Genomic DNA, 112572 nt, shown 5'->3' with positions numbered 1-112572 from the left:
TCGCCCCCAGCTTGGCCATGACCCTCGACAGGTGCACGCTCACGGTCTTGGGGCTGATGTGCAGGTCCTCGCCGATCTGGCGGTTGGTCAGCCCGGCCGCGGCCAGTTCGAGGGCCGAACGTTCCCGGGGGGTGAGGGGGTCGGGTGTCCCCGGGGGCGTGGGGTGGTGGTCAGGTGCCGCGTCGTGGGCCCCCTCCCCGGGTTCCGACAGCCGGGAGCCGGCACGGAAGCGTTCGATCCGGGTGCGGAGCGGGGCCGCGCCGATCTCGTCGGCGAGGGCCAGCGCGGCGGCGGCCTCCCGGTCGCCGCCGGGCCGGTCGCCCCGCGCGGTCAGGGCCTGGGCGAGGCCGAACCGGATGTGCGCCTGCCAGGCCCGCAGTCCCTCGGAGAGCGCGAGTGCGCTCCGCCAGGTCGCCGGGTCGTTCCGCCCCAGGAGCCGGCCGTACTCGGCTTCGGCCCATCTCCCCTCGGCCTGGGTGCTCCGCGCGGCGGACTCCGGTGAGCCCCATGGCCGGTCGGGGCGTTCGTCGCGGATCTCCCGGACCTGGGCGATGAACCCGTCGGCCAGCCCCCGCATCTCGGCGAGGGTGTCGGTGTCCCCGGATCGGCGGGCCACCTGGGTGAGTTCCGCGCAGCAGGACAGCCCGAGCCGCAGGCAGCCGACGGCGTTGCTGGCGTGCATCCGTTCGATCCGGAAGATCCAGGCCAGGGCGTGCCGCACGTGGTGGAGCGCCTCGCGGTGCCGGCCGAGGGAGTGGAGGTGCACCGCCCTGCCGTACTGGACGAGGAAACGGGTGACCGATTCCCTGCTGTCCCGGTCGAGCCGGGCGGCCAGCCGGTCGAACTCGTCGTGGCGCCCGAGGCCGGAAAGGATCGGCAGGGTGACGGCGTCGAGTCGTTGCTGGAACAGGGCGGGGGGCGTGCGGTCGCTGAGGTCGGCGATCGCCAGGGCCTCCTCCCAGTGGCCGGTCCACGTCGAGATCAGGATGAGGTCCTGGTAGCAGTCGAGGGCGATCCCGCCCCAGAGCACCCCGATCTCCTCGCTCCGCTGGGTGATCGTCTTCAGGGCGTGCCGCCCCTCCGAGTAGTGCCCCAGCCAGCTGAGGTGGATGGCGTAGTTCTTCCTGGCCCGGAGTTCGACCTGGTGGGCGCCGATGGCGGTGGCCCGTTCCGCGGCTCGCAGGCCCAGTGCCAGGGACCGGGAGACCTGCCGTTCCATGGAGGCGAAGACGGCGAGGGTGACCATGGCGTCGATCGCCACCTGTTCGGCGCCCACCGACTCCGCGTCGACGATGGCGTCCTCGGCGTGCCGTCGGAGCGCGGGGAGGTCGATGTCGTCCTCCCGCAGCCACACCCAGCTCCGGGCCATCAGGGCGAGGACCGCGGCCCGTTCCTGGCTCGCCGCCCGGGGAGCTACCAGGTCCCACGCGTCGGCGAGCACGGTGCTGATCTCGGCGGCGTGCACCTCCAGGGGGATGAGCCGGGCCGCCAGCTCGGCCCGGGCCGCGGCGCGGGCCTCCGGGGTGGCGGCGGAGTCGGCGACCCGGACGGCGGCGCGGGCGTGCGCGGCCGCTCGTTCGAGTTCGCCGGCGCTCTCGGCCGTGGTGGAGGTTTCCCGGAGCAGGGCGAGGTGGTCGACTCCGCTGACCCGTTCCGGTTCCGCCACCCGGTCCCAGAGCTGGAGGGCCTGTTCCAGGTGGTGCAGCGACTCCCCGGGGGCTCCCATCCGCCGCACCTCACGGGCGGCGGTCACCGATGCGGCGAGCGCCACGGGCAGGTCGTTGCTCTGCCGCGCGTGGTAGGCGAGGGCCGTGGTCGTGCCCTGGTCGTCGGCGACCCTGGCGAAACCCTGGTGGAGCCTGACCCGCTCACCGGGGAGCAGGTCGTTGTAGACGGCCTCGCGCACGAGCGCGTGGCGGAAGGTGTAGGAGCCGTCGGTGGTCGCGACCAGCACGTGTTGTCGCACCGCCTCGTACAGCGCGTCCTCGGCGACGGTGTCCTCGAGCCCCGACGCCGCCACCAGGGCGGCGTGGGAGGTGGTGACGCCTTCGGCGCACGCGGCGGCGCGGACGGCGCGTTGCGCGTCGCCGCTGAGCCGTTCGACCCGGGCGAGCAGCAGGTCGCTCAGGACGGCGGGGAGCCCGTTGTCGAGAGAGCCGCGTTCCCGGCACGCCTCCGCCAGTTCCTCGCAGAAGAACGCGTTGCCCTCCGACCTGCTCGCGATTCCCCTGGTCACCGAGTCGGGCAGCTGGTCGCCGGTCAGGACGCGCACGAAGTCGAGCGTCTCGGCGGGCGTGAACGGGCGCAGTGACATCCGGAGGACGGAGGGCAGCCGGGACAGCTCGCCGATCACCGGCCGTAGCGGGTGTTGCCGGTGGAGGTCGTCGGAGCGGTAGGTGGCCACCACCAGGAGGCGTTGGTGTCCGAGTCGGGAGACGAGGAACCGCACGAGGTCCCGGGTGGAGGCGTCGGCCCAGTGCAGGTCCTCCAGGGCGAGCAGCACGGGGCGGTCGCTCGCGAGGTCGGCCAGCAGGCCGTGGACGGCGTCGAAGAGCCGGAGGCGTTCCGGTGGCCCGTCACCGGAGCCGGTGTCGTGGGGGATCTCCAGGCCGGGCAGCAACCTGCCGAGTTCGGCGCGGCGGCTGGCGATCGCGGGGAGTTCGCCGGTCGCGGACACCACGCGGCCCAGTGCCTCGGCGAAGGGCAGGTAGGGCAGCCCGGCCCTGTCGAGGTCGAGGCAGCGCCCGCCCAGGACCACCGCGTCGTCAGCGTTGGCCAGCGCGGTCAGCTCGGCGAGCAGCCGGGACTTGCCGACCCCCGCCTCCCCGCCGAGGAGGACCGCGCCAGCCCTCCCCAGCTGGGCGGAGCGCCAGGCGGAGCGGAGCGTGGCGAACTCGTCGACGCGCGCGACCAACGGGGTCACCGGTCCGAAAGACACGTCGAATGATCCCACGGGCCGCAGCGGTGGCCAGGCGGTGGCATCGCCCGCGTTCTCCGCCCGATCCGCTGCCGGCCCGAGCCACTGGACACCGGCCGGATGCGTCCGCGCGGCCCCCTTCCTGGCGAGGAGGGTCATCGCCGCCCGTCGGACCAGCAGTGCGCCGTCGCCCCCGGTGCCGCCGTCGGCCGGGATCACACCAGCTCCGCGACGGGCTGGGCGCGGCGGGGCGCGCGTGCCTCACCGGTGGTCGGCTCTCCGGGCCGCTCCGTCGTCCCGGCCTCGTCGCCGGCCGCCCTGACGTGGCGGTCCGCCCTGACGGGGGACTCGGGGGCGCGTCGGCGGCTGGGCCGCAGCCTCGTCCGGTACCAGGCCCCCTCGGCGCGGCGGTCCCGCTGGACCTCCCGGACCTCCTGCCACCGCGTGTCGATCGACTCCCACATGTGATGACCTCCCTCTCTCCACCGTCGAGAGTGGGGGTAAGGAGGGGGCCCGCACATCGGGCAACCGCCCACGATCGGCGGACCGGGAGGTCCTTACCCGTCCTTACCCGTCCCCGGGCGGGGCGGACGTCGGGCGGCTCGTGGTGCCCCGGTCGCCGAACCCCGCCAGGAGGGGCGGCGGCGAGGGGCGGCGGGTGGCCGTGGATCGGCGGGCACGGGTGGGTGCGGGCGGGGCAGCGTGGTCCGCGGCGTCCCCGGGAGGCTCCGGGGACGCCGTCGGGCGGGTTCGGTGGACGTCAGAACCGGTCGGGTACCAGGGCCAGCGTCTGGATGGCGGCCAGGCCGTACTGGGCGCTGGCATTGGTGGATACGAAGTCGGTCTCGTCCACCGGGTTCAGCGCGGACGGGCCTTCCACGCGGCGTCGTTCCCAGGTCAGGTCCCGGGGGTAGCCGGCCTCGCCCCGGTAGAACTCCTCCTTGGCGCGCTGGGCCAGGTCCTCGTCCCCGAGCCGGTTCGCCGCGTAGGCGGTGAGCCGGCAGTGCGCCTGCCGGAGGTTGAGGTTCCCCAGGTGTCGTCCCAGTTCGGCCTCCTGCTCCTCTCGCGAGGCGTTGTACAGCCGGCAGTACCCCAACCATGCCTCGGCGAACCCGGTCTCCTCCGGCACGAGCCTCACCAGTTCGGAGCAGATCTCGGTGAGGCCGTGCACGGCGCTGAGGTGGGAGGCCCTGGCCACGTCGGAGTCCGAGCTGTACGTCCCGGTGTCCATGTCGTAGCGGACGTCGTCGGTGAAGAAGCCCCTGGAGAGCTCCCCGATGGTGCGCATGCTGGTCAGCAGCTTGTCCCGGTAGGTGTCGTCGCCGCCCCGTTCCCACTCGGCCAGCCAGGCGGCGGACAGCGCCCCCCAGTCGGTGCCCAGGCCGATGGCGAGGGCGTTCGGGTCCGGGGCGTACTCGCCCTCGCGGATCTTGCGGATCGGGTCGAGGGTCAGGAAGGTCCGGTCGGCGTCGACGAGCTCGCGCATGAGGTCGCCAACGCGTTCGTCGGCGGTGAGGAAGTAGTAGAAGCGCCGGTAGGCGACCGTGCTGATCCGCACCTGCTTGGCGCTGCACCCCCAGTGCTGCACGTTGTGGCGCGTGCCGAGCCCGGCGTAGGGGCCGGAGTGGTAGACGTCGGTCTCCCCGGTGTGCCGGGTCATCGCCTCGGCCATTCGGAAGACGTCGGCCCGGCCGCTGCGCAGGAAGGAGTACCAGAGCCACAGGTCAGGCGAGAGTTCGGAGTTGTCCCACGCGTACCCGCCGATGTCGTACCGCCAGGTGTGCCGGTCCCCGTCGTAGGTGTGCATGACGTCGCCGTAGTCCCAGAACCCGTACCAGTGGTGTTGGTCGACCTGGTCGCGGTGGAACTCGAAGAGGAAGTCGAGCCGGTCCTCGATCTCGGCGCGTTCCGGGGTGGACCGGTCGACGGGGGCCCAGTCGCCGAACACCCCGGCCCGGTGGTGGTGTTCGGGCGTGGTCACCAGCTGCGGGGGCGTGCGGACGGTGTCGGCCATCGCCACCAGGCGGTCCGCCTCGGGGGTCGCGTCCAACGCCCAGAACATCAGTTCGCTCGTCCTGGCGATGCCCTCGGCGGTGCCGAAACCCGGCTCGTAGTCCTCGTAGGTGATCTCCAGGCCCTCGCGTTGCTCGGGGTAGTCGTCCATGCCGAGGCCGTCGTGGTAGAACCGCACGTCCATCGGCGGGGCGTCGGGGGACCACAGCCAGACGGTCACCTCGGCCTCGTCCCCGGCGGCCCCTCGGACGTCCAGCTGGGTGGGGCACTTCTGCCAGAAGTCGCGCATGCCGAAGCCGAGTCCGCCGCTGACCCCGCCGACGTACCCGAAGCCGGCGGCCCGGTGACCGGAGTCGACGGTGATCCAGGTGTGCCCTGGGCTGGTGCGTTTGCGGATCTGGAAGCCCTCGGAGGTGAGCTGGGCGAGGGTGAAGTCCCCCCAGGTCGGGATCAGGTGCAGTCGGGTCCGCACGTTGTCGGGGAAGGTGTCGACGGGCGGGGTGGCCCGTCCGGCCACCTGCGCGTCCCGCACCTCCTGGCCGGGGTCCCGGCGCAGCCCGGTCAGTCCTCGCACCGCCTCGGAGAGCAGGCCGTGCCCGTCGCCGACGAGGCGGACGTGCCGGTCGTGCGGTTGGTCGCGCATCACCACGCGGAACCGGATGCCCAGGGCCCGGATGAAGTCGGAGGAGCCGTCGGAGTCGAACACGAAGGTGTGCATCATCCGGACGTGTTCGGCGCCGGCGTAGAGGTAGAGCCGGACGGTGAAGGGCAGCCACTCGCGGCCTCGCTGGCCGCGGTGGGTGCCGGTGATCCGCACGACCGCCCGGATCGGGCCGTCCTGTTCCACCTCGACGCTGTCGATGTGGCTGACGAACCTGGCCCGGCGGGTGCTGCCGTCCTCGGAGTCCTCGACGCCGTCCTGCCACTGGCAGACCAGTTCCCCGCCCCGCGCGATCTCCCGTCCCCCTCGGCTCATGGAGGCGATGAGGGTGGTGCCGGAGCGGTTGATCCGGCAGCGCAGGACCCCGGTGTCGACCATGACGTGGTCGGCGCGTTCGGTGACCCGCACCTTCGTGCGGGGTGCCAGGCCGGCCCCTGGTTCGAGGACGTACTCCTCGGCGGCGGGGGCGGCGGCGCCGATCGCGCAGGCCGACCACTTCAGCGACCCGTCCGGCCAGTAGCCGATCGGCCAGGTCTGCACCGGGACTCGGTCGCCGCCGGCGGTGCGGAGGGAGAAGGACTGGTCGGCGGGCAGCGTTCCCTTCGGCCAGGACACCCCCCAGGTGCTGCCCACGTTCTCGGTGGGGGTGGACTCCAACCACCGGATGGGGGCGGGTCTGGCGGCGGGGACGTCCTCACCGTCTGCGGCGGTGGCCTGGGGGGCGAGCAGCCACGGCAGTTGGGTGGCGGCTCCGACCGCCGCGGTGCCCTGCATGAAGGTGCGTCTGGCGAAACCGGTCATCGGTGATCAGCTCCTCGTCGTTGGGGGCTGGGGGGAGGGTGGGACCGGGTGGGATGTGCTGGTCCTCGGCCCGCCGGGGCAGTGGCCAGCCGGGGTCGGTCAGGTGATCAGCTGGCGGGCTTCGGTCATCAGCTGGGCGGCGCCCTCCTCGACGGTGAGGTTGCCGAAGTTGACCGAGTCGTAGATCCGGCTGAAGTTGCGCTTCAACGAACCGGAGCCCCGCGGGGGTGGGGGCGGGGCCTCCCCGAGGGCGTCGGACACGCTCTCCTCGAACTCGAAGAGCAGCTCCTCAACGCCGGACAGGTCCTCCGCGACGGCCGCGCGCACCTCGGCGTTCGGCGGGGTCCCCCGGGTGGTGCCCAGGATGCGGCCGGCTTCGACGTCGTTCATGAGGAAGTCCACCAGCATCGCGGACTCGCGCGGGTGCTCGGTGCCGGCGCTGACGCTGATCTGGATCGAGGTGGAGGCGTACGCCCCGTACTCGCCGTTGCGGCTCGGCCACGGCGCCAAGGCCATCTCCTCGCCGAGGATCGGGAAGAACCCGGCCGAGCTCCCGAGGTAGCTCAGTTCGGCGCCGGCGGTGCCGGACGCCAGCGGGGACGTGTCGAGGTTCCCGCTGATCTGGGTGGTGATCTCCACGGGGGTCGCCGCGCCCTCGTCCCGCATCTCCTGCGTGTAGGTCCAGTAGTTGACGAGGTCCTCCTCGGTGAAACCGATTTCACCGTCGTCGGTGTAAAGGATCTTGCCGTCCTGGAGGAGCCAGAACTGGAACCAGTCGATCGCCCAGCCGGGATCGGTCAGCCCGTGGACCTCCCCGTCGGTGTGTTCGCTGATGGTGCGGGCGGCCGCCCGCAGGTCGTCCCACGTCCAGCCCATCTCGGGTGGTTTGAGTCCGGCCTCGGCCCACACCCGCGAGTTGTAGGCGACGGTCTGGGTGCTGCGGCCCAGCGGGACGGCGAAGCGCCCGTCCCCGGTCTCCCCGGACCGGAGGCCGGCCGGGTCGACGTCGTCGATGTCGAGGACGTCACCGGTGAAGTCGTCGAGGTCGGCGAGGGCGCCGCGTTCCGCGTACTCGCGCAGGTAGCCGGCGTCCATCTGCAGGACGTCCGGTGCGCTGCCACCGGCGATCTGGGTCGACATCTTCTCGAAGTAGGAGTCGAACCCGGAGAAGGAGGTCTCCACGGTGATGCCCTCGTGTCGGCTCTCGAAGAGCTCGACCGCCTCCATGGTGGCGTTCGCCCGGTCGTCGTTGCCGTACCAGGTGAAGTGGATGGTCGCCGTGCCGGAGTCGTCGGCGGTCGACCCGCAGGCGGCGAGGCCCAGGGTTCCGGTGACCGCCAGGCTCGCGAGCAGGGCCGTGGTCGTCGTGGTTCGGCTTCCACCCCGCAGGGGTACGTCAGCGCGCATCGCGGTTCTCCTCGGTTCGGGCGCGGCCGCGTCGCCGGACCCGTGCCTGGAAAACTAGTATGGAAACGTTTTCCGTCAATCACGTCATCGACCTTGACCGGATGCGGTCAGCGCCGGTGGGGGTGGGGTGCGGCGTTTCGTCGCTACCGTGGCCCGAACCGAAACGGAAGGGGCTGTCGACGTGTCGCTGACCGGGGAGGACCGCGCGCTCTCGCCCTACACGGGGTGGACACGCGCGCATTGGGAGGACCTGGCTGATCGGCTGCTGCTCGCGGTGCGGCCGCACGCCTCGGCCTCGTCCGCGCTCGTCCGGTTACCCGGGACGGCGTCCCGCTCCGGGGAGTGGAGCGACGGGTTGGAGGGCTTCGCGCGGACGTTCCTGTCCGCGGCCTTCCGGGTCGCCGGGGCGGGCGGGAACGACCCCCACGACCTGCTGGGCTGGTACGCCCGTGGGCTGGCCAACGGCACCGATCCCGACCACCCCGAGCGGTGGCCCCGGCTGACCGAGCTGCGGCAGGCGAGGGTGGAGGCCGCGTCGGTGGCGATCGCGTTGCACGAGACCCGGCCCTGGTTGTGGGACCGCCTCGACCAGCGGGTCCGGGACCAGGTGGTGGCCTGGTTCGCCCCGTTCGTGGGAGAGCCCCCGGTCGACAGCAACTGGGTCTGGTTCCAGACGATCGTGGAGGCCTTCCTCCGCTCCGTCGGCGGTCCGTGGTCGCGGGAGGACATCGAGCGCAACTGCGCCATGACCGATTCGTGGCATCGGGGCGGTGGCTGGTACACCGACGGCGGACGCCGTTCCTTCGACCACTACTGCGCCTGGGCCTTCCACTTCTACCCGCTCTGGTACTGCCGGATGTCGGGAGGCACCGAGCCGGGGGTGGCCGAGCTGCGGGCGCGCTACCAGGACCGGCTCCGGTCCTTCCTCGGCGACTACGCCACCCTGGTGGGCGGGGACGGGGCGCCGCTCTTCCAGGGCCGGTCGTTGACCTACCGCTGGGCGACGCTCGCCCCGGTGTGGACGGCGGCCTTGTTCGACTGCTCCCCGTTGCCCGCCGGCCAGCTGCGGAGGTGGGCGAGCGGCACGGTCCGGTACTTCCTCGACCGGGGGGCGCTCGACACCGACGACCTGCTCACGACGGGGTGGCACGGCCCGTTCCCGCCGCTGGCCCAGTGGTATTCGGGCCCCGGTTCGCCCTACTGGGCGAGCAAGGGGATGGCCGGGCTGCTGTTGCCCGGGGACCACCCGGTGTGGACCGCCGTCGAGGAACCGATGGCCATCGAGCGGGGGGACGTGGCCCGTGCGCTGCCGGCCCCCGGCTGGCTGGTCTCCGGGACCAGCGCGGACGGGATCGTCCGGGTGGTCAACCACGGCACGGACCGCGCGGCGACCGACGAACCCGCTGTCGACCGCCCCGTCTACACCGCCTACGGGTTCTCCACGGCGACCGCGACCGTGCAGGACCCCGACACTGGACTGCGCCCGGGGCGTGGGCTGGTCGCCGAGCCGGTGGACTCGGCCGTCGTGCTGCTCGACGCCGAGGGGCGGCCCTCCCACCGGCCTCCCGTCCAGTCGCTGGGAGTCCGTGCCGGGGGTGCCCTGTCGGCGTTCTCCCGCCACCGGGCCCACTGGTCGTCGGTCGAGGGCGGGGAGGACGGTGACCTGGTCCCGGGTCCCTGGTTGACGGTCGGGTCGGTGGTGCGCGGCCCGTGGGAGGTGCGGTTGGTCCGGGTCGACGCGCCGGGCACGGATCGCCCCGAGGGCGGTGCGCCGTCCGGCGGGGCACTCCGGTTGCGGATCACCGGGTGGCCGGTGGCCGGGGACTCCGCGCCGACCGAACGGCGGACGGCCGGGGGGGTGGAGGCGAGCGCGGGAGGTCTCCGCAGCCTGCTGGCCGGACCGGGCCCCGCCGACGCCGACTGGGCCGTGGGCACGATCACCGGGCAGGGCCGTTCCGCGCTCGGCTCCCGGCACGCGGTGCCCGCCGCCACCACGTCCTCGGTGCGGCCGGGGCGGTGGTACTGGGTGGTGGTCGGTCTGGTGGGGGACGCCGAGCCCGTGCCAGGGGCCGGACGCGGGGAGCCCGGCGACGGCGGGCGTCCTCCCCGGGTCGCGCTCGTCGAGCGGGGCGGGCAGGTCGCCGTGGAGTGGCCGGACGGGCAGGCGCACACGGTCCCACTGCCCTGATCACCCCCGCCGCGCCGGCACGTCCCGCACGGTCGTGGTGACCGTGCGGGCCGAGGGGGTCAGTCCGTGCTCGCCGAGCCCCCCAGGGCGGACCGCTCCGCGCCGGGAGCGGGGGTGGCGGGAGGCGGGGTGCCGTCCGCGTCACCCCTGGCGGCGGTCCCGGTTCCGCTCGTGCCATCCCCCTCGGCTTCGCCGTCGGCCGGCCGACGGCCCTCCTGCCAGAAGACGAGGACCGCGAAGGCCAGCACACCGCAGGTGGTGAAGATGTCCGCGACGTTGAAGACCGCGAACCAGTCCACGGCGATGAAGTCGACGACGTGACCGGTGAGCGGGCCGTCCTCGGCGCGGAACAGCCGGTCGGCGAGGTTTCCGCAGGCACCGGCGACCACGACGGCCAGCAGCAGCTGGTTCGCCAGGCCCTCCCGCCTGCGGACGTGCATGACCAGCCAGCCGATGAGGAACAGCACCACTCCGATCAGCACGACCGTCAGCGCGGGGCCGATCTCGCTGCCCATGCCGAAGGCCACCCCGGGGTTGAAGACCAACCGGAAGCTGGTGGTCGGCAGCAGCGGGATGACCGTGCCGTCGCCGAGGGCCTCGAGGGCCCACCACTTGGTGAGCTGGTCGAGGGCGATGCCCAGGACGACGGTGACCGCGACGAGGAGGGCGCCGGTGCGCACGGCCGGTCCGGTCACGGCGGGTGCTGGGTCGGTGCCGACGGTGCCCTCGGCGGTGTCCGTCGCGTCGGCTGCGCTCATCGGGGCGCCGCTCCCTTCGAAGGTCGGTTCGGGGCTGGCGCCCCCGCCGGCGGGGAAGCCGGACAGCGTCGAATATATGGGACATGCCCTCTGGTGCCGGTGGGGTGAAGCGCACCCGCCGCACCGGGGCGACCCGCGTCCGACGTCGAGTGGTGTCCGTCGGACGGGTGGTCGCCGGCCGAGGGGCCCGTTCCGGCCGGGCCGGAACGCCCGGCGTCGGGCGGGTGGCTCGTTAGGGTGCTCCGGACGGTTGGTCGTCGTCCCGTCGTTCCCGCCTCCGGCGGGGCGGGGCCGGATTCAGGGAGTCGCTCGTGCTCGTACCAGGTCTGGTGTCGGTCACCTTCCGGTCGCTCGGCGTGCCCGAGATCGTGGATCTCGCGGCGGCGAACGGCTTGTCGGCGGTGCACTGGGGTGGTGACGTCCACGTCCCCGTCGGCGCCTTCGACCGGGCGGTCGACGCCAGGGTGCGGTGCGCGGACGCCGGGCTGGAGGTCGAGGCGTACGGCTCCTACTACCGCGCTGGTGACACCGACCCGGGCGAGTTCGCCCGGGTCGTGGCGACGGCCGAGGAACTGGGGGCTCCCGCGATCCGGGTGTGGGCCGGGGTGGCGGGCTCGGCCGAGGTGGACTCGGAGCGGCGCGCGGCCGTGGTCGACGACCTCCGGCGGTGCGGTGAGGTGGCGGCCGCCCGGGGGATCCGGGTGGTGGTGGAGTACCACCCGGGGACCCTGACCGACGACCCGGGGTCAGCGCGACGGCTGTTCGACGAGCTCGACCCGGCTGAGGTCCGCTCCTACTGGCAGCCGGGCGCGGAGCCGGACCCGGCGGTCTCGGTGCGGGAGATCGAGGCGCTGTCGGACCGGATCGACGGCGCGCACGTGTTCTCCTGGGGCCCGGGGGGCTTCCACGACCGGCTGCCGCTCGCCGAGCGGGCCGACCACTGGGTTCCCGTGCTCGAGCGGTTGGCGGGTGGACCCCGGCGGCACGTGCTGCTGGAGTTCGTGCGGGACGACTCGCCGGCGGCCTTCGCCCGGGACGCCGCGACCCTCCTGGAGTGGCTGCGCTGAGCGGTGCCGGGCCGCCGGAGGGGGCCGGGTCGATGCGGGCGGGGGAGGCCGGCCCCGGCCCGGTGCGGCGTTCGAGGTCCACCGCCGGAATTCCCCGCGCCGGCTGGCGGGGTTCGGGCCGTGGAAAGGGTGTTCGCGGTGCTGCGGTACCGCTGTTCGGCGGAAGGGGAAGGGCTCTCGTGGGGTGGTTCCGGCGCTTCGAGTAAGCGTTTTCCCAACCTTGCCGGAAACCGTTGACTTCCCGGATTCCCGCACTATTTTCGACTGTCAGGACCCGGGGCACTCGCGTTCTCCGCAGGAGTCCCGAAACCGTGCCGGATGTTCGTTCGGCGCGGCTGGAGACGGTCCGCAGCCGAGGTCGCAAAGGAGCGCAGGGTGCGAAGATCCATTGTTCTGACGGGAGCGGTCATCGCCACGGCCGCGTTGGCCGCCCCCGTCGCGGTCGCCGACACCACGACCACCGGGGCACCCGACCTCGGTCGGCAGGTGCTCGGTGAGCGCGACGGCTGGGCGGCCGCCGAGGGGGGAACCACCGGTGGTGCCGCGGCCGAGGACGACGCGGTGTTCCACGTGGGCAACCGCGCCGAGCTGGTCGCCGCGCTCGACGGCGGCAGCCCCACCCCGAAGATCATCTACGTGGACGGGGCCATCGAGGGGCACGAGGCGGACGACGGAACGCCGCTGAGCTGCGCGGACTTCGCCGACCCCGACTACTCCCTCGATGACTACCTCGCCGCCTACGACCCGGAGCACTGGGGCTACGAGGAGGAGCCGCACGGTCCGCTGGAGGACGCCCGCGACCGGTCGATGCGCAACCAGCGGGACCACATCCAGGTCCGGGTCGGTTCGAACACCACCATCGTCGGCCTGGGCGCGGACGCCGAGATCCGGGGGCTCAACCTCTCGGTGCGGGACGCGGACAACGTCATCATCCGCAACATCACCTTCGAGGCGCCGGTCGACTGCTTCCCGGCCTGGGACCCCACCGACAACGAGGCGGGGGAGTGGAACTCGGAGTACGACGCCGTCGAGCTGCACGGCGCCACCCACGTCTGGGTCGACCACAACACCTTCCACGACGGTCGGTACCCCGACAGTTCGCAGCCGTGGTACTTCGGCCGCCCCTACCAGTGGCATGACGGCCTGCTCGACATGGTGCGGGAGACCGACCTGGTGACGGTGTCCTGGAACGTCTTCCGGGACCACGACAAGACCATGCTGATCGGCAACTCGAACAGCCGCTTCGAGGATCGGGGGAAGCTCCGGATCACCCTGCACCACAACGTCTTCTCCGAGACGCTGGAGCGTTCGCCCCGGGTCCGGTTCGGGCAGGTGCACGTCTACAACAACTACTACGAGTCGATCGACGGCCTCGGGTACCACGTCGGTGTCGGGGTGGAGTCGAAGGTGGTGACGGACAACAACTACTTCCGGTTGGGTGAGCGCTTCACCGCCGGCGACGTCGTCTACGACTGGGGCGGCACCGCCATTCGCACGCGTGGCGACGTGGTGGAGGACCAGGACGGACGCCGCCGCGTCGACCTCCGTGCCGAGCACAACCTCGCGCACGGCTCGGAACTGTCCGCCGACGTGGGCTGGGTCCCGCGTTGGCACGAACGGATCCACCCGGCCTCGGCCGTTCCCGGACTGGTCCCGGCCCGCGCCGGTGCCGGCCGGGTCGGCTGACGCCCCCACCGGTCACGTCCCTCCCGGCGGCGTCCGCGAGGCCGGACGTCGTCGGGATCACCGGGACGTACCGCCAGCAGTGTTGTTTCCTCCCCGGAACGACCGGAATTTTCCCCGTTCCCGTGTCGCGGGGTTGGTTGTCCGGTAATCCTTCTTTCGGGCGCGCAGGTGTCGAAGCGTGAAGGAAGGTTCTTCCGTGGCTGAGATTGACCCGTTCTCCGAAGGCCCCCTTTTCCCGCTGCTCGCCGTCGGTATGTGTTTCGTCGGTTGTCTGCTGGGAGTGTTGTCGCTGAAACGGGCGCGGCGCGGGCCGACCGCGTTCTCCCGGGCCAGATGGGTGGTGTTGGGAGCGTTCGCGTTGGGCGGCACCGGGGCCTGGGCCGCCCACTTCGTGGCGATGCTGGGTTTCGCGGTCGTCGGAACACCCATTCGGCACGACGGGCCGCTGACGTTGCTCAGCGTCGGAGTGGCGGTCGCCGCGAGCGGGTTCGGCCTGGCCATCCTGGCTGGGGGCGGGCGGGCGCTGCTCGGTGTCCGCGCCGTCCTGGCGGGCACGGTCGTGGGTCTGGGCGTCGCCGCGATGCACTACGGCTCGATGGCGGCGTTGCGCCTGCACGCGGACCTCACCTTCGATCGCGCCGTGCTCGGCGCGGCGGTGGTGGTCGCGCTGTCCGGGTCCGTCATCGCGCTGTGGACCTCGGTGGCGCAACAGGGCCGGGTCTTCGTCACGATCGCCGCGATCTGCCAGGCCGCAGCGGTCTGCGGGATGCACTACCTGGTGATCGCGGGCACCAGCGCGGAGCTCACCGAGGCGACCGGGCCACTGCCCGGCAACCTCTCGTCCGACCTCGGTGAGCCGCTGCTGCTCGCGCTGAGCGTCGTCACGGTGGTGGCGTTGATCCTCGTCGTCACCGCTCCGAACGCCCGCGAGGAGCAGGAGGAGCGGCGGGTGCTCGCCCGGCTGGCCGAGCGGTCCGGTGCGGACCCGTGGGCGGAGGTGCTGGGGTCCGGCCGGGGTTCGTCCGGGCCGAGCCGGGACGGGGAACGGGCGACGGAGGACGACCGGTGAGCCGCACGCGCCCCTGACCGGCGGGCCCCGCTCCCGGTCGCCTTCCGGAGCACGGCGCCTAGCTCGGTGAGGAGACCCCCTGCCGGGTGGGCAGCGTGGTGTCCCGGGGGGAACCGGCCGCCCAGGGAGCACCGAGCTCGGAGAAGAGCCGCAGCTCGGCGGCCGACCTGGCGACGACCGTGTCCACCCCGTCGATGATCGGGCGCCACCGCTGGCCGGTGCCCTCCTCGCGGTAGTACCGGGGGTCGATCGCCCTGGCCGGCCCGTCGAGCCGGATCTCCTCCATCGCCCGCATGAAGGTGTGGCTGCCGGCCGAGGGGGAGAGCAGCGGGACCGACGGGTCGGCGAGGTGGTCGACGAGGTTGGCCAGCAGGTTGGTGCGGGACAGCACCCGCGCGCGGGACTGGGCGTCGTCGGTGACGGGCCGGGCGCCGGGGAAGGCGCTCCCCGTCTCGACCAGCAGCTGGTCCCGGGTGTACCAGACGGTGATGCGCCCGGACTCGCCGTGCAGGATCAGGTACGGGTCGCGGGTGCGCTCCGCGCACACGGTGACCGCGACGACGATCGGCAGGCCGTCCGACCTGGTCAGCCGGACGCACGCGGTGTCGTCACCCTCGATGGGGTGGGCGTGGAAGCGCTCCAGTTCCACCCGGCGCACGTCGCCGGCCCGCTCGGCTCCGCCGAGGCGGAGCGCGGAGGCCACGGCGTGGGCGAAGGCGTTGGTGAGGGCGCCGTCGGTGACCGGACGTCCGTCGAGCACCATCCGGCCCGCCCAGGGCGCCCGCTGGTAGTAGGCGGTGTCCCGGATCCAGGTGCCGGCCGCGCCGATGCCGAGCAACCCACCGATCGTCCCGGAGCCGACCAGGTCGACCGCCTCGGCCAACGCCGCCGAACCCAGGCTCTGGAAGCCGATCTGGCACCGCCGGTCGGTCTCCTCGGAGACCGCGAGGAGCGTCTCGAAGTCCGCCAGGGTCGGCGTGGGCGGTTTCTCCAGCAGGACGTGGGAGCCGGCGCGCAGCGCCGTGACGGCGAGCGGCAGGTGGGTGTGGATCGGGGTGGCCACGATCGTGACGTCGGGGCGCTGTTCGGCGAGCAGCGCGTCCAGCTCCGGTGACACCGGGACCCCGTCGAAGGCCGCGAGGGTCTCGGGGGCCGGCGGCACCGGGTCGCACAGCCCCACCAGCCGGACCAGGCCGCTCTCGCCGAGCGCGGCGATGTTGTCGAGGTGGACCCGGCCGTAGCCGTGCGCGCCCACCTGGAGTACGCGAGTCGGGGTGGTCACCCGTGTTCCCTTCCGGTCACCGCCACGGCGGCGAAGACCAACAACCCGCACACCAGCGGGACGAGCATGAGCGTCTGCCCGGCGATCACGTAGCACGCGAAGGCCGCGCCGAGCAGCAGCAGGCTGCCCACCGGGTCGCGGACGGTCGCGGTACCGGCGGCCTCCACGGTCTCCCGCCAGCCGGTGTCCGGCGTCCACAGCACCGCGGCCCGCAGCCCGACGACGAGCAGGGCCGCGCCGATCAGCCACAACACCGGTTCCACCACGTCGGCGCCCGGGGCGCCGGAGGCCACCGCGACGGCGTTGACGCCGAGCAGCAGGGCCAACCCGAGGGGGGCGACCAGGACCAGCCACTGGTGGCGGATGACCGCCAGCAGCCGGGCGAAGTAGCCGCCGATGGTGAAGGAGGTGTCCTCGCGGACCCGTTGGCGCAGCAGCCCGCTCCCCGCGGTGATCGCCGCGTACGCGGTGACCAGCGGGAGTGAGGAGACCAGCACCAGCAGGCCGAGGTAGAGGCAGTCCGCGAACAACGCGAACCGCTCTCCCACCACGGTCGTCCGGTTCTCGGGCGCCCGGGTCTTGGAGGACACCGCCATCACCTCTCAGCCCTTGAGTCCGGTGGTGGACACACCCTGCACCAGGAACCGCTGGAACGCCAGGAAGAACAGCCCGATCGGGATCAGGGTGAGCACCGACATGGCGAACATCGGTCCGTAGGCGGAGACGCTGGTCTGGTCGATGAACAGCCGAAGCGCGAGCGGGAGCGTGTAGTTGCTCGGCGTGCTCAGGTAGATGAGCTGGCTGAAGAAGTCGTTCCAGGTCCAGATGAAGGTGAAGATCGCCGTGGTGATCAGGGCGGGTCGCACCAGCGGCAGGATGATGTGGAAGAAGATCCGGATCGGTCCGCAGCCGTCGATCCGCGCCGCCTCGTCCAGTTCCCTGGGCAGGCCCCGCATGAACTGGATGATGAGGAAGACGAAGAACGCCTCGGTGGCGAGGAACTTGGGCAGGATCAGCGGCCAGAAGCTGTCCACCATCCCCATCTGCTGGAAGATGATGTACTGCGGGATCAGCACCACGTGGTACGGCAGCATGATGGTGCCGATCATGAACGCGAACATCAGGCCGCGCATCCGGAACCGCAGCCGCGCGAAGGCGTAGGCGGCCAGCACGCAGGACACGACGTTGCCGGCCACCGAGCCGATGGCGACGAACAGCGAGTTCCCCAGGTAGGACCAGAAGCTGACGCCGGCGATCCCGTCGAAGGCCGCCGTGTAGTTCTCCAGGGTGGGGTTGTTCGGCAGGATGCTCAGGCTCGTCACGACCTCGTCGGCCGGTTTGAACGACGCCGCCACCAGCCAGATGATCGGGTAGAGCAGGAGCAGCACGATCGCGGTGACGATGACGTGCCAGACGACGGGCCGCCAACGACCGGTCCTCGCCTTCGGGGTTGGCGTCGCGGCCTGCTTCGGAGGTGTCACGGTCGCGGTGCTCATCACTTGTCCTCTCCGCTGTAGAACACCCACCGGCCGGAGCTCCAGAAGAGCAGGCCGGTCACCAGAGCGATCACCAGCAGCAGGAGCCACGCCATGGCCGAGGCGTATCCCATCTGGAAGTCGGAGAAGCCACGCTGGTACAGGTACAGGGTGTAGAAGAGGGTGGAGTCGGCCGGGCCACCCTGCCCGTTGCTGACGACGAACGCCCCGGTGAAGGCCTGGAACGAGTTGATGATCTCCATGACCAGGTTGAAGAACACCACCGGCGTGAGCATGGGGAGCGTCACCGAGGTGAAGGTCTTCCACTTGCTCGCGCCGTCCACGGCGGCCGCGTCGTAGAGGTCCTGCGGGATCTGCTTGAGGCCCGCGAGGAAGATGACCATGGGCGCGCCGAACTGCCACACGGCCAGGATGACGATCACGATGGTCGCGTACTGGGGCTGGTTGATCCAGCCGCCGGTGTTGATGCCCACCTTCTGGAGCAGGGTGTCGACCGTCCCGCTGTCGGTGAACAGCGCCCGCCAGACGAGGGCGATCGCGACGCTGGCACCCAGCAGGGAGGGCGCGTAGAAGGCGGATCGGTAGAAGCCCTGGCCCTTGCGCGGGCGGTTGAGCAGCATGGCGACGGCGAGGGCCGCGGCCAGCTTCAGCGGCGCCGACAGCAGGACGTAGCGCAGGGTCACCGACACCGAGCTGAGGAACCTGTCGTCCTCGGTGAACAACCGGACGTAGTTGTCCAGGCCGACCCATTCCGGGGCGGTGAACAGGTTGTAGTTCGTGAAGGAGAGGTACAGCGAGGCCACCATCGGCCCCACGGTGAGCAGCAGCGCCCCGATCATCCAGGGCGTGAGGAACAGGTAGGCGACGCCCGTCTGCCCTTTCGCGTTCCTCTTGCGACGTGCCTGGTCCCGCTTGCTCTCCTGCGGCGGGGGCGACGTCACTGCTTCGACTTGTTGAGCGACCATGTGTTCACCTATCCCAGGGGGTGCCCGGCTCACCGGGCACCCCCGCCAACTGACTCGCGTCAGAGCTCCTGTTGTGCTCGGTTGAGGAACTGGTCCGCGGCTTCGTCAATGCTGATCTGTCCGAACGCGACCACCTGGTTCAGCCGTTCCCACTCCCGCTTCAGCGTGCTGTTGCCGGGCGGGGGCGGTGGCGGGGTCTCCTCCAGCTCGTCGGCGAGCAGCTCCTCGTACTCGTAGACGACCTCGTCGGCACCCTCCAACTCGGCGCCGACCGCCTCGCGGACCGACTCGTTCACCGGCATGCCCCGGGTCGTGCCCTGGATCTTGCCGGCGTCCTCGTCGTTGAGGAGGAAGTCGACGAGCGCGGCGGCGGCCTCCTTGTGCTCGCTGCCCTCGGCGACGCTCACGAGCATCGCGGGTTTGGCGAACTGGCCGACCCGCTCGCCGATCCTCGGCATGGGGGCGAGCGCGACCGGCCTTCCGAGCACGGAGAAGAAGCTGGGAACGGTGCTGTCCCAGCTGAAGTCGGCGAACGCCAGGCCACGCGAGACCGGGGAGTTCTCCACGGCTCCGTCGATCTGCGCGGTCACCGAACCCTCGGTGGAGGCTCCCTCGGAGCGGAAGCGGTCGAGCAGCTCCATGTACTCCACGACGTCGGCGCGCTCGAAGGCGAGCTCGGCGTCCTCGGTGTAGAGGTCCTTGTCCTGCTGCCGCAACCACACCTGGAAGGTCTCCCAGGACCAGCCGAAGTCGGTGAGCCCGACGCTCTCGCCGTCGGTGGCATCGGCGAGTTCGAGGGAGGCGTCGAACCAGTCCTCCCAGGTCCAGCCCGGTTCGGGGAGGTCGACGCCGGTCTCGGTCCAGCGTTCGACGTCGTAGGCGAAGGTGTGCGTGTTCTGCCCCATCGGCAGCGCGTAGAGCGCGCCGTCGATCTCGCCGGACGTGGCGAGCAGGGGGGTGATCTCCTCGGTGCCGAGCTGGTCCTCGCCGAACTCGTTGAGGTCCGCCAGCACCCCGCGGTCCGCGTACTCCCGCAGGTACGCGTAATCCATCTGGATCACGTCGGGCGGGTTGCCGCCCGCGGTCTCCGTCGCGAGTTTCTCGAAGTAGCCGTCGAAGGCGGAGTATGAGGTCACGACGTCGATTCCGGGGTTGCGCTCCTCGAAGAGCGCCACCGCCTCCTCGGTGAGCCGTGCCCTGTCGTCACTGCCCCACCACGTGAAGCGGATCGTGACGTCGCCGTCGCCGCCGTCGTTCGTGCCGCCGCAGGCTCCGACAGCGCCGAGGACCGTGAGCGCCGATAACACCGTGAGCCCTCTGCGCCATGGGGAGCTTCCTTGCACACCCATCTCCTGGCCTCCTGGGACGTAGAGGCCAGCCTGGCCTCCTGGGACGTAGCGGCGTTTCCACCGAGCCCCACGGCGCAGTGGAAAACGTTTACCGAAAACTAGGGAGCGTTGTTCGTGGTGTCAATCACATGACCGGAACAGGACACTCGAACGGCGGGCTCTGGTCAAGGGGGCGTCGGTCGGGGATGAACGGAGGGCCTTGGCGGCGAGGCGGCACTACGGTTACGGTGGAAAGCGCTTTCCCTGTGTGAGAGGTATGGAACTCATGGACAGTCACGTGCTGACAATCGCGATGAACGGGGTCACCGGCCGCATGGGCTACCGCCAGCACCTGCTGCGGTCGATCCTGGCCATCCGGGAGGAGGGCGGGGTCCAGCTGTCCGACGGGACCCGCGTCCTCCCCGAGCCGGTCCTCGTCGGCCGCAACGAGCGGAAGCTGCGCGAACTCGCGGACCGGCACTCCCTGGACCGGTGGACGACCGACCTCGACGAGGTGCTCGCCGACGAGTCGGTGTCGATCTACTTCGACTCCCAGGTCACCAGCGCCCGCGAGTCCGCGGTGCTGCGGGCGGTCAAGGCCGGCAAGCACATCTACGCGGAGAAGCCCACCGCCACCTCCCTGGAGGGCGCGGTCGAGCTGGCCAGGGTGGCCAGGGACGCCGGGGTGAAGACGGGGGTCGTGCAGGACAAGCTGTTCCTGCCGGGCCTGCTCAAGCTCAAGCGGCTGATCGACGGCGGCTTCTTCGGTCGCATCCTGTCGGTCCGGGGCGAGTTCGGGTACTGGGTGTACGAGGGTGACTGGCAGCCCGCCCAGCGGCCGAGCTGGAACTACCGCGCCGAGGACGGCGGCGGGATCATCGTCGACATGTTCCCGCACTGGCACTACGTGCTGGAGGCGCTGTTCGGCTCCGTCGAGGCGGTCACCGCGAAGGCCGTCACCCACGTCGACCGCCGCTGGGACGAGCAGGGCAAGGCGTACGAGGCCACCGCGGACGACGCCGCCTACGGCATCTTCGAACTCGCCGGCGGGGTCATCGCCCAGATCAACTCCTCCTGGTGCGTGCGGGTCAACCGGGACGAGCTGGTGGAGTTCCAGGTCGACGGCACCGAGGGCAGCGCCGTCGCCGGACTCCGGGAGTGCCGCGTCCAGCACCGGGCGATCACGCCCAAGCCGGTGTGGAACCCCGACATCGCCGTGCCCGAGCCCTTCCGGGAGCAGTGGCAGACCGTGCCGGACAACGCCGAGCTGGACAACGGCTTCAAGGTGCAGTGGGAGCAGTTCATCCGGCACGTCGTCGAGGACGCCCCCTTCCCGCACGACTTCCTCTCGGGGGCCCGGGGTGTGCAGCTCGCCGAGGCGGGCCTGCTGTCCTCCGCCGAGGGCCGCCGGGTGCCGATCACCGAGATCAGGATCTGACGGTCGGTCGGACGACGCCGGCCGCCGGCGGAACGGCGGCACCACACCTGGGCAACAGCGAACGGAGAGGTGCGCGAGGATGCGGGTTCTGGTGACGGGCGGCAGTGGCCGGCTGGGCCGCAGCGTGGTGCGGGCGATGGCGGACGCGGGCCACGAGCCGGTGTGCGTCGACCTGGTCCGCGCTCCCGACCAACCGGTGGGAGTGGAGACGTTCACGGCGGACCTGACCGACACGGGGGAGTGCTACGCCACCCTCGGTCGGTACCGGCCGGACGCCGTGGTGCACCTGGCGGCCATCCCGGTGCCGTTCGTCGCCACCGACCCCGACACCTTCCGCACCAACACCCAGCTGGCGTTCAACGTGTGCCAGGCCGCCACCGACCTGGGGGTGCGCACGGTGCTGACCGCCAGCAGCCCGACGGTCCTCGGCTACGGCAACCCGGCCGGGTGGCAGCCCGACCGGCTCCCGCTGGACGAGGACACCCCGGTGCGCCCGTGGAACTCCTACGCCCTGTCCAAGGTCGTCGCGGAGGAGATCACCCGTTCCTTCGCCCGCCGGTGGCCGGAGCGCGCCGCCTTCCACTGCTTCCGGCCCTGCTTCGTCGTCTCGCCGGAGGAGTGGGAGGGCGCGCCCACCCAGACCGGACACCGCATCCACGACCGGCTGGACCGCCCGGAACTCGGCGCGGTGTCCCTGTTCAACTACGTCGACGCCCGGGACGCCGGGGAGTTCACCGCGGTCCTGCTCGAACGGGCGCACGACCTGCCCCCCGGCCAGACCTTCTTCGTGGGGGCCCGCGACGCGCTCGCCAGGCAACCGCTGGCCGACCTGCTCCCCGCGCACACCAGCGTGCCCGAGGAGGTGGCCGCCCCGCTGACGGGGGACACCCCGGCGTTCCGCGTGGCGAAGGCGGCCCGACTGCTGGGCTGGACCGCCGCCAGGAGCTGGCGCACCGAGCTGCGCTGAGTCCCGGCCGGAAGCCGGCAACACCGATCCGCACAACGTGAGCGAGCACAGGAGAGAGTCGTGAAGCTCGACAGGGTTCTGTTCTTCCCGGTCACCCCCTTCGACGCACGGGGCGCGGTGGACACGGAGGTCCTGGCGGAACACCTGCGGCGCAGCCTCGCCCACCGGCCGGGCGCGGTGTTCGCCGCCTGCGGCACCGGTGAGGTGCACGCCCTGTCGGTCGCCGAGCAGGCGACCGTGGTGGCGACGGCGGCGGCGGTCACCCCGGAGGACATCCCGGTGTTCGCCGGAGCCGGTGGCCCGCTGCCCACCGCGCGGGAGCAGGTGCGCGGCGCGGCCGACGCCGGGGCCCAGGCGATCCTGCTCCTGCCGCCCTACCTGGTCAACGCCCCCCAGCGCGGCCTGGTCGACTACGTCCGGACCGTCGCGGAGTCCAGCCCGCTGCCCATCGTCTTCTACCAGCGGGGCAACGCGGTGCTCACCGTCGACTCGGCGGTCGAGGTGGCGCGGATACCGAACGTGGTGGGCATCAAGGACGGCGTCGGCGACCTCGACCGGCTGCACGCCATCGTGCTGGCCGTGCGGGACGCGGTGGGGGAGGACTTCCTCTTCTTCAACGGCCTCCCGACCGCCGAGTTGACCGCGGGCGCCTACCGGGGCATCGGCGTCGACCTGTACTCCTCGGCGGCCTTCGCCTTCGTCCCCGAGGTGTCGGCGGCCTTCCACGCCGCCCTGGGCGGGGATGAGGACCTGGTGTCCCGACTGCTGACCGGCTTCTACCAGCCGCTCGCCGCGCTGCGGGACACCACGCCCGGCTACGCGGTCGCCCTGGTGAAGGCCGGTCAGACGCTGCGGGGCCTCGACGTCGGTCCGGTCCGCCCGCCGTTGGTCCCCCCGACCGAGGAGGACCTGCGAACCCTGTCCGAGCTGATCGACACCGGACTGGGGATCGTCGGAGCGGCCTCGCCCGCCCGGTCCTGACCCGAGGCCCGAGCCGACCGTCCCACCGACCACGTTCCCGAGGAGACCCCACCATGCGTGTCACCGACCTGGGCACCCGCACCTACCGGGTTCCGCTCGACCGGCCCTGGGGGCCGGGAGTCGACCACCAGTACCTCGTGGTGACGACCCTGACCACCGAGGACGGGTCCACCGGCACGGGCTTCGCGTGGACACCGAGGATCGGCCCGGCGGCCGTCGACGCCTTGCTGCGCACCGACATCCGCGACGCCCTCGTCGGCACGGACCTGGCCCGCCCGGAGGTGCTGTGGGACCGGCTCTGGCACCACCTGCACGAGGGCGGTTCCGGAGGGATCACCACGATGGCCCTGGCCGCCGTCGACATCGCCGCCTGGGACCTGGTCGGCCGCCGCGCCGGTCTGCCCCTGGTGGACCTGGTTGGCCGGCGCAGGGACACCGTGACCTGCTACGGCAGCGGGGTGAACCTCCACTACGGTCGGGACGACCTCGTCGCCCAGGTCCGCCGGTTCGTCGAGGCCGGCCACCACGCGGTGAAGATCAAGGTCGGGTCGCCCGAGCTGGACCGGGACCTCGACCGGGTCGCCGCCGTCCGGGACGTCCTGGGTGAGCGTGGCCTGCTGATGCTGGACGCCAACCAGCGGTGGGACCACCCGACGGCGGTGCGGGCGATCCGGGCGCTGTCCCGTTTCGACCCCTACTGGATCGAGGAGCCGTTGCTGGCTGACGAGCTGCCGGGCCTGGGCCGGCTGCGCGCCGACACGGGAGCCAGGATCGCGGTGGGGGAGAACCTGCGCACGGTCCACCAGTTCCGGGACGCGCTCGTCGCGGGCGCGGTCGACTTCGCCCAACCCAACGCCGTGCGCGTCGGCGGGATCACCCCCTTCCTGCGGATCGCGGAGCTGGCCAGGGTCTTCGGTGTTCCCACGGCTCCCCACCTGCTGCCGGAACTGTCGGCGCAGCTCGCGCTCTGCGTGCCCCTCGTCTCCATGGTCGAGGACATCGACCGGGCGTCCTTCGGGGCGCTCGGCGCCCTGGCGGAGCCGAGTGGGGTGACGATCAGCGCGCCGTCGGTGACGGCCGCCACCGCCCCCGGGCACGGCCTGGTCTTCGCGACCGACCGGATGGAACGGGTGTCGGGCGCCTGAGCGGGGGACCGTTCCCGCTCAGGCGGCACCGCGCGGCCTCGTGACCTCCGGTGGGACGTGGCCCCCGTCGCCGCGTCGGCACCGGCACCCGGGGTGTTCGCTGAGGGCGTAGCAGCGCCGTGGTCGGTGCCCGACCGGCACACGGCCCGCCACGATCCGCGTCGGCGTCCCGCTGACCAGCCAGCACCCGTCGGGGATCGCCGCGCGCACTCTTCGCCCGCCGCCTCCGTCTACTAACGGTGTCCGACCAACTGCTTGGAGTAGTGATCTCCGGGTGGTTGGCTGAGCGGCATGGACAGGAGAAGGAACGGCGTCCCGAGCCCGTTCACCAACACGGCGGCCGGTCGCCGCGGACGACCGCGAGCCCCCGCACGGCGGTCGGCCGGGCGGCGACCAGGTGGGGCGCAACCGTTATCGATCCGCGCTGGTTCGGTGCGGCCCCGGAGGTGGACCATCAGCTCGGGGGCCGACCGACACGGGGTACCGGGGGACGTCATGACGGACGACGCTGGGGGACGGTTACCGGAGACGCGCACGTTCGAACCGCCGCCGGTCGCTCCAGGACCGGTGCGGTTGTTCGCGGGAGTGCTGTCCTCGGTGCTGCTGTCCTCGCTGCTGGTCACCACGCTCGTCGGCGTGGTACCGCACGAGGCCTCGGCGGCGACGACCGTGGGCGCCTTCTGGGCTGCCTGGTCGGTGTTCGCACTGGTCCTCGCGGCGCTCCTGCTGCCATCGGCCCTGCTGCTCGGCTGGCCGCTGGGGGTGCTCACGGCGCGGTGGGGTCCCCTCGCCGCGTCCCTCGCGTTCGCGGCGCTGGGCGCGGTCGTCGGGGTCGTCCTGCTGTTCGTCCTCGACGCGGTCGACACCGACGTGCTGGGCGGGGTGGTCGTCGCCCTGCTGGGCGGGGTGTCCGGTTTCGTCGGACGGCTGCTCAGCGACGTCGTCAGCCGGACACGGGGGCTGATGGTCGCGCTGTCCGTCCTGCTGGGTGCGCTGGTGGTCTCCGCCGCCCTGTGAGACCCGGGCCGAGGACCGGCATCCGGTGGTGGGGAGTGCGGGTCGGTCGAGACGACCGAGCCGCACTCGAGCCGGACACCGGCGGCCCTCGAACCGGCGACCGGTTCCGTCACCCGGGCGCGGTCGCACCCCGGAGGAAGTCACCGGCGATCCGCCCGCACAGCCCCGGGTGCTCGGCGATCAGCGATCGGGTGGCCTCGGGCAGGATCGCCAACGACGCCGTGGGCAGTCCTCGGTAGAGCGCCACCGAGTGCTCCAGGGACACGACGTCGCGGTCCCCGCTCATCACCAGCACGGGCACGTCCGCCCCGGCCAGGTCCTCCCGGCGCAGCGCCGGCTCGCTCGACATCATCGTCATCAGGCGCTCCCACAGGTCCTGCGCGTGCCCCGCGCCGTGCGGTGAGACCTCCTCGTGCGCCAGGGCGAGCGGTGCCGGGACCCGTCCCACGCCGTGCTCGGCGAGCGCCGCGCGGAGTTCGGGCACCAGCCCCTCGTGGTGGAACACCGCCCCGACCAGGACCGCGCGCCGCACCAGGTCCGGCCGCCGGATCGCCGTCAGCAACGCCACCGTGCCGCCGTCGCCGTGGCCCAGGAGGTGGGCGGGGCCACCGACCACGTCCTCCAGGAACCGGATGGTGTCCTCGGCCATCGACGCGTAACCCGTCGGACCGGGCGCGTCGGGGCTCCGGCCGTGACCACGCCGTTCGGGGCGCAGGACCCGGAAGTGCGGGGTGAGATCGTCGAGCAGGCCGTCGAAGTCCCGGGAGTCACCGAGCCCGCCGTGGAGCAGCAGCAGCGGTTCCCCGGCTCCGTGGTCGTCGTACCAGGTGAGCACGTCGCCGATCCGCGCGTAGTGGCCCAAACCGTCCTCCAGGGAAAGGTGGTCCGCGTCCTCGTCGGTCGGGTCCCGACCGCCACCCGGGGCCGCGCGGTGCGCTCCGAGGTGTCCTCACCACCCCGGTCGGACGCCTCGGGGCCCGGGCGGGGGTGGGGCGTCGACCGGCACCCTCGGTGCCGTCGGCGAGGGTAGGAGCCGGCACCGACACGACGAGCGAGGAGAGGGGGAGGCTCCGAGGCCGAGCTCGCCGGGGATCACTCCACACCGGACGGGCAGCGGCTGGATCACCTCTGATGTGCGGGGCACCGGTCTCGACCCGGGGCGGGCGGGCCGGCGGGCGGCAGCCGGGCGGTGGTGGAGGGCCGTGTCGCTGACGCGTCAGCCCCTGAGCGCCGGCACCGGGGCGGCCAGGCGGGCGTCCGCTCGCGTGGCCTGAGATGCCTCGGGACGGCGGGACGACCGCCCGTGCCCTGGCGGGGGACGTGGAGGGAGGCCGGGTCGCCGGGACGCGGAAGCCAGGGCCCGAGGCGTGGTCACTCGGGCGGCGCCGGGGGCTGCCGTCGTGGTTCCCCGCGACCGGTGGGACTGCCGTGATGCGCGCACCGCCGAGCGGCGCCACCTCCGGCGGGAGGCGGCGCGCGGAGACGGGGTGGTGCCCGTCCCCGCGCGGCGAGGGGAGGCTCAGACCTCGCCCTCGAAGAAGACCGGGTCGCCGTCGTTGAACAGCTCGGGCGCGACCTCGAGCCGCAGGTCGCTGCTGCCCTCGGGGATGATCCAGCCCGCGCTCACGGTGACGGTCTCGCCGGAGGGGATGCTGCTGAAGCCCATCGCCGTGCCGTCAAGACCGCCGCCGCTGTCGAAGAGCTCCTCGGTCGGCCGGCCCCCGGAGGTCGCCTGGGTGTGGAACAACGCTCCGTCGTAGACCTCGTCCTTGCCGTTCTCGACGGAGATGTCGAAGGCCACGACGCGGCCGCCGTCGATCTCCTGGATGAGGTACTCGCTCGGCTCGTGCTCCCTCGGCTCCGAGAAGGTGACCAGCAGGCCGTCGAAGTCGTGGGTGTCGCCCCAGGTCGGGTTGCCGGCCGGCTCCTCGGCGGCGGCCTCCTGGGCCTGGTCCGCCCCCTCCTCGGCGGTCTGCTCGGCGGTGGTCTCGGGCGTGGTGTCCTCGTCCGAGCTGCCGCAGCCCGCGAGCAGGGCCAGCGCGGCGACGGCGGAGATGACGGGAGTCAGTCGGGTACGCACGGTCTCGGTTGTCCTCACGATGTCGTAGTGCTGTCACTGGAAGTATCGGAACCGACGCGCTGTCCGTTTTGCCCTCCGCGTGCTCGACACTGAACCGAGATGGTCCAGAGCCCGGTCCGAGACGTTGGGCCGGGGGCAGGCGGGCGCCGAGGGCGGGTGCGACGCGTACCCCCGGTGACCAGGAATCCCTCGCTGGTCGGCTCGCCTGGTCGAACGCCTCCTCCTCAGGGGGCCGTCGTCGGGGGTTCTCCTCTCGGGAGGGTGACGGTGAACACGGCGCCGTCCGCGTTGCGCACGCCGAGGTGCCCGTCGTGGGCCGTCGCGTTCTCGGCGGCGATGGACAGGCCGAGCCCGCTGCCCTCGGTGACCCGTCGTGAGGCGTCACCCCGGACGAAGCGGTCGAACACGATGGGCACCAGTTCCTCGGGGACACCGGGGCCGCCGTCGGCGACGCGCACCAGCACCGTGGCGGAGTCGGTGCCGTCGACGGTGACCACCACCGGTTCGGCTCCGTGCGTCACGGCGTTGGTCAGCAGGTTCCGCACGATCGTGTGCAGCCGGCGGGCGTCTCCGGTGACGAGGACGTCACCCACCACCCGGATCGAGATGTCGGCGTCGGGGGCGGCGAGGTCGACGGCGTCGGCCACCAGCTCCGCCAGGTCCACCGGCTCCCGGAGCACCTCGACCACACCGGCGTCGAACCGGGAGATCTCCAGCAGGTCCTCCACCAACCGCGCCAGCCGCCGGCTCTGCACCGTCAGCAGGTCCGCCGCCCGCGCCCGCGACTCGCCGTCCAGGCTGTTCAGGCTGTCCGCCGCCGCCACCATCGAGGCCAGGGGGGTGCGCAGGTCGTGGGTGACGTCCGAGACGAACCGCCGCTGCTGCCGGTCCTTGGCCCGCAGGTCCGTGATCGAGTGGCTCAGGCGTTCGGCCATCGCGTTGAACGCGGTGGCGAGGTCGGCGAGGTCGTCCCGCCCGGCGACCGGGAGCCTGGTGCCCAGGTCGCCGTCCCCGAACCTCCTGGCCGCGTCCGCCGCCGTCCGCAGCGGTCGGGACACCTGGTTGGCCGCCAGGATCGCGGCGACCGTGGCGAGGAACGCGACGACGGCGGAGATCGCGGCGAGTTGGTGGCGGAGCCGGGACAGCTCGTCGTCCAGCCGGTGCATGCCGTAGTGCTGCACGAGGACGAGCCCGGGGGTGACCTCGCCGGCGACGAGCAGCCAGCCCGACCGGTACGGGTCGCGCTGGACAGCCGGGAGGTGGCCGACGACGGCCTCGCGGACGAGCTCCGCCGGAACCGGAGCATTCTGGTGCTGTGGGTCGCCGGCGGTCGCCGGGAAGGCGGCACCGGACGGTTCGCCCTCCGCCGGTGGCCAGGACACCGGCGCGCCGCCGAGGTCGACCGCGCTCCAACCCACCCCCGCCCAGCGGTCCATCTCCTCGGCGAGCACCGCCACCCGCCCCTCCCCGTGGAGCTCCTCCTCGGTGCGCAGGTGGTTGATCGTGGACTGGAAGGAGGCGTCGGCCGCGAGCACGAAGCGTTCGGTGCTGTCGTCGGCCTGCACCCGGTAGGAGGCGAAACCGACGCCGGCGCTCGCGGCGACGGTGAGGAGCACGATGCTCGCCGCGATCCTCGTGCGCAGCCCGAGCGACCAGCCGCGAGGGGGGGTCACGGTTTCGCCAGCCGGTACCCGAGGCCGCGGACGGTCAACACGAGTTCCGGGTTGGCCGGGTCACGTTCGATCTTCGACCGGAGCCGGGACACGGCCGCGTCCACGATCCGCGAGTCGCCCACGTACCCGTAGTCCCACACCCGGCGGAGCAGCACCTGCCGGGTGAGCACCTGGCCGGAGTGGTCGGCGAACTCCAGCAGCAGCCGCAGCTCCGTCGAGGTCAGGTTCACCTCGTGCCCCTCGCGGGTCACCACCATCGCGGTGCGGTCGATGGCCACCTCGCCGATGCGGACGACCTCCTGCCCGGGAGCGCTGGCGCTCCGCCGCAGCACCGCCTTGATCCTGGCGTCGAGCACGCGGGGCTCGACCGGTTTGACGACGTAGTCGTCCGCGCCGCACTCCAGGCCGGCGACGACGTCGATCGGGTCGCCCCGCGCGGTGAGCAGGATGATCGGCAGCGTGCTGCGCGCCCGCACCCGTCGGCACACCTCGAAGCCGTCGATGCCGGGCAGCATCACGTCCACCAGCAGCAGGTCGACCGACTCCCCGAGGGCCAGCAGTTCCAGCCCGCCCTCGCCGCCGCCAGCCGCCACCACCTCGTGCCCCAGCCCCCGCAGGGCCAGGGTGAGGGCCTCGGCCAGCGCGTCGTCGTCCTCCACCAGTAACAGCCGGGCCACCGCTCGTCGCTCCCCGTCGTCTTCCGCCGATGTCCGCACCACCTCGGACGCGGCCGCCACGGTATACGACCCGGACACGCCCCTCCGGACCGTGACCCGCCGTTGACCAGCGGTGACGACCGGAGGCGCCGGCGATCCCCGAGCGGGCCGAGTGCCGCTGGCACCGGTGGGGAACGGTCGAGAAACGGTCACAGTCCTGGCACACGCCGTTCCTAGCGTGGGTGGGACGCGACCCGAGGACGGAACGATGACGAGTTGGACCGCACGGGGTGGCCTGGCCGAGGCCACGGTGGACCTCGACGCGATCGCCCACAACACGGCGCTGCTCGCCGCCAGGGCGACGGCCCCGGTGCTCGCCGTGGTGAAGGCGGACGCGTTCGGGCACGGGATGTTGCCGGTGACCCGGACCGTGCTCGACGCGGGCGCGACCTGGTTGGGGGTCGCCACCAACGCCGAGGCGCTGCGGCTGCGGGAGGCCGGCGTGACGGCCCCGGTGCTCAGCTGGCTGCACGCGCACGACGAGGACTTCGACGCGGCGATCCTGGCCGGTGTCGATCTGGGCGTCTCCTCCGCCGAGCACCTGGAGCGGATCGCGGAGTGCGCCACCCGGGTCGGCACCCGCGCGGCCGTCCACCTGAAGGTCGACACCGGGCTCCGCCGAGGCGGAGCGGACCACACGGCGTGGCGCGGCCTCCTGGACCGGGCGGCGTGGCTGCAACGCCGGGGGCGGCTGCTGGTGCGCGGTGTCTGGTCCCACCTGGGCGCGGCCGGGGCACCCGCCGCGTCGCCGCCGGTCGGCACGCAGGTGCGGGCCTTCGAGCTGGCCCTGCGGGAGGCGCGGGACGCCGGGCTCGACCCGGAACTGCGCCACCTCGCGAACTCGGCCGCCACCCTGACCGAGCCCGCCACCCACTACGACCTCGTGCGGGTCGGCATCGCCCTGTACGGGGTGGAACCGGTCGCCGGGCGCAGCGGCGGCCTCCGGCCAGCGATGACCTTGCGGTCCAGGACGGTGCTGGTGAAGAAGGTTCCCGCCGGGGAGGGCGTCTCCTACGAGCACCGCTACCGGACGTCCGGGGAGAGCACGCTCGCCCTGGTGCCGGTCGGCTTCGCCGACGGTGTGCCCCGGCTGGCCAGCAACCGGGGTGCGGCCCTGCTGGCGGGCCGTCGGCGTCCCGTCGCCGGTCTCGTCGCGATGGACCAACTGGTCCTCGACCTCGGCCGGGACGAGGCGAACCTCGGCGACGAGGTCCTGGTGCTCGGCCCCGGGGACGACGGCGAACCCACGGCGGCCGAGTGGGCGGCCTGGGCGGAGACCAACCCGCACGAGGTCCTCACCGGCATCGGCGCGCGGATACCCCGCCGCTACCTCGGTGGGGCACGAGCAACCCGCGAACTGGAGGAGTTGTCCCTTGTCTGAGCCGAGAACCAGGGTCGCCGTGGTCTACGGCGGCCGCAGCGGGGAACACGCGGTGTCCCGCCAGTCCGCGGCGAGCATCCTCACCCACCTCGACCGCGACCGCCACCAGGTGGTCCCGGTGTTGATCGACCGGGACGGCGGGTGGCGGATCGAGGAGGACGGGCCCGACCCGGCGGCCACCGGTGCCCGGGCCGCGACCGAGGACGTGTGGCGCGCACCCGGACCGGCCCCCGCGTTGGGCATGACGGAGGCGCTGCGCCGGCTGCGGGACGTCGACGTCCTGTTCCCCGCGTTGCACGGCCCGTTCGGGGAGGACGGGACGATCCAGTCGATGCTGGCGCTCTACGGCATCCCCTTCGTCGGCAACGGGGTGCTGGCCAGCGCGGTCGGCATGGACAAGGAACACACCAAGACCATGCTGGCCTCGGCGGGGATCCCGGTCGCGCCGGGCCTGGTGCTGCGACCGGGGCAGCGGCCCCGCCCGGAGGACCTGGCCCCGCTCGGGTTGCCGCTGTTCGTCAAACCGGCCCGCGCCGGCTCCAGTCTCGGGGTGTCCAGGGTGGACGACCTCGCCCAGTTGCCGGCGGCCCTGGCCACCGCCCGGGAGAGCGACGGGAAGGTGCTGGTCGAGGGCGCGGTTCCCGGTCGGGAGATCGACGTGGGCGTGCTTCAGCGCGCCGACGGCACCCTGGAGGTCAGTCCGCCGCTGGAGATCAGGGTCGCCGAGGACCAGCGGTTCTTCGACTACGAGGCCAAGTACGACGGGTCCGTTGGCACGGTCTTCGACGTGCCGGCCAACCTGGACGCCTCGACGGCCGAGCGCCTGGACCGGCTCGCGGTGGCGGTGTTCGAGGCCCTGGACTGCGCCGGGTTGCTCCGGGTGGACGTCTTCCTGCGCGCCGACGGGGAACTGGTGGTCAACGAGGTCAACACCTTCCCCGGGTTCACCTCGGCGTCCCAGTACCCGCTGATGTGGCGGGCGGCCGGCCTGTCCTACTCGGAGTTGCTGACGGCGATGGTCGACACCGCCCTGGCGCGGCGGACGCCGGTCGCCGCCGCCGCGGCCGGGGCCTGACGGGTGCGGGTGGCCGGGAGCTGGTCCGGCCCAGGCGGCGGACGGCCCGGCCTCCACTTCCCATCGGTGGGGGAGCGGGGCCGGGCCCTGGTCGAGCGGGGCGCGGGTCGGGGGTCACACCCCGGACAGCACCCGCTCCGCGTCCAGCGTCACGGCGGCGGCGTGCACCACGGCCGCCACGCGCAGTGCCTCGTGGATCGTCTCCCGGGGCAGGTCCGACTTCCGCAGCGTCTTCTCGTGCGACTCCAGGCAGACACCGCAACCGGTGATGGCGCTGACCGCCAACGACCACAGCTCGAAGTCCACCTTGTCCACACCGGGGTTGCCGATGACCTGCATGCGCAGCCGCGCCGGCAGGTTGTCGTACTCGGCGTCGCCGATCAGGTGCTTCGACCGGTAGTAGATGTTGTTCATCGCCATGATCGAGGCGGCCGCCTTCGCGGCGTTCAGCGCCTCCTCGGACAGGTGTTCCCTGGCCTCGGACTCCAGCTCCCGCAGCACCTGCTCGTTGCGGCAGGCGATCGCCACCGCCAGCACCGTGCCCCACAGCCGCTGCTTGGGCAGCGTGGAGGTGCCGATCACCGAACCGAGGTTTAGCTTGGTGTCCTTGGCGTAGGCGGGCAGCGCGCTCCTCAACGCGTCCAGTGACATCAGGCGTCCAACAGCTTCGCGGCGTCGAGGGTGCCCTCACCCTTGTTCCAGTTGCAGGGGCACAGCTCGTCGGTCTGGAGGGCGTCGAGCACCCGCAGCACCTCCTCCACGTTCCGGCCAACGGAACCGGCCGTCACCATGACGAACTGGATCTCGTTGTCGGGGTCGACGATGAAGGTGGCCCGCTGGGCGACACCGTCGCCACCGAGTACGCCGCAGGCCTCGGAGAGTTCCCGCTTGATGTCGCTGAGCATCGGGAAGGGCAGGTCCCGCAGGTCGTCGTGGTTCTTCCGCCACGCGTGGTGCACGTACTCCGAGTCGACGGAGACGCCGAGCACCTGGGCGTCGCGGTCGGCGAACTCCTCGTTCAGCCGGCCGAAGGTGGCGATCTCGGTCGGGCAGACGAAGGTGAAGTCCTTCGGCCAGAAGAAGACGACGCGCCACTTGCCCTGGTACGACTTGTTGTCGATCGTCTCGAACGCCTTGTCGGCGTCGAGGGACACGCACGCGGTCAGCGCGTACTCGGGAAACTGCTGGCCAACGGTGAGCACGTTCTCTCCTGTCGTGTTGCTCCGAATGCGCCACCAACCTTGCTCCGCCAGCATTGATAGGGGAAATCGACTCCGCCACCTACACTGATCGGCCATGCCGATCAGTGAGCGCGCGCCGAGCCTGGCACAGCTCAGGGCGTTCCTCGCCGTCGCGGAGTTCCTGCACTTCAGAGCGGCCGCCTCCTCGTTGGGCGTGACCCAGCCCACCCTGTCGGCGGCGATCGCCGCCTGCGAGGACGCGCTGGGCGCGCGCCTTGTGGAACGCACCACACGCCGGGTGATGCTCACCGCGACCGGTGAGCGACTCGTGCCACGTGCCCGGGCCGTGCTGGACGCGATGGACGCCCTCGTGACCGAGGTCGCGGTCTTCGGTCGTCCCTTCACCGGCCGGCTGCGGCTGGGCATCATCCCCACCGTCGCCCCCTACCTGCTGCCCGTCGCGTTGCCGGCCCTCCGCCGTGCCTTCCCCGAACTGGAGATCGAGGTCCACGAGGAGCGGACCGCGCCGCTGCTCGACGGCGCCACCACCGGGCGACTGGACCTCGCCGTGCTCGCCCTGCCGGTGGTCGACCGCAACCTGGCCGCACTCCTCCTCTACGCGGAGGACTTCGTGTTGGTCACCCCGAAGGACCACCCGCTGGCGGAGCGGCAGGTGATCTCGCGGCAGGCGCTGCGGGACCTGGACGTGCTGCTCCTGGAGGAGGGGCACTGCCTGCGGGACCAGGCCCTCGACGTCTGCCGCGAGGTGGGCACCGGCGTGGAGACCGCGGCCAGGGCGACCAGCCTCACCACCCTGGTGCAGCTGGTGGCGGCGGGCATGGGGGTGACGCTGCTGCCGGCGAGCGCCGTGAGCCTGGAGACCCGCCGCAACCAGCTGCGGGTCAGCCGGTTCGCCTCCCCGAAGCCGGGACGTCGCATCGGGGTGGTGTACCGGGACAGCGCCGGCCGCGAGGCCGAGTTCACCGCGATCGCCCACGAGCTGCGGCGGGCGGTGCGGGCCCGCCGGATGCCGGTGCGACTGGCCCCGGACCGGGTCTGACACCCGCCCCAGCGCCAGGAGGGACCGGGGCGGGCCACCGGAGGGTGATGTCGGATTCCTGCCAGAGCAGCCCCCTGAACTGGGGCATGCTGGTCGCATGCTTCTCGACCGGGACCGGTGCGTGCGAGCGGTGCGGTCCAGGGACGCCCGCTTCGACGGGTGGTTCTACACGGCGGTGCTCACCACCGGCATCTACTGCCGACCCAGCTGCCCCGTGGTGCCACCCAAACCGGAGAACATGAGCTTCCACCCCAGCGCCGCCTCGGCGCAGCAGGCGGGGTTCCGGGCGTGCAAGCGGTGCCGCCCGGACGCCAGCCCCGGCTCACCCGAGTGGAACGAACGGGCGGACCTGGTGGCCAGGGCGATGCGGCTCATCGCTGACGGGGTGGTGGACCGGGACGGCGTTCCCGGCCTGGCCGCCCGCCTCGGCTACGGCCCCCGCCAGGTGGAGCGGCAACTGGTGGCCGAGCTCGGCGCGGGGCCGCTGGCGCTGGCCAGGGCCCAGCGGGCGCAGACCGCGCGTCTGCTGATCGAGACGTCCAGCCTGCGGATGGCCGACGTCGCCTTCGCCGCCGGCTTCGCCAGCGTCCGCTCGTTCAACGACACCGTCCAGGCGGTCTTCGGCCTCACCCCGACCGAGCTGCGGTCGAGGGTGCGCGGTGGAGCGCCGCCCCGAACCCCGGGGACCCTGGCCGTGCGGTTGCCGTTCCGCCGGCCGTTCACCCCGGACAGCCTTTTCGGCCACCTCGCGGTCACCGCGGTCCCCGGCGTCGAGGAGTGGCGCGACGGCGCGTTCCGCCGCGCGCTGCGACTTCCCCACGGACCGGCCGTGGTGGCCCTGCGACCGGAGACCGACCACATCGGGTGCCGGCTCACCCTCTCCGACCTGCGCGACCTGTCCGCCGCGATCAACCGGTGCCGGTGGCTGCTGGACCTCGACGCCGACCCGGTCGCGGTCGACGAGCTGCTCACCGGCGATCCCGCCTTGGCGCCGCTGGTCCACGCCGGCCCGGGCCGGCGCGTTCCCCGCGCGGCGGACGGGCCGGAGTTCGCCGTCCGCGCCGTCCTCGGCCAGCAGGTCTCCACGGCGGCCGCCCGCACCCACGCCGGCCGGCTGGTCGCCGCCCACGGGGAACCGCTGGCCGCACCGGACGGTGGCCTCACCCACCTCTTCCCCGAACCGGGGACCCTGGCCGGTCTCGACCCGGACAGCCTCGCCCTGCCCCGCACCCGGCGGGCCACCCTGACCACCCTGGTCGCCCGGCTGGCGGCGGGAGACCTCGACCTCGGCCCGGGAGCGGACTGGGACCGGGCCCGCGCCGAACTCCGGCCGCTGCCCGGCCTGGGGGACTGGACGGTGGAGACGATCGCGATGCGGGCACTCGGCGACCCGGACGCCTTCGTCGCCACCGACCTGGGGATCCGGCACGCGACCAGGGCAGTGGGGCTGCCGCACACGCCCGGGGCGCTGACCCGCCGTGCCGAGGCGTGGCGGCCCTGGCGCGCCTACGCCGTGCAGTACCTGTGGTCCACCACCAGCCACCTCATGAACCGCTTACCCGCCTGAGCGGCGCCCCTCCGGCGGGGCGGACCATGTGAGAGAACGACGTTCGCAGGGAGATTTCGACATGAGCACCGCAGCGACGCCCGACGGGCGTCGAACCCACACCGTCGTCGACAGCCCGATCGGGGCGCTGACCCTGGTCGCCACCGACGGCGTGCTGGCCGGCGTCTACATGGAGGAGCACCGCCACCGCCCGGACGGCGACACCTTCGGCACGCGGGACGACACCGGGTTCGACCTGGTCGCCCAGCAGCTGGCGGAGTACTTCGCCGGGCGGCGCACCGATTTCGACCTGCCGCTGGCGCCGCACGGAACACCCTTCCAACAGCAGGTCTGGGCCCAGCTCCGCGCCATCCCCTACGGGGAGACGGTCTCCTACGGCGAGCTGGCCGCGAGGATGGGTCGCCCCTCCGCGTCCCGGGCCGTCGGCCTGGCCAACGGCCGCAACCCGATCAGCGTCATCGTGCCCTGCCACCGGGTGGTGGGTTCCACCGGCGGCCTCACCGGCTACGCCGGGGGCGTGGAACGGAAACGCACCCTCCTCGACCTCGAACGACGGGTGAGCGGCCGGGCACTGCTCTGAGGCTCGGAGGAGCGGCCGGCCGGGCCTGGCGCGCCCCGGCGGACCACCCGCCCGCGTCCGGGGACGCCGTTCGGGTCCGTCCTCCCGGCGAGGAGGACCCGCTCGGTGCCGGGTCGTGAGCGGGAGGGCCCCGGCGCACCGGAAAAGCCGTGGCCGAACCGGGGGCACCGCGGATAGCGTCGCCCGATGCCGGACGCGATCTTCACCCACCCCAGGCTCGTCGCCCTCTACGACACCTTCGACGGTGAGCGGGACGACCTGACCCACTACCTCGCCATCGTCGACGAACTGGGTGCCCGCCGGGTGCTCGACCTCGGCTGCGGCACCGGGTCCCTGGCCGTCCTGCTCGCCGAGCGCGGGCACGAGGTCGTGGGCGTCGACCCGGCGGCGGAGTCGCTGCGGGCCGCCCGCGCGAAGGACCCGGCGGGACGGATCACCTGGGTCCACGGCGACGCCACGGCGGCCCCGGCCGTCGACGCCGACCTCGCGGTGATGACCGGGAACGTCGCACAGGTCTTCCTCGGAGACGACGACTGGCTCGGCGCCCTGCGCGCGGCGCGCGCCGCCCTCCGCCCCGGCGGTCACCTGGTGTTCGAGACCAGACGGCCCGAGCGCCGGGCCTGGGAGAAGTGGGCCGTCGCCACCCCCGTCGTCCGCGAGGTGCCCGGGGAGGGGCCGGTGGAGGCGCGCGTTGAGGTGACCGAGGTGGCCCTGCCGTTCGTGTCCTTCCGGCACGTCTACCGGTTCCTGGCCGAGGACACCGTCCTCGCCTCCGACTCGACGCTGCGGTTCCGCACCCGGGACGAGGTCGAGGAGAGCCTGGTGGCGACCGGGTTCGAGGTGCGGGACGTCCGGGACGCCCCCGACCGCCCTGACCGGGAGTACGTGTTCCTCGCCCGGCGCAGCGCCTGAACCCGGCGTGGCGTCCTCGACCGTCCCGTCCACCGGAGGGCTGGTTCAGGCAGCCGTCCCCGGCTCGGAGGAGCTGGCGGAGGCCGTGAGGGCGTCGGCGAGCCAGGCGTAGGGCACCTGGTCGGCCACCATGTCGACGAGTTCGTCGCTCGTGGGGTGCCCGTTGATGGTGGCCACCAGGTCCAGGTACCGGTCGTGGGGGCCGGTGAACGGCGACTCCCAGTGGGGATCGGCCTCGGCGTTCCTGGTGCCGTGCAGCTCCAGGGCAATCCGCAGCTGCTTCGCCGACTGCTGGCGGAACTCGGGGCAGTCCGGTTTGCCGCACACCCCGGAGAGCCAGGCCGAGTACCGGTCGGCGATCTCCCGGGCCCTGGACGAGTCCACCGGTATCCCGGCCCGGCGGGCCTCCAGCGCCTCCGCCATGATCGGGGTTCCCTCGTCGATGGAGTCGAGCATCGACGAGGAGGACATGATCCGCCCCGCCTCCGTCGAGCACTCCTCGCGGAGGTGGCTGCGGACGGCCGCGCGGAAGTCCTCGTCCCGCACCAGGTCGGCCAGTTCGATCCACGCTTCCAGCTGCTCGGGGGTGGGGTCGTCCGGCAGTACCGCCCGCGTCTGGCTGAGGCGGTCGATCATCGCGGGGTTGACGTCGAGGCCTTCGGACACCTCGGCCCAGAACTCGTCGAGCAGCCGTTCCCGGTCCTCGTCGGACATCGAGACGAGCCGGTGCATCAGCACCACCTGGCCGTCCGGGGTGTCCTGCCGCAGGATGCTGCGCAGCACGGCCCGCCTGGCCTGGAAGCGGCGCGTCTGCTCCTCGACCACGGCCAGGTGCGCGGCGGCGAGGTCGTGGAGCGTCGTCTCACCGGCGAGCACCCGGCGGATGTCGTCCAGGCCCGCGTCGAGCTCGCGGAGGGTGCGCACGAACTCCAGGCGCGCGATGGCCTGGACGTCGTAGTGCCGGTAGCCGGCGGGGGTCTGCTCGGTCGGGGTGACGATTCCCGCGTCGGAGTAGTAGCGGACGGCGCTGACGCTCAGCCCGGTGCGGCGCGCCACGTCGCCGATGGAGTACAGCTCGTTCTCGTTCACGGTGCCCACTATCGGGTCTCAAGTGGCATGAGACTCAAGCCAGCACGGGCAGCCGGTGCCGGGAGGGCGGTCGGCGGGTTACCTGGGGCTCGCTCGGGCAGCGCTCCTGCCGAACCGCTCGCTCCCACTGTCGGCGCTGGTCGTGATCCGATTCCGGAGAAATTCGATCGCGGTGCGGTGCCGCCGCGATGAGCCCGCCGCGCGTACGGCTTGTGGGGACTGGTGATCTCCCCGGTGGCCGCGCGTCGTAGGAAACGGAATCCCGGAGACTGGCGGCTACTGTCGTACTTGACTGTACAACGTGGATTGCCTATGAGGTGCACTCGGTGTGCGCGATAGGGGGGGAGCCGGGTGGCCACGAAAGCCAAAGGCGGCTTCCTCCTTCCGCTGTTGCTTGTCGGAGGCGCGGTGGCCTACTTCGGGGTGGACGAGGTGGAGGACGCCGTACGAGGTGCGCTGATCGGCGACCAGTTGTCATCGGGGTGGGCGACGAGGCGGTGATGGTTGCCGACGACGCGGCATCCGTGGTGCGGAAGTGCACGACAACGCGGGTGCTCAGGCAGAAGCGTTGTGGGGAGGTCAAGGTTGTCATCATGGATGCGGCGAGGATGCCGCACATTACTCGGAATATCTCGCTTGCCTGGAGCGAGGGCAAAGACCACGTCCTCACCCGCAGCGGCGTGTCACGGCACGCGAACTACAAGGCCGCCTGTGGTGGCTTCGTCAAAAAGCATGTAGACGGTTCGTGTGACGAGTACGCCTTCGCCTCGACGGTTCAGGGGGGCATCGGTGCCCGTACCGAGGAGGTTCCGGCGCGGGAACAGGACTGCCGAGGGGGAACCCTCGCGGCCGCGTACCGGTGGCAGGGAATAAGGGCTGGAGACGATTTACTCGTCGTCATCAGCAACCCCCATCGGGTCGCGGTAGAGCCGTACCAGGGACAGGACATCGCGGAGGACCAGTCGACATGCGGGAGCTGATCGAGAAGTACCGCTGGGCCGACCAGGACGAAGACCTGGTGCTCACGCTCGCCGTAACCACCTGCGGTTCAGTGGACGAGGTGGTGTCGGCCTACGGTGGCAGCGGAAGGGGGCCTGTTCTTCTGACACATGACGACGCGTGGGTTCCGCAGGAGGATTTCGGCTCCTACTTCCATGTCCAGGTGCTCACCGAAGGGTCGCGCACCGTCATGATCGAGCCGAACGGGTGGGCGGGCAATCTGCCCGGGATCGCGCGCCGCGCGTCGTCGAGGGGTTTCTTCCTCAGCGTGCACTGGAGCATGTCCGGCACGCGGCGGGTGGTGGAGGCCCGGGGCGGCGCCGTCGTGTCCTGGTTCAACCCGTTCCTCATCGCGGAGCCGGGTGGCGCTGGCGACCTCGTTCCCGCATGGGCCGAGGACACCGTGTTCGATGACGAGTGGCCCAACGCCTCAAGCTTCGCGGCCGTCGAGCTGCGCACCGGGCTCGCGGTCGACCGGAGCTGGTTCACCACGCCACTTCCCACCTACCGCATCCCGGATCCCGACCAGCTCCTGGCGGATGACTCGAAGGCTCGGACGCCCTGAGACGCGCGAACGGACGCCGACCAGAGCGAGGAATCCACGGTCACTTCCCGGAACGTCAGCTCTGAACTTCCAGGATGGCCTCATCGCGTTCAGCGGGTAGGCTCGGAGAATCCTGGTGTCTCACCTCGAGCACGGTTTCGTGAAGGTTCAGCCGAGCTCAGAAGCGGCCAACTTTGACCGCGTTGAGGAAGGTGGTGAGGGTGGCGTTGTCGAGGCGTAGGGTTCCGCCGTCGCGGTTCTTGGTGTCGCGGATGCCGGCCACTTCGGTGCCGGACGCCTCGCGTGAGCGCCCGATCTCAACGCACTGCCCGTTGTCGTTGCTACGGGAGGATGTGCGCCAAGACCATCCTGCCTCGGCGGTTACCATCGTGCTCCCCCAACCTCGTCAGTTGTGATCTCCGCTGCTACGGCTCGAATCAAACGTACGGACTCCGTGCTGTTCAGCGCGAAGTCTCGTAGACGCTCGAACGTGATCTTACACCGCTCAACGTCCTCTGGTTCCTGGATGAAGATCCCGCGAATCAAGGTATCGAGGAAGACCGTGGGCGTCGTGTGTTCGCCGTGGTGCAAGATCGCGAAGGTTGACCCGAAGGACGGGTGCGCTCCGGCTGAGGCGGGTAGCACCTGCAGGGTGATGTTGGGGCGTTCGGCGGAGGCGGCAAGGTGGTGTAGCTGCCTGCGCATCACCTGACTTCCGCCGATCACACTGCGCAGAGCTAGTTCGTGCACCACGGCGTGCAGGAGGAGGGGCTTGTCGGAGTGAAGTCGGGCTTGTCTCCGTACACGAACCTCCGTTCGGTGTGCGACGGCGATGTCGTCATCGGGAACGCCACAGTCCCAACCGGCGGCTACGGCAGCGGCGTATTCGGCGGTTTGGAGTAATCCAGGGATGAGGACCGCCTCGAAGTTCTCGAGTTTGCTCGCCTCTGACTCGAGCTCGATGAAGTCCTGGAGTTCCCCGGTGATGGTGTCCTCGGGATAGGCCCGCGCCCAGTCATCGCGACGGTGGTGTGAGGCCAGGGCCGCGTACTCGTCCCGTTCGGGTGTGGGGATGTCGTAGATCGTCGCCAGGACGATCACTTCCGCCGGGCCAGGGATCGTCTCGGCTCGTTCCAGGCGGGACAGCTTGGATCGGGACCATCCCAGGCGGCTGGTGACGTCGTCGAGCACCATGCCCGCGTCCGCCCGCCACTGTCGGAGTGTGCGGGCCACGAGGCGTTGCCGAACGGTCGGATCGCTCAACGGGTACCTCCATCGCTTCGCGTGTCAGCGTAGTGACGCTCCGAATTGGACGATCGATCACCACTTCGAGTGGAATGCAACTTCTCATGGGTACCGAAGCTTGTTGGCGAGAAGTTGCATTACCTAGGGTGGTTGCGTAACAGCGTATCGCAACCCTGGGTAGGGGTGCGCAGAAGAAGGGGCCGGGCTAACTGGCAGGCCGCCCGGCCCCTCGTGACGAGAGGAACCGACGCAATGCCCGTCGATCCCATCCCGGTAGCCATGCTACTGGCCGTAATCGCCGTACTCGTCGCCGTGTGCAGGCAGTCGCGACGCCGCCGATCGCGCTTCGTCCGCGCCCTGGTGACGAGCGGCGGAGTCCGGTTCGTCGTCGAGATAGCCGGCATCGAGGCAAGCCCGCCCGACCGTTCCGCCCGGGTCTTCGAGGCGCGTGCGTCGTGCGCCCGTCGGCCCGCGCCGGTGCGCACGGCGCCCAGGGGGGCGTCGCCGGTGGGGGTGGGGGAGCCGGCGCGTCGGGCGGTGCTCGGCTACTCGGTGAGTCACGCCGCCACCGGCCACGGGGAGCGGCAGCCCGCGCGTTCTCGGCTGCCCGAGCGGGAGGGGCGGCATCACTGGCGATGCCGGGAGGCCCCGGACGTCCCGGCATCGCGGACGGGGTGGGAAACCGTGCTCAGCGGAGTCCTCCCGTTGCCACCCCTGTCGAACGGTCGTGCCTCATGACGGTGTTGAGCATGACGGTGGGTGCCGCGATCGCCCTGGCCGCCCTCGGGCTCGTCGAGTGGGTCGATCGCGCCATCGTTCCCCGCCTGGCGATGGCCTGCCGAGTTCGGCGGGCCCGGCGAACCACCCGGGAGGCCCGGAGCTGGGCGGTGACCAGTGGCGCGGCCCGGGAGCACTCCCAACGAGAAGCGCGCCGATGCCGTGACCACGAACGGACGGCCCGCTGCGGAGGCCGGGACGTCGTGCCCGTCGGGGTGGTCAGGCCTCTCGTCACGTCCTGATCAGCACCTCCGCACGTCCACATCCCGACCACGTCCACATCCCGACCCGGTCGTCCGGGCGGTCGAGCTCCGACACCCTCCTCCCCGGTCGTGAGCTCCCGCCCGGGCGGCCCTTCCCCAAATCCCCGAACGCCCTCCCGGAGGCCGCCGTGATCGTGCCCGCCCTCGCCCGGTTCCGCGTCCGCTCCGCCCCTGCCGCCTTACCCCTCGCCGTCGTCGACACCGCCCCCGGTCGGCGATCGCCGCTGGGCGCTCGACCGCCGGCGGAAACGCCCATCCCCTGTCGATCGGCTGTCGACACCGTCGACCCGGCCGACGCCAGGGGCGGATTCGCGAAGTACGGACTCGTCCGAGTGATCGCGACTGGCCGGGGCGGGGGCATCCCGCCCCGAGCCGGTGCCGCATCCCGGGAGCCGGGTCCGCCCCCACGTGTGCGAGGAGAACCGGAGTGGAGAACACGGCACGGCAGGCGATCGCGGTGGTACCGGAGCTGGCGGCGGTGTACGCCCTGACCCGCCGGGGCTGGCGTTGGGTGTCCCTGACCCGGGGGCCGGGGGCGCTGGTGGGGTACTTCGAGTGGCCCGGCTGTTCCACGGTGGACTGGTGCGTCATCCGGGGCGCGAGCGAGGTCGAGGCGGTGCGGGTCTGCTACGGCGAGTGGGTGGTCTGGTGCCGGGACGGCCGGGTGGGGCCGGTGGCCGAGGAACTCGGCGCGCTGCCGCCTCCTGGCGACCCGGCCGCGCCTCGCCTGATCACCGGCCGCAGGTGGCGGCCCCCGCCGCCGCTGCGCCCACGGGGGTGAGCGCGAGTTCGTGCCGGTCGCCGCTGTGCCCCTGGCCGTGCGGGTGCCACGTGCCCGTGCTGAGGAGGTCCTTGGCCGAGGCCGCGGTGCGCCCGCCGGCCAGACGTCGGAGTGACGCCCGCTCCTGGGACGGCAGCGGGGAGAGGTCCGTCCGGTGATCAGGTGGGGTGTTCGAGTCGTGCGGAGGTGACCGGCATGGGGACCACGCTGTCCGCTCCCGCCCGCTGGCCCGACCTCCGACCACCGACCCGCGGGAGCGGCCTCGGCTGTGGTGGGCGGGCCGCGTCCTGGCCCTGGATGCCGAGAACTGACCCACTGGTGCATACTTCTGACCGTGGGGTCAGAAAAAAGTCTCAGGAGTCAGAAGGAGCGGACCTTCATCGAGGAGGCCAGGCGGGCGCAGATCGTCACCTGCGCCATCGAGGTGATCTCCGAGTTCGGGTACCGGAAGGCGTCACTGGTGCGGATCGCCGAACGCGCCGGCGTGTCGAAGGGGGTGATCCTCTACCACTTCTCCGGGAAGGGAGAGGTGATCGAAACCGCGCTCGGCCAGATCTACGCGGCCCTCGGCGCCCGGTTCGAGCGGGAGCTCGCCGACCACCCCGATGTCCGGTCCACCCTCGCCGCCTACATCCGCGCCCTCGTCGGGTACATGCGCGACAACCCCACCCACGTGCGGGTGATCGCCGAGGCCGCGACGTACGACGGCGGCAGTGCCGAGGCGGGCGACTCCTTCGACCCCGGCGACGCGGGCGCGCGGTGGCGCTCCCTCGCGGACCTCCTCCGCGCCGGGCAGGCAGCCGGCGAGTTCCGCGACTTCGACGCCCGGGTCCTCGCCCAGGCCATCGGCGGCGCCATCGACGCCGTCATCGCGGGCTGGCTGGAGGAACCGGACACCGACCTCACCGAGGCCGGCGAGCAGCTCGTGACCACCTTCGACCGAGCGCTGGTCGCCGTCCCACCCACCACCGACAGCGGGAGCACGCCATGCCAGTGATCGAAGTCGAGGGACTGCGCAAGACCTACCGCGACCACGTCGCCGTCGACGACGTCTCGTTCAGCGTGGAGAGCGGGGAGATCTTCGGCATCCTCGGACCCAACGGGGCGGGGAAGACCACCACCGTCGAATGCCTCACCGGGCTGCGGAGGCGCGACGGCGGGCGGGTGAGCGTGTTCGGCCACGACCCGGACACCGATCGCGACGCGTTGCGCGAGACCGTCGGTGTCCAGCTGCAACACAGCGAACTCCAGCCGAAGATGACCGTGCGGGAGGCGCTTGGGCTCTACGCCTCCTTCTACGCCGATCCGGCCGACCCCGACGAGCTGATCGACACCCTGGGCCTGCGGGACCGCGCCTCCGCCTACTGGGGGAAGCTCTCCGGGGGCCAGCGGCAGCGGGTCGCGATCGCCCTCGCGCTCGTCGGCAACCCCAGGCTCGCGGTGCTCGACGAGCTGACCACCGGGTTGGACCCGAAGTCCCGCCGGGACACCTGGGAGGTCGTCGAGCGGGTGCGGGACCGGGGGGTGACAGTCCTGCTCGTCACCCATTTCATGGCCGAGGCGCAGCACCTCTGCGACCGGATCGCCGTCATCGCCCGGGGCAGGGTAGCCGCACTGGACACCCCCGAGGGCCTGGCCTCGGCCGCCGGCTCGACCCAGCGCATGCGGTTCCACACCACCCAACCGGTGCCCGTCGAGGAGCTGCGGGCACTGCCGGTGGTCACCGAGGTCGTCGTCGACGGTGCGGCGGTGACGGTGCGGGGCGAGGGCGAGTTGGTCTTCGCCGTCTCCCAGCTGCTCGGGGCGGCCGGCGTGACCCCGTCCAACCTCCGCGTGGAACAGGCGAGCCTGGACGACGCCTTCCTCACGATCACCGGGCAGCTCACCGAGGAGGCGGCGTGAACAGGGTGTTGCGGGCGACGGGTCGGATGACCCGGATGGAACTGCGGCTGCTCCGCAGGGACTGGGCGCTGCTGTTCTTCGGGATCGGGTTCCCCGTCGTGCTGTTGCTGCTGTTCGCGAACCTGCCCGACATGATGGACCCGATCCCCGGGCTGGACGGGCTCCGCGCCTTCGACGTCGTGATGGCCCCGATCGCGCTGAGCATCGCGCTGCTGATCATCTCGCTCCAGCTCATGCCGCAGCAGATCGTCACCGTGCGGGAGAGGGGGATTCTCCGCAGGTTGTCCACCACCCCGGCTCCCCGGGTCGGGCTGCTCGTGGCGAACTTCGCCATCGGCGCGTTGATCTCGGTCCTCGCGGTGGTGGCCGTCCTGGTCGGCGGCGCGCTCGTCCACGGCCTGGCACCGCCGAGGTCGCTGCCGGCGTTCCTGCTGGTCTACCTGTGCGCGATGGTCACCACCCTGTCGATCACCATGCTCATCGCCGGGATCTCCAGGACGGCGAACATCGCCAACGGCATCGGCTCGATCCTGCTGGTGCCGATGATGTTCCTCAGTGGAGCGATGGTCCCCCGCGAGGACCTGCCCGAACTGGTGCGCCAGATCGGCGATCTCACCCCGGTGGGTGCGGTCACGCAGGCCTTGCGGGCGAGTTGGGCGGGGGAGGCGCTGTCGCTCCAGCCCTTCCTGGTGATGGGGGTGACGGTGTTGCTGATCTGGCCGATCGCGATCCGGTTCTTCCGCTGGGAGTGAGCGGGGTGCCCCGGGGGTGGGCCGTCCGCCGTGCCGCCCCCGGCTGGGACGTGGCGGTGCCGGTCGGGGGACATTCTGGACGGGGATGTCATCCACGGCCGCTGATCGGCGCGGGCTCGGCGCACCGCCGGCGGTCACGCCCGACGGGCGTTCTCCGGCCAGATCACCACGACGGGGATCCCTCGTTGGCGGGCGGCGGCCACGACGTCCGCCGTGCGGCCCCGACCGTCGACAAGAAGTGGCAGTGGCCGCTGACGGCACCGTGTGGCCGTGTGTGTTCTCGCGCTGGCTGCCGGTCGGTAACGTGCGGGTCGCCCCCCTCGCCGAGATCCTGACCGGGCCGACGATGCTGAAGACCACAACGGTGCTGGCCGCGCACTTCTCGGCTCGCCCGTCGAACCCGTGCGTGCCCAACATGTGCGACCCACAGTGCGGGCCGAGCTGCAGCCCGGCGTGTGTCCCCGCGAACAACTGCGCACCGGTCGGTGCGTGCGTCCCGTCCGAATACTGATCAAGGACACACACATGCTCGCTCGCCGTGCGTACATCCCCGACGAACTGCTGTCTTCCGAGGTGGCCGACAGCTGGCCGCTCACCGTGCCGTGCGTGGCGCAGTTGGCTGAGCAAGGCATGGTGTTCGACAAGCCGATCACGTTCCTGGTCGGGGAGAACGGTTCGGGGAAGTCCACCCTTGTCGAGGCGTTCGCCGAGGCGTGGGGCCTGGACGCGCGCGGCGGGCGGGCAGGGCGCAAGTACGTCAACGACCGGCCGAAAACCGCCCTCGGTGAACTGATCCGCTGGGAGACCACCAGTGCGGGCGCGCGACACAAGAGCGGAACGCGAACCAAGCGCCGAGGGTACTTCCTGCGCGCCGAAACCGCGTTCGGCTTCATGGAGGCCGTGAGCGGGATGCGTGGCTACTGGGAGGAGGACACCAGCGAAATGAGCCACGGCGAGGGGTTCCTCACCGTGCTGGCGAACATGTTCCGCGAGCCCGGCTTCTACCTCATGGACGAGCCTGAGGCGGCGCTGTCTTTCAAGTCCTGCCTCAGGCTGGTCAACCTCCTGTATGACCTCGGCCAATCCGGCGCTCAGGTCATCTGTGCGACGCACTCGCCGGTCCTTGCGGTCACCCCCGGCGCCGACATCATCGAAGTGGGCGATGACGGTTTCCAGCGCATCGAGTGGGAAGACCTCGACCTGGTCGACCACTGGCGTCGGTACATGAACAATCCCACCGCCTACCTGCGGTACATCACCGACGAGTGAGAGGGAGCCGGTGGTGGTCGACACCAGCGAAGCCGACGCACGATTCAGGCAGTGGATGCACGGCAATCTTGACCGCGCCGCGGAACGCTTCGGCGTAGTCGTCATCGGCGAGCCGCTGCTCGGCTGGCTCGACCGGTCGATCAGCGCGCCGGTCCGCAAAGGTGGCGCCGATTACTGGCTGCGCGTCGTCTCCGAGGACAAACAGTGGATCGGGGGCGACTTCTGGACCGGGAATGTCGACGCGAACGTGGTGACCGGCCTTGCCAAACCACGCGTGCTCGACGTCTTCGAGTGGGAGGAATGGCGTCAGCAACGCGCCGAGATCATGACCCGGTTGCCGGGCTCCCCCTGCTCGCCCACGGACGCACTGCGTGCCGAGGTCGATCTTGCCGACGAGTGGTGGACGGAGCTGCGTCATACCGTGGACGTCATCGCGACGACTCCGACCGAGCGTGTCAACAGCACTCAGGACAAGGTCGCCGATCGCATCGTGCACCGATTCGGCGACGCGGTCGACCCCGCCGTGCCCGCGTGGGAGACCGTGCACGGTGATGTGCACTGGGCAAACCTGTTCGGCCCGCGGTTCGGCCTGCTCGACTGGGAACTGTGGGGGCGTGGACCCGTGGGCACCGATGCGGCAACTCTGCTCTGCTACAGCCTCTTGGTGCCCACGATCGCGCAACGAGTTCACAAGGTCTTCGCCGACGTGCTCGACACCGAGGCGGGGCGGTTCGCGCAGCTCTACGTCATCGCTCGACTGTCTCGCCGGACCGACAGCGGCGAGTTCCCCGACCTCGCAGGGCCACTCGAACGGCGCGCGCGAGCACTGCTCAATCCTTGACCGCCCCCGTAGGAAGCCGCGCGGCCGGAGTTCGCCCGCCCGAACTCAGCTCCACACGCGAGGAACCGAGGTCAGTCGTCCGACGGCGAGCTGGTGTCCGGATAGGTCGGCGTCCGAGCCGAGGAGCACGGACCAGGGTGACGGTGCCGGTCCTGGACCTCCAGGCCGGGATGCCCACGGCCGTTGATCGGCGCGGGCTCGGCGCCCCGCCGGCGGGTCACGCCCGACGGGCGTTCTCCGGCCAGATCACCACGACGGGGATCCCTCGTTGGCGGGCGGCGGCCACGACGTCCGCCGTGCGGCTACGACCGTCGGACGACTGGCCGTCCCACACGGCCACCAGCCGTTCGACGAGGTTCAACACCCGTTCGCTGGCCGCGACGTAGGCATCACGAGTCGACCTCTCGAACGGCATCACCTCGACATCGGTGGCCCTGTCGATCAGCGCGTCGAACTCGGCCGCGTTGTCGGGTCCGACCTTGCGTTCCCGGTAGTCCTCGGCGGGGAGCACCACGGTGGTGGTGCCGCCCAGGGCGAGCACCGCACGAGCGAAGATCTGGTCGGCGCCGCGGGCCAGGCAGGTCACGCCGACCAGCTCGCCGTCGCCCTCCGCCCGCAGGTGGTCCCGCAGGGCGGTCTCCACGAGGGAGACCGAGTCCGGGCTCAGGTTCGAATGGCCGGTGATGCCGATGCGTGCCACGGTCGAGGTGGTCCCTTCGTGGTTGTGCGCCGGAGGGGCTGCGGCCTGGGGCTCTCGGGAAGCACCGCCTCACCCCCGTGGTTCGAAGCGGGCGGCGATGGCGTCGAGGTCCTCGCGGTTCCAGTCGAGGGCTCCGGTGCGCAGATCCTCGGTCACCGCCTCCAGCCACCGCAGTTCCGCGAGGGCGGTGGCGCGCTGGTACTCGCCCTCCAGGAGCACGACCCGGGGGAGCGCCCCCGCCACCCGTGCCTCCTCGGCGTCCAGGTCCGCCAACGTGCGTCGGAGCGCCTCCGCCCGCCGTGCCAGCAGGGTGAGTGCCGCGTCCGGGGTGAGCAGGGGGAGGAAGGCGAGGGCCGCCGGGAACTCGGGGAACTCCCGTGCCGGGGTGGACAGCATCTCCCGCAGCCATCCGTCGAGGGTGGCCGCGCCCTCGTCGGTGAGTTCGTAGACGGTGCGCTCCGGTCGGTCCCCGACCCGTTCGGTGTCGCGCACCTGGACCAGCTCGTCGCGGAGCAGGCGATCGAGCGTCTGGTACACGCTGTTGCGCTGCGCGACGTTGACCACCTGGTCCTTCCTGCGCTCCCGGATGAGTTCCCGCAGGCGGTAGGCGTGCGTCGGGGCCTCGGCGAGCAGGGCGAGCAGGGCCATCGCCAGCGGTGACCTTCGGGAGGGACGACCGGACATGGGCACACCCTAGCCAGCTTGCGAGTATAGTCATTTTATGTATAGTCATACTATGACCTCGGGGAGGGGATGGCGATGACGAGGGTGCTGGTGATCGGGGGAGGAATAGCGGGAACGGTCGCGGCGGTGGCGCTGCGCCGGGCTGGGCTGGATCCGGTCGTGTACGAGGGGTACGACCGGACCGCCGACGGCGTGGGCGCCTACCTCGGCGTCGCCACCAACGGCCAGTCGGCCCTGGCCGAACTGGGCCTGTTGGAACGCGCGCTCGCCGCCGGGTTCGACACGCCACGGATGGCCTTCCGCACCGGTTCCGGCCGTTTCCTCGCCGAGCTCGCCCAGGGCGGGGCGCTGCCCGACGGCACCGTGACCAGGACGGTCCGCCGGTCCGACCTCTACCGGGCGTTGCGGGACGCGGCCCTCGACGAGGGGGTGCGCGTCGAGTACGGCCGCCGCCTGGTGGGCCTCACCGAACGCCCGGACGGGGTGACCGCGCGCTTCGCCGACGGGAGCGAGGCGACCGGCGACCTGCTGGTCGGCGCGGACGGGCTGCGGTCCCGGGTGCGCGGGGCGATCGACCCTGGCGCGCCCTCGGGCCGGTACGTCGGCCTGCTCAACACGGGGGGCTTCGCGCCGGGAGTGCCGGTGGACGCCGAGCCGGGCGTGGCCAACATGGTCTTCGGGCGTCGCTGCTTCTTCGCCTACTACCGCCACCCCGACGGGGAGGTGTGGTGGTTCGCGAACCCGCCCCGCGCCCAGGAGGCCAGCCAGGAGGAGTTGGACGCGATCGACCCGACGTGGTGGCGGGCGCACCTCCTGGAGCTCGTCGCGCGCGACCGCACGCCCGCGGCCAGGATCATCGCCGCGACCGAGCGGATCATGCCGCCCTGGAACACCTACGACCTGCCGTCCGTGCCGACCTGGCACACCGACCGCTGCGTGCTGGTCGGGGACTCGGCGCACGCCACCTCACCCTCCTCCGGGCAGGGCGCGTCACTGGCCATCGAGGACGCGTTGGTGCTGGCGAAGTGCCTGCGGGACGTGCCCGACCACCCCGCCGCGCTCGCCACCTACACGGCGTCGCGGCGGGACCGGGTGGAGCGGGTCGTCGCGCAGGGCAAGCGCAACGGGGACCAGAAGGCCCCCGGGCCGGTGGCGCGCGTGGTGCGGGATCTCGCGCTGCCCGTCGTCTTCCGGCGGATGGCCAGGGCCGAGGCCGTCGACCAGCGATGGCTCTACGAGTACCGGGTCGACTGGGAAGCCCCGATCACCGCCGCCGTCGGCTGAGCAGGCGGCGAGGGCGGCCAAGGGGAGGACGGGGGCGGCTGGGACGCGCTCAGCCCGGCAGCGGTTCGCGGTCCCTGCCCTCCCACGCCGCCCACAGCCGCGCGTAGCGGCCACCGGCGGCCACCAGTTCCTCGTGCGAACCGACCTCCACGATGCGCCCGTGGTCCATCACCACCACGCGGTCGGCGGCCACCGCCTGGGGCAGGCGGTGCGCGACGACCAACGACGTCCGCCCCTCGGTGGCGGCGAGGGCGGCCTGTTCCAGGTCACGGGCCCCGGAACTGCCCGCCTCGGCGCTGGCCTCGTCGAGGATCGCCACCGAGGGGTTGGCCAGCACCAGCCGGGCCAGGGCCAACTGCTGGGCCCGCGGCGCCGTCAGCGGGTGGCCCTCCTCGCCCACCCGGGTCTCGATGCCCCCCGGCAGGCCCTCCGCCCAGCGGCGGGCGCCCACCGCCTCCAACGCGGTGAGCACCTCGGCCTCCGACGCGTCCGGTGCGGTCAGGCGCACGTCGTCCACCAGCCGACCGGAGAAGACGTGCACGTCCTGGCTGACGAGCATGACGTGGCGGCGCAGCTGGCGGAGTCCCAGCTCGGCGAGCGGAACACCGCCAACCCGGACGGAGCCCTCCGCCGGGTCGAGGAGGCCGGCGACGATCGCGGCCAGGGTCGTCTTCCCGGCTCCGCTGGCGCCGACGAGGGCGACCCGCTCACCCGGCTCCACCACCAGGGTCACGTCGTCCACCACCAGCGGACCGCCGTCGTAGCGGTGGCTCACCCCTTCGATCCGCAGGCCCGCGTCGGCGGGGCGGGGCGGTGCCTCCGGTTCGGGGGTCGCCGGGAGGCGCGCGACGCCCACCAGGCGAGCGAGGCTCGCCCCCGCCGACTGCACCTCGTCGAAGGACAACAGCAACGCGCCGAGCGGGGAGAACAGCCGGTGGAAGTACAGGGCCGCCGCCGTGGTCGCGCCGACCGTCACGATGTCGGCCCTGACGAGGAGGAACCCGGTGACGACGATCGCCACGAGTCCCACGCACTCCGCGCGGTTGGCGCCGGAGGCGAACCGGGTGAACAGCCGGAACACCCGGACCGAGATGTCCCGGGACCGCGCGGAGCGGTCGGTGACCAACCCCATCCGGGCCTCGCCCAGCCGGTGCGCGTGCACCGCGTCCACCCCGTGCAGGGAACTGACCAGGGCCTGTGACCTCTCCCCGATGGCCACCCGTTCCGCCGCGTAACCGGGGCCGGAACGCGGCAGGTACCAGCGCAGTGACAACACGTACATCGGGAGGGTCACCATGCCGGCCAGCCCGAGCCGCCAGTCCAGGGTGAGCAGGCCACCCACCGTCAGGACGACCGTGAAGAACGCCGAGATCAGCACCGCCGCCTGGTTGGTCACGATCCGGCCGACGATCGACACGTCGTCGCCCACCCGGGAGAGCAGGTCCCCGCTGCCCACCCGTTCCAGGGTGGTGGTGGGCAGGTGCAGGGCGCGGTCCACGACACGTTCCCGCAGCCGGGCCAGCACCGTCTCGCCGGCACGGGCGATCAGCGCGGTGGCCACCCCGGTGAGCAGGCCACCCAGCAGCGCCGCACCGGCGATGAGCGCGACCGTCCACAGCACGGCGGACCCGTCGGCGTCCGGACCGCCAGCCGCGATGGTGTCGACCAGGTCGCCGAGCACCCAGGGGGCCACCAGACCGAAGGCGTTGCCGAGCAGGCAGGCGCCCAACGCGGCGCTCGTCGTCCACGGCTGGCGGGCCAGTTCGCCCCGCAGCACCCGCCAGACCTGGCGCGGTGTCGCGACCGGGAGGCGGTCGGCCGCCGAGGTCGCCGTGTCGAACTCGGCGGCCGCCGCCGAACGCCTCCGCCGGCGGCGGCCGCCGGTCCCCGCCTCCGCGCTCATCGCAGTACTCCCCGCTGGTAGGTCTCGTCGGTGGCCGCCAGGTCGGCGTGGGTGCCCTCGGCGCGCACCACTCCGTCGGTGAGGACCACCACCCGGTCGGCCCGGGCCAGCAGCGCCGGACTGCTGGTGATGAGCAGCGTCGTCCTCGGGCCGCCCGCTGGCGGGCCCTCCCCGTCACCGCCCGCCGGTCGTTCGTCCCGACCGCCCGCGTCGGGGTCGTCGGCACCGGGAGGGTGGGTGGCGGGGTGGCGCAGCTCGGCCACGCCGAGGGCGATGACCTCCTCGGTGACCGCGTCCACCGCCGTGGTGGGGTCGTGGAGCACCAGGACCGGCGGGTCCGCCAGCAGTGCCCTGGCCAGGGCGATCCGTTGCCGCTGCCCGCCGGACAGCGAGGCCCCCCGGTCCAGGACCTCGGTGTCCAGCCCCTCGGCCTGGGTGGCCACCACCTCGTCGGCGGCCGCGGCCCGCAACGCGCGCTCCAGGCCGGTGGCGGAGACCTCGCGGCCGGAGGTGACCGCGTCCCGGAGGGTCCCCTCGAAGAGCGTGACGTGGTGGGTCTCCACCAGCACCGTCCGCCGCAGTTCGTCGATGTCCACCTCGGACACGGCGACGCCGTCGACCACCAGCTCCCCCTCGTGGTCGGCGGCCGGAACCCGCCCTGACAGCAGGGCGAGCAGCGCATCGGCGTCCCTCGGGTCGTCCACGACGACCCCGACGAACTCGCCGGCCCGCACGGTGAGGTCCAGTGACCGCAGCGAGCCGTGCGCGACGCCGTCGAACCGCAGCTCCCGGAACCCGTGGAGCCGGGCGGAGCCCGGCCGCACCACGGGCGGCGCGGTGAGGAGGGTGACCAGCCGGGCGGCGGAGGCCCTGGACACGGCGATGCCCTGCCCGCAGATCCCGAGCAGTTGCACCGGTTCGGCGATGAACTGGGCCAGCCCCACCACGGTGATCAGCTCGCCGATGGTGATCTGGCCGTCCACGGCGAGCCAACCGGCGAACCCGGCCACCACGGCCAGCAGCAGCCCGCTGGCCGCCGTGGTCGCGCCCCGGTGTGCCCCCAGCGGGGTGGCCGCCCGCAGCGTGCGGCGGAGCGCGTCGTCACTGGACTCGCGGTACCGGCGCACGGCGCTCGGTTCGCCGCCGATGCCCCGGAGGGCGCGCACGCCGCGCACCAGGTCGGTGGCGAGCGCGGCGGTTCGCGCCGTGGCCGCCTGCTTCTCCCCGGCCCTGCGGGTCAGCAGGGGGCCGAGCAGTTGGAGCAGGACGACCAGCACCGGCACCCCGACGAGCACGCCGAGCCCGAGCGGGACGTCGATCCGCAGCAGGACGAACGCCGAGATGCCCAGGGCCACCAGACCGGAGAAGAAGCTGGGCACGTCACGCAGGACGTCGGAGGTGCGTTCGGCGTCCGAGGTGGCGACGCTGAGCAGCTCCCCGGTGGCCAGCCCGGAGCGCTGCCCCCTGGGGTCGAGGGCACGTCCGGCGGTCTCCACGCGCAACAGGTGGTTCTCCTGCTGGATCGCGCCGAACAGCGACCGGGCGCCCAGCCGCCAGGACAGGGCGAGCACGGTGAACAAGGCGGCCAGCCCGAGCACGGACAGGCCCAGTGCCCCCGGGTCCCCGGTCGCCACCGCCCGGTCGATGATGATCCCGATCGCGACGGGGACCAGCGTCTCGGCTGCCTGGTGGCCGGACAGCCCGAGGATGCCGCCGGTCAGGCGTAACCGGTGTCGTGCCAGGGCGCGCCACAACACCCGGTTCGCGGTGAGCGGACGACCACCGCCCCGGCGAGGCTCGGGCGCCGGGGGGACGGGGCCCGGCCCGTCACCGCTGCTGTCCATCGCTGTTCCTCTTCTCCTTGGAAGGTCGTCCCCTGATCGGGTGATCGCGCCGCCTCTCCCCGCCGGGCTCCGGGCCCGGGAACGCGGCGTGAGGAACGGTGTCACGCTTTCGTGGGTGATTGACACGGGGGCGGCACCACCGAAGGGGCCGCGAGAGCCGGATCACAGCCCCGCGTCGACGAGTCGCGCGTGGATGTCGTCCACGATCTCCTCCTGGGTGCGGCCGGCGCGCTGTCCCGCGTCCCAGATGGCTCCGATGTCGATGCCGGACGCCGCGAACCGGCGGTTCCACTCCTCCCCGTCCAGCCGCCAGTAGCCGACGGCGTGGTGCTGCCCGTCGGGCACGCGCAGCTCGTGGCGCAGGTGGTGCCGGACGAGCCGGGCCGCGGTGGCCTCGCCGGCCATCCAGTAGCGGCAGGACCTCGGATCGAATCCCGCCGGGAGGTGTTCCCGCAGCGCGGCGGGCAGCAGGCTCCCCGCGCGTCCGAAACGGGGGTTGCGCAGCCAGCGGACCTCCAGGTCGGCCGGCCCGTCGAGGGGCTGTTCGTCGGCGGCGCCACCCACCTCCACGACCACCCGCGTCGGGGTCGCCTCGGGCAGGGACGACACGATCCGGGTGAGGGCGGGCAGCGAGGTCAGGTCACCGGCGAGGACCACCGGCACCCCGGGCGGTGGCGGGACGTAGGAGCCTCGCGGCTGCCCGACCCACGCGACGTCGCCGACGGCGGCGGAGCCGGCCCAGGCAGCGGCGACTCCCCGTCCGTGCAGCACGAGGTCCACGGTGAGCAACGCGGTCTCGGCGTCCCACCGCCGCACCGTGTACCAGCGGCCGAACTCCTCGGCCCGGTAGGCGGGGGCACCGCCGGCCGGCTCCGGGTCCCCGCCGTGCGCGGCGGTCGAGGGCACCACGAGTCGGAACCATTCGTCAGGGGTTCCGACGCTGCCGAACCCGGCCAGCTCCGGTCCGCCGAAGGTGACCCGGACGACGCGGGGGCCGACGCGGTCCACCGCGACGACCTCGGCGCGGAGGTGGTCCCGGCCCACCTCAACCACCGTGCCCGGGATTCCCGCCGCCGGCCACCGGGACCGGGGGCGCGGCGGTGACGTGGTGCCGGCCGATGGGCACGATCATCGGTGTTCCCGACACCGGGTCGGGGACGACGCGGGAGGCCATCCCGAACACGTCCGCCACCACCTCCTCGGTGACCACCTCGCCCGGGGCCCCTTGGGTGACGATCAGCCCGTCCTTCATGGCGATGAGGTGGTCGGCGTAGCGGCAGGCCAGGTTCAGGTCGTGGAGCACCAGGACCACCGTGCTGCCCCGCCGCCGGTTGAGGTCGGTGAGCAGGTCCAGGACCTCCACCTGGTGGTTGACGTCGAGGTAGGTGGTGGGTTCGTCGAGCAACAGCAGGTCGGTCCGCTGGGCCAGGGCCATCGCGATCCACACCCGTTGCCGCTGCCCACCGGAGAGCTCGTCGACCGGCCGGTTGGCGAGGTCGAGGGTCCCGGTGGCCAGCAACGCCTCCGCCACGGCTTCGTCGTCGCCCTGGCTCCACTGCCGGAACCAGCCCTGGTGCGGGTAGCGGCCCCGGCCCACCAGGTCGGCGACCCGGATGCCCTCGGGTGCGGTCGGCGTCTGGGGCAGCAGGCCGAGGACGGCGGCGACGGCCTTGGTGGGCATGCCGTTGATGTCCCTGCCGTCGAGGTGGATCGTTCCCCCGCTCGGCGCCAGCAGCCGGGCGAGCCCCCGCAACAGGGTGGACTTGCCGCAGGCGTTGGCGCCGACGATCACCGTCACCCGTCCCGGGGGGATGTCGACGGACAGCCCGCGCACCACCTCCCGGTTGCCGTAGCCGAGCCGCAGGTCCTCCGCCCGCAGGCTGTGGCGGTCAGTCATCACGCACTCCTCATCCACCGCGCCCGACACGGTTCGACACGGCCAACAGCCACAACAGGTACGGGGCGCCCACCGCGCCGGTCACCACGCCCACGGGGAACTGCGCCCCGCTGACCAGGTGCTGACCCACCACATCGCCCAGGCCGACCACCAGCGCCCCGACCAGGGCGGCGGGCAGCAGCGCCAGGCCGGCGCCCCGGGTCAACCGGCGGGCGATCGGGGCGGACAGGAACGCCACGAAGGCCACCGGGCCGGCGGCGGCGGTGGCCACCCCCGCCAGGGCCACGGCGACGAGCACCAGCCCGAGCCGGGACCGTTCGACCCCCACCCCGAGGCTGGTGGCGGCGGCGTCGCCGAGCTGGAGGGCGCGCAGCGGGCGGGAGAGGGCGACCACGAGCGGCAGCAGCACCGCCATGCCGATCGTCAGCGGGACGACGTGGTCCCAGGTGCGGGCGTTGAGGCTGCCGGTCATCCAGGCCAGCGCCTGCTGCGCGGTGTCCACCCGCGACCGGGTCATCAGGTAGGACACCGCGCTGTTGAGGATCGCGGCGGTGCCGATGCCGACCAGGACGAGCCGGTAGCCGCTGACACCGCGCCGCCAGGCCAACAGGTAGATGGCCAGCGCGGTGAGCATCGCGCCGGCCAACGCGCTGACGGACACGGCGACACCGCCCAACCCCAGCACGACGATGCCGAACACCGCCGCCGCCGACGCCCCGGAGGTGATGCCGATGATGTCCGGGCTCGCCAACGGGTTGCGCACCATGCTCTGGAACAGCGCGCCCGACAGCCCGAACGCCGCCCCGACCAGGATCCCGACCAGCGCTCGGGGCAGCCGCAGGTCACGGACGACGAACTCGGTCGCGGGATCGGCCAGGCCCACCAGGGAGGCCGCGACGTCCCGGAGGGGGATCGGGAACTCGCCGAGGGACAGCGACACCCCGAAGACGAGGACGACGGCGACGGCGAGGACCAGGGTGACGGCGGTGGCGCGGCCACCGCGCCGGAGGCGGGCGGCGGACACCACCCGCCGGGCCCGGAGCAGGTCCGCGCCGTCTCCGGTGCCGACGAGGGCGTCGCGGTCCAGAGCGGGTGTCGGGAGGCTCTTCGTCATCCTCGGATCAGAGCTCCGCGACTCGGCTGCGGCGGACGAGCGCGATGAAGAACGGCGCTCCGATCACGGCGGTGACGATGCCGACCTGGACTTCGCCGGGCCGGGCGATGACACGACCGAGGACGTCGGCGACCAGCAACAGCACCGGCGCCAACATCATCGAGTAGGGCAGCACCCACCGGTGGTCGGGGCCGGTGATCGCGCGGGCGATGTGCGGGATGGTCAGCCCGATGAACGCGATGGGGCCGGCGGCGGCCGTCGCCGCCCCGCAGAGGACCACCACGGCGAGACCGGCCAACCCCCGGGAGAGGGCCACCCGCTGCCCCAGGGCCCTGGCGACGTCGTCGCCGAGGGAGAGCGTGTTGAGCACTCGGCCGCAGCACAGGGCGAGGACCACTCCGACCAGGAGGAACGGCAGCACCTGCCAGAAGATCGTGAGATCCCGGCCGGCCAGCGAGCCCACCTGCCAGAAGCGGAACTGGTCGAAGGTGTCCACGTCGGTCAGCAGGACGGCGGTGGTCAGCGAGGTCAGGGCCGCGCTGACCGCCGCGCCGGCGAGCGCGAGCTTCACCGGGGTCGCGCCCTCCCGGCCGGCCGCCGCGATCCCGTACACCACGGCGGTGGCGAGCGCCGCCCCCAGGAAACCGAACCACACGTACCCCGTCAGGGTGGTCACGCCGAGCAGGCTGATCGCGACCACGACGAAGAAGGAGGCGCCGGCGTTGACACCCAGGATCCCGGGGTCGGCCAGCGGGTTCCTGGCGACGCCCTGCATGACGGCGCCGGCGAGGCCGAGCGCGCCGCCGACCAGGAGCCCCACCAGGGTCCGGGGAAGCCGCAGTTCCCAGATGACCAGGTGGTCCGGATTGGTGGGGTCGACGTCGCGGAGGGCGTCGAGCACGGTCCCGAACGGGATGGGCCTGGTGCCGACGACGAGGCTGGCCACGGCGGCCGCGACCAGCAGGACGGCCAGCACCACCAACCCGGCCGCGAGCCGTCGGCGCGGGGCGCGCCGCCCGGTGGTGGTTCGCGCGGCCGGGTCGGCGGTGCGGAGCGAGCCGGCGGGGCCGGCCGGCGCGAGGTCCTGGTCGGCGGGGTTCATCGGGGCGTCCCGCCCCGCGAGGCCACCGCGCTGGCGGCCGGGACCACCGGTCCGCCCTCGGCTCCTGCTGCCGCCATGCTGGGGTGTTCCCTTCCGGAGAGGAGGCCGGCCGGGAGGCCCGCCTGACGTGGGGGTGAGGGGCGCGGCCAGCCGGTGCTGGTCAGGCGTGCCGCGCCGCGTCGCGGTCAGCAGCGCCACCCAGGACGCGCGGCGGGCCGTGGTGCGCCGGTGCGGTGCCCGGGTGCCCGGTGCCGGTGCGGGGAACGTCGCCGTGCCGCCCTCGCCACGACCGACGAGCGGGACCCTCCCCGCCGGTTCCGCGAGGGGAGCGGCGGTGGGTGCGGTGCGGGGCAGGCATGGGTTTCCCTTCGCCCTACGGGGACATTAGGCGAGGCTATCCTAAAGGATTACCCTGTACGGGTGAAGGTGGACGTGGTGGGTACCGCGCGGTGCAACCCGTCCAAAGCGGCGCTTATGCCGGGCCTGGTCGTGGCCGCGTTCCCGGCCGTCCGGCCCGCGACGAGGGCACCGACCTTCCTACGATCGGTGGATGTCCGATGCCCATACGCTGATCATCGGTGGTGGACAGGCCGGCCTGGCCGGTGCCCAGGCCCTCCGCGCCAGGGGACTCCGCCCCGTGGTGCTCGAGGCCGGCCCCGAAGCGGTTGGTTCCTGGCCGTCCTACTACGACAGCCTCACCCTGTTCACCCCCGCCCGGTACAGCTCCCTCCCCGGTCTCCCCTGCGGCGGCGACCCCGACCGGTACCCGACCCGGGAGGAACACGTCGCCTACCTCCGCCGGTACTCCCGCCTCCTCGACGTCGACATCCGCACCGGCAACCGGGTGCTCGACGTGAGCGCCACCCCCGACGGTTTCGCCGCGCACCTGGCGGACGGCCAGGTGGCGCGCGCGCCCTCGGTGGTGGCCGCCACCGGCAGCTTCGGCCGCCCCCACCGGCCGGCCCTGCCCGGGTTGGACACCTTCACCGGCGTCCTCCGCCACAGCTCCGAGTACCGGCGTCCCGACGACTGGGCGGGACTCCGGGTGGTGGTCGTCGGCGGCGGGAACTCGGCGGTGCAGATCGCCGTGGAACTCGCGGACCACGCCGTCGTGACCCTGGCCAGCCGAGGGACGATCAAGTGGGCACCCCAGTTCGTCGCGGGCCGTGACCTGCACTTCTGGCTGCGCGTGCTCGGGATCGACACCGTGCCCCAGTTCCGGGTGATCCGACGGGGAGGCCGAGCGCCCGTCCTCGACGTCGGCCGCTACCAGCAGGCGGTGGCAGCCGGTCGTCCCGACCACCGCCGGATGTTCGACCGGGTGGAGGGTGACGAGGTGGTGTGGCCCAACGGGCTGCGGGAACGCGTGGACGTGATCGTGTTGGCCACCGGGTTCCGGCCGGACTTCGGCTACCTGCGCGGCCTCGGCGCCCTGGACGGCGAGGGCCGTCCCCGGCAGGTCAACGGGTGGTCCACCACCCACCAGCGGCTGGCGTACCTGGGAGTGGAGGACCAGCGGACCCTGGGGTCGGACAGCATCGTGGGTGTCGGTTCCGACGCCAGGGTGATGGCCAGGCGGATGAGCACCACCCTCGGCCTCCGCCGCCCCACCCTCCTCGGGCGGTGATGGGGCCGCGCGCGGCTGGTCGCTGAGCGCCCTCGCGGACGGCGGCGACATCGGCCCCCGTTCCCCGCGTCGAACCCCGGAATGCCACCCCGGTCGGCCCCCGCCGGTCGATCGGCCGTCAGCGCCCACCCCCCTGCCCGTGCCCGAGTGCCGCCGGTGCCACTCCGCCGGCGGCACTCGGCCGTCACCGGCATGGGCCAGTCCTCCCCGGGGTCGGCCGCGCCCGGCCGGTTCAGAAGTCGACGGTGGGCTTCCGGGCGCGTACCACCAGGTGCCGGTCGTCCAGCCGCGCCGGCTCCTGGGGGTCGGGTGCCACGAGGACGGCGGCGGGCCGGTACCAGAGATCCAGCCGGTCGCCCACGCGCGGGGCCAGGCCGGGTCGCGGGTCGAGCCGGACCCGGGAGACGACCGCCCGGCTGCCGTCCCGGAAACCGATGTGGAGCAGCAGGCGTTCCCTGGCCGGTCCCGTCAGGCCCGATGCCGGTATCGCCTCCAGGTCGAGGACGGTCCCCACCGACCGCCGGCCGCTTTCCAGCAGCGCCAGCACGCGCCGGTCCTCGGCCACGGCGGCCCTCAGTGCCCGGACCGCGACCAGCGAGGACGCCAACGCGACCACCAGCACGGCCCAGGGGAGCCAGGGCGGCGGACCAGGAGCCAGCCGCGCGGCTGGCTCGGTCGCGGATGCCGGCCACACCAGCCCACCCCAGTAGCCCCAGGCCACCGTCGTCGCGCCTCCCCACCAGCACGGGCTGCCAACGGGGGAGAGGACCCGGTCGAGGGCGACCCCGACCAGGGCGGCGATCACCACGGCACCCAGCACGGCCAACCCGGTGGCGGGGAACGCGGCGTGCGCCACGGGCAGGCCCGGAAGCCCCACACCGGTGGGCAGGACGGCGAGGCGCATCAACACCGCGCTGCCGAACACCCCGGCGAGTGCGATCCCGGTTCCCCACACCCGGCGGTACCGGGCTCGGGCCCGGGCCCGAGCCCGCCGGGCGAACGGGTCCGAGCGGGCGGCGGCGTCGTACGGCACTGTTGCCTCCCACCCGAGAACCGTCGCGTCGTGGCCGCGAACGCTAGTGCTGCCGGGTGAACGGGTGGTGACAGGGCGCGGTCACGGCCCAGGCGGTCACGTGGCCGGTCGTCGGCGGCCTGACCGGGCGGTTCGCGCGGTCGACCCAGTGTCCCGCGAGGCCACCGTCGACGGGACCGCCGGCCGGAGGAGGTGGTCGCCGCCCCCGCGGGGTGGCGACCACCAGTCCCGGTCTCCGCCACCGCCGCGGCCGGTGCGGGGGGCCGCCCCGAGCGGGGACGGCACCTTGCGGCCCGGGCACCGGTCGAGGGCAGCACCGGCGGCCCCGCCCTGACGTCCTCGCACCGGCCGGGTCCCCGCCCACGGCACCGCTTGCTCCGCGCCGCGACGAGGCCGCTCCACCGGTCCCTGCGCACCCCTGATGACCAGGGGAGGCATCCGGCCGATCCCACCCAGGGAGGGTGGTGAATCCCGTCGGCCGGAGCGGGGAGCGGTTTCGGCGCCGACCTGTCGGGTAGCCCGACGGCACGTGGTCCCAAGGAATCGGAGCGCGAGACGATGGCTGAGCAATTCGACGTCCGGTCGATGGAGGACGAACGGCACCGGGAGCGCAACACCTCGCAGCTGGTGCACGACGCCTTCGAACAGACCCGGCACCTGATCCGCGGCGAGATGCGACTGGCGATGCGGGAGTTCTCCGGCAAACGCCGCCACGCCACCATGGGCGGCGGCATGTTCGGCGGAGCGGCGGTCTTCGCCCTCTACGGCGGGGGCGCGCTCGTGCTGTGCGTGGTCCTCGCGCTGGCGCTGGTGTGGCCGGGCTGGCTGGCGGCGCTGGTGACGGGTGCCGCGCTGCTCGCGGCCGCCGGCGTGATGTCGCTGGTCGGCCGTCGCGAGTTCCGCAAGGTGACCCCGGTCGTGCCCGAACAGACGGTCGCCAACATGCGGGACACGGTGGACACCATCAAGTCGCGGACGGGGCGGTGAGGACATGAGCCACCGGAACGGAGACAGGCAGCACGGCGGCCGGCACACCGCGACCCGTGGGAGCTGGGCCGACGAGGAACTGCGGCGCGACATCGAGGCCACCGAGCACGAACTCGCCGACACCGTGGCCGACCTCGTGGACAAGTTCGACGTGCGGGGCAAGGTCTCGGACCTGACCGAGGAGAAGCTCCACTCGCTCGACCAGGCCGCCGCGCGACTCACCGAGAAGGCCCCGCCCCAGGTGGCCCGGCAGCTCGACCGGGGCCGGGAGGCGATCCGCAAGCGGCCAGGCGCCACCCTCGGGTGGACGGCCGCCGCGCTGCTCGTGCTGGTGGCGCTGGGTCGTCGACGCGCCCACCGGCACCACCACCGGGCACACCACGGCCTCGGGCACTTCCGGCACCACGGGCCGGCGAGGGGACGCCAGCTGGACGGCTACGAGGTGTGGGAGATCTGACCCTGGCACCGGCCTCCCCGTTCCGCCACACTGGACGGATGGCGCCGGCACCGCTGTCCGTCACGTCGTGGGGCACCGCCGGTCCGCGCGTCGTCCTGGTGCACGGCTCGGGGACCTGGGGCGCGGCCACGTTCGGGTTCGCCGCCCAACGGCCGTTGGCCGCCGACCACCAGCTGGTGGTGCCCGACCGGCGTGGCTACGGCGCGAGCCCCGACACGGCCCGCAGCGATCCGCATGAGGACGCCATCGACATCGGCGAGCTGCTCGACGACGGAGCCCACCTCGTGGGGCACTCCTCGGGCGCCGTCGTCGCGCTGCTGGTCACGGCAGCCAGGCCGGACAGGGTCCGCAGCCTCACCCTCATCGAACCCGCGTGCTTCCAGCTCGCCCCGCGCGACCCCGTCGTCGCGGCTGCCATCGCACGCAACCGGGCGGCCCTGGACGCGGTCCCGCCGACGATCGACGCCGAGGAACTGGTCCGCCTCAACTACCGGTCCGCCGGTCTCCCCGTTCCCGAGATCACCGAGCGGCACGTCCGGGCGACCAGGACCGCGCTCGCCGAACGACCGGCCTGGGACACGCCGATCCCCTCCGAAGCCGTGGCGAACGCCCCGCGTCCCACGCTGGTGATCACCGGGACCTGGGAGAACGCCGCCGACGACTACCGGGAGCACGGGGGCCGCCCCATCATGGCCTGCGCGCGGGTGACCGCCGACCTGCTGGGCGCCGAGCTGCTGCGGGTGCCCGGCGCCAGCCACTGGCCGCACCAGGGGCGGCCGGACCTGGTGAACACCGCGTTGTCCCGGCTGTGGCGTGGCTGATCCGCCGGGCCGCCCGCCCGGGCTCGTCGTCGCCGGAGACCAGGAGGCAGCGGTGGGGTGCCGGAGCCGGCACGGGGTGCCCGGTTCACCCCGGGGGAGCGGGACACCGGCTCCCGGGGGCACGTCGTCGCAGCGAGGTGACCGGGTACGCGCGTCTCCCGCTGCTCGCCACCTGCCCGGCGACCTCGCGCCGGGCGGGCGGACCCGGGTGGGAGGCCTGGCGTGACGCCTCCCGTGGTGTGGATCGGCGGTCCGCCCGGAGCCGGGAAGAGCTCGGTGGCCCGGCTGCTCGCCCGCCGGCACGGGCTCCGCGTGTACGCGAGTGACACCCGCACCTGGGAGCACCGCGACCGCGCCCTGCGTGCCGGCGTGCCCGCCGCGCTCGACTTCGAACGCCTCTCCGTCGAGCGCCGGTGGTCCGCGCCGCCCGAGGTGCTGGTGGCCCGGTCGCTGCACCACGAGCGGGGGCCGATGGTGGTCGAGGACGTGCGGTCCCTGCCCCCCGAACCACTCACCGTCGTCGAGGGCACCATCATCACCCCCGGGGTGGTCGGGCCGGACGCCACCGCGGTGTGGCTGCTGCCCGACGCGGCGGAACGGCGCCGGCGCCTCCGGGACCGGGACCTGAGCCGACCGGTGCTCAGGTTCTACGAACTGCTCGCGGAGCGGATCGAGGACGAGGTCCACGGGCGGGGCGCGCCGGTCGTCCACACCGGTCGGGGAGCGCCCCTCCGGCGGGTGGTCTCCGAAGTCGAGGAGCGGTTCGCCGCCGCCCTCGCCGCCGGGCCCGTCGTCCGGGACCGCGCCGGCCGGGTGTCCCTGCTCCGACTGGCCAACCTGGACGTCGTCCGCCAACACCTCGCCTACCTGGCACGGCCGTGGACCACCGGCGACGCCACCACGATGGTGGCCCACTTCGACTGCGAGTGCGGGCGGCGGGACTGCGAGGCGCTGGTGGGACTGGCCGTCGCCGACTTCCCGACCGGGCCGGCCCACCTCGACCCGGTCCTCGCGGCGGGGCACGCTCCCCGGCGGAGCTGAATTCCCGCGCCTCGGGGCGTGCGCCTCGGCGGGCCTCGTCGGGCCCGGACCGCGAGGCCGGGCCCGACGTCGGGGCTCAGGTGGTCACGCGTTCCGTCGGCCCGTCCTGGGAACGACTGGCGGCCGGCGCGGCCGCCCTCCCCCGCGACCGGTAGGTCAGGCCGCGCAACACCACCTCCGCCGGGCCGCGCCGGCCGGCGCGTTCCAGCAGGGCGCTGGCCACGACCGTCAGCAGCCAGACACCGATGGCGAACAGCGCCATCTGAGCGCTGCCGAACGAGGCGCCCCAGCCGAGGCCCCAGGCGGCGAGCAGTGGGGCGCAGAGCACGGACTGCGCCAGGTACGCCGACAGGGACCTGCGTCCGGTGGCGACGATGGCTCCCCCGATCCGGCCCACCCCGCCCCGCCGGGAGATGCGGTGCGAGACCAGCGCGAACACGGCGACGTAACCAACCCCGCCGAACAGGCCACTGGTCATGTGCGTCAGGCTCAGCGCCTCCTTCATCAACGTGGAGACGGACAGCACGTCGACCCGCGCGAGCGCGTAGGGCAGGCCTCCCAGGAGTACACCGCCGCCGAGGCCGACCACCGCGGTCGGCCGCAGCAGGCGGAGGTGCTGGCCCGGCTCCTCCAGCACCCGGCGGCGGGCGGCCCAGAAGCCGAGCAACATCGACACGGGCAGGACGAGCAGGACGAAGCCCTGCACGACGACCAGGAACAGCCACGCCGGCAGCCGGCCCTGGATGCTGGCGAGGTAGCTCGTCTCACTGATGTTGCTCGTCAGGAACGGTACGTAGTCCAGGGGGGCTCCCCCGGCCGTGCCCTCGGGTGCGAGGGCCGCGAGGACGACGAGCGCCAACGACAGCGTGAGGACCAGCCCGCTGAGCACGGCCGACCAGACCAGCAGCACCCGGTCGGACCGGCGGAGGAACAACCAGCAGAGGATCAGGCCCGTCATGCCGTAGGCGGCGAGGATGTCGCCCATCCACAGTAGGGCCGCGTGCGCCACGCCGAAGACCAGCAGCCACAGGTGCCGCCGCCGCAGCAGCGCCCGCGCGTCGCGTTCCTGCGTGCCGGTGGCCAGTTGGCGGCTCAGCAGCTGCACGATGCCGTAGCCGAAGAGGAACGCGAACATCGGGTAGGAGCGCATGTCGACCCCGGCGACGAGCACCACCTGGGTGATCTTGTCGGCGACGGAGCCGTCGACCGGATGCGCGCTGCCGGGGCTCCGCTCGGATCCCCACAGGTAGAAGACGGTGTTGGCGAGCACGATGAGCAGCAACATGCAGCCTCGGGCCAGATCAGGCGCGAGGACGCGTTCGCCGGCCTTCACCGGACCGCGTTCGGACGGAGTGGTGGTGGTTGTCATGGTGGTGTTCCTCCCCAGATCGTTCCAGCGCGCGCACCGGCTCGTGGGCCTTCCGCGCGCGTGGGTCGCGGCATGGTTGGAGTGAGCGGCGATCGGTGGACTTCCTCCGGCGTGGTGCTCGCGGCCTCGGACCAGCGCGAGACGCTGATCCCCGCGCTCGCTGTCCGGTGTGGGCACCTCTCGCCGGAAGGCGCTCCAGCCCGCGTTCCTGAGAGTTCCGCGCCCGAGATGTCGTCGCGAGCGGCCCGACCGCCTACCCCGTCCGCCGCCGATCGGGGTCTGAATCGGTTCGCAACAGAATTCCACACAATTCCTCTGGCCTCGGCTGGGCTGGCGGAGTAACCTACGTCACCAGAAGCCCCGGCCTCGGCCGGGGTTTCGCCATGTCAGGGCCGGGTGGAGCGGTACGGGTCGTCTCCCGGCGGCCAGTGGGCAACGACCCTCGCGGGCGAGCGTGGCGGTGGTGCGCGTCGAGCTCGAGACCGCGACGGGCGGACGACGTCGCGGCCGTCGTCGGCAGCGGACGCTCTGCCCGGAAAGGTCCCCTAGCCGCCGACCGGAGGCCACATCGGACGCAGTCGTGGGCCCTCCTCGGGCAGGACGATCGGCTCGCCCAGCGCGCGGAAGCCGTACCGCTCGTAGAGGGCGGCGGCCCGGGGTGAACTCGCCTCCAGGTAGGCGGGCCGACCCGCCTCGTCGATCCTGGCGAGCTGGTGGCGCAGCAGCGCTCCGCCCACGCCCCGTCCCCGGTGATCCGGTCGCACCCCCATCTGCTGGAGGTACCAGTGCGGTTCTCCGGCGGGGTGCCGCTCCTCGGTCATCCGCCGCACCGTCGCCATCCGTGGCGCGTGGGGGCCGTAGACCGCTTCGAAGGCCGCCGCCACGGCCGCGTCCGCCTCGTCCTGGCTCGCGGCGGCGATCGACCGGTCACCGGTCGTCGAGGTGGGGTCGATGAACTCCAACAGGGAGACGCCGGTGACCTCGTCCGGTCTGGTTCCCGCCACGACGACCTCCCCCGTCGCGACGACGGCCCCGATCCACGGCTCGGCCGCCTCGGGGTCGCGCACGATGCGTTCCCGCCGCTCGTCCTGGTCGGGGATGACCCAGGTGATCACGGCCTCGCCCTCGCTGGCGGCGGCGAAGGCCGCCGCCGCTCCGGCGATGTCGTCCCGCCCGGCCCGCCACACGGTGATCGTCTCGGACACTGAACCCTCCCAGATGCGTACGGTGTACTCATGGTCTTGGGTGAGGATACGCACATCCGCGCAGCGGGCATGATGGCGGGGTGGCGGAGGACGACGACCGGGCGGCGGAGCGGTCCGGCAGGACCGGGCTCACCGTGGAGCGCATCGTGCGGGCCGCGATCGCGGTCGCCGACGAGGAGGGGCTGCCCGCGCTGTCCATGCGTCGCCTCGCCGTCGAGCTGGACGCCGGCGCGATGTCGCTCTACCGGCACGTCCCCGGCCGCGCCGCCCTGACCGCCCTGATGACCGAGGAGGTCTTCGGCGAGATCCGCCACCCGGTGCCGGGCCCTTCGGGCTGGCGCGCCCGGCTTGAGCTCGCCGCGCGGCAGGAGCGGTCGATGTACCGGCGGCACCCGTGGGTGCTCGGGGTCGTGGCCATGACCGCCAGGCCGCCGTTGGGGCCGAAGGTGCTGGCCGCGGCGGAGTGGGTCGCCGCTTCGGCGGTCGCCGCCGGCTTGTCGCCCGTCGAGGCGCGTCGGGTGTACGTCACCCTCGGCGACTACGTGCAGGGCGCGGCGCTCTACGAGCTCGTCGAGGCCAGGGCGAGGGAGACGAGCGGGGTGGACGCCGCGACGTGGTGGGAGTCGCGACTGCCGGACCTGCGGGCGCTGTTCGAGGGGGGCGACCTGCCCACGCTGGCCGCGAGCGTGGTCGGGGTGGATCCCTCCGCCGCGGACAAGACCCTGGTGTCCGATGAGGGCTTCGAGTTCGGGCTGGCCCGGGTGCTCGACGGGATCGGGGTGTTGGTGGCCGACCGCGCTCGCGGGTCGGTGGCGGCGCGGCCCGGCGAGGACGCGGGCCAGGCCATCCCAAGGGAGTATCAAAAAGTAACTCCGGTGTTCGCTGGTGCGGGAGCCCGCACCCCGGAGCCGGCTTCGGGCCCCGACCCGACCGAGGACCACCCGGCCGCGACCGAGGACAGCGGCCACCCCCTCGACGGACCCGTCGCCGCCGCGCTCGCGACCCTGGGCCGCCGCTGGGTGCCCGAGATCCTCTACGTGCTCCACCGGGGTGCGGCGAGGTTCGTCGACCTGCTCTCCGCCATCCCCGGACTGTCCCGGCGGGTGCTGTCCGAACGCCTCGTCCTCCTCACCGAGGAAGGGCTCGTGGAGCGGCGGGTGGCGGACGGCTCAGCTCCCAGGAACGACTACCGGCTCACCGCGCGGGGCCGCGAACTGGACGCGGTGTTCCGCGCACTCGACGGATGGGCGGCGGGCGGGGACGCGCGGGAGCGGACGACGGCGTCGGAGTGATGGCCGCTGGCCGTCGACCCGCGTGGGGCGGCACGTCCGGCGCGGCGGGCGCCGGCCGCGCGGCGGCGGAGCTCGGATGGATCTCCCGGCGCGTGCGACAGGCTGGTCAGTCGCCGGACGGGTGCTCGGAGCGCCGGCCCGGTGCCGTCGAATCCCGGTCGTGGCGCTCGACCGGGATTCGAGGAGGTCGGGAACGCGAGGAGGTCGGGAACGGCACGCCGCCGTCGCGCGGCATGGTCTCCGACCCCGTTCGACCGCGTCCGAATCCGGGCGGGCCGCGGGCCCATCGGCCGGGAGGAGACACGTCGTCGGGCGTGCTGCCCGGCCGTCGATTCCGGACAGCAGGTCACCGGCCACGGTCCCCGGTGGACTCCTCCCGGTAGCGTCAGGGATCCACGGGACCCCCGTCGCGGCGGTCCCGTGGCGAGGAAGGACAGCAGCCCGGAACAGCGTGAGGACGGACCCGTGCCCACTCCCGGAACGCCCACCCCCACCGCCCCGGAATCGGGGCCCCGCCTGGGGTTCTTCGCGAGGCTGGAGGGCGAGGGCGACGCGGCCGCGGCCTACGCGGACGGCCTCCGGATCTTCGAGGCGGCTGAGGAGTTCGGCTACGCCACCGGTTGGGTGGCCCAGCACCACTTCGGGTCCCACCGGGGGAGCGTCCCGGCTCCGCTGGTGTTCCTGGCCGCGGCCGGCCAGCGGACCAGTCAGCTCCGACTGGGCACCGCCGTGATCACCCTGCCGACCGAGTCCCCGGTGCGGGTGGCTGAGGACGCCGCCGTCCTCGACGCCCTCACCGGCGGCCGGGTGGAACTCGGTGTGGGGTCCGGCTCCGAGCCGGAGACCTTCGAGGCGTTGGGCGCGGACTTCGCTGCTCGTCGGGAGGAGTTCGCCGAGCGGATCGGGGAGCTGCGGTCGGCGCTGGCCGGTGAGCCATTGCCCGGCGGCGCCGTCCTGAGCCCACCTCGCCCCGAGCTGACCGGGCGCTTGTGGCAGGCGGCGATGAGCGTGTCCGGGGCGCGTCGGGCGGGCGCCCAGGGCACCGGCCTGCTCCTGGCCCGCAACGCACCGGACTCGGACCGCCCGCCGGGGGAGCGCCAACTGGACCTGGTCCGCGCCTACCGGGAGGCATGGCGACCGCTCGGCGGGGGCACGCCGAGGATCGGGGTGTCCCGGACGGTCCACGTCTCCTCCGACACGGCGACCGCGCGGGCTGAGCTGCTCGACGGGCTCCGCCCCTACCTGCGGCAGCGGCGAGCCGAGGACCCCGCCGCCGAGGAGATCCGCCCGGAACGGGTGCTGGTCCAGGACGGCGTGGTGTACGGCGACGCCGAGCGGGTGGCGGAACTGCTCGCGGCGGATCCGACCGTGGGCCTGGCCGACGAACTGCTCGTCCAGGCATTCCCGGCCAGGCTGGCGCCTGACCGCCTCATCGAGTCCCTGCGGCTCCTCGCCACCGAGGTGGCACCCGCCCTGGGATGGCGGCGGCCCGGGACGGCCGGGGCCACCACCCGCTGATTCCCGCGCGCGGCTGTGCGGTGGCGTTGGACGTTCAGCGGGCCGTGGGTCCGCGACGATGGGGCTGGGGTTCTCCAAGCCCCGTCGTCACGTCATCGAAGCCCGTGCGTGTCGTCCTCGGGCCCCGCCCGGTCAGGAGCGTGTGTAGGTCAGGAACAGCACGCCGCTCTCGTGCGCCTTCGTCTCGACCAGTCGGAACCTCGTGGGGTCGAACGCGCCGCCGAACAGGGCGATGCCCGCGCCGGCGACGACCGGGTTCAGCTTGATCACGAGTCGGTCGATCTCCGGCAGCAGCGCACCGGCCAGCCGCCCGTCGCCGACCGCGTCGAACCGTAGACAGTCGGACCGGCTCTCTCGCGATGGTGAATCCACCAGTCGCCGATTGTCCCGGAAGGGCAGAAGCAGAGCGCTGTCAGCATGCCTCACCGACCACGCACCCGAGTGTCCGTCGTACCGGCGGTGTTCACAGAGCAGCGCGTACCCCCCGGCGCACGTTGGTTCCTGGCGCACGCGAGACCCGGCAGGAGCCTCACGGTGGAATCGTGCGGCCGCTACCCCTTGCCTACCGTCAGATCGTCGAACTCGCCTGTCTTGCAGCCCTTGATCCAAGCGTCCATCTCAGCAGGGGTGAAGAACACGACGCTTCCCCCGGGATGGTTGCTGTTGCGCACGGCGATCCTGCCGTCGTGCAGCGGAGCGACCTCGACGCACGCCCCGCCCTGGTCGGAGCTGAAGCTGGACTTGCGCCACGCCGCGCCGTCGAGGCGGTCCCGGTGCGCCCGGTCAGGTCTGGTCATGATCGAACTCCTCTGCGATATCCCGAAGCATTCTCGCAGACTCGTCGGGAGTGAGAGCCAGCGCGCACAGGTGCTCGAAGGCAACGTTGTGCGCCTCGATCTCGTGCGGTTGTTCCAGGTAGAGCGCACCGGACCGGTGCTCGATGTAGGCGACGCCGGGATCTGTGAGCCAGGGGAACCCGATGACGACGAAGGGTCCGGTCATGCCGGGATGGGCACCTCGTGTGAACGGAATGACCTGCACGGTGATCTTGGGCTGCTCCGCAGCTCCAGCGAGGTGGAGGAGCTGGTCTCTCATGACCTGCGGACTGCCGACAACCCGGCGCAGGGCAGCCTCGTCGATGACCGTCCACAACCGGAGAGGTTCGGGGCTGCGGGAGAGCACGCGTTGACGGTTGAGGCGCAACTGCACGGCGCGTTCGATCTCGTCCTCCGCGCGTTCCGCCGTGCTCCGACGAAGTAGCGCGCTGGCGTACTGCCTGGTTTGCAGCAGGCCGGGAATGAACTGTGCCTCGTATATCCGGGCCTGCGATGCGCCCTGCTCCAGGCCGATGAAGAGGGAGAACCAGCTCGGCAGCGTGTCGGAGCCGTGGCTCTCCCACCAACCTTTCTGACGTGAGTTCTTGGCGGCCTGAACGTAGTCCGGCCAACGTTCCATCGGCACGTTGAACAGCGGCAGTAAGACCTCGTCGAGGTCGCGGATCACCACAGGTCGTTCGGCGGTCTCGTAGTACGAGACCTTGCCGACCGTGCAGCGCAGGGCTTTCGCGACATCTTTCTGATCAAGTCCAGCTTCCTGGCGCAAGCGCGTGAGCTCCAGCGCCAGCCAGCGCCGCCATACCGTAGGACTTGATGTTTCGGGCACCCCAACCTCCTTCGTCAGCGTCGAGGTCAGTGTGCCCGTCATCCATAACCGCCTTTCGAGGTGCCAGCTCGCGAGCGGTCGGTCAACACCAACAGACCACCCCATCGGAGGACTCGCGTTCTGTTGAATCAAAATTTAAGATCTACAAGGTGAGTTTGAGTGCGGGGTGGCTCAAGCCACGCTCGGCCGGGTGTCCTGCGCGGCCGGGGTATCCGCTACAGGTGGGAGGGCGAACATGACCGCAGTGACCAGGGAGGACGAACTGTCCAGCGGGAAGTGGCGATGTGACGCCGACTACCGCAACCCGCTGGACAGCACTGTGCCTAGTCCTGAGGATCGACCGCCGTTGTGCGGTGAGCGCGAGTTCGCCGCCCTGTTGGAGGGGATGGTTGCCGAGTTCGCGCCGCGCGTGTTCGCGGTGGTGCAGGAGTACGGCGATCGCGTGGACGGGCGAATCGCGGCGTGGGGAATCGCATTCGCCGACCACGTGGAGGTTGTCGACGTGGATGGCTGCTCTCGAATGCATTTGCGATCTCCGGAGAGCGCGCTACGCGGGTTCAGCTGGGGGCGCCACATCACTGCCCGGTTGGTCTGGGTCACGAGGGCCGCTGCGACTCCGTGCGACGACGGCTGACTTCACCGCGCTCCCTGCGGTTCGCAGGTCGAAGCCAGCGAGGCAGCTCGCCCCCTGAGGAGATCGGGGCAATCCCCAACCGACTTCGTCTGAGGAACGCTGAGGGCTCCTGCGATGTGTCGAGGACGTGTTCGACACGGCTTCGGCCTCCGCCGTCAGCATCGTCGAGGGGAGTGGACGTGGTGGTTCAGGCGATGGCCTCGCACCACATCCCGTGGTGAAAGGTATCGCGCCGGTCTCCTTCTCCCATGAGCGTTCATCGATCGTGGAGGCGGGCCGTGAGCTGGACGCGGCCTCCCGCGATTCGACGGCTGGGCGTCCAGCGGGTCGGGCGCGGGAGGAAGGCGTCAGCGGAGTGGGATGGTGCCGACATCCTCCCGAGGCGCGGGAAGCGGCACCGGGAGGACGACCTGACGGGGCGGGCGCCCGGGAGTCGGACCAACTGGGGGTGGTGCCGAACGCCGAGCGGCCCCGCCCGGTCAGGAACGCGTGTAGGTCAGGAACAGCACGCCGCTGTCGTGCGCCTTCGTCTCGACCAGCCGGAACCCCGTGGGGTCGAACGCGCCGCCGAACAGGGCGATGCCCGCGCCGGCGACGACCGGGTTCAGCTTGATCACGAGTCGGTCGATCTCCGGCAGCAGCGCACCGGCCAGCCGCCCGCCCCCGCAGAGCCAGATGCCCGCGCCAGGTTCGCGCTTGAGTTCGCGGACGACGGTCACCGGGTCGCCGGACACCAGCTCGACCGTGGGGTCAGGGCTCTCGGTCAGGCTCCGCGAGAACACGAGGTGGCGCAGGTGCGGGTACGCGTTGGTGACGCCCACCCGGAGCCCCATGTCGTAGGAACCCCTGCCCTCCAGCACCGTGTCGAAGGTGCGGTTCGGCGGGTCGATGCCGAGGGCGCGCCGCGCCTGGACGGGCACCAACTCCGGGTACTCGTCGACGAGCGTGCCCAGGTGGTCGCCGTCGATGTCGAAGAGCCCGCCCGGCGCCGACGGGTCCGAGCCGTCCGGCGGTGCGATGACGCCGTCCAGGGTGCTGGCGACGACGTAGGTCAGTTCGCGCATCAGGTCGTCCTTCCCGAGGTTCCGCCCGGGAGGACCCCGGCCGTGGGCCGGTCGCACGCTACCCCGCCCCCCGAGTCCGGGCGTACCCGTTTTCCCGGGAGCGAGCCTGTCCGACCCACCACCTGCTCTCCCCTCGCGGATCCCCGGCCGCCGCGCGGAAGTCGGGAAGCCGCTCGTCCCCGGGACGGGCGAGTCCCGGGGACGGCGCCGGTAGGTCGTCCCAGGGCCGGGCCGGCCCCGACCCACCGTCGGTGTCGGGGCCACCGGGGTCGGCTGGCGCCCCTACCAGCGGGCGGGGCGCGGGACGCCCCGGCGCGCGAAGCTGGCGGCGAGACCGGCGCCGAACAGGACGAGCGAGGTCACCCAGGCGTGGCCCCAGGGGTCCTGGCCCACCAGCCACCCGAGGAGCCCGTTCACCAGCGCGGTGTCCCCGCCGGTGGCCGGTGTGTACAGGCCCACGAACCCGGGCACGGCGACCAGCATCACGGGCAGCACCGCGAGTGGAGCGGGCAGGACCAGCTGGAGCACCCAGGCCAGGCCGGTCAACGCCAGCAGGACGGCCGCCGCGTCCCCGCCCCCGAAGTCCGCCACCACCTCCGGGGTGGACAACCACAGGGCGAGGGCGGCGAACCCCGAGCACCCGAGTCGGTGCGCGAGCGTCCACCAGGCCAGGCGACGCACGGCACCGCGATCGGTGGCCGGCACCCCGGAGGTGGCCCAGGTGGCCACCGCGCAGGCGAGCAGGGTGGGCATCACCACGGCGAACGGCAGCGGAACCGGCACCGAACCACCCACGGCGAAGGTCATCGCGCCGACGGTGGCGCTGGCCAGCGCTCCGAGCAGGACGGTCCCGACGATCCACGCCGTGTTCCGCGCCATCAGGAACGACAGCAGGGGGTGGCGCGCGCGGGGGAGGCCGGGGTCCGGCTCCGCGAGACGGTCGGGGGCGCGGGAGGCGTCGGTGCCGTTCATCGCGAGAACGCCTCCTCGGTCAGGGCACACCCCTGGTAGGCCGCGCCGTGCCGGGACAGCCACTCCCGCCATTCCAGGACCGACAACCCGGCGAGGAAGTCGGCGGCCTCCCGGTACACCCCACCAGCGTCCGCGACCGGGACCCCGGGTTGGGCGATCGCCGTCGACACCAGGGTGTTGTAGCCGGCGGCCGCGTCGGGGTCCTCGACGCCCTGCTCCACGCGTTCGTCGAAGGGGCGGAAGCATTCGTCCAGGCCGGACAGGTTGAACGCGAGTTCCTGTACGGCGGCGACGAGGGTGCCCTCGGCGGTGTCGTCGAGGTGGACCGCGACGCCCTCCCCTACCGGCGCCTCTCCCATTCCCCGTGGTCGGTGCTCCACCCGGTCGAAGGCCAACGGCGAGTCCCCGGCCATCTCGTGGAACACCGCGAGCCGGGCGCCGAGATCGGCCGAGGCGTGGTCGAAGGCCGGGTGCAGGCACAGTTCCAGCTCCCCGTGCCAGGTGCACACCGGGGTGAAGGGCGGTTCGGCCGCGAGGGTGGTCCGCCCGCCCAGGGCGAGGACCGGGATGGCGGTGAGCGACGCCACGACGGCCGCCGCGCCGAGGGCCACCAGCCGCCACGGCCGCCGACGCTGGTGGCGGTCGCGTAGGCGGCACACCAGCACGAGGACGGCGAGCAACGCGAGCACGAGCCCCAGGAACCAGACCACCAACCGGAGGTGGAGGGTGGCCGGCACCGCCGTCCACACGTTGACCAGCTGCTGCCGAGCCGGGAGGAGCGCCTCCGCCGTCGGGGAGAGGGCGAAGCCGACCGCGTGGAGGGAGAAGGCGGCCAGCGCGACGACGGGGACGGTCAGGACGTGGGGGAGGAGGACACCGACGAGATAACCGAACAGTGCGTAGGCCGACAGACCCAGCGGGGAGATCAGGAGCGCGAGTGGTTCCAGCTCGCCCCACGTGTTGCCGACGAGGATGCGGGTGGACACGGCGGCCAGGACCAGCCCCTGGCCGAGCCACGCCCAGAGCAGGGTGGCGAGGAGTCGCGCACCGTGGCGGAACCCCGGGCCCCGGACCGCCACCTCGTCCAGCCAACCGAGCCCCATCCGGTGGTCGCGGCTCGCGACGAGCGCGGCGACGCCGCTGACCACCGGGCCGCTCGCGATGGTGGAGGCCTGCGAGGCGGCCATCGCGTTGCCCCAGTACGACACTCCCGGTGTCAGCTCGGCGAACGCCGCGAACAGCCCGAGCCCGACCACGGCGGGCACCAGCAGCCAGGCCGGGGACCGCCGGGACTCCAACAGGACGGCGTGCGCGAACGCCGTGCGCCGCGCGCGGGACGAACCAGCGGTGGACAGCGGGTGCTCCGTGCCCTCAGGCATGTGCCGACCCCCCAGCGGGGATCGCGAGGCGGCGCAGGTAGGCGGCTTCGACGGCTTCCGAGCGCGAGCCGTCGGCTCCCTCGGGCGCGAGGAACTCCTCCAGCGTCCCCTGGAAGCGCACGTGACCCTCGGAGAGGAGCAGGACCGAGTCGGCCACCGCCGCGACGTCGTCGGTGAGATGAGTGCTGAGCACGGTCGGGGTCTCCTTGCCCACCGCGCGGACCAGGGCGCGGAAGGAGGCTCGCTGCGCGGGGTCGAGACCGACCGTCGGCTCGTCCAGGACGAGGAGCGCCGGCTCGTTCACCAGGGCGCAGGCGATGCCCAGCCGTTGCAGCATGCCGCCGGACAGTTTCCTGGTCCTGGTGCCCGAGCTGGCCGCGAGACCGACGGTGCCGAGCACCCGCGCCGCGTTCTCCCGCGCCCGTCGGGCGGAGAGCCCCTTGCTCCACGCGGTGTAGCTGACGAACTCCAGGGTGGAGAAGGAGGGCAGCGCGGTGAACCGCTGGGGCAGGTATCCCGTGCTGGCCCGGACCGCCTCCACGCCCGAGGGGCGGCTCACGTCCTGACCGCATACCAGGAGCGAGCCGCCCTGGGGGCTGAGCACGCCCACGATCGTCTCGAGCAACGTGGTCTTCCCCGCCCCGTTGGGGCCGAGGAGGCAGGTCACGCCCTTGTCGACCGAGAAGTCGACGTCGTGGAGGACCGTGGTCCTACCGCGTTGTCGTCGTAGCCCGCGGGCCTTCACCAAGGGTGCGTTCGGCACGGTCGCCATCCTCAACGGGATCGGGTTTTCCGGGGGTGGGGGCGTGATTCCTCGACTTCGGGGTGAAGTGCCCGTGGCAGCTCGTTCCGCGAATCAGCGTAGTCGCGGGTGCCGGCTGAGGAATTCCGGTGTTTCCTGGTTCCACTGTCGGCGTTCGTCGCCGTCATCGCATCCCGGTGTGGGAGGTGGGGTGCCTGATCTCAACCGTTCCTGTTCGAGTCGGGGCACGGGAACATCGGGCAGCGGTGCTTCCCTCGCGACAAACGTCCCCGAAAGGCGACAGGGCTGTGGTTGGTTGCTGTGGCCTGCGGTGACGCTCAGGGGGATCCTTCCGTCCAGGTCGCGGAAACTCCGGCGACGGTGGGTGGAACGGCTGGTTCCCACCGCCTCATGAATCTCCCCACCATCGTGGCTTCGGGAAGGTATAAGGGCGGGATTGTCGTCCGCAACCGCGTCCGCCATGATTCGAGTCATACTCCGAACAGGCTCCTGGTGAATACTTCTTCCGGGGGTGCGTGGTGCGGCCCCGAACGCCGCGGCGGGATTGGCGCAGGGGCCGCCCGTATTCCACGACAGGAGGGAGGTGCCTGTTCTTCCCGTGAACCGCCGGACGGGTGGGTGTTGGGTGTGCTCGTCCCGCTGGGATACCGCGCTGGGTGACCGGATCGGTCGGGTCGGACGTGTCCGCGCGCCGGGGTGGTGCGCTCGGTTCCCCGGCTTGGCCCCTCGTGCCCTGGGGGTGGGGCTGGCGGCCGGGCGCCGTGTCCGGTCGTGACCTGGGGCTCGGGGAAGTGTGGTGGGGCTGGGCGCGTCCGTTCCCGGGCTGCCTCGTTCCTGCCGGGGTGACGTTCCTCCCCAGGTTTGCGGTGGGGCGGCGGCACGGGAGAGTATCGAACGCGTGTTCGAACGTGATGGCTCGCCGGTTCCCGGGTGGTCCCGGGACACCTACCGTGCCGTGCGGCCCGCCCAGCCGGTCTGGGTGTCCCTCGGCGCGGCCCTGAACCAGCCGACCTCCGGTCGTCCGCCCGTGCCCGAGGGGCTGGACCTGGCGTCGGAGGTGCCCGGGGAGCTGGTCGCCTGGGAGCGCACGACGACGGGGGAGTGGGCCGGGCTGGTCACCTTCGTGGTGCGACGCGCGCACGCCCGCGCCGGCGGGACCCGGCACACCATGTGGCTCTACGGCCGTGCCCTCCGGCGCCGGGAGGATGTCGGGCGGCGGAGGTGAGGACCGCGTTCCCGGTAGCCGCTCGCCGGCGGCTCGGACGCGGAGACGGATCACGCTGGCCCGGGGGAGCGATGCCGGTTCGCCGAGCGCGGGTGCGCCGTTCGTGGCCCCCTGTCCGGGGCGGGTCCGGACTCGCGGTTCATCCGGTCGAGGGCCGGACGGCCCAGGAGGGCGCCTCCGCTCAGACGTCCGGTTGACACTCGTTCGCTCCATTGACTGGTTCAGACCAACCCGGTTCAGTGAGGGGCGATCCCATCCGATCCCCCAAGCGAAGCGGCCGTTCCCTGCCCGCGTTCGTGCGCGTTCCCAGTTCCCCGGTGCGCTTCGCGCTGGACGAAGGAGCGATCACGTGTCCATCACACGCCTGGTGAAGGCAGTCGCCGCCGTGGCGGCGGTGAGTGCCCTGCTGGTGTCCGCACCGATGACGACGAGCACGGCGACGGCCGAACCGGCCGCGCCGCAGGGCTTCGTGGTGAGCGAGGCCCAGTTCAACCAGATGTTCCCCAACCGGAACCCCTTCTACACGTACCAGGGGCTGACCGCCGCGCTCAGCTCCTACCCCGGCTTCACGAACACCGGGGACGAGACGACCCGGCGGCGGGAGGCCGCCGCGTTCCTGGCCAACGCCAGCCACGAGACCGGTGGGCTCGTGCACATCGTCGAGCAGAACGAGGCGAACTACCCGCACTACTGCGACTGGAGCCAGCCCTACGGTTGCCCGGCCGGGCAGGCCGCCTACTACGGGCGGGGTCCGATCCAGCTGAGCTGGAACTTCAACTACAAGGCGGCCGGCGACGCCCTGGGGCTCGACCTGCTCGGTAACCCCTGGCTGGTGCAGAACGACGCGTCGGTGGCCTGGCGGACGGCGCTCTGGTACTGGAACACCCAGAGCGGTCCCGGCACGATGACCCCGCACCACGCCATCGTCAACGGCCACGGTTTCGGCGAGACCATCCGCAGCATCAACGGGGCGCTGGAGTGCGACGGCGCCAACCCCGGCCAGGTGCAGAGCCGGGTCGACACCTACCAGCGCTTCACGCAGATCCTCGGCACCACGCCGGGCGGGAACCTGTACTGCTGATCCGGCGGCCGGCCGTTCCCGTGGAACGCGGATCGGTCAGCCCACCCACCACACGCACGTCGACGAGGTCCGTCCGGTGCTCCGGGCGGGCCTCGCCGCGTCGCCGTCCGGGGGAGGAGCTGCCTCGCCGTGCTGGGGGTCCGCCCCTCCGCCGGACGCGGAGCCCGGTGGGGACCGGTCGGACGTGCCGCGCCCACGCGCCGCCCGCCTCGCGTGACCGTCCACGGCATCCCTCGTGTCACTCGTTCGACGCGCCGCCGGCCTATAGTCCAGCAAGCGGTGCGGCTCGCCGCGCCCGGCCCGTCGACACGAGGAGCGTGAATGTCCGGCGGCAGAATCGACCTGCACGCGCACTACCTGCCGGACTTCTACCGGGAGGCGCTCGCCGAGTCCGGTCATGGGCGGCGGGCCGCCATCTCCTCGCTCCCGGAGTGGGACGAACAGCTCGCGTTGCGCACGATGGACCGGCTGGGCGTGCGCACGGCGATGCTGTCCGTCTCCACCCCGGGAGTCCACTTCGGGGACGCCGACCGCGCGGTCGACCTCGCCCGCCGGGTCAACGAGGAGGGAGCCCGGCTGGTCCGCGAGCATCCGGGCAGGTTCGGGTTCTTCGCCTCCCTGCCGCTACCCGAGGTGGAGCCGGCGGTCGCCGAGCTGCGCCACGCGTTCGACGTCCTGGGTGCCGACGGGGTGATCCTCCAGAGCAACCACCACGGTCTCTACCTGGGGGACGAGCGGCTCGAACCCGTCTACGCCGAGGTGGCGGCCCGGGGCTCGGTCGTCTTCGTCCACCCGGCGATGCCCTTCGTCGCCGAGCACCTGGCGCTGGGGTACCCGCAACCCGCGCTGGAGTTCCCCTTCGACACCACGAGATCGGTGGTGGACCTGGTGTTGTCCGGGGTGCTGGAGCGGCACCCCGACCTGCGGGTGGTCGTCTCCCACGCGGGTGCGGTGCTCCCGGTGCTGGCGAACCGGGTGGACCTGCTGGTCCCGATGTTGGCCGTGCCGAAGGGGCGCAGCACGCCGAGCCTGCGGGCCGCGATGCGTCGACTGCACTTCGACCTCGCCGGCGCCCCGGTGCCCGAGCTGTTGGGTGCGCTGCTCTCGCTGGCCGACCCGGACCGGCTGCACTACGGGAGTGACTACCCGTTCTTCCCCGCCGCGTTGGGCCGGGAGCTCGCGGACCGCCTCGCCGAGACCCCGCTGCTCGACGGGGAACTGCGGCGGGCCGTCTTCGAGGACAACGCCGTGCGCCTCTTCCCCCGCCTGGCGTCTCCCACCAGCTGAACCGGTAAGGCGTCCGGGCGCGGCTCGGGATGCCCGTGGCTGGCGCCCGTCTCCCCGTGCCGACACCTACTCGGCCGGTCAGCTCCGGTCCGCGCCGCTCCCCGGGTGGTGTGGCGCTTGCGGGAGGGCGTTGGCCCGCGACCGGTCGCGCACCGAGGAGGCGGTGACACCGCCGTCGGGGTGGCGCTCGAGTTTGCCCCGGTTCACCAGGTCGTGCACGCCCTGCCTGCTGATGCCGAGCATGGCGCCCGCGACGGGGTAGGAGAGGGCGTGGGCGCTGGGGTGTCCCACCCGGCGGGCGGTGATCGTCCCCAACGGGGTGCGCCACCAGTCCGCCGGTGGGTCGAAGGGGCCGTCGCCGGGGTACAGGGTGGCGATCACGCGGGTGATGGCGAGGGTGGCTTCCGCGTCGTCGCCAGCGACCATCGCCCGTGCCCAGGCCGGGGCCCGTTCCCGCACCCGGTGTCGCAGCGCGTCGGCGGTGTCCGCGTCCTCGAGGAGGATCTCCAGCGGATCCACGCACCGGGCGTCGACCAGCGCGACGAGCTGGTCCCGCAGCGCGTTCTCCAGGGTCAACCACGCCTCCGTCCACGATGGGATCCCGCCGCTCGCGCCGCGGCTGGGCCGCCAGCCCAACTACTTGACGGCCGGCGACAAGTATTCTACGTTCTCGTCAACTACTTGACGAGTTCCGTCAAGTAGTTGACGAGGGTGGAGGAGCGGACGATGGTCGAGGAACGACACGTCGAGGGATCACCGAGGCTCGTGGTGCGGGACCACGGCGGCCAGCGGACCGGCCGCGACATCGTGTTGCTGCACGGATTCGGCGGGAACGCGCTCAACTGGGAGGCGTTCGTCCCACTGTTGACCAGCCGCCACCGGGTCGTCGCCTGCGACCTGCGTTGCCACGGCCGTTCCGGTGACGGCGCCTGGGACTGGGAGGCCCTCGTGGACGACGTCGACCGGGTCGTGGCCGACCTCGGCGCCGAGCGCCCGGTCGTCGTGGGCCACTCGCTCGGCGGTGCCGTCGCCACGCTCTGGGCCGGCCACCACCCGGAGGCGGCCGGGGCGGTGAACATCGACGGCTTCCGGGGGGTCGAGACCGAGGAACGGCACTACCTGGGGATCGACCCGGACGAGCTGGCGGCGCGCCTGGCCGAGCTCAGCGCCGACTTCGCGGCACAGGCGGCGGCGCTCGCCGAGCCGCTCCAGCCGGAGGCGGTCGAGGCCGCCCGCGCCCAGCACCGGACCGCCGGCGGGGACAGGGCCGTCGAGGCCTTCGACCGTGGCCTGGCCGTCCGGGACGGGCTGACGGTGGCACGCCCTGATCCCGGGACGGTGGCGGCCTTCCGCACGTGGATGGCCGCCCTCGACCTCACCGAGCCGCTCGCCGCCGCCCGGTGCCCGGTGCTGGTCCTCACGGCGACCCGCGACCTGCCCGAGGCCGACCGGTACGCCGACCTGCTCGCCGCGTGGCGGCGAGGTGTCGAACGGGACCTCGACTCCGTGGCGCGGACCAACCCCCGGGTGCGGGTCGAGCACGTCGCGGCCAGCCACGCCATGGTCCTGGAGGCTCCCGACATCATCGCGGGCCACGTCCTCGACTTCCTCGACATCCTCGGCTGACGCCGCGCTCCGCCGGGAGGGATCGCGACCAGCGCTCGCGCACCGAGAGGGAATCGCCTCCGCTGTCGGTGTTCGCGGTTCAGCCTGGTCCGATCCCCCTGGGCGGGGCCACCGGTCGTTCGTCGCTGGCGTCCTCGCTGGCGTCCTCGGTGGTGTCCTCGCCGGGTTCTCGCTGGCGTCCTCCGTGGCGGCGAGCGGGTCGGCGAGTGCGGTCCGCGCGTGTCGCGGGGTGGTGAGCCGGTCGTCGATGTCCCGGAGCCGTTCGCGCGACATCGGCGCCGCACAGCGCTCCAGTGCCGGGCCCGGCCCCGGCGCAGGGCAGCACCTCCCGGATGGCGCTCGTGGTCAGGCCAGCGCCGAGCAGCGCCCTGATGTCATGAACGACGATCGGGGCGTCGTCGGCGTACCGCCGGTGTCCGTGCCCCACGCGGTGCGAGGTCAGGAGTCCACGTTCCTCGTAGTAGCGCAGCAGTCGTGGGCTCACTCCGCTCAGCCGCGCCAGGTCACCGATCCGCACGTGATCTCCCTCATACGCGCTTGAACCTCACGTGGACGGCAGATCCTACGGTCCTCCCATGTCCTTTCACGTCGTGCAGCGCGATGGTCGGACGGCCACCGCCGATGAGTTGGCCCCACTCGCTTTCTCCGGCTACGCCCATTTCACCGCCATGCAGGTACGTGGCGGTCGGGTGCGTGGTCTGGATCTGCACCTCGATCGGTTGCGGACCGCTTCGGAGGAGCTGTTCGGGCGGGCGCTGCCCGAGGAACGGGTGCGGTCCCTGCTGCGCGCCGCGCTCGCGGCGGGGCCTGATGACCTCTCGCTGACGGCCACGGTGTACTCGCCGGCGGGCGAGTTCACCGCCGGCGGTGCTGGTGCGGAGTTGGAGGTGCTGGTTCGGACCGCCCCACCCGCGACCGGCCCCATCGGGCCGCTGGCACTGATGGCCGTCGATCACGAACGGGTCCTTCCCGCCGTCAAGCACGTCGGCGAGGTCGCCAAGACGTACTTCCTCCGACAGGCCGTCGCGCGGGGTTTCGACGATGCCGTCTTCGTCGACCGCCGGAGCCGGCTCAGCGAGGCCACGATCTGGAACGTGGCCTTCTGGGACGGTGAGGCGGTGGTGTGGCCTGAGGCCCACGTGCTGGGTGGGACCACGATGGGGATCGTGCGCAGGGGCCTGGACCGGTTGGGCATCCCCCAGCGGAGCCAGCAGGTGCGGCTGGACGACCTGCCCGCGCTGTCCGGGGCCGTCGTGATGAACTCGTGGACTCCGGGAGTGGCGGTGGACCGCATCGGAGAGGTGCCGCTCCCGTCAGCCCCGCGCCTCCTGGAGCTGCTGCACCGCGCCTACCAGGAGGAACCGCTACTCGCTCCGTGAACCAGGGACCCACGTCCCACTGACCGGATTCGGAGTTCGGGGTGTTTGTGGGGCCGGTGGGACTCGAACCCACACTGGCACGGACCTAAACCGTGTGCCTCTGCCAATTGGGCTACGGCCCCCGCGCGCCGTTCCGACGCGGACCACAGGGTAACGGAAAGATCACTCTCGTGAGACGAGGGGGCGCGATTGTGTCAGCGAGACCACGTTCCCGTCGTCCCCGCCCGCGCGGGGTGCCCGTGACCGGCACCCGCCGCGCGTTCGCTCGCCCGACTGGCGTCCTCTACGGTGTCGGAAACAGGATCGCTGCTGGCCGCGTCGGGTGGTCGCCCGGCCGGTCCGGTCGTGCCGGTCGTGCACGAGTTCCTGGTCCGCACTGCTGTGAGGAGGAAACGTGGCTCGCGACCCCGACGAGATCGAGCGGGAGATCGAAGACGCTCGTACCGCGTTGGCCGGAACGCTCGACGAGCTGGGTAGCAAGGCGAACCCGCAGCGGTTCATCGAGTCCGGGAAGGCCAGCGCCCGGGAGAGGCTGGCGGACCCTCGGGTGAAGTACTCGTTGATGGCGATCGGTGCCCTGATCGCGTTCGCGTTGCTGCGCAAACTGTTCCGCTGAGCGAGGTCGTCGGGGGCGGTGCCGGGTGCCGGCTCCGCCCCCGACCCATGCCGAGGGTGGCTTCGGCCCGCGCGTCGCGGACGGGTCCACTTCGGCTCGCTCCCGACGTTCCTCCTCCGAACGGCCGCGGTCCTCGCCCCCTCCGGCGGCGGTCCTGCCCACTCCGGGATCCGCTCCGGGCCGCACCGACGATGCCCCGAACGCGCGAGGCTCCCGTTCCGGCGGGCAGCGTTCCCCGGCCCGGGCCTGCCAGGTGTTTCCCTCCGCCATCCGCGCTTCAGCGCGCGGCGCGTGGTCGCGCGTACGAGGCAGGGACCCGCATCCGTGGTACCCGGCGGTGTCGAACACGTGCGCTCCCCGGCGAGGCCCTGGGGCTCGCTCGGTTTCCGCCGCTGGCGCTGACGACGGCGGACGTCCGCCACCACGCCCCGTCACCGCCCCGAGGCACGGTACGGCGGGGGCCTGCTCGGGCGGGTGGTAACGGCCGCGATGCGGGGTGGGCGGCGGTCACGGCGGTCTCCGACTCCCGCTGGGCGCGGAGTCGGCGGCCCGGTGCGGCGGGGACGTCCGACCGGCCCCACCCCGGCTCGGCCGCCGCTACTAGCTCGCCCGCTTCCCGCGCCTCGTCGCCGAGTCGGAGCGGGACCTCTTCTTCCGTGTGGCCCCGCCCTCGCCCTCCGCCGGCTTCGTTCCCCCGCCACCGGTGCTCGTGTCGGCCGCCGGGGCGGAACGGTCGAACCCCGGCCCGGTCGACGACTCCGCCTGGTCGGGCTCGTCCTCGTCCTCCTTGCCCGCCTGGTCGGTGTCCCCGGCGGCCGGCGCCGACGGCGACTGGACGTCGGACGTGGTCTCCTCCGCCGCGCCCGTCGCCGGAGGAGGTACCTCGGTCCCCGCCTCGTCGGTCGACGCGGCCCGCGCCGCCCCGGCCTCGGCGTCCACCGGCCGATCAGAGGTCTTCGCGGAAACATCAGACCCACCAGTCACACCGGCCACAGTGGACTCACCTTCGCCGACGGGGGCGGCTGGCTGCTGATCTTGATCGGCTACAGTGTCCGAACCGGACTGGGCGGCGGTCTTCCGCTCGGTGTCGCCGTGGTCCCGAGGTGCCACGTGCCTGGCGTACAGGTAGGCACGGGTGAAGGCAACGGCGTCACCGTCAAGCAGGTGCACTGCGACGGGATGTCCGCCGGAGAGTTCCTCGATCAGTTCGTCGGCGCGGGCCCGCGCCGCGAGCAGGCCGGACGCGTGGTCGGTCCGGGAACTCTCCTCGCCAACCACGGTGACCGTCCAGTCCTCCCCGTCCTGCACGTAGTTGACCGTGATGGGTGCAAGTTCCATGGTGCTACTCCCCTCCCACATGGCCTCATCGTCCGTCCGGATGACGGGACCCGCATGGTGGGAGCGGAACGGCACGCTGTAAGGCCGTTACTGAGGGTGTCGGCCCCCTCTGACGGGTGAAAGTGGTGTGCGTGGAGGGTGTCGGTCCGGTGCGACACCCTGGCAGCGCGCGCCGTGATCAAGGAGAAGCGATGCCGAAAGTGCTGTCCCAGCAGGATCTTCAATACTTGACGGAGGAGCTCGCCGCCGGACGCCAGCCCCCGGTCTGGTTCACGTCCCGTGCGGTGGGGGTCGAGGCGGGCAAGTCCGGCAAGGTCGTGGGCCTGGGCGACCCGGCGGACGGCGACTTCATCCAGGTCACTCCCACCGGGTCCCAGGACACCCTGACCTTCTCCACCAGCGAGCTCACGCTCGAGAAGCCGGGGCGGAAGCGCAAGGACGGCAAGAACGCCGCGCCGGCGGCGAAGAAGCCGGCCAACCCCCCGAGCCCCACGTTCTCCGCCGCGCCCGGCGCGGCGTTGCCCAAGTCCCCATCCACGAGCGGAGGTTCCGTGTCCGAACAGTCATCGACGTCCCAGCCCGGGAGTTCGAAGGCGAAGGCGGGAAGCGCCAAGAAGGCCAAGGCGCCCACGGCCGCGGTACTCACCCTGACGTCCACCCAGGACGGCCTCTGGACGGCCGAGGTCACGCTGGGCACCAAGAAGGCGGTCAAGCCGACGACCGTCAGCCCGGCCGCCGTGTCGCAGGCCGTCGCGCTGCTCCACGAGGACGTTGAGGCCGCGATCGAGCCGGTCCTGGAGGCGGCCCGCGAGCAGCACCGGGCGCGCGTCGAGCAGTTGCAGGCCGAGCTGGAGGAGGCGAGGCGTCTCCTCGGCGAGCTCACCCCGCAGCCGGCCGCCGCGGAGGAGCCCGAGCCGGCCGAGGAGCCGTCGGACGTCGCCCAGGCCTCCGAGGTCGAGGCCGAGCCGGCCCCGGTCGCCGAGGTGGCTCCTCGGCCCGCGCCGCAGCCCCCGGCCGAGGCACCGGCGACTCCGGCGGAGACCCCCGCCGAGACCGCCGTGGCCGAATCCGCCCCCGAACCGGCGCCGGCCCCCGAGGTCGAGACCGCGCCGGTCGGTGCGGGTGCCGCCACCTCGGAGGTCACGCCCACCGAGGTGGCCGCTGACCCCGACCCGGCCTCCGCGGCCACCCCGCAGCCGGTCGGCGCCAGCAGCTGAACCACCGCGCCATCCCCGGCCGGCTCTGCCCTCGCGGGCGGGGCCGGCCGGTCCGCGTCGCCCGCCCGCATTGAGGACGATGGGTCGTTCCATCCCCGTGCGCCACGTCGTCCCGGTCTGCTGCCTGATCCCGCCACCACCGCGCCGCTGGCCCGACCTCGCGGGGGCGGGACGTCGCACCAGCCGTTCCCCGCTCGGCCGCCCACCCGGCCCCACCCGGCCACGAGGGCGAGCCCGGTCTCCGGGCACGGTTGACCGTCCGGGTGGCCGGTCTCGTGGCGAGGCGTCGTCGTGGCGTGGTTGGCGAGGATCGTGGGTGCCCGTCCCGGCGCCATCGGCTTGGCGGTGAGCTGGCGATTCCACCGCCACCGTCATCCCTGGTTCCCTTCGAGGGCGCGCGTCGCACGAGGAGAGAACGCACGGCGAATTCGGTGATAGGAACGCGGTCGTGTTCCGCGACAGTTTAACCATCGCGCCGAATGCTTCTCCCCTGATTCCGGTAATCCGTTGTCGTCGCCGGTGGGCCCGCTGGACCGACCTCGACCACGGCTGCGGGCGCGGGACCGCGACGTGACGGGGCCGCCGCCGTTCCCTGGTGGAGGGGTGGGGTGCCAGTGCACGTGCTCGAGCCGCCTTCTCGGGTGCGGGGCCAGCCGGCCGGTTCGCCTCGTACTTTTGGTCGACGCCGTTCGGCGGAGCGCTCTCGGCAATATGGCCACTGTTCCCGCCCAGTGGTTCGAGAATGGCACCGAGATCTGTTCGTGAACTGGTCGATATGTGAACGTACGCGCCGTCAGCAAATCCCGAGTGAGTTTCCACCGCGACGCCACGCGGTGGGGGTTCACGAGGGCGACGCCAAGGAAGCGGGAGTTCATGCGACCACGACGACTGACAGCGGCGGGGGGTGCGGTGTTGATGGGCCTGAGCCTGGCCCTCACCGTGCCCTCCGCCACCGCCGCCGAACAATCGAACAGGGATGCTCCGCTCACGTCGAGCGCCTCCGGACGGGCGGAGGTGTTGACGCTGGTGACCGGTGACCGGTTGCACGTCCACCGCGAGGCCGGGGACGCGCTCGGCGTGCGGGTGGAACCGGCGGAGGGGCGCGAGCATGTCACCTTCGTCCGCTACGCCGACGGGGATCGTCTGGTGGTGATCCCGTCCGACGCGCTGGGTCTGGTGCGTTCGGGTCTGTTGGACGAGCGGTTGTTCGACGTGCGCGGGCTGTTGGAGCAGGGCTTCGCCGACAGCGGTCCGCTGCCGTTGATCGTCTCCTACGCCGAGGGCAGCGATCCGGGGGCGCGGGCGTCGGTGCTCTCCGAGGAGGCGAGCACCGGTCGGGTGTTGGAGAGCCTGAACGCGGTGGCGGTGCACCCGGACGAGGACTCCGGTGACGGTGTCTGGTCCGAGATCACCCAGGACGACGCGGAGGCGCGCGTTTTCTCCGGTGGGGTGGAGCGGGTGTGGCTCAACGGCCGCGCCCAGCCCCTGGATGAGGAGAGCAACGCCCAGGTGGGCGCGCCGGAGGCGTGGGAGTCGGGCTACACCGGTGAGGGTGTGACCATCGCGGTGCTCGACAGCGGCTACGACCCGGAGCACCCCGACTTCGAGGGTGCGGTCACCGAGGCGGTCAATTTCGTCGACCCCGAGGGCGCGGCGTTGGACGAGGACGGTCACGGGACGCATGTGGCGGGCACGGTGGCGGGCCGGGGGACTGCCTCGGATGGCGCGCATCGGGGGGTGGCGCCGGATGCGGACCTGCTGGTGGGCAAGGTGTGCGGCCCCTTCGATTGCCCGGAGGACGCGATCATCGCGGGCATGGAGTGGGCCGCCGCGAGTGACGCCGTCGCGGTCAACATGAGCCTGGGTGGGGGCCCCACCGACGGGACCGACCCGATGTCGCTGGCGGTGAACACCCTCACCGAGGCCACCGACACGCTGTTCGTCATCGCCGCCGGGAACTTCGGCGCGGACGAGAGCGTCAGCAGCCCCGCTGCCGCGGACGCGGCGCTGGCCGTGGGCAGCGTCACGAAGTCCGACGAGCTCAGCGGCTTCTCCAGCCGAGGACCCCGGGTGAGGGACCGCGCGGTGAAGCCGGAGATCGCCGCACCGGGATCCGCGATCGTCTCCGCGCGGGCGGCCGGCACCTCGATGGGGTCCCCGGTGGACGAGCACCACACCTCGGCCGACGGGACGTCGATGGCCGCACCGCACGTCGCGGGCGCGGTGGCCCTGCTGGCGCAGGCGAACCCCGACTGGACGTCCTCGGAACTCCGGGCCGCGTTGATGGCCTCCGCCCAGCCGTTGGAGGGCATTGGGGTCGCTGGTCAGGGCGCCGGTCGGCTGGACGTGGCACGGGCCGTCAACCAGACCGTGGTCAGCGAGCCGGCGGCGGTGTCGTTGGGCAACTTCCTCTGGCCCCAGGACGATCTGGAGCCGGTGGTGGAGACCGTCACCTACCGCAACTCCGGTGATGAGGACGTGACCCTGGACCTGGCCTTCGACGTGGTCGGCTCGGAGGGCGAGCCGGCCCCGGACGGGCTGGTCGAGCTGTCGACCAGCGAGGTGACGGTCCCGGCGGGCGGCACCGCCGAGGTGGAGATCACCGTCGACCCCACCGTCAACGAGACCACCGGGTACCTCAGCGGTCAGCTGCTCGCCACCGCCGGCGAGGTGTCGGTGTCCACACCGGCGGGGGTGTTCGTCGAGGAGGAGAGCTACGCCCTCGACCTCACCGTCCTGGACCGCGACGGGGGAACTCCGGAGTGGGCGCTGCTGGTCGCCGAGAACGTCGAGACCGGGGAGGACACCCAGATCCTGCCCGACGAGAACGGCGACTACGTCGGCCGGCTCACGAAGGGCACCTACAACCTGCTCGGAATCATCCCCACTCCCACGGGCGGCGAGGGTGACGAGGTGATGTCCGAGGACCAGACCTTCGTGACCCAGGCGGGGATCGACGTCACCTCGGGTGACGCCCAGGGCACGCTGGACGCCGCCCCCGGCGTTCCGGTGCGGGCCGAGACCGAGCGCACGACGGAGCTGACCTCGTGGGACGGCTCGTTGGTCAGTGGGCAACGCCTGTTCGGTCTCGGGGTTGTCGGCGACGCCACGTCGTCTCTGTACGCGGTGCCGGACGAGGGTTCCTTCACCTTGGCGTACCGGCCCGTCCTGGCGTCCTCCTCGGAGGAGGACTACACGTACCACCTCGCCTTCGAGTTGGTGGACGAGATCCCGGAGGAGATCCTCTTCGCCCCCTCGGACGAGGAGTTGGCCGAGGTCGCCGCGACCTACCACGGCCAGGGCGTCGAGGCCACCGGCACTCGGGCGGTCACCGCGCGCTTCGACTACGACATCCTGTACATGCTGCTGAGCAAGGAGGTGGAGGTGCCCTCGACGGAGACCCTGTACTACAGCGTGGGGGACAACCTCTCCTACACGGAGATCTTCGACCTCAGCGACCCTGACGCGGGGATCTACGAGTACTGGGACCGGACCAGCACCTACGAGACGGGTTCCTCCGAGAGCTCCTGGAACCTGGCTCCGCTCACCGTGAGCGGACTCGCCCAGCGAGTCGGTGACGAGGCCATGATCGGTTCGAGCCTCTTCACGACCTCCGACGCCGACCTCTACGAGCCCTACAGCGCCTCCGGCGACGGGGTGGTCGGACAACTGACCCTCTCCCACGAGGGTGAGGTCATCGCCTCCAGCGAGGACGTCGCCTACCTGCTCGCGACCTTGCCGAGCGGCCCGGCCGAGTTCACCGTGGAGGCGAACGCCGTCCGGGACGTGCCCTGGTCGACCCTCGGTTCCTCGGCGGAGGCCCGGTGGACCTTCCACTCGGACACCGCCGGTGAGACCGAGGTCGAGGAGCAGCCGATGCTCGGCGTGCGGTTCTCCGGGGCCACCGGCGATGCCGACCTGCTGGGTCGGCTGCCCGGTGGTGGTGAGCACGTCCTGACCGTGGACGTGGAACGGGCCGTGGGTGAGGTCACCGAGTTGTCGGTGGAGGTGTCCACGGACGACGGGGAGACCTGGGAGGCCGTGGAGGTCGTGGACGGCACGGTGACCGTCGAGCACCCGGAGGAGGGGTTCGTGTCGCTGCGGGCCTCGGCCACTGACTCGGCGGGCAACAGCGTGGAGCAGACGGTGATCCGCTCCTACCAGGTCATCTCCGAGTAGTGAGCGCCGGTCGGGGTCCGGTCTGGTCCGGGCCCCGCCGGGACCGGGTGGGCGTGCCACGCCCCTCGTGATCCCGGGCTCGGCACCCCTACGGCCGGTTCCGCCCCAGGGCGGAGCCGGCCGTACGCGCGTGTACGCCAGGAGGCCCTGCCTCGCCGTCCTGTGGCCGTGCGCGCCCTCAACAGGGTGACCGGGGGTGGGGCGCTGCCCGCCCGCGCCTGGCGGGCGGGCGTGTCCGGGGGAACGGCCGGCTGTCCCCGCTTCCCGCTCAGGACAGGCCGAGTTCGGCGGTCCCGTCCGGCGCTCGACCAACCCCGGACGGGACCGGCCCCGGCTCCCCGGGGACCGCGGGCACGGCTACGGCTGGACGCCCGGAACTCCCTCCCCGGCGAGGAGCGCCCGTCGGGGGACGGCGCGCGAGGGAACGGCCAGGGAGGGCCAAGGAGGCAGGGGAGGACGGGAGGGGCTCGGAGCGGGGCCACCGGTGGGGAGTACGGCACGGACGGGACAGGAGTGTTGCGGCGCGGTTCCTGTCCCGTCCCGGCGAGCCGACCGGCCACTGCGGATGCCGGCTCAGACCCCGACAGGAGGTGAATCACTGTGGGCCCTCGCTAGGGAGGTGGCTTCACCGTACGTGGGGAGTAGTGGGAACTCTACGAGCGAAAGCAGCAACATCGGATGCTGCTTTCGGACTAGGAAACGGGCGTCCCGGCGGTGACCGGCGGTCAGGTTCAGCGCAGCGTTCTCCCTGGTCAACGGGCTGTGATCGCGGAAGGGGGTGCGGGCGGTCCGGTGTGGACGGGAAGCTCCGCGACACCGCTGATGAGGACACGCCGCCAGCGCAGTTCCCCCACTGGGACCGCGAGCCGCAGGCGGGGGAACCTCGTCGTCAGGGTCCGCAGAGCCTCCCGGAGCTCCACCCTGGCCAGCGCGGCGCCCAGGCAGTGGTGGATGCCGTGCCCGAAGGCCAGGTGCGGGTTCCCGCCGCCCCGCCCGAAGTCGAGCGAGTCCGGCGAGTCGAACACCGCCTCGTCCCGGTTCGCCGAACCGATCGCGGCGATGACCCCGTCACCGGCCCGGATGCGCACGCCGGCCAGTGTCACGTCCTCCGCCGCCACCCGGTACTGCCCCGTCTCGCCGAGGCGGTTGAACCGCAGCAGCTCCTCCACGGCGTCGGGGATCAGGTCGGGCTCGGCCACCAGTCGCTCCCACCGGGCGGGTTCGCGGAGCAGGGTGATCAGGAAGCTCCCGATCTGGTTCGCCGTGGTCTCGTGCCCCGCCACCAGCAGGGTGAGCACCAGGGAGATCAACTCAGCCTCGCTGAGCCGGTCCTGCTGGTCGCGGGCCAGCACGAGTTCGTCGAGGAGCGCGCCGGAGGGGGCCCGGCCCGCGAGCAGCGCGGAGCGCCGCTCGGCCACCAGCGCCGTCACGTAGGCGTCGAGCGCGTCGTAGGAGCGTTCGACCTCGTCCTTCTCCGCCATGTCCATGCTGTAGACGACCTCGGACCAGCGCGCGAACCGCGGCTGGTCCTCGGCGGGCACGCCCAGCAGGTGGCAGATCACCGTGATGGGCAGGGGCAGCGCGAACAGCCGCCGCAGGTCGGCGGGGCCCTCGATGGCGGCCACGTCGTCGGCGAGGCGGTGGGTCAGCGCGGCGATCCACGGCTGGAACTCCCGCATCCTGCGCTGGGTGAAGGAACCGGCGACCAGGCGGCGCAGCCGGGTGTGCTCGGGCGGGTCGGCCGCCGTGATCGAGCCGGCCCTCGGAGCGGCGACGGCGGTGCGGGGGGCACCCGGTCGCACGACGAGGGCCCGGGAGAACCGGGGGTCGGCGAGGACGACGCGGACGTCGTCGTAGCGGGTGACCAGCCAGACCTCGTCGCCGGCGACGGTGCGGACCCGGCGCACCGGCGCGTCCCGCCGGAGTTCGGCCCAGGTCGGGGACGGGTCGACGGCGAAGGCGTCGGGGAAGGGCAGGCGCAGTTCGGGTTCGTCGCGGCCGGTTCCCGTCACGTCCCACCTCCCGGTGGCCTCCCGGCCACCGCCGTTCCCGGCTCCTTCGACACCGAGGCTAGCGCCGCGGACACGCCTCGAACAGGGGGCCGATCGACTGAGCGGCTGGCCCGGGAGGGACGGGCCCGGAGCCCCACCGGGCCCGGCGCGGACCGTTTCCCGTCCCCGTCCCCGTCCCCCGGCCCCGCCGCTCAGTCGATCGGGGGGCCGCCCCGCTCGTCGACGCCGAGGAGTTGGCGGGCCCTGGCGTTCGCCCACTTGTTCTCCGGGGCCTCGTACCGGACGAAGCGGTCGAGCAGCTCGGCCGGCTCGGACCCGACGAGCAGCATGTCCCGGAACACCGGCGCGAGGAACTCCTCCGAGACCATGTGGTCAACGAAGCGGCGGAGCGGCTGGTAGAAGCCACCGACGTCGAGGAGGCCGAGGGGCTTGGCGTGCAACCCGATCTGCGCCCAGGTCCACACCTCGAACAGTTCCTCCAGGGTGCCCGCGCCGCCGGGGAGTGCGATGAACCCGTCGGACAGCTCGGCCATCATGGCCTTGCGTTCGTGCATGTCAGAGACCACCCGGAGGTCCGTGAGGCCGGGGTGGGCGATCTCGCGATCCACCAGCTGGGTGGGGATGACGCCGGTCACCGAACCGCCGGCCGCGATGGCCGCGTCGGCCACCGCTCCCATCGTGCCGACCGAGGCCCCGCCGTAGACGAGCCCGATGTCGCGGGCCGCGAGGAGCTCGCCGAGGGCCCTGGCCGCCTCGACGTACCGTTCGCCCCGGCCACGGGAGGATCCACAGAACACACAGATGCGCACGGGCCGACCCTATTCCGGTCGGCCCGTCGGGAAGGAACGGCCCGGTGGACGTCGGACGGCGGACAGGGGAAGACCCCGTCACGCGGGCCGAGCCCGGGGTGCGGGTGCGCGGACGCTGGTGGCGCCGCGACGACGGTGTGTGACGTCCCGCCCCCACCTCACCGGGACCGTTGGTCACCGGAGTGAGATCGCCTCGGTCCCCTTGTTCCGGGCCGGGTCACGCCAAACGCTGGTGCGGGATCGGGACGGTGTCGAGCCGACGCGGTGGACCGGTGCCGGTCGGCGGCCGGGAAGGGGCCACCCGCCCCGGTGTTCGACCCGTTCCCTCGAGAACAGGAGGAGCGATGACCCCCCTGCGGCTGCGCGCGGACGTGGCGACGACCGAGACCGAGGACGGGATGGTCCTCCTCGACCGGCGCACCGGTCGTTACTGGGTGTTGAACAGGTCGGGTGCCCTGGTCGTCCGTGGCCTCACCGCCGGTCTCAGCCACGACGAGATCGCCGAGGAACTGGCCGGTGAGCAGCACCGCGACACCGGGCAGGCCCTGGCGGAGGTGCGGGCACTGGCCGAGCAGCTCCGGAGCGCGGAGCTGGCCCACACCTGATCGGCAGGGCACTCGCCGGTCGGTGGTCCGCCCCGCCGACGGGGGAGGTGCGCAGGACGACCTCGGCACGAGCGTCTCCGTCGAAGTCGCACACCAGGAATCGCGTGTAGTGGGCTCCGGACGGCCTCGGGCAGGTCATCGGCGACCCGACGTCCTAGCCGACCGGACGACCTCCGACGCCGTCGCCTCGCCCGCCACCGCCGGCCCTCCGGCGGAACGCGGGAGGTGACCGTCGGGTGGGCCGTGCCCCGCCCGGGCATGTCGGCCGGTCACGGCAGCAGGACCACCTTGCCCACGGTCCGGCGCTCCTCCAGGGCGCGGTGGCTGGCGGCGGCCTCCGCCAGGGGGAAGGTGGTCAGTTCCGGCCGGAGGCGGCCCGTCGCCGCCGCCCGCAGCGCCCGTTCCTCCAGTTCCCGGAGCGCGCCGGGCCGGCGGAGCGCCCCGAGTCCCCAGCTCGCGGTGAGACCGCGCCCGACGAGGTCGGCGGTGGTGATCTCGGTGGGGCCGACGCCGGAGGCCCAGCCGTACATCGCCAGCCGCCCGCCCGGCCCCAGCAGTTCCAGGGCTCGCCGGCCCAGCTGGCCACCCACCCCGTCCAGCACCACCGTCGGAGCCCGCTCCGGGCCGAGCGCGGCCGAGACGGCGGCCGGCCAGTCCTCCTTCCGGTAGTCCACGGCGATCTGGGCTCCGAGCGCGCGCACCCGGTCGACCTTCTCCGGGCCGCCGGCGAGGCCGACGACGGTGGCGCCCACGGCCAGCGCCTCCTGCGTGAACAGGGTGCCCAGGCCCCCCGCGGCGGCCAGGACGAGCACGACGTCGGCGGGGCCGGGGGTGACCGTGTCCAGCACGGCCAGGGCGGTGCGCCCGGTGCCGACCATCGCGACCGCCGCCTCCGGGGTGAGCTCGTCCGGCACGGGGTGCAGGGATGCCGCCGGGGCCACCGCCAGCTCGGCGTAACCCCCTGCCGAGGCGACGGCGCCGAGATGCGCGACCACGCGACGTCCCAGCCAGCCGCCATCGACGCCGTCCCCGACCGCGTCCACGGTCCCGGCGACCTCCCGGCCGAGGACGGCCGGGAGGTCGGGTGCCCTCGCCGGGCCGGCCGGCTCGCCTCGGCGCAGTCGGGTGTCGACGAGGTGGACGCCGCTGGCGGCGACCCGGACCCGGACCTGGCCCTCCGTCGGCACCGGGTCGGGGGCCTCCGCCAGCACGAGGTGATCGGCGGGGCCGAACGAGGACAGTGTGATCGCGCGCATGGTTGTGCTCCCGGGCCTGGATGGATGCCCGCACGGTATGACCTCAAGCGCGCTCGAGGTCAAGATCGTGATCGAGCGGGATCCCGCCGCGTTCTCCCTGGCTCGGTCGCGCGGGTGCCCGGACACCCGGTCGACGGGAGGCGTCTCGTCAGGCCGGCTGCCGGCCCCGGGTCAGGGTGAGGAACACCCCGAGGGCCGCCAGCGCGGTGAGCACCATCACCAGGGCCATCGGCACCGCGCTCTCGCTGCCCCCGAGCCCGACCAGCGGGGCCGCCAAGCCACCGAGCGCGAACTGGAGCATCCCGAGCAGCGCCGAGGCGGAACCGGCCGCGTCCGGGTGGTCGGCCAGTGCGAGCGTGGTGGTGTTGGGCATCACGAGGCCGATGCTGGAGACCACCAGGAACAGGGCCGGGAGGACACCGGCGAGGCCGAGCACGTCAGTGGTGACGACCACCAGCAGCGCCGTCGCTCCGAACAGGGCGGAGCAGAGCCCGGTGATCAGCAGCTTGCGCTGGTCGAACCGGCTGACCAACAACCCGTTGATCTGACCGACGATCACGATGCCGACCGAGTTCAGGCCGAACAGCAGGCCGAAGGTCTGCGGGGAGACCCCGTAGATGTCCTGGAGCACGAACGGCGACGCCGAGATGTAGCAGAACACGGCGGTGAAGGCGAGGCCGCCCGAGAGCGCGCAGCCCAGGAAGAAGCGGTTGGCCAACAGTCCACGGTAGGTCCGCAGGGTGTCCCGGACGCCTCCGCTGCGGCGGCGCTCCGGCGGCAGGGTCTCGGGGAGCCGCAGGCCGGCGAGGAGCAGCAGGACCACGCCGTAGCCGGCGAGGACGAAGAAGACGCCCTGCCAGGAGGTGATCAACAGCAGCTGGCTGCCGATGAGGGGCGCGAGCACGGGTGCCGCCCCGGTGACCAGCATCAGCATCGAGAAGAACTTGGCGGCGGCGACCCCGGAGTACCGGTCGCGCACGATCGCCCTGGCGATCACCAGGCTCGCGGCCCCGGACAGTCCCTGGACGAAGCGGGCGCCGGTGAGCATGGGGGCGGTCAGGGCGACGGCGCAGGCGGCGGAGGAGAGGACGTAGACGAACAGGCCGACGAGGAGTGGCCGCCGCCGGCCGAGGGCGTCGCTCAGGGGGCCGGCCACGATCTGACCGAGTGCCAGACCCAGCAGGCAGGCGGTGAGGCTCAGCTGGACCTGGGAGGTGGTGGTGTCGAAGTCGGAGGCGATCGCGGGGAACGCTGGCAGGTAGGTGTCGATGGACAGGGGGCCCAGCGCGGACAGCGCTCCGAGGATCGCGGCCAGTCGCCACCGGGAGATCGGGAAGGGCTCGCCGGCCCGCTCCGCTGCCTGGTCTTGTCGGGGTTGACGTTCCACGCTGGGTGCGCGGTCCGCCTCGGACGGCACGGCGGGCTGACGCTGGTCCGCAGCGAGCCCATTGCGTGCTGAATTCACCATTCCTCCCTGTGATCCGGGCCCGTGAACGGCGGCGCCAGGCGGCGCCGGTTGACCCGGCAGACAGTTTCATTAGACAACCTTCAGCGAACGTCCGACCACCCCGATTCCATCTCGGATGTGTGCCAGCTCATCCCCGGCGTGGTCGCGGGCTGGTCGTCGCCCACCTCTCCCGTAATCGCATACTTATTGCATACAATGTGTGCGGCTCCAGGATCCTGGTGAACCCGGGTCGCATGGAACCAGACGCTTGTCAGACCGGAGAGTGAGGAGACAGCCGATGCGGTCCACCCCAGTCAGTGGTTCCACCGCCGTCCCGGCACCAGACGCGGCCGAGCGGGTCGACGTCGTCGTCGTGGGCGGCGGCAACGCCGCGTTCTCCGCCGCACACGCGGCCCGCGAGCGAGGTGCGAGCGTGTTGTTGCTGGAGAAGGGCGCGCGGGAGACGGCCGGTGGCAACTCCTACTACACGGCGGGAGCGTTCCGCTTCGCCCACGGCGGCGGGCGAGCCCTGGCCCCGATCCTCGACGAGGGCAGCGTCGAGCGGCTGCCCAGTACCGAGCTGCCCGCCTACTCCGCCGACGACTTCGCCTCGGACATGGCGCGGGTGACGGAGGGCCGCAACGACCCGGTCCTGACCCGCACCCTCGTCGACCACAGCGCCGACACCGTCGACTGGTTGACCGGGAAGGGCCTCCGCTGGCAGCTGCTGTACGAGCGCCAGACCTACGTCGAGGACGGCCGGTGGGTCTTCTTCGGTGGGCTGGCCGTCGGCACGGTCGACGGGGGCAAGGGCCTGATCGCCCAGCACACCGCCGCCGCCGAGAGCGCGGGCGTGGAGATCCGCTACGAGGCCGAGGTCCGCGAGCTGGTGCGGGGGGCCGACGGAGCCGTCCGGGGCGTCGTCTACCAGGACGGATCCGGTGCCCGCCGCGAGGTCGCGGCCGGGGCCGTGGTGCTGGCGGCGGGTGGCTTCGAGGCGAACCCGGACCTGCGGGAACGGCACCTCGGGCCGGGGTGGTCGCGGGCGTTGGTCCGGGGCAACCCGCTCAACACCGGCGAGGTGCTGGAGATGGCGCTGGCCGCCGGCGCAGCTCCGCACGGCGACTGGGGCTCCTGCCACAGCGTGCAGTGGGACGCCGGCGCCTCGCCCGACGGTGGCAACCGGGAGCTGACCAACCAGTTGACCCGGCAGAGCTATCCGGTGGGCATTGTGGTCAACCGGGACGGGCGGCGCTTCATCGACGAGGGCGCGGACTACCGCAACTTCACCTACGCCAAGTACGGGCGCGAGGTGCTCGCCCAGCCGGAGGGCGTCGCCTACCAGCTCTTCGACGCCAAGACCCGGCCGATCCTGCGGACCCTGGAGTACGACAGCGTGCCCATCACGAGCGCGGTGGCGGACAGCCTGGAGGAACTGGCCGACAAACTCGGCGTCGACCGCGACGGCCTGTTGGGCACCGTGCGGGAGTTCAACGAGTCGATCGTCGACGTGGAGTTCACTCCCGCCGTCAAGGACGGTCGCGCGGCGCGGGTGGACCCGCCCAAGTCGAACTGGGCGCAGGCGTTGGACACCGCGCCGTTCTACGGCTACCCGGTCGCCTGCGGGATCACCTTCACCTTCGGCGGTGTGCGCGTCCACCACGAGACCGCCCAGGTGCTGACGGCGGCCGGTGAGGGCATCGGTGGCCTCTACGCCGCCGGAGAGCTCGTCGGCGGGCTGTTCTCCGGCAACTACCCGGGCGGCTCCGGCCTGACCGCGGGCGCGGTCTTCGGTCGGTTGGCCGGGTACGCGGCGGCCGGGGAGAGCGCCCAGCTCCGCGCCTGAGGGGCGGCACGGTCCCGGCCGGTGGGAGCAGCGCCCCCGGCCGGGACGGAGCCCGGGAGGCTCCCCCGTCGGGAGAGGTACCCAGCTCGGCGGGGCCGCGCGGTCCTCTCGTGAACCGCTTCCCCCGCCGGTACCCGCCCCCGGGCCCTTCCCGTGGACCGGTCTCGTCGTGCCTCCGGTGCTGCCGTGGGTGTGGAGTGCTGGTGGGGCTGCCCGCCGGCAGTCGACGCGCCGCCGGGTGGTGGTGCGGTCAGCGGGTGGCGGGGGTCCCCCCGGTTCGGGGGCCGGGGCGCGGAGGCCGTCGCGGACCCGCGATCGGCGCGGATCGTCGGCGCCTTCCGAGGGGCGGCCGCGCGTCCCCCGGGTGGTGGGGTGCCCCGAGGGCGCTCGCCCGTGGCTGGTCGAGTGGCCAGCGGGTCGGCCCGTCGACAGGTCGGGTGGGGACCGCCCGGGGCGCGCGGGCGGTCCCGAGGACGCGCCGCCCCGCCGCCACTGCCCTTCGTGGCGAGGCGGCGCTGCCGTTCCGGGTGCCGGCCCCCGGAGGAGGCCCCGGGGGCCGGCGGAGATCGGGGAGGGCCCACCCGGCCAGGGTCAGCCGAGGGCCGCCGACGTGGGGACGTCCAGGGTCGCCGTGGCGAGCCGGCGGGCGTTCCGCAGCACGAACACGGTGTCCAGCTCGCCGTCCTCGCTGCTGGTCCACAGCGGGAGGACGCCGGAGGGCGTGCTCAGGCGCAGCGGGTCGCGGTGCCGCGCGCTCTCCGGGACGACGGTCCCCGGCGTCGCGGCCGCGGCGGCGACAGCGACGCTGACCGTCACCGCCAGCGCCGGGTGGGTCCGCCCCATCGACAACATGCGCGCGGAGACGTCCGCCTCGTCGGCGCGGACCGCCTCCCCGGACAGCGTGCGCTGGTCGGTGCTCGGGGCCAGCCAGGCGAGTTTGGGGATGGCCCTGGACACCTCGGCGGCACGGGCCCGGTCGGGGGCGATGCCCATGAGTTCGGAGGCGTGCGCCCTGGCCTGGTCCAACACCCGGAGCAGGTCGGTGTCCCCGTCCACTCGCGCGGGGAGTTCGGTGCCGTCGAGACCCAGGTCGGGGCCCCACAGCAGGGCCGAGGGGTTGCCGGCGTCGACCAGCGTCGCCCGGACCGGGCCCCGCTCGGTGTCGAGGTGGTCGACCGCGCGCCCGGTCGGGAGCAGACGACCCGTGACGGCCCCCTGCGGTCGGACGAAGCCCATCCGGATACCGGGGCCGGGGAAGGGCACACCGTCGATGCGCACCTCGCCCTCGTTGGTGGGGTGCCCGCCGGGGGTGGGCACGTCCTGGGCGATCAGCTTGCCGGTGTTGGTGTTGAGCACCATGACCCTGGTGAGGTCGCCGGTCGGGGCGACCCACCCCTGCTGGACGGCGTAGAGGCCGACGACGGTGGCGCAGTTCCCGCAGTTGTTGCTCCAGTCCACCTTCGCCTCGGCGATACCGATCTGCGCGAACGTGTATTCAACGTGTACTCCATCGCGCTGGGATGGGGCGAGCAGGGCCGCCTTGCTCGTGGTGGAGGTGGCGCCGCCGACCCCGTCCACCTGGCGCAGGTCGGGACTGCCGTACGCGCGGAGGAGCAGCCCGTCCCGGTCGTCGGTCAGGCCGTCGAGTTCCCGCAGGTCGAAGGTCCAGCACTTGCTGGTACCCCCGCGCATCAGCACCGCTGGTACCGCAATCGACATGCTGCCTCCCGCCGTCTCGCAGGTTGGTCCGATTCGTGACCAGGCGCCTCCGCCGGCCGGGAGGGGTCGTCCCCTGGCGGCTGGGGCGGGGTTCTCGCGCCAACCTCAACCCCGGTCGTCGCGACGCTGGCCCTCAGTGGGGCGAGTATTGCATACTCATTGAATGCAAAGTAGGGACGAGGTTGCGCGGACGCTGACGATCGGCGTGATCGAGGGCGACGGGATCGGACCCGAACTGGTGGCCTCCGCCGTCGAGGTGCTCGACGCCGCCGTGGCCGGAGTCGGCCACCGGCTGGAGCTGGTCCGCGAGGACGGCGGCGCCGACACCTACCGGCGCACCGGGGAGGCGCTGGCCCCCGGGGTCCTCGACCGGGCGCGGGGGTACGACGGGTTGCTCAAGGGACCCGTGGGCCTGCCCGACGTGCGGCGCCCCGACGGCACGGAGGCCGGGCTGCTGGGCGGCCTGCTGCGGGGCGGCCTGGACACCTACGCCAACGTGCGGCCCATGCGCCTGCTGCCGGGCGTCGCCACGCCGACCAGGTACGCGCCGGGGGACATCGACTACGTCATCGTCCGGGAGAACACCGAGGGCCTCTACCTGTCCCGGGGTGTCGGGGTGCGCAACGACCGCGCCGCCGTCGACCAGCTGATGATGACCCGGCACGGCGTCGAACGGGTCGTCCGCCACGCCTTCGACCTGGCCCGCACCCGGCGAGGTGCGCCAGTCGACGGTGTGAGCCGCGTGACCTGCGTCGACAAGAGCAACGTGCTGCGCAGCTTCGCGTTCTTCCGGGAGATCTTCGAGGAGGTCGCCGCCGACTACCCGGACGTCGAGCACGACTTCCGGTACGCCGACGCCGCCGCCCACGACCTGGTGGCGAGCCCGGGGCACTTCGACGTGCTGGTCATGGAGAACTTCCTCGGCGACATCCTCAGCGACCTGGGGGCGGCCACCGTCGGGGGACTCGGGATGTGCCCCTCGGCCAACGTCGGGGCGGATGCCGCCTACTTCGAGCCGATCCACGGCAGCGCGCCCAGCCTGGCCGGCCGCGACCTCGCCAACCCGGTCTCCCAGGTCCTGGCCGGCGCGCTGCTGCTCGACCACGCGGGCCTGCCGGCCGCCGGGGACGCGGTGCGGGCCGCCGTGCACGGCGCCTTCGCCGACGGTGCGGTGCGGCTCGCCGAGGGGCGACCGGAGGGCGGGACCCGCGCGGTGACCGCCGCCGTGGTCGAGCGCCTGGCGGCCGGGTGACCACTCCACCGCTGGCCGGCCGGGGGGTCGCCGGCGGGAGAACCAGGTTTCGCTCTGGCCACCACCATGGGACTTCACCCCGTCCGCGAAGTAACGTTCTGTTGTGGCCTCAGAAAGTAACCGCAGCCGTCCGCCCTCCAAGCGTGGCTCCGGTAGCCCCGGCTCGCCGGCCTCGGCCGTGACGGGACCGGCCCACGACTCGCCGGTGGCCGCCCTGCCGCGCTACCTCGACGGCAAGCCGACCTGGGGACGGACGACCGACGCCGTGTCGGACGCGCTGCGGGAGGCGATCCTCGACGGTGCGTTGCCCCCGTCCACGTGGCTGCGCGAGGACGAGATCGCCGCCGCGCTCCAGGTGAGCCGAACACCCGTCAGGGAGGCGTTGCGCAGGCTGTCCGACGAGGGCCTGACGGTGAAGACGGCCCACCAGGGCACCGTCGTCGCGCCGATGTCCCTGGAGGACATCCTCGCGCTCTACGTCATCCGGGAGAACCTCGAGGGGCTCGCCGCGCGGCTGGCCGCGCTGAGGCCCACCCCGGAGTTGATCGGCAGGCTGGACGCGGTCCAGACGGAGATGGCCAAGGCCGCCAAGCGGCCCAACGTCGAGCGGCTCGCCAAGCAGAACATCGAGTTCCACCGGCTCATCAGGGAGGCGGCGGGCAACCACTACCTGGACCGCTTCCTGGCCCAGGCCGAACAGGCGGTGCGCCGCCTCCCGCCGACGACCTTCGCCCGTCCTGGCCGTCCGGCCTCCGCCATCGAGGAGCACGACGCGATCGTGCGGGCCATCCAGCAGGGTGACCCGGACGCCGCCGAGGCCGCCGCCAAGCAGCACATGCGCAGCGCCAGGGAGATCCGGCTGGCCGTGCTGCTCAACACCTGAGGCGGTTCGCGCCGCCTCCCTCCCGCGCTGCCGTGCGGGGCTTGGCCGGTGCCGCGCCCCCACCCCCCCGGGAACCCGCTTCGGGGCAGCAGGTGCCCTTGGAGGCCCGCCCCGACCCGGCGAGCGCGGTCCCGCCCCGAGGGCCCCGCGTCGCCTCGTGCCCCGGTCCGCCGCGTGCGCGCGCCGGGAGCGTGAGCACGTCGTCCCCCTTCGCTGTCGTGGGCTGGCCTCCCCGCCTCCCGAGTGGTCCACGGCGGAGACGCCGAGGCGGCGGGCCGGCGCGTACCGACCCGCCGCCCAGGACGGTGTCAGGCCAGGAAGGCCGGGGTGAACCAGCCCATCGGCATGCTGATGTCCGCGAGGACCTGGAGCAGGACGAGCGCGGCGACCACCACCGACGTGTAGATCGCGATCGGGACGGGCCGCATCGACGCGACCCTCCACAGGAACAGGGGCACGAACACGGCGGCCGCGAGCACCGCACCGATCACCCAGGTGATGGCGAGGAACAGGCACAGCCAGCCGAGGGCGTGCGCGGTCCACTTCACCTCGGTGCGCCACTCCGAGTCGCGCCCGCGTTCCTCCCGCCACCGCCGGTACTCCTGGACGCCGACGATGAGGGTCAGCAGGACCCCGATGCCGGCGACCAGCTGGGGAACCAGCCTGGCGTCCTCGCCGAAGCCCTGGCTCATCACCCAGGCCCCGCCGAAGACCACGAGGAAGACCCCGGCGAGGGACATCGGCCAGTAGGTGCCGGTGAACGTCGGTCCGGGTTCGCTGATGACCGGTTCGGCGGCCGCACCGTCGCCTCCGGTGGTGGCGTCGTTCGAGCGCTCGCCCTGGTCGTCGGTGTCGGTTCCCGAGCCCGCGGCGCCCGGGGACGTGCCCTCGGAGGTGGCGCCGGCGCCGACCGAGGCGGGGGCCGCGTTCCGCTGCCGCCGGGCGCGCAGCAGCGCCTTGACGAGCTTGAAGAGCAGCGGAGCCAGCAGGATGGCGATCATGACCACGACGCCCGGCCTGGTGAGCCACTCGGTCGGCTCGTAGAGGCTCTCCGTGAGGAAGTAGTACCGCTCCAGCGGGATGCTCAGGACGAATCCGATGAGGAAGGGCGCCCTCGGGTAGTCGCACATCTTCATCAGCCAGCCGAACACGCCGAGCAGCAGCATCACCTGCATGACGCCGAACTCCTGCGAGGCCTGGAAGGCGGCGACGAACATGATGACGACCAGGCCGCCGGCCAGGACGGGGAAGCGGATGAAGCTCAGCCGGGCCAGCGGTGCCGCGAGCAGGAAGCACAGCGCCGCGCCGAGCACGGCGGCCAGGGCGAAGGACCAGATGATGGTGTAGACGAGGTCCAGGTCCTGGGTGATCAGCCGTGGTCCCGGTTCGATGCCGAAGACCAGCAGCGCTCCCAGCAGCAGGGCGGCGGCGGCGCTCCCCGGGATCCCGAAGAGGAGGGTGGGGATCAGGTCACCGGCGGCGATCGAGGTGTTCGCGCCCTCCGGCGCGGCGATGCCACGCGGGTCGCCCTTGCCGAACCTCCGCTTGTCCTTCGAGGTGGCGATGGCCTGGCCGTAGGCGATCCAGCTGCCGGCGGTCGCCCCGATGCCGGGGAGCACGCCGGCCCAGACGCCGACGAGCGCTCCGCGCAGCACCTGCCCCCAGTGGGTCAGGACGTCGCGGAACCCGCGACCCCAGCCGCCGCCGATCCCCGTCTTGGAGGCGACGCTGGTCTTCCTGGCGATGAGCGCGATGATCTCGGCGATGCCGAAGGTGCCCAGGGCGACCGCGACCAGGTCGAGCCCCTCGGTCAGGAACAACGAGCCGAAGGTGAAGCGGTACTCGGCCGCCGCGGGGGCGGCGCCGATCTGGCCGATCAGCAGTCCGAAGGCGCCGGCCAGCAGGCCCTTGGCGACGTTGCCCCTGGAGAGCAGGGCGGCGAGGCTGATGCCGAGCACGGTGAGCATGAACAGCTCCGGTGAGCCGAACATCAGCACCAGCGGGCGGGCCAGCGGGATGGCCAGGGTCAGGCCGATCGCACCGACGAGACCGCCGACCATCGAGGAGATGAAGGCGATCGACAGCGCCCGGGCCGCCTGCCCCTGTTTGGCCATCGCGTGACCGTCGAGGGTCGTCACGGTCGCCGAGGCCGAACCGGGGACCCCGATCAGCACGGCGGTGATCGTGTCCGAGGTGTGGATCACGGCGGTCGCGCCGATGATGAGGGCGAGGGCCTGCTGCGGTTCGAGGACGAACACGAACGGCAACAGGATGGCGACCGCCCCGGTGCCCCCGAGCCCCGGGATGATGCCCATGACCAGACCGGCGAGGACGCCGGAGATCAGCATGAGGATCATCTGCGGATCGAGGAAGCCCCCCAGCGCGGAGGCCGCTGCGTCGAGCATGGTGGAACCGCCTGTCTGTGTGTTCCGTGGAGACGGTGTCGGGTTCGGGAGGGAGACCGGTCAGGAGCCGGCGATGACCGTGCCGTAGTTCTCGGCGAGCAGGTCGAGGACGTACTCGCGCACGGAGTCGTCGAGGCGCAGCGCGGCGCGCACCGACTCCTCCACCTCGTCGCCGGCGTAGAGGGGGTAGCCGCCGAGGACCTCGCGACCCTGTTCGAGGAAGGCCTCGTCCCGCTGGAGTTCGCGCACCGCGTCGAAGACCGGCTGGACGACGGAGTCCGGGGTGTCCTCGCGGACCCACAGCCCCTTCTGGTACGAGAAGCCGGCCGCGAGGAAGGTCTTGTAGGCGTCCCAGCCGGGACCGGAGGGCGGTTCGCCGTAGTGCTCCTCGTACACCTCGGGGACGGCCGGCAGGTCGGGTACGTTCGGGTCGCGGATGACCTCGCCGGCGTCGTCGAGCTGTCCCAGCGACATCAGGGGGACCGCCCGGCCCTCGTCGATGAGCGGTTGCACCTGGGTGAGGAAGCCGGACGTCGTCTGGTAGTCGACGTTGAGCTCGCCGCGCTCGATGGCCAGCCGCGCCGGCCCCCGCCCCTCGAACCCGAAGGTGGAGGTGACGTCGAGCCCCAACACCTCGAAGGCGAGGACGGCGCTGAGGTCGAGGCCGGTGATGCTGATGCCGCCGTACTGGAGCGGCGTCGAGGGGGAGAAGAGGTCGTCCACGGACGTCACCCCGCCCTCGACCGAGCCGTAGATGACGCCGCCGGAGCCGTTGATCACGAGGGGGCGCATCTCGCCGAAGTCGAACTCGACCTCCGGGCGCCCCAGCAGGTACTGGAAGTAGGTGGTGCCGGAGGACACCAGGACCTCGGAGCCGTCGTTGCCGGCGCTGCGCGCGTACCGGTTGGAGCCGATGATGCTCTCGCCACCGGGGACGTTCTCGGGTACGAACCTCGTGCCGGTCTCGATGTGCCCGCCGAGGTGGTTGCCGATGAAGCGCCCCCAGACGTCGGTCCCGCCGCCTTCGGCGTAGGGGATCAGGACCCGGACCCGGGACGGGAGCGGGTCGCCCTCGTGGGCGTCGGCCATCGTCCCGTGGGGGTTGGGTGTCGCGCAGGCCGCGCCGAGCAGGGCGGCCGTGGTGAGGACGGCCAGGGCGGTGCCCCGGCGTCGGAAGAGCCGCGTCATTGCGTCTTCGACCTCCATGAGAACGGGTGGGTGTGGCGAAGGGCGGTGGGTGTGCGGGGTCGCCGACGCCGCCGGTGTTCCGGGACGAGCCGGGAACACCGGCCGTGCCGGTGCGGGGAGGTGTTCGACGCGCCGCCGGTCGGGCGGGGTCGGAGCGGAAGGCGCTAGACGTGCACCTGGCCGGCCATGAGTCGGCGGGCGGTGCGGAAGACGCTGACGCGGTCGACGGTCCAGCCGTTCGCGGTCAGGTGTGGTTCGGCGGCGACGGCGAGGGTTCCGGAGGGGTGGCCGATGACTCGTTCCGACCCGCCGTCGTCGGGCCGCGGTTGTTCGGCGACGACCGTGCCGTCGACGCCGGCGGCGACCGCGAGGCAGATGCCGGCGGTCACCGGGAGCGCGCGGTGCACCTGGCCCATGGACAGCGCCGCGACCCGGAGGCTGGTGGCCGCCGCGTCGACGGTGGTGCCGTCGGTGGCCTGGTAGGTGGTCGGCGGGCCGACGAGTGCCAGCTTCGGGACGGCCCTGAGCGTGGCGCCGGCCTCCTCCCGGCTGGCGGCGAGCCCCATGCGCACGGCCCCGGCCGTGCGGGCGTGCTCCAGCCTGGCCAGCAGGTCGACGTCGGTGTCCAGCTCGTCGGGGGTCTCCCGGCCGGTGAGCCCGAGGTCGCGCCAGCGGACCAGGACGAAGGGGTTGGCCGCGTCGATCAGCGTCACCGGGATCTCCCCGAGCCCGGGCACGTCCAGGGTCTCCTGGGGGCTGCCGGTGGGCAGGAGGGAACCGGTGCGGGAACCCCCGGGGTCCAGGTAGTCGAGCTGGATGCGGGATCCGGTGCCGGGGATCCCGGGGATCGCGAAGTCGCCGGTGGGATCGAAGCGGCCGTCCCTGGTGGGGACGGTGGCCACGATGATCTTGCCGGTGTTGGTGTTGTGGATGCGGACCCGGGTGGTGCCCGCCCCGGGGGTGACGAGCCCCTCGTCCACGGCGAAGGGGCCCACGGCGGCGGAGAGGTTCCCGCAGTTCCCGCCCCGGTCGACCACGGCGGCGTCGATCGAGACCTGGCAGAACTCGTAGTCGACGTCCGCGCCCCGGGTGCCTGGGCTGATGACGGCGACCTTGCTGGTGCTGGAGGTGGCACCGCCGAGCCCGTCGATCTGCCGTCCGTGGGGGTCGGGGCTGCCCATCGCGCGGAGGATCACCTCGTCGCGGGCGGCGGGCTCCCGGGGGAGGTCCCGCTCGTGGAAGAACAGGCCCCTGCTGGTGCCGCCCCGCATGATCACGCTGTTGACGAGCACAGCTTCCTCACCCCCGTACCCCGATGAACGCAGATTGCATACATCTTGCATGTAGTCCGGATGGGTGTAAAGGCTGCGCGCGGAAAAATGCGCGGGAAGCGGCGACGGCCCGGGTGACCAGGTGTTTCCCTCTCAATACACGACAACGGCCGGTCCGATCAATGGATCGAACCGGCCGTTCCGGACATCGTGCGCGAGTCGTGCGTGAAGTTGTGCCGCCCTTGGTGTCGCCGCCGGATGTCGCCCGGGGAGCGGGGGCGGAAGCCCCGCCTCAGACGGAGCTGACCACCTGGTCGTACTCCAGTCGCGGCAGACGCGGGTACCAGGCGTCGGGGCCGGGTCGGCCGACGTTGACCACCGCGAGCACCCGCTGGTTGCCCTCGGGGAAGAAGTCCGCCTCGATGCCGGCCGCGTCGAAGCCGGTCATGGGGCCGGCGGCCAGTCCGGCCGCGCGCACGCCGAGGATGAAGTAGCCGACCTGGAGGGTCGCGTTCAGGCGAGCGGAGCTCTCCCGGCCGGTCGCCTCGGCGAAGAAGTCCTTCGCGTTCGGCACGGGCGGGAACTGGCTCGGCAGGTGCTCGTGGAAGTCGGTGTCGGCGGTCAGGATGACGGCCAGCGGGGCGTTGCCGGTCTTCTCCTTGTTGCCGTCGGCCATGTGCCCGACCAGGCGCTCCCTGGCCTCGGGCGACCGCACGAGCGTCGCGCGCAGCGGTTGCTGGTTCATGGACGTCGGCGCCCACTTCACCAGGTCGTAGATCGCTCGCACCTGCTCGTCGGTGACCGGCTCGTCAGTGAAGGTGTTCGCGGTCCTGGCCTCGCGGAACAGTTGTTCCTGGCTCTCAGGGGAGATCGTGATGTGCGGGGTCGTCGTGCTGGTCATCGGGCAATGCTCCTGGAGATCGGATCGGGATCTGGATCGGGGTTGGCGGGGGCGGAGCCACCGCGATCCGCAACGAAGTAGAGCGTTCAAGTATTTCAGGGTGTGGCTCAGGTCTCCTCGCGGCGCGGGGAACAGCCGTTCGGGGCCGCGCGCCCCACCTCCGTGCTCTTCGCGTCGTCGCCCTCGGTCCGGGTGCGCACCCGATGAGTGCGTTTCCTCCCCGCACGGGCGGATGGGTGGCTGCTTTCCCGGCCGGACGTCGGCGGAGGGTGACGCGGTCGCCACGTCGGGTGCGTGAACGCGGGATGTCCCGCGCTTCTCCGCTGACCGTCACTGGGGTGGCTGCCCGGGGCGTGCCCGTTCGGAATGGCGCATGGGGGCCTAAGGTGTCCCGTGGGTCTCGTGAAATCGGGGTCTGGCTGCGTAACATCGGCCGGTAGTGAGAGAGGAGGTCCACCGTGGGTGGAATCGGAGGATGGCAGCTCCTGATCATCGTGGGCGTTCTGGTGCTGCTCTTCGGCGCCTCGAAGCTGCCGCAGATGGCCAGGTCGCTCGGCCAGTCGGCGCGCATCCTGCGCGCCGAGACCAAGGGCTTCAAGAAGGACGACGAGGCGGCCGAGTCCCAGGACCAGGCGGCGCAGCAGCAGCCGGCGGCGCAGCCCGCTCCGCAGCCCGCTCCGCAGCAGCAGATCACGCCAGGTCAGCCGGTCGTCGCGCAGCCCGTCACCAACGCGCAACCGGTACAGGCCGAGCAGCAGAGCACTGACGACAGCCGCCGCTGATCACGGCCGGCGTTCACGGAAACGGCGGGGCCCCCGGTCGTGGTTCGAGGATTGAAGGCACTGCGCCTGGTCAAGACGCTGAGCAGGTTCCGGCGTCGCGGGATCGGTCGCAGGTGGGGACGGCGTGCCAACCCCGACGGCACGATGCCGTTGATGGAGCACCTGTACGAGCTGCGGTACCGGCTCACGGTCGCCTTCGCCGCGCTCGTGGTGACCACCGTGCTCGGCTTCCTGTGGTTCACCAACTCGGTGTGGGTGCTGCCCTCGCTGGGTGAGCTGCTCACCGCCCCCTACTGCGCCCTGCCCACCGAGATCCGCTTCGAGCCCAACGACGGCCAGTGCCAGCTGATGCAGACGGCCCCCTTCGAGGTCTTCATGCTCCAGCTGAAGGTGGCCTTCGCCGCCGGGCTGGTCCTGGGCTCCCCGATCTGGCTGTACCAGATCTGGGCCTTCATCACCCCGGGCCTCTACGCCAGGGAGCGCAAGTTCGCCGGGCTGTTCGTCGGCTTCGCGTCGGTGCTCTTCGCCGTGGGCGCGGTCCTCGCCTACAACGTCGCCCCGCAGGGGCTGCGCTTCATGACCTCCTTCGGCGGCGACCAGTTCTTCACGTCGCTGACGGGTGGGGAGTACATCAGTTTCGTCCTGCTGCTCCTGATGATCTTCGGCATCAGCTTCGAGCTCCCCCTGCTCGTGGTGATGCTCAACTTCGCCGGGGTGCTCCCCTTCGCCAAGATCAAGAGCTGGTGGCGGGGCATCACCTTCTCGCTGTTCTGCTTCGCCGCGCTGGTCACCCCCGGTCAGGACCCGGTGTCGATGGTGGTGCTCGCGATCGCGCTGTGCCTGCTGTTCGGCGCGGCCAGTCAGATCGCCTGGCTGCACGACAGGCGCAAGGCCAAGAAGCTGGCGGCGGCCGGTCTCGCGGGCGGCGACCTCGACGAGCCCTCCCGGCTCGACCTGACGCCGAGTGGTCCCGAGCAGGCCACGGACAGCAAGGAGATCCGGCGGGACTACGACGACGTGACCTGATCCCCCGTGGAGCGGGACCCGTCGCCGTCGGCCCGGGGCGCTGGTGGAGCCGCCGGGGCCGGCCGGAGCGGCGGGGTGAGGGGCCACGTCAGCCAGGGCAGGTCGTGCCGCACCCAACCCCTGGGCACACCCACTCCGGTGGGCGGGTGGTGTCCCCGTCTCAGGAGGGGCGGGAACGCAACCACCCGTCGAGCGACCACGCGACTTCGACGAGGACCACCGCGACCCCCGCGACGGCCAGCGCCGTGAGCACCGCGCCCACCCCGCCCGGGTCGAGCGCGAAGAACGCCCGGGAGGACGGGAACGCCAGCACGAGCAGGAACAGCCCGACCATGCCGGCCACCAGGACGACCTTCCACCACGTGTAGGGGCGCGCGATGATGACCAACACCCAGGTCGCCACCACGTAGAGGGTGACCAGGGTCGCCGTCCCGTGCTGCTCGGCGGAACCGTCGGCCCGACCGCTGACCCACCAGTAGGTCACGAAGGTCGCCGTCGCCGCGATCACCCCGGCCGGCAGGGCGAGCCGCATCACCCGGTTGACGAAACCGGGACGTGCCCGCTCCGCGTTCGGGGCCAGGGCCAGGAAGAACGCCGGCACGCCGATGGTGAGCGCGCCGATCAGCGTGAGGTGCCTCGGCAGGAACGGGAAGGGCACCTGCGCGATCCCGACCATGATCGCCAACAGCACCGAGTAGACCGTCTTCGTCAGGAAGAGGTTGGCGACCCGTTCGATGTTGCCGATGACCCGGCGCCCCTCGGCGACCACGTGCGGCAGGGTGGCGAACCGGTTGTCCAGCAGCACGATCCGCGCCACGGACCGGCTCGCCGGACTGCCCGAGCCCATCGCGACCCCGATGTCGGCGTCCTTGAGGGCGAGCACGTCGTTGACACCGTCCCCGGTCATCGCGACCGTGTGCCCCCGGGACCGGAGAGCGACGACCATGTCCTGCTTCTGGGCCGGCGTCACCCTGCCGAAGACGGAGTGCCCGTCCACGGCCTCGGCCAGTTCGCGGGGATCGGTCGGCAGCCCCCGGGCGTCCAGGGGGCGGTCCGCGTTCGGCAGGTCCAGTCGGGCGGCCACCGCTCCCACCGACGTGGCGTTGTCCCCAGAGATGATCTTGACGGTGACGCCCTGCTCCGCGAAGTACCGCAGGGTGTCCCGCGCGTCCGACCGTATCCGCTGTTCGAGCACCACCAGGGCCGCCGGCTCCACCACACCCGGGCCGGCCGGATCGTCCACCGCGCCGGCGGGCCGCCCCAGCAGCAACACCCGCAACCCCTGGCTGGCGGCCTCACCGACCTCGGCGAGCAGCGGATCCGTGCCTGGCAGCAGGACGTCGGGAGCGCCGAGCACCCAGTCCCCGGCCTCGGTGAACCGGGCCCCGCTCCACTTGCGGGCCGAGGAGAACGGCACCGTCGCCGCCACCCCCCACCCCGGTGGTTCGGGGAACGCCTCCCGCAGGGCCAGCAGGCTGGCGTTGGGCCTCGGGTCGGTGGCGGCGAGGGCGGCCAGCACCAGCCCGGGGTCGACCTCCCCACCGACGCCGACGGGCCGGAGGTCGGCGAGCCGCATCCCGTTCTCGGTGAGGGTGCCGGTCTTGTCGGCGCACACCACGTCGACCCTGGCCAGACCCTCGATCGCCGGCAGCTCCCGCACCAGGCAGTGCCGCCGGCCCAGGCGGATCACGCCCAGCGCGAACGCGATGCTGGTCAGCAGGACGAGCCCCTCCGGAACCATGGGCACCAAGGCCGCGACCATGCCCCGCACCGCGTCGGGGAGCGCCTCGTCGGCGAGGGTGAACTGGCTGTAGATGATGAGAGCGCCCGCCGGGACCAACAGGTAGGTGATGAACCGGAGGATGCGGTCGATGCCCGACCGGAGCTCCGAGTGCACCAGGGTGAACCGGCTCGCCTCTTCGGCCAGCCTGGCCGCGTAGGCCTCCCGCCCCACCCTCGTCGCCTGGTAGCGGCCGCTGCCGGCGGCGACGAAGCTTCCGGAGAGGACCCTGTCGCCGGGCTCCTTGACCACCGGGTCGGCCTCCCCGGTGAGCAGCGATTCGTCGATCTCCAGACCGGAGGCCGTGGTCACCACGCCGTCCACGACCACCTGGTCACCCGCACCGAGTTCGACGACGTCGTCCAGCACCACCCGGGCGGGCGGCACCTCGCGGGCCCGGCCGTCCCGCACCACCCTCGGTCGGGCCTCCCCGATGATCGCCAGCCGTTCGAGGGTCCGCTTCGCCCGCAGCTCCTGCACGATGCCGATCGCGGTGTTGACCACGATGACGAAACCGAACAGGCCGTCCTGGATGGGTCCGATCACCAGGATGATGGCGAAGAGCACCCCGATGATGGCGTTGAACCGGGTGAGGACGTTCGCGCGGACGATCTCGGAGACGGTGCGGCTGGCGCGGGCGGGCACGTCGTTCGTGCGGCCCTCGGCGACCCGGGTCGCCACCTGCTCCTCGGTCAGCCCCCGCTGGGGATCGACGGTCGCGCTGCCGGACTCGTCACTCATCCACACCCCGCACGCGCCGGAGCCGCCGCCTCCGGGTCCCGTGGGGGAGCTGGGCGCAGGGAAGTGCCGTCGGAGCTACCGGCACGGGTCGGGATGCGGGGCTGTCACAGGTCTGGCTCGGCCCGGGAGGACCTCCGGTGCCGCATTCTGCCGGACCGGCGAGGTCGACGAGGCCGACATCCCCGTCCCGAACGAGTGATGCGTCCGGCCCGGTGGGCCCGCGCTCAGCGTCGCGCGCGGGCCGTCTCCCGGGCGTTGGTCCGCTCGATGGCGCGCACCAGCTCGCTCTTGCTCATCTTCGACCTGCCCGGCAGGTCCAGTTCCCTCGCCACCTCGTACAGGTGTTCCTTGGTGGCGTTGGCGTCGACGCCCGACCGGGACCGCCCGCCCGAGCTGCTCGCGCCCCGCCGGGCCCGCGAATCCGAGGGCCCCCGTTCCGGTTTGGCCTCCCAGTGGTCGCCGACCTTCTCGTAGGA

At 72.5% G+C, this 112572-nt stretch carries 101 protein-coding genes, 1 tRNA gene and 1 pseudogene (2 of these 103 only partly in view); 50 read left to right on the top strand and 53 right to left on the bottom strand.

The genetic code is table 11. The features are described from left to right. The 4 genes from ACOJVX_RS21140 to ACOJVX_RS21125 all read right to left on the bottom strand — a co-directional run. On the bottom strand, nucleotides 1-3136 hold the 5' portion of the coding sequence (locus ACOJVX_RS21140; RefSeq protein WP_422647048.1) for a helix-turn-helix transcriptional regulator. It extends 62 nt beyond the left edge of the window; the window shows 3136 of its 3198 coding nt (coding positions 1-3136); the start codon lies at nucleotides 3134-3136; its stop codon lies off the left edge, out of view. Continuing rightward, entirely contained in the window at nucleotides 3133-3381 is a 249-nt protein-coding gene (locus ACOJVX_RS21135; RefSeq protein ID WP_026419048.1) for a hypothetical protein, read from the bottom strand. Before ACOJVX_RS21135 ends, ACOJVX_RS21140 begins: the two co-directional genes overlap by 4 nt. A gap of 296 nt (nucleotides 3382-3677) precedes the next feature. Then, nucleotides 3678-6392, bottom strand: a complete 2715-nt coding sequence (locus ACOJVX_RS21130) for a Tat pathway signal sequence domain protein (RefSeq protein ID WP_422647047.1) — start codon at nucleotides 6390-6392, stop codon at nucleotides 3678-3680. Nucleotides 6393-6491: 99 nt separating this feature from the next. Beyond that, on the bottom strand, nucleotides 6492-7799 hold the full coding sequence (locus ACOJVX_RS21125) for an ABC transporter substrate-binding protein (protein ID WP_422647046.1): 1308 nt from the start codon (nucleotides 7797-7799) through the stop codon (nucleotides 6492-6494). 148 nt (nucleotides 7800-7947) lie between these two features. Between ACOJVX_RS21125 and ACOJVX_RS21120 the strand changes: the two genes are divergently transcribed. Further along, nucleotides 7948-9987, top strand: a complete 2040-nt coding sequence (locus ACOJVX_RS21120) for a DUF2264 domain-containing protein (protein ID WP_422647045.1) — start codon at nucleotides 7948-7950, stop codon at nucleotides 9985-9987. A gap of 59 nt (nucleotides 9988-10046) precedes the next feature. On the opposite strand, the gene lspA is transcribed toward ACOJVX_RS21120, so the two are convergent. Then, complete coding sequence (lspA, locus tag ACOJVX_RS21115) at nucleotides 10047-10745, bottom strand: signal peptidase II (RefSeq protein WP_026419044.1); 699 nt, start codon at nucleotides 10743-10745, stop codon at nucleotides 10047-10049. A gap of 311 nt (nucleotides 10746-11056) precedes the next feature. Here lspA and ACOJVX_RS21110 point away from each other — a divergent pair, with 311 nt between their 5' ends. The 3 genes from ACOJVX_RS21110 to ACOJVX_RS21100 all read left to right on the top strand — a co-directional run bounded on the left by ACOJVX_RS21110 (nucleotide 11057) and on the right by ACOJVX_RS21100 (nucleotide 14567). Further along, nucleotides 11057-11812 carry a sugar phosphate isomerase/epimerase family protein gene (locus ACOJVX_RS21110; protein ID WP_103056142.1) on the top strand — a complete coding sequence of 252 codons (756 nt, stop codon included), beginning with the start codon at nucleotides 11057-11059 and terminating at the stop codon, nucleotides 11810-11812. 375 nt (nucleotides 11813-12187) lie between these two features. After that, entirely contained in the window at nucleotides 12188-13498 is a 1311-nt protein-coding gene (locus tag ACOJVX_RS21105; protein WP_422647044.1) for a pectate lyase family protein, read from the top strand. A gap of 196 nt (nucleotides 13499-13694) precedes the next feature. Further along, complete coding sequence (locus ACOJVX_RS21100; RefSeq protein WP_422647043.1) at nucleotides 13695-14567, top strand: MHYT domain-containing protein; 873 nt, start codon at nucleotides 13695-13697, stop codon at nucleotides 14565-14567. Nucleotides 14568-14625: 58 nt separating this feature from the next. Here the strand turns inward: ACOJVX_RS21100 and ACOJVX_RS21095 are convergent, their stop codons facing one another. The 5 genes from ACOJVX_RS21095 to ACOJVX_RS21075 are packed head-to-tail and all read right to left on the bottom strand — an operon-like array spanning nucleotide 14626 to nucleotide 19659. Next, the gene (locus ACOJVX_RS21095; RefSeq protein ID WP_026419041.1) at nucleotides 14626-15849 is read right to left on the bottom strand and encodes a Gfo/Idh/MocA family protein; all 1224 of its coding nucleotides are present in this window, start codon (nucleotides 15847-15849) and stop codon (nucleotides 14626-14628) included. Continuing rightward, nucleotides 15846-16439, bottom strand: a complete 594-nt coding sequence (locus ACOJVX_RS21090; protein WP_155886146.1) for a hypothetical protein — start codon at nucleotides 16437-16439, stop codon at nucleotides 15846-15848. The genes ACOJVX_RS21095 and ACOJVX_RS21090 overlap by 4 nt, the downstream gene beginning before the upstream one ends. A gap of 12 nt (nucleotides 16440-16451) precedes the next feature. Continuing rightward, on the bottom strand, nucleotides 16452-17345 hold the full coding sequence (locus tag ACOJVX_RS21085; protein WP_026419040.1) for a carbohydrate ABC transporter permease: 894 nt from the start codon (nucleotides 17343-17345) through the stop codon (nucleotides 16452-16454). Continuing rightward, the gene (locus ACOJVX_RS21080; protein WP_051313997.1) at nucleotides 17345-18310 is read right to left on the bottom strand and encodes a carbohydrate ABC transporter permease; all 966 of its coding nucleotides are present in this window, start codon (nucleotides 18308-18310) and stop codon (nucleotides 17345-17347) included. The genes ACOJVX_RS21085 and ACOJVX_RS21080 overlap by 1 nt, the downstream gene beginning before the upstream one ends. A gap of 59 nt (nucleotides 18311-18369) precedes the next feature. Next, nucleotides 18370-19659: an ABC transporter substrate-binding protein gene (locus tag ACOJVX_RS21075; protein WP_081715463.1), complete on the bottom strand. Its 1290-nt coding sequence runs from the start codon at nucleotides 19657-19659 to the stop codon at nucleotides 18370-18372. A 256-nt stretch (nucleotides 19660-19915) separates the two neighbouring features. On the opposite strand from ACOJVX_RS21075, the gene ACOJVX_RS21070 reads away from it, so the two are divergent. From ACOJVX_RS21070 to ACOJVX_RS21050, 5 genes are all read left to right on the top strand, one after another. Further along, a complete protein-coding gene (locus ACOJVX_RS21070) occupies nucleotides 19916-21076 on the top strand; it encodes a Gfo/Idh/MocA family protein (RefSeq protein WP_417853754.1) in 1161 nt (386 codons plus the stop codon). 79 nt (nucleotides 21077-21155) lie between these two features. Then, nucleotides 21156-22043, top strand: coding sequence for an NAD-dependent epimerase/dehydratase family protein (locus tag ACOJVX_RS21065; protein ID WP_026419036.1), 888 nt, complete (start codon nucleotides 21156-21158; stop codon nucleotides 22041-22043). Nucleotides 22044-22103: 60 nt separating this feature from the next. Beyond that, the gene (locus ACOJVX_RS21060; RefSeq protein WP_026419035.1) at nucleotides 22104-23024 is read left to right on the top strand and encodes a 5-dehydro-4-deoxyglucarate dehydratase; all 921 of its coding nucleotides are present in this window, start codon (nucleotides 22104-22106) and stop codon (nucleotides 23022-23024) included. 53 nt (nucleotides 23025-23077) lie between these two features. Next, entirely contained in the window at nucleotides 23078-24169 is a 1092-nt protein-coding gene (locus ACOJVX_RS21055) for a mandelate racemase/muconate lactonizing enzyme family protein (RefSeq protein ID WP_026419034.1), read from the top strand. A gap of 495 nt (nucleotides 24170-24664) precedes the next feature. Beyond that, a complete protein-coding gene (locus tag ACOJVX_RS21050) occupies nucleotides 24665-25186 on the top strand; it encodes a hypothetical protein (protein WP_030105744.1) in 522 nt (173 codons plus the stop codon). Nucleotides 25187-25295: 109 nt separating this feature from the next. Here ACOJVX_RS21050 and ACOJVX_RS21045 read toward each other — a convergent pair whose 3' ends face one another. The 4 genes from ACOJVX_RS21045 to ACOJVX_RS21030 form a co-directional block, all read right to left on the bottom strand. After that, nucleotides 25296-26048, bottom strand: coding sequence for an alpha/beta fold hydrolase (locus tag ACOJVX_RS21045; RefSeq protein WP_418155472.1), 753 nt, complete (start codon nucleotides 26046-26048; stop codon nucleotides 25296-25298). A 657-nt stretch (nucleotides 26049-26705) separates the two neighbouring features. After that, the gene (locus ACOJVX_RS21040; RefSeq protein ID WP_103056139.1) at nucleotides 26706-27266 is read right to left on the bottom strand and encodes a hypothetical protein; all 561 of its coding nucleotides are present in this window, start codon (nucleotides 27264-27266) and stop codon (nucleotides 26706-26708) included. A gap of 224 nt (nucleotides 27267-27490) precedes the next feature. Beyond that, nucleotides 27491-28939 (bottom strand): sensor histidine kinase, encoded by a 1449-nt coding sequence (locus ACOJVX_RS21035; protein WP_422647042.1) that lies wholly within the window; start codon nucleotides 28937-28939, stop codon nucleotides 27491-27493. After that, nucleotides 28936-29616: a response regulator transcription factor gene (locus ACOJVX_RS21030; RefSeq protein ID WP_026419031.1), complete on the bottom strand. Its 681-nt coding sequence runs from the start codon at nucleotides 29614-29616 to the stop codon at nucleotides 28936-28938. The genes ACOJVX_RS21035 and ACOJVX_RS21030 overlap by 4 nt, the downstream gene beginning before the upstream one ends. Before the next feature lie 247 nt (nucleotides 29617-29863). Here ACOJVX_RS21030 and alr point away from each other — a divergent pair, with 247 nt between their 5' ends. Further along, nucleotides 29864-31036, top strand: coding sequence for an alanine racemase (gene alr, locus ACOJVX_RS21025; RefSeq protein ID WP_026419030.1), 1173 nt, complete (start codon nucleotides 29864-29866; stop codon nucleotides 31034-31036). After that, nucleotides 31029-32111, top strand: a complete 1083-nt coding sequence (locus tag ACOJVX_RS21020; protein ID WP_418155474.1) for a D-alanine--D-alanine ligase family protein — start codon at nucleotides 31029-31031, stop codon at nucleotides 32109-32111. The genes alr and ACOJVX_RS21020 overlap by 8 nt, the downstream gene beginning before the upstream one ends. Nucleotides 32112-32225: 114 nt before the next feature. On the opposite strand, the gene ACOJVX_RS21015 is transcribed toward ACOJVX_RS21020, so the two are convergent. Continuing rightward, a complete protein-coding gene (locus ACOJVX_RS21015; protein ID WP_026419028.1) occupies nucleotides 32226-32762 on the bottom strand; it encodes a carboxymuconolactone decarboxylase family protein in 537 nt (178 codons plus the stop codon). Beyond that, nucleotides 32762-33313 (bottom strand): peroxiredoxin, encoded by a 552-nt coding sequence (locus ACOJVX_RS21010; RefSeq protein ID WP_026419027.1) that lies wholly within the window; start codon nucleotides 33311-33313, stop codon nucleotides 32762-32764. Before ACOJVX_RS21010 ends, ACOJVX_RS21015 begins: the two co-directional genes overlap by 1 nt. A 94-nt stretch (nucleotides 33314-33407) precedes the next feature. Between ACOJVX_RS21010 and ACOJVX_RS21005 the strand changes: the two genes are divergently transcribed. The 4 genes from ACOJVX_RS21005 to ACOJVX_RS20990 all read left to right on the top strand — a co-directional run bounded on the left by ACOJVX_RS21005 (nucleotide 33408) and on the right by ACOJVX_RS20990 (nucleotide 37411). After that, entirely contained in the window at nucleotides 33408-34352 is a 945-nt protein-coding gene (locus tag ACOJVX_RS21005) for a hydrogen peroxide-inducible genes activator (protein WP_422647041.1), read from the top strand. A gap of 97 nt (nucleotides 34353-34449) precedes the next feature. Continuing rightward, nucleotides 34450-35919 carry an AlkA N-terminal domain-containing protein gene (locus tag ACOJVX_RS21000; RefSeq protein WP_422647040.1) on the top strand — a complete coding sequence of 490 codons (1470 nt, stop codon included), beginning with the start codon at nucleotides 34450-34452 and terminating at the stop codon, nucleotides 35917-35919. 61 nt (nucleotides 35920-35980) lie between these two features. Beyond that, nucleotides 35981-36499 carry a methylated-DNA--[protein]-cysteine S-methyltransferase gene (locus ACOJVX_RS20995; protein ID WP_422647039.1) on the top strand — a complete coding sequence of 173 codons (519 nt, stop codon included), beginning with the start codon at nucleotides 35981-35983 and terminating at the stop codon, nucleotides 36497-36499. Nucleotides 36500-36685: 186 nt separating this feature from the next. Further along, nucleotides 36686-37411, top strand: a complete 726-nt coding sequence (locus ACOJVX_RS20990) for a class I SAM-dependent methyltransferase (protein WP_418153721.1) — start codon at nucleotides 36686-36688, stop codon at nucleotides 37409-37411. Between the two features lie 45 nt (nucleotides 37412-37456). Here the strand turns inward: ACOJVX_RS20990 and ACOJVX_RS20985 are convergent, their stop codons facing one another. Then, nucleotides 37457-38500: a MerR family transcriptional regulator gene (locus ACOJVX_RS20985; RefSeq protein ID WP_418153722.1), complete on the bottom strand. Its 1044-nt coding sequence runs from the start codon at nucleotides 38498-38500 to the stop codon at nucleotides 37457-37459. A gap of 351 nt (nucleotides 38501-38851) precedes the next feature. Between ACOJVX_RS20985 and ACOJVX_RS20980 the strand changes: the two genes are divergently transcribed. The 3 genes from ACOJVX_RS20980 to ACOJVX_RS20970 are packed head-to-tail and all read left to right on the top strand — an operon-like array spanning nucleotide 38852 to nucleotide 40064. Then, nucleotides 38852-39001, top strand: coding sequence for a hypothetical protein (locus ACOJVX_RS20980; protein ID WP_156038468.1), 150 nt, complete (start codon nucleotides 38852-38854; stop codon nucleotides 38999-39001). Beyond that, on the top strand, nucleotides 39001-39480 hold the full coding sequence (locus ACOJVX_RS20975) for a NucA/NucB deoxyribonuclease domain-containing protein (protein WP_418153723.1): 480 nt from the start codon (nucleotides 39001-39003) through the stop codon (nucleotides 39478-39480). The genes ACOJVX_RS20980 and ACOJVX_RS20975 overlap by 1 nt, the downstream gene beginning before the upstream one ends. Beyond that, on the top strand, nucleotides 39468-40064 hold the full coding sequence (locus ACOJVX_RS20970; RefSeq protein ID WP_422647038.1) for a hypothetical protein: 597 nt from the start codon (nucleotides 39468-39470) through the stop codon (nucleotides 40062-40064). Before ACOJVX_RS20975 ends, ACOJVX_RS20970 begins: the two co-directional genes overlap by 13 nt. Nucleotides 40065-40221: 157 nt before the next feature. Here ACOJVX_RS20970 and ACOJVX_RS20965 read toward each other — a convergent pair whose 3' ends face one another. Together ACOJVX_RS20965 and ACOJVX_RS20960 are read right to left on the bottom strand one after the other, a co-directional pair. Beyond that, the gene (locus tag ACOJVX_RS20965) at nucleotides 40222-40431 is read right to left on the bottom strand and encodes a DUF397 domain-containing protein (protein WP_103056130.1); all 210 of its coding nucleotides are present in this window, start codon (nucleotides 40429-40431) and stop codon (nucleotides 40222-40224) included. Next, nucleotides 40425-41306, bottom strand: coding sequence for a helix-turn-helix domain-containing protein (locus ACOJVX_RS20960; protein WP_337661730.1), 882 nt, complete (start codon nucleotides 41304-41306; stop codon nucleotides 40425-40427). The genes ACOJVX_RS20965 and ACOJVX_RS20960 overlap by 7 nt, the downstream gene beginning before the upstream one ends. 234 nt (nucleotides 41307-41540) lie before the next feature. Here ACOJVX_RS20960 and ACOJVX_RS20955 point away from each other — a divergent pair, with 234 nt between their 5' ends. The 9 genes from ACOJVX_RS20955 (at nucleotide 41541) to ACOJVX_RS20915 (ending at nucleotide 47873) form a co-directional block, all read left to right on the top strand. Continuing rightward, nucleotides 41541-42026 (top strand): hypothetical protein, encoded by a 486-nt coding sequence (locus ACOJVX_RS20955; protein ID WP_418153725.1) that lies wholly within the window; start codon nucleotides 41541-41543, stop codon nucleotides 42024-42026. After that, entirely contained in the window at nucleotides 42023-42307 is a 285-nt protein-coding gene (locus ACOJVX_RS20950) for a hypothetical protein (RefSeq protein WP_422647037.1), read from the top strand. Before ACOJVX_RS20955 ends, ACOJVX_RS20950 begins: the two co-directional genes overlap by 4 nt. A gap of 448 nt (nucleotides 42308-42755) precedes the next feature. Beyond that, nucleotides 42756-43109, top strand: coding sequence for a hypothetical protein (locus ACOJVX_RS20945; protein ID WP_030105725.1), 354 nt, complete (start codon nucleotides 42756-42758; stop codon nucleotides 43107-43109). A 334-nt stretch (nucleotides 43110-43443) separates the two neighbouring features. Continuing rightward, a complete protein-coding gene (locus ACOJVX_RS20940; protein ID WP_418153727.1) occupies nucleotides 43444-44106 on the top strand; it encodes a TetR/AcrR family transcriptional regulator in 663 nt (220 codons plus the stop codon). Then, a complete protein-coding gene (locus tag ACOJVX_RS20935) occupies nucleotides 44097-45011 on the top strand; it encodes an ABC transporter ATP-binding protein (protein ID WP_422647036.1) in 915 nt (304 codons plus the stop codon). Before ACOJVX_RS20940 ends, ACOJVX_RS20935 begins: the two co-directional genes overlap by 10 nt. Beyond that, the gene (locus ACOJVX_RS20930) at nucleotides 45008-45763 is read left to right on the top strand and encodes an ABC transporter permease (protein WP_051313993.1); all 756 of its coding nucleotides are present in this window, start codon (nucleotides 45008-45010) and stop codon (nucleotides 45761-45763) included. Before ACOJVX_RS20935 ends, ACOJVX_RS20930 begins: the two co-directional genes overlap by 4 nt. An 85-nt stretch (nucleotides 45764-45848) precedes the next feature. Next, a complete protein-coding gene (locus tag ACOJVX_RS20925; protein WP_418153729.1) occupies nucleotides 45849-46274 on the top strand; it encodes an SPASM domain-containing protein in 426 nt (141 codons plus the stop codon). 14 nt (nucleotides 46275-46288) lie between these two features. Then, on the top strand, nucleotides 46289-47032 hold the full coding sequence (locus tag ACOJVX_RS20920) for an AAA family ATPase (RefSeq protein ID WP_418153730.1): 744 nt from the start codon (nucleotides 46289-46291) through the stop codon (nucleotides 47030-47032). A gap of 55 nt (nucleotides 47033-47087) precedes the next feature. Further along, nucleotides 47088-47873 (top strand): aminoglycoside phosphotransferase, encoded by a 786-nt coding sequence (locus tag ACOJVX_RS20915; protein ID WP_418153759.1) that lies wholly within the window; start codon nucleotides 47088-47090, stop codon nucleotides 47871-47873. 217 nt (nucleotides 47874-48090) lie between these two features. On the opposite strand, the gene ACOJVX_RS20910 is transcribed toward ACOJVX_RS20915, so the two are convergent. Together ACOJVX_RS20910 and ACOJVX_RS20905 are read right to left on the bottom strand one after the other, a co-directional pair. Beyond that, entirely contained in the window at nucleotides 48091-48573 is a 483-nt protein-coding gene (locus ACOJVX_RS20910) for a hypothetical protein (RefSeq protein ID WP_418153731.1), read from the bottom strand. Between the two features lie 69 nt (nucleotides 48574-48642). Next, complete coding sequence (locus ACOJVX_RS20905) at nucleotides 48643-49257, bottom strand: PadR family transcriptional regulator (RefSeq protein WP_337661728.1); 615 nt, start codon at nucleotides 49255-49257, stop codon at nucleotides 48643-48645. A gap of 75 nt (nucleotides 49258-49332) precedes the next feature. On the opposite strand from ACOJVX_RS20905, the gene ACOJVX_RS20900 reads away from it, so the two are divergent. Beyond that, nucleotides 49333-50541, top strand: a complete 1209-nt coding sequence (locus ACOJVX_RS20900; protein ID WP_026419012.1) for an FAD-dependent oxidoreductase — start codon at nucleotides 49333-49335, stop codon at nucleotides 50539-50541. Between the two features lie 49 nt (nucleotides 50542-50590). Here ACOJVX_RS20900 and ACOJVX_RS20895 read toward each other — a convergent pair whose 3' ends face one another. From ACOJVX_RS20895 to ACOJVX_RS20870, 6 genes are all read right to left on the bottom strand, one after another. After that, entirely contained in the window at nucleotides 50591-52444 is a 1854-nt protein-coding gene (locus ACOJVX_RS20895) for an ABC transporter ATP-binding protein (protein ID WP_422647035.1), read from the bottom strand. Beyond that, the gene (locus tag ACOJVX_RS20890; protein WP_103056124.1) at nucleotides 52441-54288 is read right to left on the bottom strand and encodes an ABC transporter ATP-binding protein; all 1848 of its coding nucleotides are present in this window, start codon (nucleotides 54286-54288) and stop codon (nucleotides 52441-52443) included. The genes ACOJVX_RS20895 and ACOJVX_RS20890 overlap by 4 nt, the downstream gene beginning before the upstream one ends. A gap of 162 nt (nucleotides 54289-54450) precedes the next feature. After that, nucleotides 54451-55332, bottom strand: a complete 882-nt coding sequence (locus ACOJVX_RS20885) for a siderophore-interacting protein (protein ID WP_051313992.1) — start codon at nucleotides 55330-55332, stop codon at nucleotides 54451-54453. A 1-nt stretch (nucleotide 55333) separates the two neighbouring features. After that, nucleotides 55334-56185: an ABC transporter ATP-binding protein gene (locus tag ACOJVX_RS20880; protein WP_030105716.1), complete on the bottom strand. Its 852-nt coding sequence runs from the start codon at nucleotides 56183-56185 to the stop codon at nucleotides 55334-55336. A gap of 10 nt (nucleotides 56186-56195) precedes the next feature. Continuing rightward, nucleotides 56196-57299: a FecCD family ABC transporter permease gene (locus ACOJVX_RS20875; protein ID WP_103056123.1), complete on the bottom strand. Its 1104-nt coding sequence runs from the start codon at nucleotides 57297-57299 to the stop codon at nucleotides 56196-56198. A gap of 7 nt (nucleotides 57300-57306) precedes the next feature. Beyond that, the gene (locus ACOJVX_RS20870; RefSeq protein WP_418153735.1) at nucleotides 57307-58401 is read right to left on the bottom strand and encodes a FecCD family ABC transporter permease; all 1095 of its coding nucleotides are present in this window, start codon (nucleotides 58399-58401) and stop codon (nucleotides 57307-57309) included. Nucleotides 58402-58951: 550 nt separating this feature from the next. On the opposite strand from ACOJVX_RS20870, the gene ACOJVX_RS20865 reads away from it, so the two are divergent. Next, a complete protein-coding gene (locus ACOJVX_RS20865) occupies nucleotides 58952-60028 on the top strand; it encodes a flavin-containing monooxygenase (RefSeq protein ID WP_418153736.1) in 1077 nt (358 codons plus the stop codon). A 232-nt stretch (nucleotides 60029-60260) separates the two neighbouring features. On the opposite strand, the gene ACOJVX_RS20860 is transcribed toward ACOJVX_RS20865, so the two are convergent. After that, nucleotides 60261-61061 (bottom strand): hypothetical protein, encoded by an 801-nt coding sequence (locus ACOJVX_RS20860; protein ID WP_418153737.1) that lies wholly within the window; start codon nucleotides 61059-61061, stop codon nucleotides 60261-60263. Between the two features lie 558 nt (nucleotides 61062-61619). Between ACOJVX_RS20860 and ACOJVX_RS20855 the strand changes: the two genes are divergently transcribed. The 4 genes from ACOJVX_RS20855 (at nucleotide 61620) to ACOJVX_RS20840 (ending at nucleotide 64367) form a co-directional block, all read left to right on the top strand. Beyond that, on the top strand, nucleotides 61620-62048 hold the full coding sequence (locus tag ACOJVX_RS20855) for a phage holin family protein (protein ID WP_051313991.1): 429 nt from the start codon (nucleotides 61620-61622) through the stop codon (nucleotides 62046-62048). A 4-nt stretch (nucleotides 62049-62052) separates the two neighbouring features. After that, on the top strand, nucleotides 62053-62505 hold the full coding sequence (locus ACOJVX_RS20850; protein ID WP_026419003.1) for a DUF3618 domain-containing protein: 453 nt from the start codon (nucleotides 62053-62055) through the stop codon (nucleotides 62503-62505). A 38-nt stretch (nucleotides 62506-62543) separates the two neighbouring features. Beyond that, complete coding sequence (locus ACOJVX_RS20845; RefSeq protein ID WP_418153739.1) at nucleotides 62544-63326, top strand: alpha/beta fold hydrolase; 783 nt, start codon at nucleotides 62544-62546, stop codon at nucleotides 63324-63326. Nucleotides 63327-63548: 222 nt separating this feature from the next. Further along, nucleotides 63549-64367 (top strand): AAA family ATPase, encoded by an 819-nt coding sequence (locus ACOJVX_RS20840; protein ID WP_030105708.1) that lies wholly within the window; start codon nucleotides 63549-63551, stop codon nucleotides 64365-64367. 76 nt (nucleotides 64368-64443) lie between these two features. Here ACOJVX_RS20840 and ACOJVX_RS20835 read toward each other — a convergent pair whose 3' ends face one another. Both ACOJVX_RS20835 and ACOJVX_RS20830 read right to left on the bottom strand, forming a co-directional pair. Next, a complete protein-coding gene (locus tag ACOJVX_RS20835; protein WP_418153740.1) occupies nucleotides 64444-65736 on the bottom strand; it encodes a DUF418 domain-containing protein in 1293 nt (430 codons plus the stop codon). A gap of 545 nt (nucleotides 65737-66281) precedes the next feature. Next, nucleotides 66282-66941 carry a GNAT family N-acetyltransferase gene (locus ACOJVX_RS20830; RefSeq protein ID WP_418153741.1) on the bottom strand — a complete coding sequence of 220 codons (660 nt, stop codon included), beginning with the start codon at nucleotides 66939-66941 and terminating at the stop codon, nucleotides 66282-66284. Nucleotides 66942-67021: 80 nt separating this feature from the next. Between ACOJVX_RS20830 and ACOJVX_RS20825 the strand changes: the two genes are divergently transcribed. Together ACOJVX_RS20825 and ACOJVX_RS20820 are read left to right on the top strand one after the other, a co-directional pair. After that, entirely contained in the window at nucleotides 67022-68233 is a 1212-nt protein-coding gene (locus tag ACOJVX_RS20825) for a winged helix-turn-helix transcriptional regulator (protein ID WP_422647034.1), read from the top strand. Between the two features lie 465 nt (nucleotides 68234-68698). Further along, entirely contained in the window at nucleotides 68699-69751 is a 1053-nt protein-coding gene (locus ACOJVX_RS20820) for an LLM class flavin-dependent oxidoreductase (RefSeq protein ID WP_418153743.1), read from the top strand. 132 nt (nucleotides 69752-69883) lie between these two features. Here ACOJVX_RS20820 and ACOJVX_RS20815 read toward each other — a convergent pair whose 3' ends face one another. From ACOJVX_RS20815 to ACOJVX_RS20805, 3 genes are all read right to left on the bottom strand, one after another. Next, nucleotides 69884-70123 carry a hypothetical protein gene (locus ACOJVX_RS20815; RefSeq protein WP_418153744.1) on the bottom strand — a complete coding sequence of 80 codons (240 nt, stop codon included), beginning with the start codon at nucleotides 70121-70123 and terminating at the stop codon, nucleotides 69884-69886. Nucleotides 70124-70302: 179 nt separating this feature from the next. Further along, nucleotides 70303-70548 (bottom strand): DUF397 domain-containing protein, encoded by a 246-nt coding sequence (locus ACOJVX_RS20810; RefSeq protein ID WP_026418999.1) that lies wholly within the window; start codon nucleotides 70546-70548, stop codon nucleotides 70303-70305. Beyond that, nucleotides 70535-71455 carry a helix-turn-helix domain-containing protein gene (locus ACOJVX_RS20805; RefSeq protein ID WP_337661726.1) on the bottom strand — a complete coding sequence of 307 codons (921 nt, stop codon included), beginning with the start codon at nucleotides 71453-71455 and terminating at the stop codon, nucleotides 70535-70537. Before ACOJVX_RS20805 ends, ACOJVX_RS20810 begins: the two co-directional genes overlap by 14 nt. Before the next feature lie 193 nt (nucleotides 71456-71648). Here ACOJVX_RS20805 and ACOJVX_RS20800 point away from each other — a divergent pair, with 193 nt between their 5' ends. Then, nucleotides 71649-72047, top strand: coding sequence for a hypothetical protein (locus ACOJVX_RS20800; RefSeq protein WP_245588820.1), 399 nt, complete (start codon nucleotides 71649-71651; stop codon nucleotides 72045-72047). A gap of 479 nt (nucleotides 72048-72526) precedes the next feature. Here the strand turns inward: ACOJVX_RS20800 and ACOJVX_RS20795 are convergent, their stop codons facing one another. From ACOJVX_RS20795 to ACOJVX_RS20780, 4 genes are all read right to left on the bottom strand, one after another. Continuing rightward, nucleotides 72527-73111, bottom strand: coding sequence for a dihydrofolate reductase family protein (locus ACOJVX_RS20795; protein WP_418153745.1), 585 nt, complete (start codon nucleotides 73109-73111; stop codon nucleotides 72527-72529). Between the two features lie 282 nt (nucleotides 73112-73393). Continuing rightward, entirely contained in the window at nucleotides 73394-74083 is a 690-nt protein-coding gene (locus ACOJVX_RS20790) for a hypothetical protein (protein WP_418153746.1), read from the bottom strand. Then, nucleotides 74080-75462 (bottom strand): hypothetical protein, encoded by a 1383-nt coding sequence (locus ACOJVX_RS20785; RefSeq protein WP_422647033.1) that lies wholly within the window; start codon nucleotides 75460-75462, stop codon nucleotides 74080-74082. Before ACOJVX_RS20785 ends, ACOJVX_RS20790 begins: the two co-directional genes overlap by 4 nt. Next, nucleotides 75455-76225, bottom strand: coding sequence for an ABC transporter ATP-binding protein (locus tag ACOJVX_RS20780; RefSeq protein WP_418153748.1), 771 nt, complete (start codon nucleotides 76223-76225; stop codon nucleotides 75455-75457). The genes ACOJVX_RS20785 and ACOJVX_RS20780 overlap by 8 nt, the downstream gene beginning before the upstream one ends. An 898-nt stretch (nucleotides 76226-77123) precedes the next feature. Here ACOJVX_RS20780 and ACOJVX_RS20775 point away from each other — a divergent pair. The 3 genes from ACOJVX_RS20775 (at nucleotide 77124) to ACOJVX_RS20765 (ending at nucleotide 79818) form a co-directional block, all read left to right on the top strand. Then, a complete protein-coding gene (locus ACOJVX_RS20775) occupies nucleotides 77124-77450 on the top strand; it encodes a hypothetical protein (protein WP_051313983.1) in 327 nt (108 codons plus the stop codon). 349 nt (nucleotides 77451-77799) lie between these two features. Further along, nucleotides 77800-78531, top strand: a complete 732-nt coding sequence (locus ACOJVX_RS20770) for a chitinase (protein WP_026418994.1) — start codon at nucleotides 77800-77802, stop codon at nucleotides 78529-78531. A 321-nt stretch (nucleotides 78532-78852) separates the two neighbouring features. Further along, entirely contained in the window at nucleotides 78853-79818 is a 966-nt protein-coding gene (locus ACOJVX_RS20765; RefSeq protein ID WP_103056111.1) for an amidohydrolase family protein, read from the top strand. A gap of 78 nt (nucleotides 79819-79896) precedes the next feature. On the opposite strand, the gene ACOJVX_RS20760 is transcribed toward ACOJVX_RS20765, so the two are convergent. Then, nucleotides 79897-80394, bottom strand: coding sequence for a hypothetical protein (locus ACOJVX_RS20760; RefSeq protein WP_026418992.1), 498 nt, complete (start codon nucleotides 80392-80394; stop codon nucleotides 79897-79899). A gap of 150 nt (nucleotides 80395-80544) precedes the next feature. Between ACOJVX_RS20760 and ACOJVX_RS20755 the strand changes: the two genes are divergently transcribed. Further along, complete coding sequence (locus tag ACOJVX_RS20755; protein WP_026418991.1) at nucleotides 80545-81444, top strand: alpha/beta fold hydrolase; 900 nt, start codon at nucleotides 80545-80547, stop codon at nucleotides 81442-81444. 79 nt (nucleotides 81445-81523) lie between these two features. Here the strand turns inward: ACOJVX_RS20755 and ACOJVX_RS20750 are convergent, their stop codons facing one another. Then, a complete protein-coding gene (locus ACOJVX_RS20750) occupies nucleotides 81524-81961 on the bottom strand; it encodes a MerR family transcriptional regulator (protein WP_418153750.1) in 438 nt (145 codons plus the stop codon). A 58-nt stretch (nucleotides 81962-82019) separates the two neighbouring features. Between ACOJVX_RS20750 and ACOJVX_RS20745 the strand changes: the two genes are divergently transcribed. Then, entirely contained in the window at nucleotides 82020-82823 is an 804-nt protein-coding gene (locus tag ACOJVX_RS20745; RefSeq protein WP_337661723.1) for an aminotransferase class IV family protein, read from the top strand. 48 nt (nucleotides 82824-82871) lie between these two features. On the opposite strand, the gene ACOJVX_RS20740 is transcribed toward ACOJVX_RS20745, so the two are convergent. Then, nucleotides 82872-82945, bottom strand: a tRNA-Leu gene (locus tag ACOJVX_RS20740). Nucleotides 82946-83217: 272 nt separating this feature from the next. Between ACOJVX_RS20740 and ACOJVX_RS20735 the strand changes: the two genes are divergently transcribed. Continuing rightward, nucleotides 83218-83439: a DUF3618 domain-containing protein gene (locus ACOJVX_RS20735; protein ID WP_016699963.1), complete on the top strand. Its 222-nt coding sequence runs from the start codon at nucleotides 83218-83220 to the stop codon at nucleotides 83437-83439. 600 nt (nucleotides 83440-84039) lie between these two features. On the opposite strand, the gene ACOJVX_RS20730 is transcribed toward ACOJVX_RS20735, so the two are convergent. After that, nucleotides 84040-84777 (bottom strand): hypothetical protein, encoded by a 738-nt coding sequence (locus ACOJVX_RS20730; protein ID WP_418153752.1) that lies wholly within the window; start codon nucleotides 84775-84777, stop codon nucleotides 84040-84042. Between the two features lie 191 nt (nucleotides 84778-84968). Between ACOJVX_RS20730 and ACOJVX_RS20725 the strand changes: the two genes are divergently transcribed. Beyond that, nucleotides 84969-85994 (top strand): DUF6319 family protein, encoded by a 1026-nt coding sequence (locus ACOJVX_RS20725; protein WP_422647032.1) that lies wholly within the window; start codon nucleotides 84969-84971, stop codon nucleotides 85992-85994. Between the two features lie 873 nt (nucleotides 85995-86867). After that, a complete protein-coding gene (locus ACOJVX_RS20720; RefSeq protein WP_418153754.1) occupies nucleotides 86868-90173 on the top strand; it encodes a S8 family peptidase in 3306 nt (1101 codons plus the stop codon). 752 nt (nucleotides 90174-90925) lie between these two features. On the opposite strand, the gene ACOJVX_RS20715 is transcribed toward ACOJVX_RS20720, so the two are convergent. Then, nucleotides 90926-92185, bottom strand: coding sequence for a cytochrome P450 (locus tag ACOJVX_RS20715; protein ID WP_418153755.1), 1260 nt, complete (start codon nucleotides 92183-92185; stop codon nucleotides 90926-90928). Nucleotides 92186-92376: 191 nt separating this feature from the next. Next, entirely contained in the window at nucleotides 92377-92994 is a 618-nt protein-coding gene (locus ACOJVX_RS20710; protein ID WP_030105688.1) for a TIGR00730 family Rossman fold protein, read from the bottom strand. Between the two features lie 344 nt (nucleotides 92995-93338). Here ACOJVX_RS20710 and ACOJVX_RS20705 point away from each other — a divergent pair, with 344 nt between their 5' ends. Then, a complete protein-coding gene (locus ACOJVX_RS20705) occupies nucleotides 93339-93599 on the top strand; it encodes a lasso peptide biosynthesis PqqD family chaperone (RefSeq protein ID WP_418153756.1) in 261 nt (86 codons plus the stop codon). A gap of 55 nt (nucleotides 93600-93654) precedes the next feature. On the opposite strand, the pseudogene ACOJVX_RS20700 reads toward ACOJVX_RS20705, so the two are convergent. The 3 genes and pseudogenes from ACOJVX_RS20700 to ACOJVX_RS20690 form a co-directional block, all read right to left on the bottom strand. After that, a pseudogene (locus ACOJVX_RS20700) lies at nucleotides 93655-93738 on the bottom strand (hypothetical protein); the annotation flags it as partial. A gap of 130 nt (nucleotides 93739-93868) precedes the next feature. Continuing rightward, nucleotides 93869-94855 carry a zinc-binding dehydrogenase gene (locus tag ACOJVX_RS20695; RefSeq protein WP_422647031.1) on the bottom strand — a complete coding sequence of 329 codons (987 nt, stop codon included), beginning with the start codon at nucleotides 94853-94855 and terminating at the stop codon, nucleotides 93869-93871. A 148-nt stretch (nucleotides 94856-95003) separates the two neighbouring features. Then, nucleotides 95004-96323 (bottom strand): Bcr/CflA family multidrug efflux MFS transporter, encoded by a 1320-nt coding sequence (locus ACOJVX_RS20690; RefSeq protein WP_422647030.1) that lies wholly within the window; start codon nucleotides 96321-96323, stop codon nucleotides 95004-95006. Nucleotides 96324-96600: 277 nt separating this feature from the next. Here ACOJVX_RS20690 and tcuA point away from each other — a divergent pair, with 277 nt between their 5' ends. After that, complete coding sequence (tcuA, locus tag ACOJVX_RS20685; RefSeq protein ID WP_422647029.1) at nucleotides 96601-98148, top strand: FAD-dependent tricarballylate dehydrogenase TcuA; 1548 nt, start codon at nucleotides 96601-96603, stop codon at nucleotides 98146-98148. Between the two features lie 591 nt (nucleotides 98149-98739). On the opposite strand, the gene ACOJVX_RS20680 is transcribed toward tcuA, so the two are convergent. Next, nucleotides 98740-99867 (bottom strand): PrpF domain-containing protein, encoded by a 1128-nt coding sequence (locus ACOJVX_RS20680; RefSeq protein WP_081715771.1) that lies wholly within the window; start codon nucleotides 99865-99867, stop codon nucleotides 98740-98742. A gap of 163 nt (nucleotides 99868-100030) precedes the next feature. On the opposite strand from ACOJVX_RS20680, the gene ACOJVX_RS20675 reads away from it, so the two are divergent. Then, the gene (locus tag ACOJVX_RS20675) at nucleotides 100031-101119 is read left to right on the top strand and encodes an isocitrate/isopropylmalate dehydrogenase family protein (protein ID WP_422647028.1); all 1089 of its coding nucleotides are present in this window, start codon (nucleotides 100031-100033) and stop codon (nucleotides 101117-101119) included. 103 nt (nucleotides 101120-101222) lie between these two features. Further along, nucleotides 101223-102002, top strand: a complete 780-nt coding sequence (locus ACOJVX_RS20670) for a GntR family transcriptional regulator (protein ID WP_422647027.1) — start codon at nucleotides 101223-101225, stop codon at nucleotides 102000-102002. A 308-nt stretch (nucleotides 102003-102310) separates the two neighbouring features. On the opposite strand, the gene ACOJVX_RS20665 is transcribed toward ACOJVX_RS20670, so the two are convergent. The 4 genes from ACOJVX_RS20665 to ACOJVX_RS20650 all read right to left on the bottom strand — a co-directional run bounded on the left by ACOJVX_RS20665 (nucleotide 102311) and on the right by ACOJVX_RS20650 (nucleotide 107767). Further along, entirely contained in the window at nucleotides 102311-104407 is a 2097-nt protein-coding gene (locus ACOJVX_RS20665; RefSeq protein WP_026420787.1) for a tripartite tricarboxylate transporter permease, read from the bottom strand. Nucleotides 104408-104467: 60 nt separating this feature from the next. Continuing rightward, complete coding sequence (locus ACOJVX_RS20660) at nucleotides 104468-105595, bottom strand: Bug family tripartite tricarboxylate transporter substrate binding protein (protein WP_422647026.1); 1128 nt, start codon at nucleotides 105593-105595, stop codon at nucleotides 104468-104470. A gap of 164 nt (nucleotides 105596-105759) precedes the next feature. Beyond that, complete coding sequence (locus tag ACOJVX_RS20655) at nucleotides 105760-106887, bottom strand: 2-methylaconitate cis-trans isomerase PrpF family protein (RefSeq protein ID WP_418155302.1); 1128 nt, start codon at nucleotides 106885-106887, stop codon at nucleotides 105760-105762. A gap of 271 nt (nucleotides 106888-107158) precedes the next feature. Then, nucleotides 107159-107767 carry a malonic semialdehyde reductase gene (locus ACOJVX_RS20650; RefSeq protein ID WP_026420784.1) on the bottom strand — a complete coding sequence of 203 codons (609 nt, stop codon included), beginning with the start codon at nucleotides 107765-107767 and terminating at the stop codon, nucleotides 107159-107161. A 458-nt stretch (nucleotides 107768-108225) separates the two neighbouring features. On the opposite strand from ACOJVX_RS20650, the gene tatA reads away from it, so the two are divergent. Beyond that, complete coding sequence (gene tatA / locus ACOJVX_RS20645) at nucleotides 108226-108549, top strand: Sec-independent protein translocase subunit TatA (protein ID WP_418155303.1); 324 nt, start codon at nucleotides 108226-108228, stop codon at nucleotides 108547-108549. 51 nt (nucleotides 108550-108600) lie between these two features. Beyond that, nucleotides 108601-109575, top strand: a complete 975-nt coding sequence (gene tatC / locus ACOJVX_RS20640) for a twin-arginine translocase subunit TatC (RefSeq protein WP_081715770.1) — start codon at nucleotides 108601-108603, stop codon at nucleotides 109573-109575. A 160-nt stretch (nucleotides 109576-109735) separates the two neighbouring features. Here the strand turns inward: tatC and ACOJVX_RS20635 are convergent, their stop codons facing one another. Together ACOJVX_RS20635 and ACOJVX_RS20630 are read right to left on the bottom strand one after the other, a co-directional pair. Then, nucleotides 109736-112096, bottom strand: coding sequence for an HAD-IC family P-type ATPase (locus ACOJVX_RS20635; RefSeq protein WP_422647025.1), 2361 nt, complete (start codon nucleotides 112094-112096; stop codon nucleotides 109736-109738). Nucleotides 112097-112320: 224 nt separating this feature from the next. Further along, nucleotides 112321-112572, bottom strand: the 3' portion of a protein-coding gene (locus ACOJVX_RS20630; RefSeq protein ID WP_026420780.1) for a ChaB family protein. 147 nt of this gene lie beyond the right edge of the window; the window shows 252 of its 399 coding nt (coding positions 148-399); its start codon lies off the right edge, out of view; its stop codon occupies nucleotides 112321-112323.

It is taken from the genome of Actinoalloteichus caeruleus (assembly GCF_049311605.1).
Taxonomy (GTDB): domain Bacteria; phylum Actinomycetota; class Actinomycetes; order Mycobacteriales; family Pseudonocardiaceae; genus Actinoalloteichus_B; species Actinoalloteichus_B caeruleus.
The sequence above is the reverse complement of the archived record's forward strand: the minus strand, read 5'-3'. Positions and strand labels throughout refer to the sequence as shown.

What these genes read in the sequence shown, in the direction of transcription:
- ACOJVX_RS21135 (WP_026419048.1), bottom strand. Translation starts at nt 3,381, where the DNA reads ATGTGGGAGTCGATCGACACGCGGTGGCAGGAGGTCCGGGAGGTCCAG.
- ACOJVX_RS21130 (WP_422647047.1), bottom strand. Translation starts at nt 6,392, where the DNA reads ATGACCGGTTTCGCCAGACGCACCTTCATGCAGGGCACCGCGGCGGTC.
- ACOJVX_RS21125 (WP_422647046.1), bottom strand. Translation starts at nt 7,799, where the DNA reads ATGCGCGCTGACGTACCCCTGCGGGGTGGAAGCCGAACCACGACGACC.
- lspA (WP_026419044.1), bottom strand. Translation starts at nt 10,745, where the DNA reads ATGAGCGCAGCCGACGCGACGGACACCGCCGAGGGCACCGTCGGCACC.
- ACOJVX_RS21085 (WP_026419040.1), bottom strand. Translation starts at nt 17,345, where the DNA reads ATGAGCACCGCGACCGTGACACCTCCGAAGCAGGCCGCGACGCCAACC.
- ACOJVX_RS21080 (WP_051313997.1), bottom strand. Translation starts at nt 18,310, where the DNA reads ATGGTCGCTCAACAAGTCGAAGCAGTGACGTCGCCCCCGCCGCAGGAG.
- ACOJVX_RS21075 (WP_081715463.1), bottom strand. Translation starts at nt 19,659, where the DNA reads ATGGGTGTGCAAGGAAGCTCCCCATGGCGCAGAGGGCTCACGGTGTTA.
- ACOJVX_RS21070 (WP_417853754.1), top strand. Translation starts at nt 19,916, where the DNA reads ATGGAACTCATGGACAGTCACGTGCTGACAATCGCGATGAACGGGGTC.
- ACOJVX_RS21065 (WP_026419036.1), top strand. Translation starts at nt 21,156, where the DNA reads ATGCGGGTTCTGGTGACGGGCGGCAGTGGCCGGCTGGGCCGCAGCGTG.
- ACOJVX_RS21055 (WP_026419034.1), top strand. Translation starts at nt 23,078, where the DNA reads ATGCGTGTCACCGACCTGGGCACCCGCACCTACCGGGTTCCGCTCGAC.
- ACOJVX_RS21050 (WP_030105744.1), top strand. Translation starts at nt 24,665, where the DNA reads ATGACGGACGACGCTGGGGGACGGTTACCGGAGACGCGCACGTTCGAA.
- alr (WP_026419030.1), top strand. Translation starts at nt 29,864, where the DNA reads ATGACGAGTTGGACCGCACGGGGTGGCCTGGCCGAGGCCACGGTGGAC.
- ACOJVX_RS21015 (WP_026419028.1), bottom strand. Translation starts at nt 32,762, where the DNA reads ATGTCACTGGACGCGTTGAGGAGCGCGCTGCCCGCCTACGCCAAGGAC.
- ACOJVX_RS21005 (WP_422647041.1), top strand. Translation starts at nt 33,408, where the DNA reads ATGCCGATCAGTGAGCGCGCGCCGAGCCTGGCACAGCTCAGGGCGTTC.
- ACOJVX_RS21000 (WP_422647040.1), top strand. Translation starts at nt 34,450, where the DNA reads ATGCTTCTCGACCGGGACCGGTGCGTGCGAGCGGTGCGGTCCAGGGAC.
- ACOJVX_RS20995 (WP_422647039.1), top strand. Translation starts at nt 35,981, where the DNA reads ATGAGCACCGCAGCGACGCCCGACGGGCGTCGAACCCACACCGTCGTC.
- ACOJVX_RS20990 (WP_418153721.1), top strand. Translation starts at nt 36,686, where the DNA reads ATGCCGGACGCGATCTTCACCCACCCCAGGCTCGTCGCCCTCTACGAC.
- ACOJVX_RS20975 (WP_418153723.1), top strand. Translation starts at nt 39,001, where the DNA reads ATGGTTGCCGACGACGCGGCATCCGTGGTGCGGAAGTGCACGACAACG.
- ACOJVX_RS20970 (WP_422647038.1), top strand. Translation starts at nt 39,468, where the DNA reads ATGCGGGAGCTGATCGAGAAGTACCGCTGGGCCGACCAGGACGAAGAC.
- ACOJVX_RS20965 (WP_103056130.1), bottom strand. Translation starts at nt 40,431, where the DNA reads ATGGTAACCGCCGAGGCAGGATGGTCTTGGCGCACATCCTCCCGTAGC.
- ACOJVX_RS20955 (WP_418153725.1), top strand. Translation starts at nt 41,541, where the DNA reads ATGCCCGTCGATCCCATCCCGGTAGCCATGCTACTGGCCGTAATCGCC.
- ACOJVX_RS20950 (WP_422647037.1), top strand. Translation starts at nt 42,023, where the DNA reads ATGACGGTGTTGAGCATGACGGTGGGTGCCGCGATCGCCCTGGCCGCC.
- ACOJVX_RS20935 (WP_422647036.1), top strand. Translation starts at nt 44,097, where the DNA reads ATGCCAGTGATCGAAGTCGAGGGACTGCGCAAGACCTACCGCGACCAC.
- ACOJVX_RS20925 (WP_418153729.1), top strand. Translation starts at nt 45,849, where the DNA reads ATGTCATCCACGGCCGCTGATCGGCGCGGGCTCGGCGCACCGCCGGCG.
- ACOJVX_RS20920 (WP_418153730.1), top strand. Translation starts at nt 46,289, where the DNA reads ATGCTCGCTCGCCGTGCGTACATCCCCGACGAACTGCTGTCTTCCGAG.
- ACOJVX_RS20915 (WP_418153759.1), top strand. Translation starts at nt 47,088, where the DNA reads ATGCACGGCAATCTTGACCGCGCCGCGGAACGCTTCGGCGTAGTCGTC.
- ACOJVX_RS20905 (WP_337661728.1), bottom strand. Translation starts at nt 49,257, where the DNA reads ATGTCCGGTCGTCCCTCCCGAAGGTCACCGCTGGCGATGGCCCTGCTC.
- ACOJVX_RS20900 (WP_026419012.1), top strand. Translation starts at nt 49,333, where the DNA reads ATGACGAGGGTGCTGGTGATCGGGGGAGGAATAGCGGGAACGGTCGCG.
- ACOJVX_RS20895 (WP_422647035.1), bottom strand. Translation starts at nt 52,444, where the DNA reads ATGAGCGCGGAGGCGGGGACCGGCGGCCGCCGCCGGCGGAGGCGTTCG.
- ACOJVX_RS20890 (WP_103056124.1), bottom strand. Translation starts at nt 54,288, where the DNA reads ATGGACAGCAGCGGTGACGGGCCGGGCCCCGTCCCCCCGGCGCCCGAG.
- ACOJVX_RS20880 (WP_030105716.1), bottom strand. Translation starts at nt 56,185, where the DNA reads ATGACTGACCGCCACAGCCTGCGGGCGGAGGACCTGCGGCTCGGCTAC.
- ACOJVX_RS20875 (WP_103056123.1), bottom strand. Translation starts at nt 57,299, where the DNA reads ATGACGAAGAGCCTCCCGACACCCGCTCTGGACCGCGACGCCCTCGTC.
- ACOJVX_RS20870 (WP_418153735.1), bottom strand. Translation starts at nt 58,401, where the DNA reads ATGAACCCCGCCGACCAGGACCTCGCGCCGGCCGGCCCCGCCGGCTCG.
- ACOJVX_RS20865 (WP_418153736.1), top strand. Translation starts at nt 58,952, where the DNA reads ATGTCCGATGCCCATACGCTGATCATCGGTGGTGGACAGGCCGGCCTG.
- ACOJVX_RS20855 (WP_051313991.1), top strand. Translation starts at nt 61,620, where the DNA reads ATGGCTGAGCAATTCGACGTCCGGTCGATGGAGGACGAACGGCACCGG.
- ACOJVX_RS20850 (WP_026419003.1), top strand. Translation starts at nt 62,053, where the DNA reads ATGAGCCACCGGAACGGAGACAGGCAGCACGGCGGCCGGCACACCGCG.
- ACOJVX_RS20845 (WP_418153739.1), top strand. Translation starts at nt 62,544, where the DNA reads ATGGCGCCGGCACCGCTGTCCGTCACGTCGTGGGGCACCGCCGGTCCG.
- ACOJVX_RS20835 (WP_418153740.1), bottom strand. Translation starts at nt 65,736, where the DNA reads ATGACAACCACCACCACTCCGTCCGAACGCGGTCCGGTGAAGGCCGGC.
- ACOJVX_RS20810 (WP_026418999.1), bottom strand. Translation starts at nt 70,548, where the DNA reads ATGACCAGACCTGACCGGGCGCACCGGGACCGCCTCGACGGCGCGGCG.
- ACOJVX_RS20805 (WP_337661726.1), bottom strand. Translation starts at nt 71,455, where the DNA reads ATGACGGGCACACTGACCTCGACGCTGACGAAGGAGGTTGGGGTGCCC.
- ACOJVX_RS20800 (WP_245588820.1), top strand. Translation starts at nt 71,649, where the DNA reads ATGACCGCAGTGACCAGGGAGGACGAACTGTCCAGCGGGAAGTGGCGA.
- ACOJVX_RS20795 (WP_418153745.1), bottom strand. Translation starts at nt 73,111, where the DNA reads ATGCGCGAACTGACCTACGTCGTCGCCAGCACCCTGGACGGCGTCATC.
- ACOJVX_RS20790 (WP_418153746.1), bottom strand. Translation starts at nt 74,083, where the DNA reads ATGAACGGCACCGACGCCTCCCGCGCCCCCGACCGTCTCGCGGAGCCG.
- ACOJVX_RS20785 (WP_422647033.1), bottom strand. Translation starts at nt 75,462, where the DNA reads ATGCCTGAGGGCACGGAGCACCCGCTGTCCACCGCTGGTTCGTCCCGC.
- ACOJVX_RS20765 (WP_103056111.1), top strand. Translation starts at nt 78,853, where the DNA reads ATGTCCGGCGGCAGAATCGACCTGCACGCGCACTACCTGCCGGACTTC.
- ACOJVX_RS20755 (WP_026418991.1), top strand. Translation starts at nt 80,545, where the DNA reads ATGGTCGAGGAACGACACGTCGAGGGATCACCGAGGCTCGTGGTGCGG.
- ACOJVX_RS20745 (WP_337661723.1), top strand. Translation starts at nt 82,020, where the DNA reads ATGTCCTTTCACGTCGTGCAGCGCGATGGTCGGACGGCCACCGCCGAT.
- ACOJVX_RS20730 (WP_418153752.1), bottom strand. Translation starts at nt 84,777, where the DNA reads ATGGAACTTGCACCCATCACGGTCAACTACGTGCAGGACGGGGAGGAC.
- ACOJVX_RS20725 (WP_422647032.1), top strand. Translation starts at nt 84,969, where the DNA reads ATGCCGAAAGTGCTGTCCCAGCAGGATCTTCAATACTTGACGGAGGAG.
- ACOJVX_RS20720 (WP_418153754.1), top strand. Translation starts at nt 86,868, where the DNA reads ATGCGACCACGACGACTGACAGCGGCGGGGGGTGCGGTGTTGATGGGC.
- ACOJVX_RS20705 (WP_418153756.1), top strand. Translation starts at nt 93,339, where the DNA reads ATGACCCCCCTGCGGCTGCGCGCGGACGTGGCGACGACCGAGACCGAG.
- ACOJVX_RS20695 (WP_422647031.1), bottom strand. Translation starts at nt 94,855, where the DNA reads ATGCGCGCGATCACACTGTCCTCGTTCGGCCCCGCCGATCACCTCGTG.
- ACOJVX_RS20690 (WP_422647030.1), bottom strand. Translation starts at nt 96,323, where the DNA reads ATGGTGAATTCAGCACGCAATGGGCTCGCTGCGGACCAGCGTCAGCCC.
- tcuA (WP_422647029.1), top strand. Translation starts at nt 96,601, where the DNA reads ATGCGGTCCACCCCAGTCAGTGGTTCCACCGCCGTCCCGGCACCAGAC.
- ACOJVX_RS20680 (WP_081715771.1), bottom strand. Translation starts at nt 99,867, where the DNA reads ATGTCGATTGCGGTACCAGCGGTGCTGATGCGCGGGGGTACCAGCAAG.
- ACOJVX_RS20675 (WP_422647028.1), top strand. Translation starts at nt 100,031, where the DNA reads ATGCAAAGTAGGGACGAGGTTGCGCGGACGCTGACGATCGGCGTGATC.
- ACOJVX_RS20665 (WP_026420787.1), bottom strand. Translation starts at nt 104,407, where the DNA reads ATGCTCGACGCAGCGGCCTCCGCGCTGGGGGGCTTCCTCGATCCGCAG.
- ACOJVX_RS20660 (WP_422647026.1), bottom strand. Translation starts at nt 105,595, where the DNA reads ATGACGCGGCTCTTCCGACGCCGGGGCACCGCCCTGGCCGTCCTCACC.
- ACOJVX_RS20650 (WP_026420784.1), bottom strand. Translation starts at nt 107,767, where the DNA reads ATGACCAGCACGACGACCCCGCACATCACGATCTCCCCTGAGAGCCAG.
- ACOJVX_RS20635 (WP_422647025.1), bottom strand. Translation starts at nt 112,096, where the DNA reads ATGAGTGACGAGTCCGGCAGCGCGACCGTCGATCCCCAGCGGGGGCTG.